This window comes from Mycobacterium kiyosense, assembly GCA_021654635.1.
In the GTDB taxonomy this organism is placed as follows: Bacteria; Actinomycetota; Actinomycetes; order Mycobacteriales; family Mycobacteriaceae; genus Mycobacterium; species Mycobacterium kiyosense.
Map to the genome: position 1 here is coordinate 3109144 of AP025179.1, position 115343 is coordinate 3224486.

Genomic DNA, 115343 nt, shown 5'->3' on the forward strand with positions numbered 1-115343 from the left:
CTACCAGCAGCTCCAAGGCCCGGCCGGCAGCGAATACCCGCCCCTGGGTTACGCGCCCCAGCGGGACCTGGACAGCCTGTCCGTCGGGCACAACTCCGCCCGGCAGGGTCGCCATGAGCTTGCCGAACGGCAGGGACCGCGCGAACTGCGTCCACCCGAGGGTCCACGTGAGTTGCCGCCCGGCACGTAGGCTGCCGCAGCCCCCGAGTGCGGCGGGTCGTCGCTGACCGGTGACGAATCGACGGCGCGGGTGCGGCGTATTATCGGGCCGGACTCGGCCGGAGCGTGGTCAGGGCCTGGCGATTTCTCCGATTGGGAACAGGACGTGATCTGGTGGATCTGGTTACGGCAGCACCCGCAAGCCGGCAGCGCGCGGTGACATCTGGTAAGTCCGCCGAGACGGCCACATGAAGGTCAGCCTCTTTTTGGCGGACGCGGCCCAGGCCGACGTGCAATCAGGCAAGGTCCACACGCTGGGGCTGGGCTGGCGACAGTGTCAAACACCAACGCCCCCTTTCGCTTTGGTGATGTTTCTGGATATCGACTGGGACGAAACCAACAAACAGCACAAACTGACCTGCCAGTTGCTGAACACCGACGGCCAGCCGGTGGTGGTCCACGGACCGCAGGGCCCGCAGCGCATCCTGTTCGAGGCCGCGGCCGAGGCGGGACGCCTGCCAGGGGCCATTCACGGCACCGCGGTGCGCATGCCCCTCACCCTCAACATCCCGGGCGGAATCCCGTTGGAACCCGGCATCTACGAGTGGCGGGTCGAGGTGGACGGCTTCGAACAGGCCACCGCGGTCGAGGCTTTCATCGTTTCCGGAGGTCTGGTACCGCCGCCGGGGTAAACCGGAGAGCCGAAAGACCTTCGGGTGCAACCCAAAACAATTTCCCGCTGCCGACCCATCACCAGGGACTGACCGAGGGCCGCGGTACTTCCCCGTTACCGCGGCCGCGCTCAACGCATCCCGGCGACGTCCGCCAACGAGCGCAGGTGATCGGCGGTGAACAGATCGCCCCATTCATCGCGGGCCGCGGACTGAGCCTCGACGAAGCTGGGCGTCTGCTCGCCCTCCCCGGCCAGATGAACCAGCGCCCACGCCATCGCGAACACGGGTACCCGGTGCCGCTGTGCGGCGGTGTGCAGCTCGTCGAACGCCGTGTCCGAACGGCACCGGCGCAGGCCGATCAGGATCCCCTGCGCGGTGTCGAGAATGCGGCCCGAACTCGGGCTGTGCGAGGCCTGGGTAGGCGCCCAGCTTGCCGTCATGCCTCGGTTACCTCCTACCGATGTCTGCCGGGCGGAGGATTGTCTTGCATCCGAATACATCTCACCGCCGCGAGTCCCGATTGGCATCCCGTGCAATGATTTGCGGATCGCGCCCGTCGCGCCAGACGTGCGTAGGCATCGATACCCTCCCGTGAGCGGGTTGATACCGGCTGGTTGCGCAGAATCAGTCCGCCAGCGCGAGCACTTCGTCGAAGCCGGCCACGAGGGCGTCGTGGAAGACCTGGTAATCCGGGATGGCTGCGGTATCCACATTGATACCCAGCGCGCAGGTATCGCAGTAGGACAACAAGGTGACGTTGACCGACGCCCCGATGGTCGGACCGAACGCATACTGTCCGCGCACCGCAGCCCCGCCCAGGAAGACCGGAATCGGCACCCCGGGCACGTCGCTGGCCACGAAGTCCACATGGCGCAGCACCGAACCGATGTACCACCGCGGCATCAGGTTGAGCAGGCCGGCGATCGCCTGTGTGTAGGGCAACGACTTCTCGCCGCGTACCGCACTGGCCCGGTCGTGAATCCCCTTGATGCGCAGCACCGGGTCGGCTTGCCCGACGGGCACGTCGAACCGCATCAGCGTGATCCGGTTGCCGCCCATGCCGTCGTTCTCGGTGCGCAGGCTGATCGGCATCGACAGGTGCAGGTCGCCGACGCCGACGCCGTGCTTCTCGTGATAGCGCCGCAGTCCGCCGGCAACCCCGGCGACGAACGCGTCGTTGAGCGCCCCACCGGCGCGGTGGGCGGCTTCACGCAATTGCGGCCGGGATACTTCGTGCACGCTCAAGTGGCGGATCAGGCTGCGCTCCTTGGCGAGTTCGGATCCGGTGCGGTTGAGCGGCCTGATGGTGCGGTAGACCGAGGCCGCGTTGGCCACCGCCGAGCGCACGGTGGTGACCGGCTGCCGGACGCCGTCGTACACCAGTCGCGGCGCCAGCTTCGCCGCACCCAGCACCGCACCGCTCAGCAGGGAAGCGTTGTAGCGCAACGCATCCCGGTAACCGCCGAATGGCGCGGGCTTGGCCGCCTCGGGGACGGGCGGCAACGTCTCGACTTCGAAGTGTTCTGCGGTCAGGTCGAAGAGGGTCATCGCGATCTGGACGCCGCCCACCCCGTCGGTGAGCGCGTGGTGGAATTTGCAGATCACGGCCGCGCCGCCATCCTGCAGTCCCTCGACCAGCGTGGTCTCCCACAGGGCGCGGGCCCGGTCGAAATCCTGCATCTGGGCCAGCCGGGCCATTTCCAGGACGTCGTCGAGCGTTCCGGAGCCGGCGACCGCGGTGCGGCGCATGTGGTAGTCGAGGTCGAAGTCGCGGTCGGACTCCCAGCGCGGCGGCGTGGGTAGCGGCGATTCGACCACGCATTGACGGAACATCGGCATCTTGCGGCTCAGTATGTCGAAGCGGGCGCGGAGCAGATCCCAGTCCGGCGACCGATCCAGCATGAGGACACTGACAACGGTTGACCGCAGCCGTGGATCGCTTTCCATGCCCCAGGTGAAGGCGTCGCTGTTGCGCATGAACTCGGTCGCTGATCCCACGAAACAAACCTACGACCGATCGGCGTCGATGTCGCCGGCTTGCCCTCAGCCGGGGACCTTGGTCCCTGCGATTCGGGTCCTTGGTCGGGACGGATCAGGGGCCCAGCACGCGCCGCGTGTAGTCGTTGAGGAAGACCCGGTCGGGGTCGAGTCGGTCGCGGACGGCGGCGAAGCGGTCCCATTGCGGGTACCGACTGCGCAACGTGGCGGCGCTCTGGTAGTGCCGTTTGCCCCAATGTGGCCGTCCCGCATACTCATCCATGATTTCCTCGACGGCGCGGAAGTAGCTTTCGAACTCCATCCCGGTGAACTGATGCACCGCGATGTAGCAGGTGTCGCGGCCGTACGCGGTCGACAGGTACGCCTCGTCGGGGGCGCTGAAGCGTACTTCGAGCGGAAACATGATCGGCAGCTTGCGTCGGCGTACCAGCTCGATCACCCGCGGCACGGCCGCGGCTGCATGTTCGCGGGGGATCGCATACTCCATCTCGGTGAACTTCACCTTGCGGGCGCTGGCGTACACCTTCCAGCCGTGGTCCTGCACGGTCGACGGTGACAACAGGTTGGTGAGCAGCCGGTTGAGTTGCGGTGCCGCACCGGGGAACCGCCGTCCGGCGCGGCACACGGCGTCGAGGCCCGCATTCTCGAGTTCCTCACCGAGTCGCTTCTTCCACCTGGGTTGCGGGCGGGGCTGCTCGTGGCTGCGGCGGGTGCTACGCGTCAGTGCGGTGTCACCGTAGGGGAAGACGAAGAACTCGAAATGGTCGTTGCCGTCCACGTATTCGTCGAGGTGGTGCAGCGTCTTGTCCAGGGGTCGCAGCTCGTCGCGGCGGTGCAGGGTGAACAGCGGCACCACCTTGACGGTGACCTGCGAGATGACGCCCAGCGCGCCCAGCGATACCCGCGCCGCCAGATAGGCGTCTGAGTCCGAGCTTTCCGAGATCTCCAACACGCGGCCTTGGGCGGTGACCAGCCGGGCTGCCACGATCTGGGCCGACACGTTGCGAAAACGCGCACCGGTGCCGTGCGTGGCAGTCGCCGTCGCCCCGGTGATCGACTGCTTGTCGATGTCGCCCTGGTTCTCGAGTCCGAACCCGCGGTCGGCCAACTGCGCCAGCAGCGCGTGGAGTTCGGCGCCCCCTTCGACGGTGGCCAGCCCGTTGGTGGGGTCGACGTCGACGATTCGCTGTAGGCCCGTCATGTCGACCAGGACGCCGTCGGTGCACGCGCAGTCGGTGAACGAGTGGCCGGTACCGACCGCGCGCACCCGCGCTCCGTTGCGGGCGGCCGCGGCGACGACGTCGACGAGTTCGGCCTCCGATCCGGGGCGTTCGATCGCCGCCGGCGCGCACACCTGGTCGCCGGCCCAGTTGACCCATCTGGCAGTCACAGGAATGTCTGCCCCTCACCGCGGTAGGTCGGCACCGTGTCGACGATTTCCGTGCCGCGAACCAGGTGCAGCCGGTCGAACCGCTCGCACAATTCCCCCGCTTTGGTGTGGCGGAAGTACACCTTGTCACCCACCTTGAGTTCTCGCGCGGCGGCGCCGGTCAGCGGTGTCTGGACTTCACCGGCGCCCTCCATCGGGTTCAGCTGCAGCCCGGCCGGCAAGTAGGGGGTGGGCATGCGGTCCTTGGCGCCGACCCCGCTGGCCAGGTAGCCGCCGCCGAGCGCGGTCACCGTGTTCTCGTCGGGACGGCGGCAGATCGGCAGCGCGAACATGGCGGCGGGCTGCAACGTGAACGTGGAATAGGAGTCGAACAGCGTCGGTGCGTAGAACCCGGAGCCGGCGGTCGCCTCCGTCATCGCCGGTTCCTGGGCGACCAGTTGCAGGTCTCCGGTGCCGCCGGCGTTGACGATCTCGAGGTCGGCGACCTCGCGAACGAGTTCGACCGCCCGAGCGCGACGGTCCCGCAATTCGGCGATCGACCGGCGTTGCAGCCACCCGACGATGGCGTTCTGTGCGACCTTGCCGGCGACGCGGTCGCCGAGCCCGGCGATATGGCCCTCGTAGCACATCAGCGCGACCAGTTTGAGCGCCGGCCGCCGGGCGATCTCCTCGGCCAGCGCGCGCGCCTGCTCGGGGGTGTGCACCGGCGACCGCTTGGGCCCGATCTTCAGCCGCCCGCCGGCCAGCCAGCAGCCGGCGTCGAAGTCCAGGCACAACCGGATGGGCCGATCTGTCGCGCCGGCGATCAGGTCCAGATGTTCGACGCTGTCGACCATCACGATCGGCGCGCCGTCGGGGTCTTCGGTAGTCAGTTCGCCCAGTCGCCGCAGCCCGGCGCGATCGGTGCTCGGATAGGCCAGCAGCAGGTTGCCGAAGCCGTGCCCGGCCAGCCACAGGGTCTCGGCCAGCGTGAATGTCATCAGCCCGTCGAACCGTTGCCCACAGTCCAGGATCTCACGCTGTAATGGCCTGCACCGCAACGACTTCGAGGCAACCCGGATCGGCTTGTCGCCGGCCCGGACGAGCAACCGGCCGGCGTTGTGCCACATCGCGTCGAGGTCTACGAAGGCGAACGGCGTGTCGAATCCGGCGAAAGCCTGCTCGTAGCGCTGCAACCGGTCCTGCGGATCCAGCCGGGCCGGTCCGCCGGAATCCTGCCCACGACCAGCATTCTGATGCACGCCGCCACCTTATCCAGGTCGGGGCGGGCGGGTCAGCGTCGGTGCGCGCCGACCATCACAGGATGGCTTTGCTGTCCTTCGCGCGAGCGATCTCGTCCCAGTCCAGATCCAGTTCGAGCAGCACTTCCTCGGTGTGCTGACCGTGTTCGGGCGCCCGCGCGGGCGCCGGCGGGGTCTCGTCGAACTGGACGGGTGCCGCCACGATCCGGTACTTCTCGCCCCGGTCGTCGACGTTGGTGATCACATATCCGTTGGGTTCGACCTGCGGGTCGTTGAGGGTCTCCTTGGGCGTGGCCAGCGCGCCCCAGACACCCGGTTCGTCCTGGAGTACCCGCCGCCAATGCGCAAGATCTTGGGCCGCAAAGGCATTCGCGAAGATGGCTGTTGCTTCGGCCGCGTTGGCGATCAGGTTGCCGGACGGCACGAACCGTTCGTCGTTCACCAGTTCGACCAGACCCATGCGCTTACAGAAGCCGGCCCAGTATTTGTCGGGTTGCAGGAACACCAGCTGAATCCATCGGTCGTCCTTGGTCTTGTATCGGGCTACCAGCGGGTTGATCGCCAATCCGGGCGGCGCGCCGGGGATTCCGTCGATGTCGAACAGGTCGGCCACCGAGATGGACGGTGCGATCGCCCACATCGCCTGCGCCAGCAACGAGGAGTCGACGATGCTGGGCTCGCCGGTGCGTTCCCGATGGAACAGCGCGGCGCACACCCCGCCCGCCAGCGTCGCGCCGCCCTGTAGATCGCCGAACGCCGGGCCCTGAACCGCGGGGTTCTCGGTGCCGAACGGGGTGAGGGTGTACGCCACCCCGCCGCGCGCGAGGTACGTGGCGGCGTCGAACCCGCCGCGGTCGCGATCCGGCCCGCGCACCCCGAGTCCGGTGCCGCGGGCGATGATGATGTTCGGGTTGAACGACCGGATGTCCTCGACGGTCAGCCGGGCCCGCTCCAGCGCGCCCGGCAGCCAGTTGGTGAGGAACACATCGGCCGAAGCCAACAGGCGGCCGAACAACTCCCGCCCGGTTTCGGACTTGATGTCGATCGCGACGCTGCGCTTGCCCCGGTTGCTCAGTTCCAGGATGAAGTCGGCGTCGGCGCGTGCGGCCTCCCGGGTGAAACCACCGACGACCAGTGCCCGCCCGGGGTCACCGGAGGCGACGCCTTCCACCTTGATCACGTCAGCACCCCAGTCCGCCAACGCGACTCCGGCCGACGGCACGTATGTCCAGGACGCCAGTTCCACCACTCGAACACCGCTGAGCACCCGGGTCATCGGCCGCCCCTTCTGTTAGCTACGTCATTTCTTGCTATTTTAGATATTCTAGCTAGTGTAAGGATATCGACAGCCCGGCTGCAGCCACGCAGGTAGTTCCATCCGCGGCTGCTCGTGGAAGAGATGCGATGGAGCCGACCATTGATCTGATCGGGGACCTTGTGTTCGCGGATCGTCCCGGGAATTCCGCTATGCCGCGAGAAGCATTGGGCCGCAACGTTTCCGATGCGAACACTACCGTTCGGTCAACCGAGGCAGGGGGCGGATGATGGGCCGAGTTGCCGGCAAGGTGGCGGTGATCAGCGGAGCGGCGCGCGGGCAGGGACGGTCGCACGCGCGACTGCTGGCCGCCGAAGGCGCCGACATCATCGCGCTGGACCTGTGCGCCGACATCGAGACCAACGAGTACCCGCTGGCCCGGCCCGAGGATCTGGAAGAAACCGCACGCCTGGTGGAGAAGGAGGGCCAGCGCGTCTTCTCGGCAATCGCCGACGTCCGCGACCGCGCCGCGGTGTCGGCCGCCGTCGACGACGGCGTGGCCGAGCTGGGCCGCCTGGACATCGTCGTCGCCAACGCCGGGATCTGCCCGCTCACCGCGGGCCTGCCGCCGCAGGCGTTCGCCGACGCGGTCGACGTCGACCTGGTCGGGGTGCTCAACCTGGTGCACACCAGCCTGCGGCATCTGCAGTCGGGGGCATCGATCGTCGTGATCGGGTCCAACGCCGCGTTCATGTCGTCGATGAACACCACCGGGATCGACGGTGGGCCCGGTGGCGCCGGTTATGCATTCGCGAAAATCGCTGCCGCGCACTACGTGAACGATTTCGCGCGGGCGCTGGCGCCGTTCTCGATCCGGATGAACGCGATCCACCCGACCAACGTCAACACCGACATGCTGCACAGCGCCCCGATGTACCGGGCGTTTCGCCCCGATCTGGCGAATCCGACCCGCGCGGACGCCGAACCGATCTTCCCGCTGGTGCAGGCGATGCCGGTGCCCTATGTGGAACCGGAGGACATCAGCGAGGCGGTGTTGTTCCTGGCCTCCGACGCCGCCCGCTACATCACCGGCCAGCAGCTGCGGGTGGATGCCGGCGGCTTCCTCAAGGTCAAACCTTGGTCGGGGTCATAGTCATGTCGCACAACGGAATTGGATTCCTCAGGTGAACGAGCGTCGCCTCTACGAGCTGATGGTGCTGATGAAGACGGCCGATGACCGGCTGTCCAAGGGCATCGGCACCGGAGAGTTCATGTGTGTGTACTGGCCCTCGCGCGGTCAGGAAGCCGTCGCTGCGGCCATGGCGGTGGCGTTGCGTCCCGACGACCAGTTGGTCACCACCTACCGGGGGTTGCACGACCTGATCGGCAAGGGGGTGCCGCTCGAGGAGATCTACGGCGAGATGATGGGCCGCGTCATCGGCGCCGCGCGCGGCAAGGGCGGCACCATGCACATCGCCAATCCCGCTGTCGGCGTGATGTTTTCGACCGGGATTGTCGGGGCCGGGCCACCGGTGGCGGTGGGCCTGGCGATGTCCGCCAAATGCAGGGGCACCGATCGGGTCACCGTGGTCAGCTTCGGCGACGGCGCCACCAACACCGGCTCGTTCCACGAGGCGGCCAACATGGCCGCGCTGTGGGATCTGCCGCTGGTTTTCGTGTGCCAGAACAATCTCTACGCGGAGATGACGCCGACCTCGGACACGATGAAGATCGAGCGGGTCGCCGACCGCGCCGCCGGCTACGGCATGCCGGGGGTCCGGGTCGACGGCAACGATCCGCTGGCGGTGCAATCCGCACTCGAGGAGGCGCTGCAACGGGCGCGCGCCGGGGCCGGGCCCACCCTGGTCGAATGTGTGACTTTCCGCTTCCGCGGCCACTATTTCGGCGACCGGATGCCCTACATCCCGAAGGATCAGCTCGCCGCGGCGATGGCCGCCGACCCGGTGCCGCGGTTCCGCGCCCGGCTGGCCGAGGACGGGATCTGCGGCGCCGAGGAATTGGACCGCATCGACGCCGACGCCGCAGCGGCGGTGGAGACAGCACTGCGTGCGGTGCTCAGCGCCGACCCGCCGTCGGTCGCAGAACTCGACCGCGACGTATACGCGACGCCGATCAGCTTCCCCCGGTAAGGAATCCGCGTGACACCTCCAGACCTGCAACCAGGCAGCGACAAAGAGATGACCATGCGCGAGGCGCTCAACCTGGCGCTGGATCAGGCGCTGGCAGCCGACGAACGGGTCTTCCTGCTCGGCGAGGACATCGCCGATCCCGGCGCCTCCGGCCCCACCGCCGGGTTGTCCACCAAGTACGGCCACGATCGGGTGCTGGACACGCCGATATCGGAGGCCGCGATCGTCGGTGCGGCGATCGGTGCGGCGATCGACGGCCTGCTGCCGGTCGCCGAGATCATGATCATGGACTTCATCGGTATCGCCGCTGACCAGCTGATCAACAGCGCCGCGAAACTGCGGTTCATGACCGCCGGACGTACCACCGCGCCGATCACCATCCGCACCCAGGTGTACGCGGGCCTGGCGACCGGCGCGACGCATTCGCAGTCGCTGGAGGCCTGGTTCATGCACATTCCGGGGATGAAGGTGATCGTCCCGTCCACTCCCCGGGACGGCAAGGGGTTGCTGACCTCGGCGATTTTCGACGAGGATCCGTGCCTGTTCGTCGAGACGATCCGGCTGCAGAGCCGCAAGGGACCCGTCCCCGTCGCGCAGGGATTCTCGATTCCGTTGGGCCAGGCCGACATCAAGCGGCCCGGTACCGACGTGACGTTGATCGCCTACGGACGGGCGGTGCACGACGCGCTCGCGGCGGCGGTGACCTTGCAGGAGCAGGACGTCAGTGCCGAGGTGGTCGACCTGCGGACCCTGGTACCGCTGGACGTCGAGACGATCGTCGAATCCGCCCGCCGCACCAGGCGAGTCGTGATCGTGCACGACGCGGTCCAGTTCGCCGGGCCCGGCGCCGAGGTCGCCGCGATCCTGCAGGCCGAGCTGTTCGGTGAGCTGGCCGCCCCCATCCAGCGGGTCGGCGCCCGCTTCGTGCCCAGTCCCGCCGCGCCCACCCTGGAGGCACAGGTGTACCCGTCGCCGGCGCGCATCGTGGCTGCCGCGCAGCTCACTCTCGCGAGGGCGAAAGCGCATGGCTGAGTTCGTGATTCGGATTCCCCGGGTATCGGTGGCCGTGTCGGAGGCCGAACTCACCGACCTGCTGGTCGACGGTGGTGACTACGTCGAGGAGGGCACCCCGATCTACGTGATCGCCACCGAGAAGGTGGAACAGGAGATCGAAGCCGGGGCGTCGGGCACCGTGCAGTGGACCGGCCAGATCGGAACGACCTATGACATCGGCGCGCAGATCGGCGTCATCACCCCGTAACGAGTCATCCCCCCATCACGAAAGGTATCGAAAAGCCGTGGACCTCAACGAAACCCGCGAACGAATCATCTATCAGAAGGAAGGGCCCATCGCCCGCATCACGCTGAACTGGCCCGAGAAGGCCAACGCCCAGGACCAAAAGCTCGCCGAGGAGGTCGACGCCGCCCTGCTGGATGCCGACCGCGACTACGACATCAAGGTGCTGGTGCTCAAGGCCAACGGCAAGGGCTTCTGCTCCGGGCACGCCATCGGCAACAACGCCGTCGACTACCCGTCGTTCGTGGAGAACGCCATGGTGACCGGCCACCCGTGGAAGGCGCAGAGCGACTTGTTCGTCAAGCCGACGCTGAACCTGTGGGAGTTCTCCAAGCCCACCATTGCCCAGGTGCACGGCTACTGTGTGGGCGGCGGCACGCACATGGGCCTGACCACCGATATCGTCATCGCCTCCGAGGACGCCTACTTCTCCTATCCCCCGCTGCAGGGCTTCGGCATGCCCTCGGGCGAATGCTCCATCGAGCCTTGGGTTTTCATGAACTGGCGCCGCGCCGCCTACTACCTGTTCACCGCCGAGGTGATCGACGCCAAGAAGGCGCTGGAGGTCGGCCTGGTCAACGAAGTGGTCAGACGGGAGGACCTCGATGCCCGGGTGGACGCGATCGCCCGGCACATCGCCCAGGCGCCGTTGACGACATTGATGCTCACCAAGGCCAACCTGAAACGGGCCTGGGAGCTGATGGGCATGCGGGTGCACTGGCAGAGCTCCAACGACCTGGTGGCGCTCGCGTCGATCAGCAAGGACGTACAGCAGCTGATCCAGACCGTGTTCAAGGACAAGGTGCTGCCCTCCGAGCATGCCCGGCGCCAGGCCGCGGCCGCCGCATCGACCGACGGCGCCACCGCCTCGACGTAATGGTGGGGACCGGCCGGTGAACATCGCCGATCACGCACAGCGGAATCCGCAGGCGCCCGCCCTGATCGTCGAGGGCGCGGCGATCACCTTCGGCGACCTGTACGCGCGCAGCCAGCGGGTCGCCGCGATGCTGCACGACGCCGGGTTACGCCCCGGCGACGGGGTGGCACTGATCCTTCCCAACCGGCCCGAGTTCTTCGAAATCACCTGGGGCTGCCAGCTTTCCGGTCTGTACTACACCGCTGTTAACACGCACTTCACGCCCGAGGAAGTGGCGTACGTGATCGAGGATTCCGACGCCAAGGCGGTCTTCGTCGATGCTTCGATGACCGCACTCGCGGCCCACGTCGCGAGCGCCAACCCGCGGGCCGGCACCCGTATCGCCCTCGGGCGCGGGTTACCCGAATGGCAGTCATACCAGCGGGCAATGGCCGCAGCGGGCCAGGCGCCAGCGCACTGCGACGGGTCCGAGATGCTGTACTCGTCGGGCACCACCGGCCGGCCCAAGGCGGTGCGCCGCCCACTTCCGGTGGACGGCAACGGTTCCTGGGCGCAGGCGGTGCTGGAGATGGCGCTGACACACAAGTACGGGATGACCCCGTCGAGTGTGTACCTGTCCCCCGCCCCGCTCTACCACGCGGCCGGGGTGAATTACACGATGGCGGTCAACCGGGTGGGCGCGGCGTCGATCGTCATGCCGAAGTTCGACGCCGAGGAAGTGCTGCGGCTCATCGAGACCCATCGGGTGACGCACGCACAGTTCGTGCCGACCATGTTCGTGCGGCTGCTCAAGCTGCCCGCGGCGGTCCGCGACGCCTATGACGTGTCGAGCCTGCGCTGCGTGATCCATGCCGCCGCACCCTGCCCGGTCGACGTCAAGCACCGGATGATGGCCGGGTTCGGGCCGATCATTCACGAATATTACGGTGGCACCGAAGGATTCGCCGGCACCACGATCGGCCCCGACGAGTGGCTGGCGCACCCCGGCTCGGTCGGGATTCCGATGACACCGGTGCACGTCGTCGGCGAGGACGGCAACGAGCTGCCCGTCGGCGAATCCGGCGAGCTGTACTTCGAGGGCGGCCCGGAGTTCCAGTACTTCAAGGACCCCGCCAAGACCGCATCGGTGTCCAACGAACGTGGCTGGCGCACGCTGGGCGACGTCGGGCGGGTCGACGAGGACGGCTACCTCTACCTCACCGACCGGTCCACGTTCACGATCGTCTCCGGCGGGGTCAACATCTACCCACAGGAGGCGGAGAACCTGTTGGTCATGCACCCCAAACTGGTCGACGCCGCGGTGTTCGGCGTGCCGAACGACGAGTACGGCGAAGAGGTCAAGGCCGTCGTGCAACCGGCCGCCGGAATCACCCCCGGGCCCGAGCTGGAGGCGGAGTTGATCGCCTACTGCCGATCCCACCTGGCCGCCTACAAGTGCCCGCGCACAATCGAATTCGACCCGCAACTGCCCCGCGACCCCAACGGCAAGCTCTACAAGCGGCGTATTCGGGAACGCTATTGGCAGGGCCGGATGTCCAGGATCCTGTGAACCCGAAACCGACGGAGCAATGACATGGACGTGAACTGGACGCCGCTGCCGGTGCCGTGGGCGGTGCAAGCCGCCGACCGGATACCCAAGCAGCGGTATTACGACCCGCAGTTCTACGCGCTGGAGAACGAAAGGTTCTGGCCCCGGGTATGGCAGATGGCGTGCCGTCTCGAAGAGATTCCCAAGACGGGCGATTTCGTGGAGTACCAGATCCTCGACCAGTCGATCGTCGTGGTGCGGGTCGACGCCGACACCGTGCGCGCCTACCACAACGCGTGCCGGCACCGCGGGGTGAAACTCGTGGAAGGCTCCGGGTCGCTGACCGGATCCCGGCGCACCTTCGTCTGCCCGTTCCACGGCTGGTGCTGGAGTATCGACGGCCGCAACACCTTCGTGCTGCGACCCGAGGCGTTCGACGAGCACAACCTGGACCCGCACGACCTCGCGCTGGTGGACGTGCGCTGCGAACTCTGGGGCGGCTGCGCGTGGATCAACCTCGACGACGAGGCACCCGGCTTGCGGGACTGCTTCGAACCGTTCGCCACCATCTATGACGCCTGGAAGGTGGAATCGCTGCGCACCGAATGGTGGCAGTCGTGCCGGCTGCCGGTGAACTGGAAGCTGGCGACGGCTGCCTTCATGGAGGGCTACCACGTGCCGCAGACCCATCCGCAGCTGCTGCCGTCGGCACAGCCCGCCACCGGCAAGCCGCCCGGACTGGTCCAGACCAGCCTCTATTTCATGCGCACCCTGGGGGCAGGCATGGCCGGCATGACCCACGAGAACGACGTCCGCATCGCCGAGGGCCTGCAGGACATCGAGCTGCCGGCCGACGCCGCCGAGGCGATGGCGGTGTGGAAGCGCACGCTCAACGACGCTGTGGTGCACTGGCATCGGGCCCGCGGTTGCGACATCCCCGATCTCAACGAGCTGCAGCGCCGCGGCATCGTCGACGCGATCGGGTTCTGCTTCCCGCATTACTTCCTGCTACCGCAGTACAGCAGCGCCTCGTCGTACCGCATCCGCCCGCTCGGTCCGGAAGAGACGTTGTTCGAGATCTGGTCGCTCACCCGCATCCCGCCTGAGCAGATCACCGGCAAACCGACACCGCCGGAACCCATGGCACCCGACGACCCACGCTGGCCACCGATCCCTGCCCAGGACTTCGCCAACCTACCCAAGCAGCAAAAGGGATTGCACTCCAAGGGTTTCGAGTTCATGCGGTTGTCCAGCCAGATCGAAGGGCTGATCTCGAACTTCGAACGCGTCATCGACGGCTTCCTGGCCGGCCTGCCCTATCAAACGCTGGTGCCGGCGATCCAGAAGACCAATACGACCATCGACGTCCCGATGGTGGACCTGGGCTTCACCTCCGGTGCGGCGACTGCGACGGGAGGAGCACGGTGAGCAGCGTCAACTGGGATCGGTCCGTCGACCTGCTGATCGCGGGCAGCGGTGGCGGTGGCATGGTCGCCGGTCTGGCTGCGCTCGACGCCGGGCTGCAGCCGCTGATCGTCGAAAAGCAAGCGCTGGTAGGCGGTTCGACGGGGTTGTCCGGGGGCATCGTCTGGATGCCGAACAATCCGCTGATGCGGGCCGACGGGATCGTCGACTCGCACGAGGACGGTTTGGCCTATCTGGCCGACGTGGTCGGCGACGTCGGCCCGGCGTCCTCACCGGAGCGCCGCGAGATGTTCCTCACCGCTGGCTATGAGATGCTCAACTTCCTGATGCGCAAGGGTGTTCGGCTGATCCGCTGCGCCGGATGGAGTGACTACTACCCGAATCACAAGGGCGGCAACGAATCCGGCCGGGCGGTCGAGGGAATTCCGTTCGACGCCGCCGAACTGGGCGGATGGCGTGACAAGGTGCAGCCGTCGCTGGCCAAGAACTACGGGTACATCGTGTTGACCAACGAGCTGCGTTCGGTGCAGTACTTCAATCGTTCTCCGCGGGCACTGGCCGTGGCGACCAAGGTCTTCGCCCGCACCAATGCCGCCAAAATCGCGCGGCGGCAGATCCTCACCAACGGCGCCTCGCTGATCGGACAGCTGCTCAAGGTGCTGATCGGCCTCAGCGACGGCCAGCCCCCGCTGTGGGTCAACGCCGCCATGGAGGACCTGGTGGTCCAGGACGGCCGGGTGGTCGGGGCGCGCATCAGCCACGGCGGCAGAGCGGTGAATGTCCAGGCGCGCAAGGGAGTTCTGTTGGCGGCCGGGGGTTTCGGGCACAACCCGGAGATGCGCCGCCGCTACAGCGGCGATCAACCCAACGAGGGGCAGTGGTCGATCGCCAACGCCGGCGACACCGGCGAGGTGCTGCAGGCCGCGATGCGGTTGGGCGCCAAGACCGATCTGCTCGACGAAGCCTGGTGGCTGCCGTCGGTTTTCATCGCCAACGGCGGGGCGGCCGCCGCTTCACTGGGCTCGGGACGGCAGCGGCCCGGCGCCATCTACGTCGACTCGACGGGCCGGCGCTTCTGCAACGAGTCGAACTCGTACGTCGAAGTGGGCAAGGCGATGTACGCCAACAAGGCGGTGCCGTGCTGGATGATTTTCGACGACGGCTATGTGCGCCGCTACGTGGCAGGCACCAACCCGGTAAAGCGGCAACACCTGCCCGCCGAACTGATCGAGAGCGGCGCGGTCAAGCGGGCCGCTACCCTCGGCGAGCTGGCCCGCCAGATCGAGCTTCCCGCCGAGGAACTGGTGCGCACCGTGCAGCGGTTCAACGGTTTCGCCGCAAAGGGTTTGGATCCGGACTTCGGCCGCGGCCAGTCGGCCTACAACGACTGCCTGGGCGATCCGGGCTATCGGCCGAATGCCGCGCTGGGGCCGCTGGATCGGGCGCCGTATTACGCCACCAGGGTGCTGCCCGCCGACGTGGGCACCTGCGGCGGGGTGATCACCAACGAGCATGCGCAGGTTCTCGACGAGCAGGACCGGGTCATCGAGGGTCTCTACGCGACCGGTAACACCACCGCCACGGTGATGGGCCGAACCTATCCGGGTGCCGGGGCGAGCATCGCCAGCTCGATGGTGTTCGGCTACGTCGCGGCACGACATGCCGCCGGGCGAAAGATCGCCGGGGAGAAGAGCCGCTGACCGCAGCGCTACTCGTCGCGGTCGACGAAATCCCGCGGCTTCATCCCCGACTGCATGAGTTCGGCACGGCGGGCCTGCACGTCGCTGGCGGCGCCGACCATGTTGGTCAGGATGTGGCTGACCTGCAGGTGCACCCGCATGCCCATCAATTCCCACGCCCGCTTCACGTTGCTCTTCACCGCCATCAGCGTGGTGAGCGGGATCTGCGCGATCTTGCGCGCCATCTCCTCCACGGTGTCTTCGAGGTCCTCGCGCGGCACCACCCGGTTGAGCAGCCCCCAGTCCAGGGCTTGCTGGGCCGACAGCGTGGGAGCCAGCAGCAGCCAGTCCATGGTGCGGTGCCAGTTCATCATCAGCCAGGGCTCGATCATGGTGTGACCGCCGGGCTCGCCGAGGCTTTGGGCAAGTGGCATCTGGAAATACGCGTCCTCGGAGGCGACGCAGAAGTCGGTCAGCAGGCCGAGGTAGATGCCGCCGCCCATGCAGTAACCGTGAATCTGGGAGATGGTCGGCTTCGGGAACTCCCAGAGATAGAGCGTCGGCCACAGGAACAGGTCCGCGGTGCCCTTGTAGAGGTCTTCGAACGTGTCACCGAAGTCTGGATAAGGGTTTTCGTCGGGGCCCCAGCGGGCGACATGTCCACCGCAGAAGCCTTTGCCGTTGGCTTTGAGGATGACGACTTTGATTTCTTTGTCGCGGTCCGCCTCGCGCAGGCACGTGTCGACTTCGGTCACCAGCACCGCGTCCTTGGTGTTGGCCTTGTCGACCCGGTTGAGGATGATCCGCGCGATCGGTGGTTCGCGCTCGTAGATGACCGCTTCGAGGACGCGACGCTCCATTGCGGTGACACTACCGGATTTCGGTGTCGACTCACAGGGAGCGACTGATGATTTCCTTCATGATTTCGCTTGTGCCGCCGTAGATCTTGTTCACCCGGGCCGCCGCGTAGGCGCGTGCGATCGGGTATTCCATCATGTACCCGTAGCCGCCGAAGAACTGCACGCACCGGTCGACGACCTCGACCGCCTTGTCCGCCGCGATCAGCTTGGCCATCGATGCCGTCGCGGGATGGTTGTTGCCGTCGATGTACTGCTGGATGCAGTAGTCGACGGTGGTCTTGATCGACAACGTCTCGGCCTTGAGTTCGGCGAGTTCAAACCTGTTGTGCTGAAACTTGATCAGCGTACGTCCGAAGGCTTCGCGCTGTTTGGTGTAGGCGATGGCTTCCAGCACGGCTGCCTCGGCCATGCCCGCGCAGACGGCGGCGATGATCAGGCGCTCCCGGGCCAACTGTTCCATCAGCTGGAAAAAACCCAGACCCTCGTTGTCTCCCAGCAGGTTCGCGGTGGGGACGCGCATGTCCGAGAAGAACAGTTCACGGGTGTCCTGGCCGTGCTGGCCGACTTTCTCCAGCACCCGGCCCCGCTCGAAGCCGGCCAAGTCGTCGCTGGTTTCGGCGACGATCAGCGAGATGCCGCCGGCCCCCTGGGCCGGATCGGTCTTGGCGACGATGACCAGCAGGTCACAGTGAGTTCCGTTGGAGATGAACGTCTTTGACCCGTTGATCACGTAGTGTTCGCCGTCGCGCACCGCGGTGGTGCGTACCGCCTGCAGGTCGGATCCGGTGCCGGGCTCGGTCATCGCGATGGCCAATACGTTGTCGCCGCTGATGATTCCGGGTAGCCACCGCTCTTTCTGCGTTTGGTCGCCGTAGCTGGCGATGTAGTGCGCCACGATCGGCGAGTGCACGATCCAGCCGGAGGCACTGTCGTGCGCCAGCGCCATTTCTTCTGCCACCACCGCCGAATGGCCGAAGTCGCCGCCGGTCCCGCCATATCGTTCGGGCAGGTCGAGACCCAGTAGTCCGGCGTCGCCCAGCTTGTTCCAGAACTCACGATCGACCTGGTGCTGGCGGGCCCACCGCTCCTGGTTGGGAGTGGACTCCTTGCGCAGGAACGCGGCCGCGTGTTTGCGCAGTTCTCGGTGTTGATCGGTCTCCCAACTGGCCCGGTAGGCGGGAAAGAGTTCGGACACGTTGCCTCACCTTCGCGCGGCGAAAGGTCGGCCACCGCGGCCGGCCCCAGAGTTTCGCCGCTGACGGTACAAATGTACCGTGTACTAGTCAAACGACCAGGAAGCCCCCGGCTATGACCCACCCACCGCCCCACCCGCGGGCGACCGAACAGGACCTGACCGCCAAGGCACGCATCCGTAACACCGCCCTGGACATGTACGCCCAGTACGGCGCGGACCGGGTCTCCTTACGCGCAGTCGCTGCCGAGGCCGGCGTCACGCTCGGGCTCGTCCAGCATCACTTCAAGACCAAAGCGGGCCTGCGCGATGCGGTCGACCAGCTCGTGGTGGACCATTTCGCGCTGGCCATCGCCGAAGTCTCCGCGCACGACGACCCTGCGGAGTTGGCGGCCGCGCGTGACGAAGCGGTGCGACGCATGCTGATCGCCAATCCGGTTGTGGTGAGCTACATCCGGCGTTCGGTGCTCGAATCTTCTGCTGACCGTATGCATCTGCTGGATGTGCTGGTCGACCTCACCCGCAGCGAGGTCGTGGGCTTGCGGGAAGCGGGTCTGGCATCCACCCGGCGCCGGGAGGCGACGCAGGTCGTCGCCGTGTTGGTGCGGCAACTGGGCGAGTTGCTGCTGCAGCCGCTGGTCGATGCCACATGGGAGCGGGTCGCGCGTCGCGGCGACGGTCCAACGCCGCAGTTGTCGGTGACCCTCCGGGAAACCTGAGCGTCAGCGACGTGCCACCAACCACGCTGTTCCGTCGCCCTCGCCGGCCGCCAGCAGGTCCAGTTCGGCGAATGCGGCGGTCAGTTCACCCGGCCTGGCCCGGAATGGCCCCGGCGCGGCGTCCACCTCGCTGAGGGTGGCGATCGCCAGCACACCTCCCGGCGCCAGTCGATCGATCAGCGCCCGGTCCAGGCGGCTATCGCGAAACCTGTGGCACAGGATCAGCTGGACGGGTTCGCCGGGTGGCAGACCGTCGTCGAGGTCGACGACGTCGAATCGGCAGCGGTCGCCAACGTTGTTGTGCTGAGCCAGCTCTCGCGCCAGGCCGATGGCGACCGCGGAGATATCCAGTCCCCAGACGTACAGCCCCCGGCGGGCCAGCCACACCGAGTCCTGGCCGCGGCCGCAAGCCAGGTCCAGCGCCTGCCCGGCGGTCGGCAGCAGGTTCATATGGGGGGGCAAGGAAACCCGGCGCCTGGGGAAGCTCGTCCGGTACCGGGTCGAGCCGCGTATAGCGCTCGTCCCACCGGCGCCGGTCTTGTTCGGCCATCGGGGTGCTGCTCGAGCTAAGGGCGCAGCGACACGGAATCCGCTGACTCCGAGGGTGCCGGATCGCCGAAGCGCCGCGCGATTGCGCGCATGGGATCTGCTGTGGCGCCGGGGAATCCGCGGTAGGGGGACTTCCGCCGCAGGTACCAGCGCACCAGCGGAGCGGCGAGCCGCAACGGGAACCGCAGCCAGCCCACCTTGGCACGCGTCTCGGCCAGCAGCTGCGGTAACGAATGATGTTGGAATGCAAGAACTTTCTGAGCAGGTTCGGTGTCGATCCAGTCGGTGGCGTACCAGGACAGGTCGTCGTCGGGATCACCGGGCCGCCCGGGCGGGATGGCGCCGGGCAGACCCATGGCCGCGGCGTATTCCACACCGATTCTGGCCTGGGTGATCCGGTGGGTGCGGTCGCCGCCGATCAGGAAGACCTCGCGGACCCGGTCGGTACGGGTCGCAGCGCTGAACGCGTGCGCGACGTCGCGCACGTCGACGGTGTGAATCCTTCCGTCGCAAGGCAATACCGCCTCGAAGAACACCAGGTCGCGGTCGATCTCGAAGCGCGGCTGCGCGGTGAGCACCCCGCCGAGGCGCAACACCACCCAGTCCAGGTCCGACGAGGTCACGCACTGCTCAGCCAAAGCCTTGTGTTGGCCATAGAGGTCGGTGGGATGCAGCGGGGTCGACGCGGTTAACAACGAGTCGCCGCGGTGGGGATTGCGCGCACCGTAGACCGCGATGCTGGATGCCTGCACGAATCGGGGCGGCGTCGGCATCTGTTCGGCGGCCCTGACCAAGGTCGCGGTGGCCGCCACGTTGACGGCGTATGCGAGCTGCCGACGCGCGTAACAGAACGGCGGGATGATCGCGGCCAGATGGATGACGACGGTGGGGGCGGCCGTCTCGAGCAGTGCCTTAACGTCCGACGGTGAAGTGAGGTCGGCCCAGCTGACCTGCACCGACGGATGCGCAGTGAGTTCCCGCGCGCGTTTGCGGTGCGCGGGCGCGTCGAGGTCGGTGGCAACGACGCTGCGGCCTTCGCCGGCCAACTGGGCCACCACCGCGGACCCGACGAGTCCGAACGCTCCGGTCACCAGCACACGATCGTCGGCCACGTCCGATCCCTCCCGCAAATTTCTGGACAGCTGTCTGTTATCTTCTCGCGACGCTATCGGCATTGTCGCCATCCGGCAAGGTTGGCCAGGGTCGCCGATTGCTTACCTGACGTGGTTCTGGCCTGATCAGAACGTATTTGTCGGCTAGTTGTGGCTGACAGTCGTCCTTTCCTACACTGGACGGGTGTCTAGAGACGCGGCGCTGCCGACGACCGGTCATGTCGGCGCCGCGGGCCAAGGAGCGGCAGCTCGCCGGTCGGATCGGCGGCCGGGGCAGACGATTCGCAAAGTCCTCGACGCCGGCCTGGAGGAATTGCGGGAATCCTCGTATGCCGACCTGACGATGCGCGCGGTGGCGCAGCGCGCGGGTGTGTCACCGGCCAGCGCCTATACCTACTTTTCGTCGAAAAGCGCTCTGGTTGCGGCGGTCTACCTGCGGTTGTTGCGTGAGCTGCCGCTGCACACCGACGTCAACGACACCACCAAGACGCGGGTGAGCGCGACCATGCGGGACATGGCGCTGGTGGTTGCCGACGAGCCCGAACTCACCGCCGGCTGCGGAGCGGCCCTGATGGCCGACGACCCCGCCGTTGCGCCGTTGCGTCAACAGATCGCCGAGGAGGTATCGCGGCGGATCGGTGCCGCGCTGGGGCCCGGTTGGCCGCGTTCGGTGAAGTCCACGCTGCAGATGACTTTCGCGGGCGCGCTGATGACCGCCCGCTTCCTCACCTACCAGGAGGTCGCCGGTCAACTCGACGAAGCGGTCAATCTCATCCTGGGCGCATCGGTCGCCTGAGGCGTCACACCCCGGGCCGCTAGGGGTCGTCCTCGGGTTTGGGGTCGGGTTGCAGTGGTCGTTCGGGGTGGTGCATGCAGTTGGTGCGGGGTTGGCCGTGGTCGAGGTGTTCGGGGGGATCCATTCGGTGAGGCCGTGGGCGTTGCGGCGGGTGATGTAGTTGCGCAGTTCGACCAAGCGGTTGTCGGGTCCGCAGGCCAGGGTGAGTTCGTCGATGTGGGTGCGTTGTGTGGCGAACCAGCCTTCGAGGTGGTGGACCTGGGTCCAGTAGCCGGGCACGGTGCAGCCCGGTTTGGTGCAGCCGCGGTCTTGCCCAGCAGGACCAGGCGTTGTTCGGGGGTGGCCAGGCGTTTGCCGTGGTAGAGGGCCAGGGTTTTGTCGTGGTCGAAGACGGCCAGGTAGTGGTGCGCGCGGGCGGCCAGGCCGATCACGTCGGTCATGGGCAGCAGGGTGCCACCGGCGGTCAGGGCGCGGCCGGCGCCGGCTTCGAGTTCGGCCAGGGTGGTGGTCACGATGAGGGTGGTGGGCAGGCCGTGGTGTTGGCCGAGTGTGCCGGACTGCAGCAGGACGCGCAGGGCGCCCATCAGGGCGTCGTGGGTGCGCTGCTCGGCGGTGCGGGTGTCGCGGTCCACGGCGTCTTGGGCGGCGCGCCCGTCGAGGATGGGGTGGTCGTCGTCGGGGTTGGCCATGCCGGGGGCGGCGAGTTTGGCCAGCACCGGTTCGACGGTGGCGCGGCATTGGGGGGTCAGCCAGCCGCTGATCTTGGTCATTCCGTCGGGTTGCTGGGCGGCCCAGGGTGATGCCGCGTTTGCGGGTGTGTTCGGGTTCGTCGGGCCTAAAGTCGCCGTCGGGTTTGAGGCAGTCTTTGTAGACCTGGGCGTAGTCGGCGAGTTGGTCGGGGCGATACCCCCCGGCGATCAACGCCAGTTTGGCTTCGGCTTCGGCGCGGGCAGGCGCATCGACGGTGTCGGGCAGCTTGTTGAAGAACCCCTGAATGATGTTGACGTGCTCGGCCCCGATCAGCCCGTCGCGTTGGGCGGCCGCGGTCTGGGGCAGCGCCGGGCCCAGCGGCTGGCCGGTGATCGCCCGGCGCGGCCCCAGATCGGCGGCCTGGGTGATGCGTTGGTTGGCGTCACTTTTGTTGATCCGCAACCGATTCGACAACGCCTGGGCCAGGGTGCCGCACAGCTCAGCATTGGTGGCCGCCGCGAGAGTTGGTTGATCACCGCATGCCCGGGCACCGCCAGCTTGCGCACGATGCGTTCCACCCGGTCGATCACACCCAGCAGCTCCGCAGTGGTCGAGGCCTCAAAGCTCAACTCACACAAGCGATCCGCCTCGCCATCGAGCCCCCATCGAGCCCGTCGAGCACCGCGGCGATCTCCCCACACGTGCTCGACGACATACCCGAATTCTACGAAGACCCACCGACAACAACCGCCCCTGCAAGGTCGGGACGGACTGCCGCGCGTTACACCGGGGTCAGGGGCAACGACTTGCGCGGCTGAAAGACGAACGTCGACCCGCCACTGAACTTGGTGACCGCGACCTCGGAGAATTCCTTTGCCGCCGTGTCGGTTTCGATCACAATCGCGGTCCAGTCCGTCGGCGTGCCGCTGACTTCGACGCTCAGATGCGGGTCGACCGCGGCCACGATCGCCTGCAACGGCTCGATGGAGCTTGGCGAGACCAGCGCCGGCCACGCGTCGTCCTCGTGGGCCGGTGACGGGTGCAGGTGCATCCGGTCGGCTTCGAAGTCAGCCGACACATACGCGGCGGGATTGAACAACGGGTGCAATTCCAGCACCCGGACCGCACCCTCGACGCCGGCCGGCAGGTCCAGCGCCCGGTGGATCCGCTCGGCCGCCAGGCCCGCCACCCCGATCGCCTGCTTGGTGGCTATCGAGCGGGTGAGCTCCGCGTCGTCGCCGGCGTGCTCGTTCACCGCGAGGACGAACGAGAGGTGCAGCAGGTGCATCTGCAGGCACACCTCGTCGGCGAGGCGCACCAGCGCCGAATGCGAGAACGCGCCGAAATCGAAGTCGGACACCAGCGGGCCGGAGTAGTCGGACTGCCCCGGCTCGGTTTCGTCGATGTCGTCCAGTTCAGTCGTGGCGGCCCGGGTCCGGCCGACGATGTCGAGGGCGGGGATGAAACCGACCTCCGGGTGGGAGTCGTCGATGATCACCGTCCAGGCGCAGTGCGGGTTGCGGTCGGAGGGTACCCGGGGCGGCCGGTGAATCGGCCGGACCTGGGCCTTGCGGTTGGTGGCCAGTGCGGTGGCGTCGAACGTGGGGTCCTCGATGTCGTGGCACATGCCACGCACGTACTCTTCGCCCATCGGTTCCACATCCAGCAGTGCCCCGCAGTGGTCGAGGTGGAACTCGCCGTGCCAGCGATCGTGCACGGTGTAGCGAAAGTCCATGAACTGCGGTGGAGCACCGATGTCGAGCTGCAGGCCTTTGAAGATGGTGACCACGTCGTCGCCCTCGAAGCGCAGCGCGCGCTGCATGCGTTTGGTGTACAGCGGGCTGGCGCCGGCCCATTCGTCGATGGCGATCTGCAACATGGCCGGCCGGCCGAATTGCTGGATGCACCAGGCCATTCCGGAGCGGTCGATCATCTGGCCGATCAACAGCAGCTCCGGTACCAGGGTGGCGAGCTGGTCCCGGCTGAGGCCGGCGTACCTGCTGGTCATGGAAGGTCCTCCGAGTGGCGACACCGTCGCGGCGCACGGCTCAAGCGGGCTGCCAATGCCGTCGATTATGGACACGTGTCTGGTTTCGTCTTGAACTTTAGTCCTTCGTCCAGCCTCGGGCAAGGACGCCATACCGCAAGCAAGAACGGTCTCGACAGCTCGAGTTCATGACGCGGGATTGGTCTCTCGAGAGGAGATAACGATCGGCAAACCGGACAATGCTGGACAGGTGTCCATCGCCGCTGGCGGGTCGGCCGGCTCGACGGATGTCCAGGAGCCCATCCCTCTCGAGTACAGCGGCGGGTTCGCCGCACCGCAATCAGTTGATCCGCTCCCCCGCGTCGGCGATCCTCGACACAACGTCGTGGGCAAAGGAGGGCCGGCCGTGGCTGGTGTGGGACAGATCGCGCTCAACAGTGCACCGATCCTCGGTGGCGTCATGCTGGCCGTGGCGGCCGGCCAATTCCGCGGCCCGGACTTTCGCGGCCTGATCAAACAGGACATGGACCTGCTCGACCGCCTCCCCCCGGAGGCGACCCGAAGACGAGCCGAACTTCAGCGCACCATCGACGCCCGCATCGACGACCTGGTGGAGGCGACGGACCGGGGCCGTCGACTGCGTCAGGCCGCGGCGACGTATCAGGGCAACTGGCGCGACGTCGTGCTGCTGATCTGCGTACTGCTGTTCACGGTCATCTGGTGGGACGTCAACCACAGTCGTGCCAATTGGCTGCCGACCTTCGTCCTGCTGATCGTGCTGTCGGTGGTAACGGCCGTTTACGCCCTGCGCGGAGCGGTGCACGCCGCATCGGCATTCCTGCACCGGCGACAGCAACCACACCCATAACTTCCCTAACTTACGTATTTTTGCAACAAAGGATTGCCCACCGCTCGGCGCGGTGCCAGTCTGGCTACATGACTGAAGCCGAATCCTTCGTCGACCAGGCCGTGGTGGGTCTCGCCGAGCCGCAACCTATGTACAAGGCGCTGCGGGAGTCGGCGCCGGTGTTCCGGTCGCCGCAGGCGGTGGTGCTCAGCCGGCTGTCGGATATCGAGATGGCACTCAAGCGCACCGACCTGTTCTCGTCGAACATGGACGCGGTGGATCTCGGCAACCTGCGGCCGCTGATCCCGCTGCAGATCGACCCGCCCGACCATGCCAAGTACCGGCGCGTCCTCGACCCGCTGTTCACCCCGCGCGAGATGGCCCGCCGGGAACCTCAGGTGAGCGCGCTGGTCAACGAGATGATCGACGCCTTCGCCGAGCGCGGCGCGTGCGATTTCCACGCCGAGTTCGCGGTGCCGTTGCCGTGCACGGTGTTCCTGCAGCTGTTAGGTCTGCCGCTGGAAGACCTGGACAAGTTCCTGGAGTGGAAGGACGGCGTCATCCGCCCGGAGGGCAGCACCGACTGGGATGATCGGCATTCGGCCTCGGCCCCGGTGGCCCAGCAGATTTACGAGTATTTCGACCGCGCGATCGACGACCACATCGCGAACCCCCCGCGACGACGTGCTGTCCGCGCTGATCGCGACGCACTTCAAGGGCGAGGACGCAGCGGCCCAGGAGAAGCTGTCCCGCGAGGAGTTGCTCGACATCTGCTTTCTGTTCCTGATCGCCGGGCTGGACACGGTCACCGATTCGCTGGACTGCTTTTTCGTCTATCTGGCGCGCCACCCGGAGCACCGCCACCAGCTCGTCGAGCAGCCGGACATCCTGCCGCATGCGGTCGAGGAGTTGTTGCGTTGGGAGACACCGGTTCCCGGGGTGGTGCGGATAGCGATGCAGGACGTCGAGGTCGGGGGCTGTCCGATCAGCAAGGGCGAGCGGGTCAGCCCCTTGCTGGGCGCCGCCAACACCGACCCGGCCGAATTCCCCGACCCCGAACTGGTGGACTTCGCTCGCAGCCCGAACCGTCACCGGGCGTTCGGCGGCGGCCCGCACCGCTGCCTCGGATCCCACCTGGCCCGGATGGAGCTGCGGGTGGCACTACGCGAATTCCACCGGCGCATACCGGATTACGAGATTCCACCCGGCACCGAACTGAAGAACACTGCCGCGCTGCGCTCGGTGGAGGCGCTGCCGCTGACCTTCGCCCCGACGCAGCGATGAAGCACGTCACCGTCGACCCCGACCGGTGTGTGGGCCACGGCCGCTGCTACTCACTGGCGCCCGACGTTTACGACTGCGACGACCTCGGCCACTCCGTCGTGCTCGTCGCCCAAGTGTCCGGCGAACTCGAGCAACACGCGCTCACAGGAGCCCGGGATTGTCCGGAGGACGCGATCACCGTGACGTAAGGCTCGGTACGCTGACGCAAACCACAGGAGGGACGTCCGCACATGGAGCCAAACGCGCTCGATCCGGTAGCCAGCGAACGCTTGTCGCACGCGTCGAAGTCGTGGACGTCGGACTTGTCGATCAACGAGTTCGCGCTGCTGCACGGCGCCGGGTTCGAACCGATCGAGTTGGTGATGGGGGTTTCGGTCTATCACGTCGGCTACCAGTTCACCGGCATGCGCCAGCAGCAGGAACTGGGCGTGCTCACCGAGGCGACCTATCGGGCGCGCTGGAACGCGATGGCGCGTATGCAGGCCGAAGCCGACGCCCTGCACGCCGACGGAATCGTCGGGGTGCGGCTCAATTGGCGCCATCACGGCGAGGGCGGCGAGCACCTGGAGTTCATGGCGGTGGGCACCGCGGTCCGTTACACCGAGAAGCCGGGCGCCTTCCGTCGCCCCAACGGGCAGGCGTTCACCAGTCACCTGTCCGGTCAGGACATGGTGACGCTGCTGCGCTCCGGGCACACCCCGGTGGCATTCGTGATGGGCAACTGCGTATTTCACATCGCCGTGCAGGGTTTCATGCAGACGCTCAAGCAGATGGGCCGCAACATGGAAATGCCGCAGTGGACGCAGGGCAACTATCAGGCGCGTGAGCTGGCGATGTCGCGTATGCAGACCGAGGCGGAGCGCGACGGCGGCACCGGCGTTGTCGGCGTGCACTTCGCCGTTTCGAACTACGCGTGGGGTCACCACACCGTGGAGTTCTACACCGCGGGAACAGCGGTGCGGCGCACCGGAACCGGTGAGACCATCAAACCCACCTTCGTGCTGCCGATGGACAACTGATGCTCGAATTCGATCCCGACCGCGTCAGTCGAACCATCGCCGGCGCGCTGTCGGGGCCCGGCGGTGTGGCGCTGGTGGTCCGGATTTTCGCCGGCCTCCCCGGCGTGGTGCACACGCCGGCCAAGCGCGGATTCTTCTCCTCCAATCCGGAGCGCATCCAGATCGGCGACTGGCGCTACGAAGTGGCCCGCGACGGCCGGCTGCGGGCCGGGCACATCGTCAACGGCATCGTGATCGCCGAGGACACCCTGCTGGCCGACGCCGTCGGACCGCACATCGCCCGCGCGCTCGGCCAGATCGTGGCCCGCTACGGCGCCCCCGTCATCCCGAATGTCAACGCAGCCGTCGAGGCGCTGGCGACCGGCACCGGCAACTGGTCTTAATCCTCCGCAGCGGCGCTGCGCTGCACCCGATCGCTGCACACCAGCAGCTCCTTGAGCGCATCGGGAAACGCGTCGGCCATCCCCCACAATTCCGGCAACAGGTCGGGGCAGGAGATGATGCCGATGCCCAGCGCCCCGTTGAGCGACATCACGGTGATGTTGAGTCCCGCACCGCCGAGCAGCGGACCCAGCGGGTACATCGACTCGAGTCCGCAACCCAGGAAATACAACTTGTCCTGCGGCCCGGGCACGTTCGACAAGATCATGTTGTAAACGGGACTGGTACTCAACGGAATTCGCGGCAGGATGCGCATCGCCGCGCCGAACATCGTCTGCCCACCGAACTCGGTCCAGTCGTGCAGCAGGCTGGGCCCCATGGCCGCGGTGTGCTCCTTGGCGGCGGCGTTGCCCGCCGCAATGGCGTGGAGGCGCTCGACGGGGTCGCTGATGTGAATGGCCAGCCGGCAGAACATCCACGTGGTCTGGTTGCGCCCGGGCCGGTCGGATTTGTCGCGCACCGACACCGGCACAGTTGCCACCAGCGGCGTATCCGGCAGCGCGTCGCGTTCGAGCAGGTATCGCCGCAACACCCCGGCACACAGCGCCACCACCACGTCGTTGACCGTCACCCCGAACGCGTTCTTGACCCGTTTGACGTCGCGCATGTCGAGTTGGGTGTAGGCGACGTTGCGCTGCCGCGTCAGCGGACCGTTGAACGGAGTCGTGGGCGCACTGAACGGAGCCGCCATGGTACGGCCGTCCCGGGCGCGCAACGCCGTCTGAGCCAGGGTCACCAGTGTCGCGGGCACCACGGTCGCCAGGCGCAGCGGCCGTTTCACGACGTTCAGCAACCCGGTTGCCGCGATCCGCAGGGTGCTCGCCCGCCCCGCACCGGTGACCGGTTCGGGCACCGGCGCGTCGGGCTGCCGGCCGCACAGCTGGGCCAGCAGGTTTGCCCCGGCCACCCCGTCGACCACCGCGTGATGCACCTTGAGCAGCACCGTCAGGCAATGCTCCCGAGCCCCTCCCTCGATCACCCACATCTCCCACAGCGGGTGGTCGCGGTCCAGCGGCAGTGCCGCGATATGCCCGCAGATCTCGGCCAGTTCACGGCGGCCGCCCGGCGCGGGCACGGCGACGCGGTGCAGGTGGCGCCGCAACTTGAAGTCTTCGTCGTCGACCCACACCGGATGGTCGGGGTTGAATTGGCTGTCGGCGAGTTTCATCCGGAACTCCGGGACAGCCCGGACGTGTTGGGCGAGCAGGGCCCGTAGCCGGCCGTAGTTGTAGCCACCCGGCATGGTCGACGAGTCCAATTCCAGCACGCAGCACACATTCAACGGCTGCGTCGGCGTCTCCATGTAGAGAAAAAATGCGTCTATTCCGCTTAAACGTTCCATTGGCCGCCTACCTGAGTTGTTGGCGTGCAAGGTGTTTCGAAATCAGGATCCCCGGCTCCCCGTCGAGCGCAAAATCCCCCGGTACCTCATTACCCGCCTGCTCATGCGGGTAAACCTGGAATGCATCGGGTTCGCATAGCCGAGCCGCAGCCGATCAACCGCCGATCAGCGCGTGCAACTCGGCCACCGACCACGGGTCGCTGTCGTGGTGGTCGCGGTAGCCCAGCAACTTCGGGGTCGGCCGGTCGTAGCGTCCGACGAAACCGCCTGCGGCAACCAGGATTTGACCGGTGACGTCGCGGGCCAGGTCGCTGGCCAGGTAGGCGTAGACCGGTGCCACGTACTCCGCGGGCGCGGCGTCCAGCGATGCGCGCATCGTCAGCTCGTCGAGCAATCCACGCCGATGCAGATCCGCGATGTGCCGCTCATACTCCGGCCCGGTGGACAGCCGCGTCTTGGCTCCGGGGCACACCACATTGGCCCGCACCCCGTCGGCCTTGAGCTCCGCGGCGATCGCCATCGTCAACGCGTTGACGGCGCCCTTGCCAGCGGGATAGCCGGTGCCGCCGTAGTCGCCGAGAAACGCCGCCGAACCGGTGTTGATGATCGCGCCGTGACCCTGCGCCACCATGACCGGCGCGGCCAGGCGGCAGGTGTGGAACACCGTACCCAGATGCGATCCGATCAGGTGGTCGAACTCCTGCGTCGTGATCCGCAATATCGACGACCGCGGCGGTTCGGCGATCCCAGCGCAGTTGACCAGGATGTCGAGCCGCCCGAATCCGTTCGCGCACTCCCCGATCAGCGCCGCCGCGACGCGCTCGTCGTCGGCCGCGCCGATCACCGCACTGGCCTGCCCCCCGGCGTTCGTCAGCGCGGCAACGGTTCCCTGCACCACCTCCGGGTCTCGGCCGTTGACCACAACGAAAGCGCCCAGGCCGCAAAGCAACTCAGCAACGGCCCGTCCGATGCCGCGGCTGCCGCCGACGACCACCGCACCTCGACCCGCCAGCAACCGGTCACCGCTCATGGCAATTCCTCCGCAGCCTCGCGAACCCCAAACACATTCGGAACCCAGCGGATCAAGCGGTGACGGGCTCGAGTTCGGCTTCGTCTGCGGCCGAGCGCCGCGGCCACCACAGCCAACGGTCCAGCACCACCATCATGGCGGGCAGCACGAACGCGCGCATCACCAGCGCGTTGAGCAGCAGGCCGACGCCGACGGTGAGGCCGATCTGCGCCACGTTCAACACCCGGCTCGCCGAGAGCGCGATCGTGGCGATGCCTACGACGATGCCGCCGGCGGTCACCACGCCGCCGGTGGCGGCATAGGCCCGGATCAGGCTGGTGCGCATCCCGGCGGCCAGTCCCTCCCGGATCCGCAGCGCGAACAGCAGATTACCGCCGGACGCCACGCCGATCATCGACACGAACGCGATCGGCGGGACCGACCAGTGCAATTCGTGGTGCAGCAGCCGATGCCAGAACAGCACGCTGGCGCCCAGGGCGCAGACATAGGACGCCGCGATGGTGCCCAGCACGACCAGTCCCGCGATCGGGCTGCGCAGCAGCGCCGCGGAGATGACCAGGATGACGCCGAGGGTGAGCACCGCCAACAGCGCCAAGTCGCCGCCGATGATGTCTTGCAGGTCGCGAGTGACCGGCCCGACGCCGGTCAGTTCCACGGTGGCCGGTTTGAGCGCACCGTCTTTCGTCGCATCGGCGACCGCGGCGGAGATCGCGCGTGCCCGGATCGCCCCCTCGTCGCCCCACTCGTGGCCGTTTCCGTAGACGTAGAGGCGCGTCGCATGCCCGTTCTGGGAGAAGAATTCGTCCAGCGCGGGCCGCATGGTCGGGTCGATCAGAATCGTCCGGGACGCGTAGAGGTTGACGCCGGGGCTGCCCTGCGAGACCGACATCAGACTGTGCAGGTAGGCCGGCAGCTCCTGGGTGGGTACCGGACGGACGTTGTTCAGCACCTCGCGCAGGCCCGAACCCCTGGCCCGGATCTCGGCCATCTGCCCACCGGCGGCGCTGATCACGGCGGCGGCGCCGGCTAGACCGGACGAGGTGGCCGCGTCGGCAACGGCCTTGGCCAGTTGCTCCGCGGCATCGACCAGCTTGGTGGAATCGCTGACGACGGTGGCCGACCACTGGGTTGCCTCTTGGGCGGCCGAACACACCGGCGTCCGGCGGCAATCGGTAATCGTCCGGACGAAGCTGCGCAACGGATCGAAGATTTCGGAGACATCCCCGGACCGGGCACGGATTTTACTGACGGCCTGCTGCGTGATGTGCACCGCCAGGCTCACGCCGCCGATCGCGTAGCTGCCCGCCAACGTGCCCGACTGCATGAGGTCGAGGCCGTTGAACAGGTCGCTCAGCCCGCTGTCGAGGTTTGCAAACGTCGCGTCGCGGGCGGAGAGCCGGTCGGAGAACTCGTCGATGCGGTCACCGACGTTGCCGGCGGTGGCGGTCAACGCGGCCTGCTTGGACACCATCCCCGCGGGGTGGCTGGCCGACTGCACCATCCGCACGCCCGAGATCCCCATGATCGCGCTGGTGACCTGTTCGAGAGCGGTCAACCCCGCGGGAGTGCGGATGTCATGGTCGGTTTCGATGGTGACGACGTCAGGAAACAGTTGATTGGGCGGGAAGTGCCGGTCGACGACGTCGTAGCCGCGCCGGGACTCCGATTTCGCCGATGTCGTCCTGGTTTCGTCCCAACCGATCGGGACGCCGGGCAACGCGATCATCAGAATCAGGATCAGGATGCCGCTGGACACCAGAATGGGCGCCGGCCAGCGCGCCACCTGGGTGCCGACCCGGCGCCAGCGGCGCCGCAGACCTTTTGCGTTGCGGCGGTCTGACCAGACCGGCGCGGCTGGCGAGCGCGACCAGAGCCGGCGTCAACGTCAACGCCGACAGGGCGGTCGCGAGAACGCCGATCGCACACAGAATTCCGGTGGACGCGAACATGCTGATCCGAGCCAGGCTCAGCCAGGCCAGCGCCCCCAACGGTGCGACGACGATGAGCGCCGAACCGACGATCGTCGGCGCCACGCCGCGGTAGGCGTCGGCCAGCGCGGCGGCAGGTGCGAAACCTTGCCTCAGCCGTTCGTGGTAGCGCCCGATCAGAAACATCGCGAAGCTGGTGCCGGCGCCGACCGCCACCGCGACGCTGACGGACAGCGAGAACAGCGAGATGCTGATCAGTTCCTTGGACGCCAGGTCGGTCACCACCGGTTTGCACAAGGACAGCGCCACGAAGACCGAAACCAGCGGGACCATAGCGGTGATCAGCGAACGGTAGACGATCAGCAGCAGGATGAGCAGTACCGCGAACGTCATCGCCAAGATCACCTGGGTCTGGCGGTCGATCGCCTCGAACTCGTCCATGACGGTGGCACCGGCGCCGGTGATGTAGACGCGCAGGCCCTCGGGCGGATGCAGCTGTGCGACGATGCCGCGGGCCGCGTTGATCGAATCGACCGCTTCGGTGGTGCCCACCATGCCCGCCAGGCGCATCCGCGCCAGCACTACGTGCTGATCGTCGCTGGTGGCGGCGTCGGCGGTGGCAGGCACCCGCAACCAGTCGGTCAGCTCGAGCACATGCGCGGAGTCCGCGCGCAGGGCCGTGATCAGGTGGTTGTAGAACTCCCGGTCATGGCCGTCGATGATCGCATTTCGCGCCAGGACCAGGTAGGCGATGTTGTCGGTGGGCACTTGGGAGAACGCCGCGGCCGAGCGCTGCACCGCGAGCGCGGTGCTGGTACCCGACGGCACGAACGGTTCGTCCTCGTCGGCCACGACCCGCTCCAGCGGCGGGGTGAGGGCGTTCCCCGCGACGGCGAGCAGAGCCCACACCCCGACGATCAGCAACGCGAAACGGTAGATGAACCGGCTGATCAACGCGTGAACCCCGGCCGCGCCGCGGGTCGGGGTTCCGGCCGCGGCTCATAGCAGTTCAACGAGGTATCACCTTCTCGATCGACGCCGAGACGAACCCCGGCGGAGTCGGCTAATTCAACCATTCTCATCCCGGGATAGACAGTTTTTAACCGACACCGGTCGCCCGCGGTGCTTATCAGGGCGAATCCCCGATTTCCGGCACTTGGTTGTCGTAACGTTCTGACGGGTGCCGAGCTCCGCAACGTCGGCGCTGACGCGCTCACCTGACGCGCGGGCGTCATCGTAAGGGGGCTGGATCAATGCGCAGGCCGGTTGTCGTTGTCGCCATCGGTATTTCGTTGCTGGCGGCCGTCGGCTGCGGCGGCTCCAAGAGCCACCAGTCCGACCAGACGTCGGTACCGAATCGGCCCGCCACGACGTCGCAGTCGCCCCGGTCCGGGGAACCGGTCCCGGCTGCCACCGGGGCCACGGGGGCCACGAGGGCCACCATGACGTTCCGCTACGAAGAGGCCGAAACGCCGGATGCTCAAGCCGGCCGCAAGCTGATGGCGGACGCCAAGGTGCTGGAATCGGTCTCCCAGCACGTCAACGACACCTTGAACCTGCCGCACGACGTGGCGGTGGTGGGGAAGGCGTGCGGCGACAACGACTTCTGGGATCCCAACACCAACGAAGTGCTGCTGTGCTACGAGGACATCGCGCACAGTGAGCAGCGCTTCGCCAATGCCGGCAACCCGGATGCGGTACAGGCTGCCGTCGACGCAAAGATCTCCGCCTTCTACCACGAACTCGGTCACGCCACCCTGGCGATCTACGACCTGGCTTTCACCGGGCGCGAGGAGGACGTGGCCGATCAGCTGTCCGCCTTCGAACTGTTGGCCCCCGGCGCGGACAACCTGCCCTACCCCAACGGTGTGCGCATCGCGATGAACACCGCGCAGGACTGGAAGCTGAGTGCCAGAGAAGCCGGCGATGCCAACGAATTGCCGTTCTGGGACGGACATCCGATGGACATCACCCGGATGTACAACTGGGAGTGCTGGATCTACGGATCGGATCCGACGGCCAACGCCGGCATTGTGACTTCCGGGGATCTGCCGGAGGACCGGGCCGGCAACTGCGAGGACGAGTTCAACAACATGTCCAGGGCCTGGCACCAGGCTGCTAGCCCCCACCTGAAGAAGCCCAGCTGACACCGAGCCGGAGTTCACACAGTATTCAGGCGACGGACGGCGCGCGCTCGTTGACCGCACATGCGCAACGGTTTTCCTCACGGTATGCGGGTGGTTCAGGTCGCCAACTTCTACGGACCCCGGTCCGGTGGGCTGCGCACGGCGGTCGACCGACTCGGCGCCGAGTACTGCGCCGGGGGCCATGAGGTCTTCCTGATCGTCCCGGGCCCGTACCCGCAGCGCAGCCAGCTGGATACCGGTGTTGTGCGAATCATGTTGCCCGCCAAGCTGCTTCCGCTCACAGGCGGCTACCGGGCAATCATGCCCGGCCCGGTTCGCGCGCTGCTGGCCGCACTGCGCCCGGACGCGCTGGAGGTTTCCGACCGGCTCACCCTGCGCTCGCTCGGCCAATGGGGCCGCGCACACGGAGCCACCACCGTGATGATCTCGCATGAACGTCTGGATCGCCTTGCCGGACAGGTGCTTCCGCGCCGAACCGCGCGGCTGGTCGCCGACTTCGCGAATCGGCGCACCGCAGCGGACTACGACACCGTGGTGTGCACAACGGATTTCGCGCGGGAAGAGTTCGACCGCATCGGCGCGGCCAATGTCGTGACCGTCCCGCTGGGCGTCGACCTCGGCACGTTCCATCCGCGGCACCGATGTGCGGTGCTGCGTCAGCGCTTCGCCACACCCGAGCAGCTGCTGCTGGTGCATTGCGGCCGGTTGTCGGTGGAGAAGCGGGTCGACCGCAGCATCGACGCCCTCGGCGCGCTGCGTGACGCCGGTGTGGACGCCCGACTGGTCGTCGTCGGCGCGGGCCCGCTGCAGGCCAGGCTGCAGCGTCAGGCCGCCGGGCTCCCGGTCGAGTTCACCGGTTTCGTCGCCGAGCGGCGTACCGTCGCCGCGCTGCTGGCATCGGCCGACGTCACGCTGGCGCCCGGGCCGCATGAAACGTTCGGCCTGGCCGCGCTGGAATCGCTGGCGTGCGGCACGCCGGCCGTGGTGTCGAGCACCTCGGCACTGTCGGAGATCGTGACCGGCGACAGCGGTGCGGTGGCCGACAACGATCCGGCGGCCATCGCAGCGGCGGTCACCGACGTGATCAGCCGGCCCGAACAGCTTCGTCGCGGCTGCGCGCGGCATCGCGCCGAGATGTTCACCTGGCACCGCGCGGCGGCCGGGATGCTCGACACCTTCGCCGGCGCGGCAGCGCAGCAACCTCGCCGGGTCAGCGGCTTTTAGCGAGCCACGCTGCAGGATTCGATCAGCGCCGGCCCGTAGGTGGCGGCGCCGCACTCGCACTCCCAGCGCACGTGGGCGCCACAGGAGCAGGCCACGGTGTCGACGGTCATGTGGCCGGGCAACAACCAGTGACCGCGGGCGCAGCGGCGCGGCGGCCGGTCCGCCCAATGCCCACGCGACGCGTGGCATCGTTCGCCGACATCAAGACTCACGCCGACCACGGTCGCATCCGGTGCACCGGGAATCCAGCCCGGTGCCCGAATCGTGACTCTTCGTTGCGATTCGTTGACCGTGTCGTTGTGCGGCCACCGGCGGCAACCAGTGTGCGAACAGTCAAGGGCGCGCAGCCGATCGCGGCCAGTACAGATAAACCAGCGCACCAAGCAACAGCAGCAGCACGACGAGCGCGGGCGCGGTCTGCGCGATGGGAGGCAACCCGACGATCGGGTGACGGTAACCGGGTTGTGGCGCAACGGTTTCGCGAGCCGAGGACTCGAACACCACCGGCAGCGATCCAGATGTCAAGGCAGTGGCGAGCCGGCGAGCGGTTGCCTGAGTGAAAGGCGGGTCACCGCCGCTCAACTGCGTACGACCGCCGGGTATCGCCTCGTTGAGCACCGGAGCGCTGAGCACTCGGGTATCCAATGTGAATGCGATCTGGGTGCCGACGTGAGCGGCCGTGTAGTCGGCCCACACGGCCGTCGCCTTGGAGTTGAACTGCAGGTTGACGAGGTAACCGCTGCCACCCTGGACAGCGTCGGCGTCTTGGATGCCCGCACCGTCGATGATCGACGGCCCGAGCAGGTACGCGGCCTTGGCGTCGGTGGCGCAGGTGATGAGTGGCAGCTGCGGGTCGTCGTTGCCGGCCAGCACGTCGGGGCCGCCGCACCGGGTGGCCTGAAACTGTAGAGCAACCATCTGGAGGTAGGAGCTGTCGCTCTGCCGCCACTTCTTCTCCTGGGCGATGCGCTGGGCGAGGTCCTGGCGCGGGTCGGACGGCACCGCCGATTCGGTTGACTCGGGGGGCGTTGCCCCACCTGCGGGCGCCGGCGGTGCCCCCGGCGCAACGGACGGGGCCGGCTGTTCCGGCACCGAGCTGATGACCGGACGCAGGTCCAGCCGGGCCGTCTGGACCAGCGCGTCGATGTCGCCCGCGCGGTCACTGGGCACAGTGACCACGATGTTGTCGCCGTTGACGGCCACCTGTATGTCCGGGATACCGATTCTGTTGGCCCGGGCCCGGATCACCTGTTGCGCCTGAGTCAGCACTTGGGCGGTCGGCCGCGCAGCGTCGACGGTGCGGGCGGTGAGGGTGACCCGGGTGCCGCCGGCCTGCTGGATGCGCGACCCGGAGTGCACGTTTGCAGTGAACACCTGGAAGATCAGGTAGCCCAGCACGAGCACCGTCAGGGCAAGCACCGGATACCTGGCAACCCGGGTCCAGGTTGGTCGCCGCCCCGGCTGGTGCAACCCGGCGGGTTGGGTATGTGCCGACTGCCCCGGCATCGTCATCGACGAACCTCCTCAATGCCGGAGTCAGCGTACTTCGGCAATAGCCTCGTCGAGCAAGTCACCGATGCGATGCCGTTGCCACAGGTTCAGCAGGTTCACCAGCATTTGCAGCGGTGCGCGCACATCCTCGTGCTCACTGATGCGGGGGTCGAAACGATCCGGCGGCACATCGGTACCGAATCGTTTGCCGAGCAACGCCGGTACGTCGAGCAACCACGCGACACCCATCACTGCGGCATAGCGCAACGTGTGCCGGCGCAGCCGGTCCGGGTCCAGGGCCGGTCCGCCGCTGTGGCGGACTTGGTCGGTGAACAATTCCAGCAGCGCGTCGAGATGGTCGCTCCACAAATCGGTTTCGGCCCCCGACATGGCCCCCCAGATCGCCATGCCCAGGTTCATCTGGCTCACACAGCCCCAGTCGAGTAATCCACACCGCAGCACGCCGTCGCTCTCTCGCCAGAACCAGGCGTTGTCCACATTGGCGTTCCAGTGGCACAGCGCGACATAGTCGGTGTCGCGGGCCAATTGGCGCAGAATGAGGTCCTCGTGCAGCGCAACGCGTGGCACGTCGCGGCGCAGCCGGTCCAGAAAGTCCGGATCCGCCACTGGCAGCAGACCCGGCCAGGTTCCGATGAACTCGGTGAGCCGGCAAAGCTTTCGATCCAGCTGTTCCGCGGTCAGGACGCGCCGCTCGCCCACCGTCGCCGCTCGCACATCGAGCGGAAAGTGCTCGGTCGAATGCTGCGGCAGGAGGCCCGCCCGGTGCGCGCCGGCCAGCCGGCCCAGCGCGGTCAGCAACGCCCGGTAGTGTTCCTCCGGACGCGGCATCCGGTAGTCCAAACACTTCGGATAGTGGCGTTCAATCCCGTTGCTGCCGAACATGATCCGCTCGGTGATCAGTATCCCGGCACCCGTCCGCCGGTGGTAGTCGGCGAAGAGTGCGCGGGGCACCGCGATGGGAAAGCCCGGGGCGCGGGACAGTTCGGCGAACCGCACCTCCGGCTCCATCTGCGTCCTGGCATTGTCGCGGACCGGGTTGTCGAGGTCACGGGAGAACTTGACGAACAACTCGGTATGCAGAGCATCGTCGAGCTTGGCGTATCGAACGGTGAGCGCAACCTTGCGGCCGGTGCTGCCGGCCGCCACCTCCTCGAAACCGGTGAGGTCAACGACCCAGTTGTCCGCCGGCAACGTCTCGGCAGAACGCAACAGGTCCGTCAGCAGCTGCGCCCCGCCGGCGCGCAATCCGTCGGGATCCACCGGAAACGCGCGTCCAGACGCGTCACCGACAACCGCCGGTACCCCTCGCCTGTCACCAGGTCTGCTCGGCGGCGCGCACCAGCATCTGGTTGACCGCCATCCGCCGATCGCGAGTCACCATGTACTGCACGGCATCGGCGATGTCCTCCGGAGCCAGCTTGATCATCCCGGCGGTTTGTCGCTCGAATGCCTCGCGGGACGGTGCGGCCAGATGGGTGAAGATCTCGGTGTCGACGGTCCCCGGCCCTACCACCCCGACGCGCACCCGGCTGGCGATCATCTCCTGACGCAGCCCCTCGCTGAATGCGTTGACCCCGAACTTGGTCAGCGAGTAGACCGCTGTGCCCGGCCGCGCGACCCAACCGGCCGTCGAACTGATGTTGACCAGGTCGGCGACTCCGCGCGGCGAATCAGCCGCCGCCGCAACAAGATGCGGAAGGGCGGCGCGGGTGACGTAGAGGACACCGGCGACGTTGACCGACACCATGTCCTCCCAGTCGCGCAGCGGCGCCGTGGCCGCAGGTCCCGATTGCATCAGTCCGGCATTGTTCACCACGATGTCGAGGCGGCCGAACTCGCCGACGACCTGATCGACCGCTGCAGCCACCTGCTCGGCGTCGGTAACGTCGGCGGGCACCGATATCGCGGTACCGCCGGCGGACTCGATCTCGGCTCGCACCGCCGCCAGCCGGTCGGCGCGCCGCGCCAGCAGCGCTACCGCAGCCCCTTGGGCGGCAAGGGCTTTGGCCACCGCCGCGCCGATACCACTGCTGGCGCCGGTCACCAACGCTGCGGTGCGGTCCAGCGGCGCCGTCATGGACGGGCCACCGTCAGTGCCGACATGCTCTCGCCGCCAGCGCGTTCAAGGCTTGCTGCGTCCCGACCGGCTGAGCCGCCATTCCGGCGGGAAGTTCAGGTCGTTGTCCTTGACCACGTTGTTGAGGCCCTTCTCGAAGGTGCCCGCGGTCAGGTCGACCTCCTCGGCGTCGTTGGCGATCATCGGCAGCATGCCCTCGACCATGCCGGTGAGCAGGCTGCCGAAGTACTCGCCCTTGTGCTGCTTGTACAGCTCGAGGAAGGTCTTCTGCACTGCGACGGTGTCGGTCGGGCGGGAGCGGGAACAGGCCAGGGCGTATTTCTGCGTCTCGGCTTCCAGCTTGTCCCGGGGTACCACACTGTTGATGAAGCCGCAGTCGTACATCTCCTTCGCACTGAACGGCCGTCCGGTGAAAAGCATTTCGGAGAACTTGCGCAACCCCATGGTCTCGGCCCACCACCACAGCCGCGGACCCCAGCCCACGTACCGGAACGCCGGATGGCCGAACAGCGCGTCGTCGGAGGAGACCACCAGGTCGGCGTCACCTGCTTGGTAAAAGTGCCATCCGTAGCAGTACCCCTTGGCCTCGATGATGCTGATCTTGCGCAGTTCCTGCAGTGGCCGGTTTCCGGCCCGGGCCTTGGCGTAGAAGTCGGTGACGGTGGACAGGTAGCGGTAGGAGCCGCCCGGCGGGTACTTGACGTCGTCGTCGTTGATCGCCACCTCGTGCAGCAGTGGCATGCCGGGGTTCTCCAGCATTCCGCGCTGTTCGGGCAGATCACCGCCGCTGCCGAAATCCTCACCCTCGCCGCGGATCACCACGACCTTCACCTCGTCGTCGACGTTGCACTTGTGGATCAGATCGGCATAGTGCTGCCGCATCCCCAGCGTGGTGGAGTTCTGCGCTTCGGGACGGTCGAAGGTGATGTAGGCGATCCGGTTCTTGACGTCTTTTTCGAACTTGATGTACTGCTCTGCTTCCTTCTTCATCTCTTCGTAGTCGTACTCGGGCATGTGACTCTCCTCTACTTGAGCAAGCTGCCCGCGTCGACGGGAAGCGAAACGCCGGTGACATAACGAGATTCGTCAGAGGCGAGGAATAGGACGGCATTGCTGATGTCGACGGCGTCCACCCAGGGCACCGGCAACGTATGCATCAGCTGCGAAGCCGGGGCGAGGTCGTCGGGCCCGGGATTTGGCAGGTCGGGACGGAACAGGCGATAGGTGCGGTCGTTCATCACCATCGGGGTGCTGACCTGGGTCGGCATCACCGCGTTCACCCGGATCATGTGCTGTCCCAATTCGACGGCGAAGCTGCGCATCAGTCCCACCACACCGTGTTTGGCGGCAACGTAATGGCCGGTGTGCGCGAGTGCCTTGAGCCCGCCCACCGAGCTGGTCAGCACGACCGAACCGCCACGGCCACCCGAGATCAGATGCGGCACAGCGGATTTCACCGTTTTCCAGACCCCGGACATATTGACGTCGATCATGTCCTGCCAGGTCTTCTCGCCGATCTTGTGCAGCTTGTTGCCCACGGTGCCGATGCCCGCGTTGGCCACCACGATGTCGAGGCGGCCCAGTCGGGCAACACCGTCGTCGACAACGGACTTCAGCGCGTCGTAGTCGCGGACGTCGACCTGCGCGGTCACGACGTAACGATCCAGGGCCCCGACGAGTTCGGCGGTTTCGGCGAGATCGGCCGGCGTCGACGGCTCGTAGGTCAGGTTGTCGATCGGGCCGCAGATGTCGATCGCGATGATGTCGGCACCCTCCTGCGCGAACCGCACGGCGTGACTGCGGCCCTGCCCGCGCGCGGCGCCGGTGATGAACGCGACCTTTCCCGCTACTCGGTCTCCCATCACGGCACCAGAGCGGGCATGGACTCCCAGCCGCGCACAGTCGAGGTGGGACTGAGCCGGACGCCGGCTAGGTCGACGTCAGTACTCGTCGTCACGAAAACTCCTCTGCCACCGTCGTTTCCAACACTCAAGCCGCTCGAAACAGCTTGCACAATTTGTACGCTCCGCTTAATCGATTGTTTCTTTCACCGACGACCCCGTGGCTACTGGCAAGGTCACCGACGCCTGTATCTCTATACTCGTAGAGAACCATACGACTCTTGCCGTGACAAGGCCCGGATGACACGGCGGCGCTTGGAACCCGCCCGCTCAGCCACGCTCTTTGGCCCTGCTGCGGGCGGCGGGGCGCGGGGCGCCGACACCGGTGAGTCGGCCCTTGTCCGGACTTTTCAGAATGCCCCGGGCGATGGCGGCCAGGATCCCGTCGAGTTGCTCTGCACTGTCGACGATTCGGTCGCCGTGGGCAAAGCGCAACAGCAGCCCGTTGATGAACGTCAGCGTCACATTGCTCAGATCCTCGACGACGCCGGGCTCCAATTGCGCGCCGTGCGGCATGAGCTGAACCAGGATTTCGCGGTGCAGCTTGGTAAACGCGTCGGTGCCGTGCGCGAGGGTGGCGGCCAGCTGCGGATCGCGGGCCGCCTGCATCGTCAGCTCGTACCTGGCGCGGGTCCGGGACAGCTCGGGTTCGCAACCGCTGCGGATCACCACCTGCGACAGCAGCGACGGTGAGCCATCCGCCCTGCTGCCGGCGGGATCGTCGGCAACCGATTGAAGGTTTGCCAGGTCCAACTCGGCCAGCCGTTCCGCCGCGGCCAGCAGCAGCGCCGAACGGGTTCGGAAGTAGAAGGACGTCGTCCCGTCCGGAACGCCGGCTTTGCGGTCGACCTTGAGATGGCTCAAACCCTTGGCGCCGTCGTCGGCCAACAACTGAATCGCCGTGTCGCATAGCTCGCGACGGCGCTCGGCCGGGTTGGGCTTGCGGCGCTTATCCATCGGTCAGGAGGCTGGCTGGTCGCACGGGCTTACTCTACATTAGTAGAGCGGTTGCGACCGAGCCTCCGGGGGTCGGGCAGCGCCCGGGATGGCGATCCGCGGCGGGTTCAGGGACGGCGGGCGAAAGCCGGGGCATGCTCGGGTAGCACCCCAACCCCGATGAAGTAGGCCGGCACCACTGAAAGCCACGGCAACCGGTCGATCACTCGGAAGAGCGTGGCCGGCGGGGCCGGGTCCCGGCCGCGCAACAGCGGACCGAGCAGCCCCCCGGTGCAGGATCCGCTGCACGAATTGCGTTACCGCGGTGGGAAATACGCGTCGGCGCCGGACCGCCGCCAGGTCACGGCCGCTCAGTCGGTGTTCCAGCAGCGGTCGGGCCAGTATTCTCGCGGCGGCGACGGCATCCTGCACCGCGAGGTTGATGCCCACCCCGCCCAGCGGCGACATCGCGTGCGCGGCGTCGCCGATACACAACAAGCCGTCACAGTGCCAGCGGCGCAAGCGATTCACCCGCACGTCGAGGTGTTTCACCTCATCCATCGATGCCAGTGCACCGACCGAGTCCGCGGCTTCGGGCACCAGCGCGGCGACCTCGCGGCGGAAGGCCTCGATGCCCCGCGCCCGCAGCTGCGCATCGGAGCCTTTGGCGCCGATGTAGGCGATCTGGTAATAGCCCTCGCGCGGAATCACACCGAGCGCCTTGCCCGGGGCGCTGCGTGGCAGAAACGAGAATTCGGTGTCGTCGTGGCGCGGCAGCCTGAACCACCACACATCGAATTTGACGGGGTAGTCGTGGGCCCGCAGCCCGGCCGCCTGCCGCGCGACCGACCAGCGGCCATCGCAGGCGACGGTGAGGTCGGCGCGCAGCTCGCCGGGTCCGTCGGCGCTCCGGTAGCGGACCCCGCGGACCCGCTCACCGTCTCGGACCAGCCCGGTGACCTCGGTGTTCATCCGCAGGGTGAAGGTGGGTTCGGCGCCGGCGGCCGCGGCGAGCAGATTGAGCAGATCCCACTGCGGCACCATCGCAATGAACGGATGTGGTTGGTGGCGTAGCCGTTCGAAGTCGATGTAGGTGACCGCGCGACCGTTCGACTCGAAGGCCGCTTTGCGTACTTCGGTGAACGGCAAGCCCGAAAAGCGCTCCCACAGACCGAGTTCGTCGAGGAGTCGCATGGTCGAGCAGTGGACGGTGTCGCCGCGAAAGTCGCGCAGGAAGTCGCCGTGCTTCTCCAACAGCGTTACGTCAACCCCGGCGCGGGCCAATAACAGCCCCAGCACCATCCCTGCCGGACCGCCCCCGATGATCGCGCACGTCGCCATTGGCGCAAGCATAGGTGTGCCCCACCAGCTCCCTGGTGAAGCCACGTACGTCTACGACCAGTACACCGTCGAGCCGTGTCCTGCTCCCCTGTGCGCCACTCGGGGACGCTTGTCATAACCTGACAAACGCAATGTTGCTGCTGCATCGAATACCGCGGTCGATGCGCCCCACCGGGCATCGGAGGAACGAAGGCCACGCCATGACCGATACCATTCAAACCCTGCTGCACCGGCGCACGGCCGATTCCGCGACCGCGGTGAAATACGGTGACCTGCAATGGACTTGGGCCGAATACCTGACCGAGTCGGCAGCCCAGGCGGCCGCGCTGCTGGCCGCCGCCGACCCGAACCGGCCGATGCACATCGGGACGCTGCTGGGCAACACACCCGACATGCTGACCCAGATGGCCGCGGCCGGGCTGGGCGGCTACGTTCTGTGCGGGCTGAACACCACCCGGCGGGGTGCGGCGCTGGCCGCCGACATCCGCCGGTCGGACTGCCAGATCGTGGTGACCGACGCCGAGCACCGGCCCCTGCTCGACGGCCTCGACCTGGCCGGCACGCTGGTCCTGGACACCTCGACTCCGCAGTGGAAGCAGTTGGTCGCCGAGGCCGGCACCCTGGTCCCGCATCGTCAGGTCGAGATGACCGACCCGTTCATGATGATCTTCACCTCCGGAACCAGTGGGAACCCGAAAGCCGTGCAGGTCTCGCATCTGATGCCGGTATTCGCCGGGGTCAACCTGACCCAGCGTTTCGCCCTGACCGAGCAGGACACCTGCTACGTGTCGATGCCGCTGTTCCACTCCAACGCGGTGGTCGCCGGCTGGGCACCCGCCGTGGTCTCCGGCGCGGCGATCGTGCCGGCGAAGTTCTCGGCGACCAACTTCCTGCGCGACGTTCGGCACTACAACGCCACGTACATGAACTACGTCGGCAAACCACTCGCCTACATCCTGGCCACCCCGGAACGCGAGGACGACGCCGACAACCCGCTGCGGGTGGCGTTCGGCAACGAAGCGAACGAAAAGGACATCGAACAGTTCGCGCGTCGCTTCGGCGCCCGGGTCGAGGACGGTTTCGGCTCCACCGAGAACGCCGTGATCGTGGTGCGTGAACCCGGCACCCCGCCGGGCTCCATCGGCAAGGGCATGGGCGGCGCGGCGGTCTACAACAGCGAGACCCTCACCCAGTGCCCGGTCGCCCGCTTCGACGAGCACGGCGCCCTGATCAACGCCGACGAGGCCATCGGCGAGTTGGTCAACCCGACCGGTTCGGGGCTGTTCAGCGGCTACTACAACGACCCCGAAGCAAACGCCGAACGGCTGCGCCACGGCATGTACTGGTCCGGAGATCTCGCCTACCAGGACGCCGAGGGCTGGATCTATCTGGCCGGCCGCACCGCCGACTGGATGCGGGTGGACGGCGAGAACCTGGCGGCCGCACCGATCGAACGGATTCTGTTGCGCCACAATGCAATAAGCCGAGTAGCGGTGTATGCGGTGCCGGATGAGCGGGTGGGCGATGCGGTGATGGCCGCGGTGGTACTGCACCAGGACCGCGCCCTCGAGCCGGAATCGTTCGAAGCTTTCCTCAACGAACAGCCCGACCTGTCCCCTAAAAGCACGCCCCCGCTACGTGCGCATTGCCGCCGAGCTGCCCAGCACCGCCACCCACAAGGTGCTCAAGCGGCAACTGATCGCCGAGGGGACCGCGATCGGCGACGGCGACACCCTCTGGGTGCGCGACGAGCGCGGCACCGCCTACCGGGTGCAGCCGCGCACTGGTAGTCGAGCCGCCGATAGCAGACGATGACCCGATGACCGATTCCAGCGCGACGCGCGTAGCCGTCTACTTCGACTTCGACAACATCGTCATCTCGCGCTACGACCAGGTTCACGGCCGCAACACGTTCCACCGGGACAAGGCCAAAAGGGGCTGGACAAGGAGAGGCTGCGCTCGGCCGAAGTCGACCTCGGCGCCATCATCGACTTCGCCTCCTCGTTCGGCACGCTGGTGCTCACCCGGGCGTACGCCGACTGGTCGGCGGAGGTGAACGCCAACTACCACGGTCAGGCTGGTCGGGCGCGCGGTCGACCTGGTGCAGCTGTTCCCGGCGGCCTCTTACGGAAAGAACGGCGCCGACATCCGATTGGCCGTTGACGCCGTGGAGGACATGTTCCGGCTACCCGACCTCACCCACGTGGTGATCGTCGGCGGCGATTCGGACTACATCGCGCTGGCGCAACGCTGCAAACGGCTGGGTCGATACGTCGTCGGAATCGGGGTGGCCGGGGCCAGCAGCGGCTCACTCGCCGCCGCCTGCGACGAGTTCGTCACCTACGACGCCTTGCCCGGGATCTCGACCACCGCGGCCCCCACCCGCAAACGCGGCCGGCACGCCAGCCAGGCCGAGACCGACGACGAGCAGCCACCACCGGACCCGCAGGCCGCCGCCACCGGGTTGCTCGAGCGGGCGCTGCGGATCGGGCAGGAAAAGGACGACGCCGACTGGCTGCACAATTCCGAAGTCAAAGCGCAGATGAAGCGGATGAACCCGTCGTTCAGCGAGAAGTCTCTGGGCTTCAAGTCTTTCAGCGACTTCCTGCGCTCGCGCAGCGAACTCGTCGACCTCGACGAGAGCACCACCACGCGCATGGTGCGACTGAAAACCGACCAGTCCTAGGGGTCGATCTCGCCGGCGATGCCACGCTCGATACCGTCGCGGGTGACGTCGGGCAACACGACCAGTCCGTCGAGTTCGGTGCGGGCCAACCCGTAGGCGTGCTTACGCTCCTGGGCCGTGGCAGCCGAGTCCGCGGCGATGCGCAGCAGATTTTGCGCTCGCACCAACCGTTGCCTCTCCTCGGTGGAGAAGTCACTGCGCTGCCGGCGCATCGCCTCGGCTTCGGCGGCGTCGAAGGCGCTGACGTAGTCCTGCACCGCTTCCAGATACGTAGCGGCGGCGTCACGGTCGTCGACCAGGTCCTCGGCCCGCAGCGGCTTGTGCAGGTCGGCGCGCAGTTTGGCCTTGTGAAATCCGGCGGTCAGCGGATCGCGCAGGTCGGTCATCAGCGGGAAGTCGAGCAGTTTGGCCGCGTCGAGTTCGTACTGCAGCCAGCGGGCGTCGGTCTGCTCGTGCGCGTCGATGGCACGCCGGATGGCCTGCCACCGCGCCGCCTGATTCACCGGCGGGACTTCGCGCACCTCGGACGCCGCCGCGTTCTCGGTCTGCTGCTGCGCCCGGCGACCCAGCGACGACACCGCCTTGACCCCCGCGACGATCAGACCGGCCAGCGGCAAGAGCAGCAGCAGCACCTCGATCAACCGGAACAACACTCCCACCCGGCCAGGATGCCATCAATCCGGCGCGGCTTCGGGGGTTAGTCTTCGCTGCGACGAACGACGCTGTGCCGCAGGTCCTCGTCCCACCGGGGAAACACGTCGGTGTGGATGCCGAACTGGTCCAGCGCCCGCCCGACGGAATGGTCGACGATGTCCTCGATGGTGGTCGGCCGAAAGTAGAACGCGGGCACCGGCGGAAAGATGGTGCCGCCGGCTTCGGTGATGGTGGCCATGTTGCGCAGATGGATGAGGTTGAGCGGCGCCTCACGAACCATGAGCACCAACGGTCGGCGCTCTTTGAGGACGACGTCGGCCGCCCGCGACAACAGCGACGAGCTGACGCCGCCGGCGATTTCCCCGACGCTGCGCATCGATGCCGGCGCGATGAGCATTCCCCGGGGGTCAGAAAGGGCCCGAGGCCAGCGGGGCGCCGACGTCGGTGACGTTGTAGACGTGGTCGGCCCGCGCCTCCAGGTCCTGGCGAGTGAGGTCCGTTTCGTATTCGCGGGTGAGGCCGGCGGCGCGGGTGACGATCAGGTGCGTCTCGATTCCCACGCTGCGCAGGATGTCGAGCGCGCGGGCGCCGTACACGATGCCGGTGGCGCCGGTGATGCCGACGACGAGCCGGTCGGGTTGGCCGGTCAGATTGATCACGGGTACTCCAGGTTCAGCTCGGGGGCGTACGGGCGCGGGTCGACGTCGCGGAAATGGGCCCGCTCGAATTGCTCACGCAGGTCGAACGGAACGCTGGCGTCGAAAATGGTCTTCGCGGTGGTTCCCTTGGCCGGCAGGGTCGGGTCGTAGCTGGGTTGCTGGCTGGGATCCAGTACATGGCCGGCGACACCCGGGATGACGATGATGTCGCGATTGCCCTGCATCCGGGTCTGCATCGCCCACAGCACGTCGTCGCTGTCGTAGATGTCGACGTCGGCGTCGACCAGGATGACGTTCTTGAGCTCCGAGTAGACCCCGAATGCCAGCAGGGCCGCCTGTCGCGCCCGGCCATCGTCGAACGCATTTTTCTTGTTGCACTTCAGAATTGCGAGGAATTTTCCGCCTCTCCCGCACTGTGTGAGTAAACCTCGCTGACGAATCCGGGCATCGCGTCGTGCAGAGCGTGGTAGATGCTGGCCTCGGTGGGGATGCCGGCGAGGCTGACGTGTTCCTCGCCGGGGCCGACGAGGGTTTGCAGGATCGGGTCCCTGCGCGTCGTAATCGCGGTCACCTTGATGACCGGCAGCGCCTGGTTTGCCGGTCCGTCGTAGCCGGGGAACTCGGGCATGGCGTGGCCGGTGTGGGTGTTCTGGTCCTCGGCCTGACGTTCCCCGGGAATGATGTAGCCCTCGATGACCACCTCGGCGGCGGCGATCGCTTGCTGTTCGACCGTGACGCCGCGGACCAGCTCGACGGGCCGGCCGCGCAAGCCGCCGGCGATGGCCAGTTCGTCGTAACCCAGTGGCGTGGTGGGGGCTTCGAACGTGGCACCGATGGGAATCGCAGGATCCAAACCCATGTTCACGGTGATTTCGAACGCGCGTCCCGCGGCCTCGGCGCGGCGCCGGAAGGCGTCGATGTGCCGTCCGGGCGCGAAGAAGATGGTCATCTCGTCGCGCCCCTGCACGCACAACCGGTGAATGGTGACGTCGGTGCCCAGCTCAGGATCGCTGCCCAACACCAGACCCAGGCAGAAGTAGGGACCCGCATCCTGGTCGGTGTTGGTGGGCGCGGGCAGCAGCGTGCGCAGGTCGAAGCCGGGATCGTCGGCCCGGTGCACGACTTCTTGACAGGGAGGCTGCTGACCGGTGAATTCCGCTGGCGGGACTGCGTTTTCGTAGGCTGCCGCCATCCGCTGGGTGAGTCGGTCGGGAGCGGACTCGAGCAGGATCCCGACCCGTTTGCGGCTGGCCATCAGACCGACCAGGACCCGGGCGCCCGGGAAGCCGGTGACGTTGTTGAAGATCATCGCCGGCCCGATCCGAGTGGGCCGCTCCACCGTGCCGCCGGCACCGATGCGCCGGTAGACGCCGGCGATTTCGCCGATCGGGTCGACGGGATGGTCGGTCTCGATCAACTGGCCGGGATGTCGCCGCAGCCGACGCAGCGCCGATCGCAGATCAGTGATCGGTTCGGCTTCGGCGCCCTCGGGTGAGCCGTTGTCTCCCATCCAACCTCCTGCCAAAATTGTTGCCGCACAGAGTGGAATCGTCCACCCACGCGCAGTCGGCGCGGATGCGTCGTTTCCCTCCGATCAGTGGGGCCCTACGAACTGCCTAGCGCATTCGCCCCAGAACACATACCCCGGCGTCCAAAACGCAACCCGGGTCCTGACCGCCATACACCAGTCGCGAAATGTATGGTGGATGTGCTCGTGGCCCGGTGAGCAGCTTCGGTGGCCGTGCCAGGATCGCCGCCGTCCCCGATAGGAGAGTCGATGCCGAACCGTCTGACCGACAAGGTCGCCCTGATCAGTGGCGGCGCCCGCGGGATGGGCGCGGCCCACGTCCGCAAACTGGTCGCCGAGGGAGCCAGGGTGGTCTTCGGCGACATTCTCGATGACGAAGGTAAAGCGGTCGCCGCCGAAGTCGGCGACGCCGCCCGCTACCTGCACCTCGACGTCACCCAACCCGAGCAGTGGGACGCCGCGGTCGCGTCCACCCTGCAGGAGTTCGGCCGGCTCGACATCCTGGTGAACAACGCGGGGATCATCAACATCGGCACCTTCGAGGACTACGCGCTCTCGGAGTGGCAGCGCATCCTGGACATCAACCTGACCGGCGTCTTCCTGGGCATCCGTGCGGTCGTCAAACCGATGAAGGAAGCGGGCCGCGGGTCCATCATCAACATCTCCTCCATCGAAGGCATCGCCGGCACCATCGCCTGCCACGGTTACACCGCAACCAAATTCGCCGTCCGCGGCCTCACCAAGTCGGCCGCGCTGGAGCTGGGTCCCAACGGCATCCGGGTGAATTCCATCCACCCCGGACTCATCAAGACGCCGATGACCGAGTGGGTGCCCGAGGACATCTTCCAGACCGCCCTGGGCCGGGCCGCCGAACCCGAGGAAGTGTCCAACCTGGTCGTGTACCTGGCCAGTGACGAGTCCAGCTACTCCACCGGATCGGAATTCGTCGTCGACGGCGGCTGCGTGGCCGGACTGGGCCACAAGGATTTCTCCGCCGTCGACACCGACGCGCAACCCGAATGGGTCACCTGATCTCGGTCACTTCGGCCGTCGCATTGAGGACTGAAGTCACTAGAGCCGGCCACGGGCCGCGATGAGCATGGTGGCATGACTACCTTCTCTTCGGCCGGGTCCCTTCCCGTCTCCTCGGTCATCGGCGACCCCGTCGCCCGGGTGGCGTCCGATGCCACGGTGGCCGACGCGGCCGCCGCGATGGCCGCCGACAACCTGGGTGCGATCGTGGTCGGCGCCGACGCCTGGCCGTCCGCGTTGCTCAGTGAGCGTGACGTGCTGCGTGTCGTCGCCGGCGGCAAGGACCCCAACGCAGTCCGTGCCGCCGACGTAGCCAGCGCGAAGCTGGTCTGGTGCGACGCCGACGCCACCGTCGACGAAGTCGCCACCCAGATGATGGAGCACTACATCCGGCACATCCTGGTGGAGCGCGACGGCAAGCTGCTGGGGATCGTCTCGGCCCGCGACCTGCTCGGGGTGTACAGCTCGAACGCCGCGTTCGAGTAGACCGATCAGAAGGCGTCCGGGTCGCGCTGGATGTCGACCGGCACCGGGTGCTGATACAACCGGGAGGCGTTCTCCCAGGTGATTTTGCGGACCACGTCGCCGGGTAGACCGCCGATCTCTTCGTGGATCGTCTGCTGGGTGTGCGGCCAGGTCGAGTCGCAGTGCGGATAGTCCGCCTCGAGCATGATGTTGTCCGCGCCGATTCGCTGGTATTGCACGAAGGACGACTTGTCCTCCACCGCGCAGAACCAGAAATTACGGGTGAATACCTCTGCGGGCGTGAGCTTTTCACCGAGCGCCTGCCACGTCCCGTACATCTGGTGGTAGCTGAGCATATGGTCGAGCCGGTCCAAAAGTCCGGCGACCCAACCGATTCCACCCTCGGACAGACAGATCTTGAGATCCGGGAACCTGCTGGGCAAACCTGAGTACAGCCAATCCACCGCCGCTGAGATGGCGTAGGCGAAGAACAGCACGCCGGGCACGTCCGGCGGGGCATCCGCGGTGGTGGACGGCGACGAGCCGGACGAGCCGATGTGCAGGTTGACCACCGTGCCGGTCTCGGCGCACGCCGCCATCATCGGGTCCCAGTGGCCCGAGTGGATGCTCGGGAAGCCGAGCATCGCCGGGTTCTCGCTGAAAGTGACGGCGCGGAAACCGCGTTCGGCGTTCTCCCGGATCATCGCCGCGCCGAGTTCGGGGTCCAGCAGCCACGGGCCTGACAGGGGATGATCCGTTCGGGATACGGCCCCGCCCACGCCTGTAGATGCCAGTCGTTCCACGCCCGCACCGACGCCAACGCGAGGTCGCGGTCCGCGGTCACCTGTTGCAGGCGCTGGCCGGCGAAGCCCGGCAGGAACGACGGGAAGTTCAGCGACGCGTAGATCCCGTTGAGGTCCATGTCCGCGATGCGTGCTTGGATATCCCACGCGCCGCGCCGCATCTCGTCGAAGCGGACGGGCTCGAAGCCATACTCTGCGACCGGGCGCCCCACCACGGCGTTGAAGCCGACATTGGGCAGCACGTGGCCGTCATAGACCCAGGTCTGTCCCCCATCAGCGGTGTCGACGACCTTCGGTGCGCGGTCGGCGAACTTGCGCGGCAACCGCCCGGTGAACGTGTCCGGAGGTTCGACGATGTGGTCGTCCACCGAGATCACCGTGTAACGGCGGTGCGCCCGAGGCGGATCGGGCAAGAAGGTGACGGAGCGATCGGCACCGGTCTTGGCCGTGGTGAAACTGAGGTCGGCGGCCAGCTCGTCGATCGATTTCATGTCGGCGGTCTCCTTGCACCCGGCGGCGGGCTAGGTGAGCACATCGGGGTCGGTTTTGATGGTCATTCGCGCCGCCCCGGCCCAGTACACGTCGGCCGCGCGTTCGATCAGCGAGGCCTGCATACCCACCATGTCCGACCACCTCATCTGCGATGGGGCTTGCCCGGTCAGCAGCACGTCGTAGGCGAGCCGGCACACCCGCTCGATGCAGGCAGCCCGGTAGACGGCTTCGGGCAGGGTGGTCCCGGTGGCGATGACACCGTGATTGGCCAGGATGGTGAGGTTAGCGCTGCCGATATGTGCGGCGAGATCGGCTGCGCGCGTTGGGCTGTCGACTTCACCGTCGTAGCTGTCCACCAGGCACAGGTCGTCCAGGAACAGCGCCCCCGTTTGGTGCACCAGCTCGGGCAGCCTGCCGAGGGCGGCCAGCACGCACACGTAGTACGGGTGATTGTGGATGACCACCCGCGCGTCCTCGCGCACCCGGTGCAGTTCGGTGTGGATGTGGATGGCCGGGGTGACATCCCAGCGGCCGCGAATGACACGCGCGCCGGAATCGACCACGCAGATGTCCGAGGCAGTCAGTTCGGCCCACCACAGGCCCCACGGGTTGACCAGCATGTCCGTTTGTCCGTCGAGTTGCCAGGTGATGTGCCCGGCCATGTTCTCGGCGAATCCGATCGAGGCAAGGTGCCGGAAAGCCACCGCCAAGGCTTGTTCGTCGGTCAGGTCGACACCGATGGGTGGCACCACCGACGGCGACCACACCTGCAGACCCCCTGGCCGTGCGTCAGGAGCGTTCATCGCCTGCCTCCATTCTGGCCCGGATATCCTCGCGGAGTTGACCTTTGGCGATCTTGCCACCGGACGAGCGCGGCAGTTCGTCCAGCACGATGAGACGCTCGGGCAGCAATTCCTTCGAAACTCCCAGAGCGAGCAGGTGTTCGGTGAGGTCCGCCAGCTCTAGCGTGCGGGAATCGACGAGTTCGGCATACAGGCAGACTTTTTCGCCGAATACCGGGTCGGGCATGGCGACGGCCGCCGCCAATGCGAGCGCGGGATGCGTCATCGCGACGTCTTCCACCTGGGCGGCGCTGATGTTCTTGCCGCCCCGCAGGATGAAGTCGGAAGTGCGGCCGGTGACCGTCAGGTAACCGTCGGCGTCTATCTCGCAGATGTCACCCATCCGCATCCACCCGTCGGGGGTGAAGAGTTTGTCGTGGTCGGTGCCCCCGAGATAGCCGAGGCTGGTCGCCGGGCCGCGGCACGCTGGTTGGCCGCGCCCGCTGTCCGTCACGTCCCGGTCGCCGTCGAACAGGCGCACCGACATCTCCGGCACGATCCGGCCGCCGGTGCGGAGCCGCTGCTGCAGCGGGTCGTCCAACGTTGTCCCGCTGAGCAACCCGGTTTCGTTGGAGCCGTAGAACTGCAGGATTTGCGCACCGGTGAGTTGTTCGAATTCCGCGGCCGGCCGGTACGGCAGCGCCTCTCCACCGGTGAAGACGACCCGCAGCGAACTCAGGTCGTTTTCCCGGCTGGCCGGATCGGCCATGATCATCGTCAATTGTGTACTGACACAGCACAATACGGATGCCCGGTGCCGTGCTATCGCCTCGCACGCCGCGCGGGGGGTGAACCGTGCCAACAGCACCGCGGTGGCGCCCAGGTAGATCGGGGTGGTGTGGCTGGTCCAGATGCCGAACCCGAAGGGCATCGGTATCACCGGCAGAAACACGTCTTCGGACCTCAGCAGCCCGTTGGCGACGGCCTTGTGATGGAAGTAGTGCCAACGGTTCTGGCTGTGCACGACGCATTTGGGCAACCCGGTGGTCCCGGACGTGGAGTTGATCAGGAACACGTCGTCGGCACCCAGCTGCGGGCCGAATTCCAGTGGGCCCGTTGCCGGGTCGGCCTCCAGTCGCAGGTCGGGACGCAACGCCGCAGCCGTCATCGGCGAGCCCGCGCAGACATCTGCTGCCGCAGCACTCCGCGCCGGGTCGCTGATCAGCATTTTCGGCTGCGTCGTTGCCAGCAGTTGGGCAACCTCGCGGGCCCCGGCGCGCGCACCGATACCGACCGCTACCGCGCCGCAACGCTCGATCGCCACGAACAGCACGTGCACCGCGGCCGAGTCACCGTGCCACACTGCCACCCGATCGTGGGGCGCCACCTCACATCCGGCCAGCTGCCGCGCCAAAGCGCTTGCCGCTGAATCGAACTCATGCCAGGTCAGTGTGCAGTCGGGATGGTCGTCGGGATGGTTCAGGTACGCCACCCGATCCGGTGACCGCGCGGCGTTGGCGCGTACCGCGTCCGACAGGGTCGCGTCCGACCACCAGCCGGCCGCGTAGTATCGGGCAACCTCATCGGGGGTGAACGCCGGCGATCGCGTGATATCCAGGGCACCGGCGGTCATATCCAGATGATAGAAGTGCGCTGTGGCGCGGCTCACGTGCCGCCCACTCGAGAGCCGACCTGCACTCCAAGGATTTCTGGAGAATCTCCCAAGGACCGCCCAAGAGCCTGTTGTGGCCCGCCCCCGACCGGGAATCTACGACGACAGGGAGTCCACCACCGTCATGGCAATTTTGGAGTCGCCGACCCACCAGCATCCGCACGGGCACTGGGACCGGCCCGCCCGCCATCCGTGGGAGATCGGTCTGCTCGCTCTGGTCATCGTGTCCAGCATCGTGCTCTATCTGGTCGCGATCGCGGTGGTGCTGTCCGGAACCGTCAGTGTGCTGTGGCTTTCGCTATTGGCCACCCCGATCCTGCTGTTCCTGGGCCGCGGACTGAACTACGGGCAGCAGCGGGCCAACGGCGTCAAGATGTCGCCCACGCAATTCCCCGAGGGGTACTGGCTGGTGGTCGAGGCGGCCCAGCGGTTCGGCCTGACCGAGGTGCCCGACGCCTACGTCGTGCTGGGCAACGGCCGGATCAATGCCTTCGCCAGCGGTCACGGCTTCCGCCGCTACGTCGTGGTCTACAGCGACCTGTTCGAGATCGGCGGTCAGGCCCGTGATCCCGAGGCACTAGCGTTCGTCATCGGTCACGAAGTCGGGCACATCGCGGCCGGGCACGCGTCCTACTGGCGGCAGCTGAGTCAGCTGGCCATGAAGATCCCGTTTTTGGGTCAGGCACTGTCGCGCTCGATGGAATACACCGCCGACAACTACGGGTTCGCACTCCGGCCGGAAGGCGCCCGCCGTGCCATCGGCGTGCTGAGTGCGGGCAAATACCTGCTGCGCTGGGTGGATTTCGACGGAATGGCCGACCGGGCCGGCTCTGAGGCCGGGTTCTTCGTATGGCTGGCCAACATGCTGGCCTCGCACCCGGTGAACACCTGGCGGGCGGCGGCGCTGCGCAACCGCGCCGTCGCCGGGGCCCTGTTCTTCCGCCCCAAGCCACCGACTGTGGCACCGCAATGGCCGATGCCGGCCAACACCATGTGGGGCCGGTGATCGCGGAGTAGTCCCGGTAGCCGTCCGCGACGTGCGACAATGGTGCGCGTAAGAGCGACGACGGTGCAGGAAGCCGGTGCAAGGCCGGCGCGGTCCCGCCACTGTAATCGGGGAGCGACCCTCAACAGACACGGCCAATGGCTGGAAGTCGAGGCGAGCGGCGATCCGAGAGCCAGGAGACTCACGTCATCGCGACCTGCCAACCCGGGGCGGTGTACCCCGAGAGAGCTGACCAGCCATGACGTCGCACGTTCACTTCAGCAGCCCAGACGAACCTGAACCGGCCTCGGCGCCGGTCCCGATACAGCCGCCGACCCGCCGCAACCGATAGCGGGGCGTGCGATGAGCGCCCCGATCTGGATGGCCTCGCCGCCGGAGGTGCATTCGGCGCTGCTGAGCAGCGGCCCGGGACCCGGTCCGCTGCTCGCCTCCGCCGAGGCCTGGCAGTCGCTGAGTGTCGCCTATGCCGAGACCGCCAACGAACTGACCGCGCTGTTGGCGCAGGTCCAGGCGACGGCCTGGCAGGGTCCGAGCAGTCTGGCCTACGTCGCGGGCCACCTTCCCTACCTGGGCTGGCTTGTCCAGGCCGGCACCGACAGCGCCGCGATGGCGACTCAGCAGCAAACCGCGGCGGCCGCATATACGACTGCCCTGGCGGCGATGCCGACGCTGGCCGAACTGGCCGCCAACCACGCCGCCCACGCGGTCTTGCTGGCCACCAACTTCTTCGGCGTCAACACCATCCCGATCGCCCTCAACGAGGCCGACTACCTGCGCATGTGGATTCAGGCCGGCACCGTTATGGCGGTATACCAGGCGATTTCGACCGCGGCACTGCTGGCCGCGCCGGGCACCACACTGCCGCCGGAGATCGTCAAGGCCAACGACGATGCGACGGCCTTGGCGAGTTCACTGCAGCTACCGCCTGACCAGCAGAACGAGTTCATGCAGTGGCTGCAGAACATCGGTTACCTCGACTTCTACGACAAATACATCCAGCCGCTCATCGACGCGCTGTCGAATCTGCCCTTCTTTCAGGCGATGTTCTCCGGATTCGACCCGTACCTGGTCATTCTCGGCAACCCGCTGACCTACTTCAGCCCGTTCAACGTGGCGTTCGCGCTGGGCTACCCGATGGACATCGGCAGCTATATCGCCTTCCTGTCCCAGATGATGTTCTACGTCGGGCTGGACCTCACCGCGGCCATCGCGTCGGGAAACCCCACGACCATCGGCTTCACCATCCTGTTCGTCACCGTGGAGATCATCGGCACGGTTGTCACCGACACCATCGCACTGCTCAAGACGCTGCTGGAGCAGACGCTGGTGCTGATCACGGTCCTGGTGCCGCTGCTGACAACGCCGTTGATCCCGCTGGCCGCCGGGGTGGTGCTGGCGCCGATCGGGCTGAAGGGGCTGGCCGCACTGGCGGCGCTGCCGCCACCCGCGCTGCCCGGCGCTCCCCGCCTCCGCCGCCCGTCGTCGCGCTGGCACCGACCGTGCCGACGTCGACACCGGCTCCCGCATCACCCGCAGCCGAGGTGAGCACGTCGGCGCCGGCGCCGGCGGCGCCCGTGCCGCCGTCCACCGCGCCGCCCTCCCCGACCGGGACGGGTCTCGGTCTGGGCATGCAGGATTACGGCTACCTGGTGGGCAACCTGAGTTCGACTGCCAAGCGGCAGGCCACGACCGGGGCCCGCAAGAAGGCGCCGCAACCCGACAGCGCCGAAGCCCCGGACGCCACGGCCACCCCTCAGGAGCCGACTCCCGCGCCGCGGCGCCGACGAGCCATCGCCACGATGCTCGGGCGCGGCTACGAATACCTGGATCCCGAACCGGCCGCGGAGTCCGCCACCGCCTCCAGCGCAGGCGCGGGAGCCATGGGTTTCACCGACACCGCCCTCAAGCCGGGCGCCGCGAAGGCCGCGGGACTGATCCGGACCGAGCAGGGCCTCGACGACGCCCCCCGGCTGCCGATGACACCGAGCACGTGGCGCACCGACGGCTGACGGCTGACGGCTGGCGAACGGCTGGCGAACCAGCCGGTCAGCCGCTCTTCAGCCGGATCTTCCAGCGCACGAAGCCCGTGTAGAAGATGCTGAGCACCACCAGCATCGCCATGTCGAACGTCCAGGCTGACGCCGTGTGTTTCCAGTGCGCGTCCTTGGGGACCTGCGGTACCGGACACAACGTGGTGAGGTCGATCGTGGAGGCGGAGGCCGCGAAACCCCATCTGGCCGGGGTGACCCACGACATCTGGTCCAGTCCCAGCCGATTGGTCACCGGGATCATGCCGCCGGAGAACACCAGCTGCGACATGACCGCCACCACCAGCAGCGGCATGATCTGTTCGTTCGACTTGGCCACCGCCGACAACACCAACCCCAGCATCGCCGAGGCGACGGTCGTGGCCGCGATGTCCACGTACAGCTCCAGCGCGGGGCTGCCCAGCACCACCGCACCGGTCTTCGGGCCGGGCTTACCGAGTAGCGCGATCACCGTCACGATCGCGGACTGGATGAGCGCCAGGATGGTGTAGACACACACCTTGGCCAGCAGGTATGCCGTGGTCGACAGGCCCACCGCCTGTTCTCGCAGGAAGATCGCCCGCTCCCCGATCAGGTCACGGATCGTCAGGGCGGTACCCATGAAGACGGCGCCGACATTGAGCAGCACCAGGATCTGGGCCGGCTCGGTGGGCGCATCGCTGGTCAGCGGCGGGGCGTTGAAGCCGACCTCCCCAGGCACCGACATGGACAGCGCACCCATGATGAACGGCAGGATCGCCAGGAAAATGAAGTAGCCGCGGTCGGAGATGATCAACCGCATCTGCCGTCGGGCGATGGTCGAGAACTGCCGAACCAGGCTGGTGTGCGCCGCCTCGCCCAGCTCGGCGGGTTTCTCGGTGGGCGGGGCGGGCGGGGGCGGCCCGGTCTGCGCGAGGTAGCGCGCCTTGGCGCCGTCCGGGTCGTCGGCGACGGAGCTGAAGATGTCGGCCCAGTTGGTGGTTCCCATGGCCGGACCGATCTGACTCGGCGGCCCACAGAAGGCGGTCTTGCCACCGGGAGCCAGCAGCAGCACCTGGTCGCACACGTCCAGATAGGTCAGCGAGTGGGTGACCACCAACACCACGCGGCCGGCGTCGGCCAACTGCCGCAGCATGGTCATCACCTGCCGGTCCAGCGCGGGGTCCAGGCCGGAGGTCGGTTCGTCCAGAATCAGCAACGACGGGCCGGTGAGCAGCTCCAGCGCCACCGAGGCGCGCTTGCGCTGACCACCCGAGAGCTTGTCCACCCTCGTCTCGAGGTGCTTGGTCATCTCGAGTTCCTCGAGGACCCGGGCCACCACCTGTTCGCGGTCCTGTTTGGTGGTGTCCGGCGGCAGCCGGAGCTCGGCCGCATACATCAGGGCTTGGCGCACGGTCAGCTGGCCGTGCACCACGTCGTCCTGCGGCACCATGCCGATCCTGCTGCGCAGCGAGGCGTATTCGGCGTGCACGTTGTGCCCCTCGAAACTCACCGTGCCGCTGGTGGGATGGGTGTAGCCGGCCACCAGCTTGGCGAACGTCGACTTGCCCGCACCGGACGGACCGATCACCGCGGTGAGCATCCCCGGGCGGGCGGTCAGCGAGATGTTGTCCAGCAGCGTCTTGTTGCCCTCGATGGTCCACGTGACCCCGCGCACGTCCAGACCGCCGGTGCGGGTTTCCAGCAGACTTTCCTCGCGCCGGGACAGCGCGCCGTTGGCGAAGACCAGGTCGATGTTGCCGATGGTGACCACGTCACCGTCCCGCAGGATCGCCGATTCGACGCGGGTGCCGTTGACGAAGGTGCCGTTGATGCTGCGGTTGTCGCGGATCTCGGTGCCGTTGGGGCCGGGGATCAGGGTGGCGTGGTGCCGGGATGCCAGGACCTCGGGAATGACGATGTCGTTGTCGTCGGCGCGACCGATCGTCACCGCACCGGGCGGAACGTCCGCGCCGCGGCCCGGGCGCAGGATCTTCATCATCGAGGTCCGGCTGCCCGCCTGCGCGGTGGGGCCGATGACCGGCGGCGGCTGTTGTTGCCCCGGGGACGACCGGTAGATCTGCGGCGACGGCGGCGGGCCGCCCTGCGGATGCACGGGTTGCGGGCCGGACGGGTAACGCGGCTGCGGCCCCGACGGCGGTCCGGGCGGGCGTCCCGGCGCCGCGGGCATCCGCGTCGTCGACGGCTGCTGGGGGCCACCGCCCCAGTTCCCACCCGGCTGCGGCGGGCTCTGCGTCGGGATCGGACCACTGGGCCGAGCGGGTATCGACATGGCCGTCGTCGGGGGTGGACGACCCACCGATCCCTGCTCGCGGCGGCCGACCTCGAAGTCCAGGGCCGGGCCATCGGGGTTGCCGATGTTGATGCGCTGCCCGTCGTGGATGTCGACCTCGTGCACGCGGCGGTTGTTCACGTACAACCCGTTCAGGCTGCCATTGTCGATGGCAACCCATCGACCCTGGTCGAACCGCAGCAACAGGTGCACGCGGGAGATGAGGGGGTGTGCGACGCGGACATCGGCCCGCAGATCACGCCCAATGACTACGTCGTGGCCCGCGGCGAAGGTGCGTTCGGCTCCGTCATACCGCACGGTGAGCACAGGCGGGGCGGCTGTCTGGATCATCGCACCCAACTGTATCGGCATGACGGTCGATTGAAGAAGCAAGAAGTCAAATACGTGTTACCGGCGAAATTCCGGGTCGGCGTGCTTATGGTTCTTTGCACTTCCGCAACCGGGTCAGGGAGAACCATGACAACGCTGTCCAACGACCTGCGCACGCTCAGCAAAGAAGCCTTCGTCTACTTCTATCCACTGGTGACGATGGACGTCACGCGCCTGCAGTCGCTGCACTCCGCGCCCGGCGCGAAACCCGGGTTCGGCCCGCCCAATGAATTCTCCCATCTGCGTTCGTTCCCCTCGGCCGACTTTCGATCGGTGGTGCGGCCGAACTTCGACACCCTGTATTCGGTCGCCTGGCTGGACCTGCGCGCAGGTCCGGTTCGGCTGACGGCCCCGGACACCGACGACCGCTACTACATGTTGCCGATGCTCGACATGTGGACCGACGTCTTCGCCAATCCGGGCAAACGGACCACCGGAACCGGCCCCCTGGATCTGGTGATCGTGGGCCCCGGTCCACCCGGCGAACTGCCCGAGGGATCGCACGTCGTCAGAGCGCCGACGCCGTACGTCTGGATCATCGGCAGGACCCAGACCAACGGACCGGCGGACTATCCGGCCGTCCACCGCGTGCAGGACGGCTTCTCGGTCACCGAACTGGGCGCCAAGCCGGAGTTCGTCGCCAATCCGGGCCACGACGTGACAACCGAACCGCTGAAAATCGTCAACGGGATGCCGGCCCTCGACTACCTGTCGTATGCGGCCGATCTGTTGTGCGTCAACCCGCCCCATGCGACCGACTTCTCCATTCTGGCCCGCCTGGCCAACCTGGGGATCGTGCCGGGCGAGGCGTTCGACGCCGGCCGCTTCACCGCCGATCAGGTGGTCGAGATCGAGCAAGGCCGCCAGGACGCGTTAGCCGAACTGGTGGCGTCCATCCCGACCCTGGCGCCCAACGTCGACGGCTGGATGACGATGGGCGCGGGTATCGGGGTCTACGGCAACGACTACTTGCGCCGCGCCGTCGTGTCGCTGGTCGGTCTGGGCGCCAACCCGGCCGAGGATGCGGTGTACCCGCTGCTCACGGCGGATGCCGACGGTGCCGCGGTGACCGGTGACCGGTCGTACGTGCTGCGCTTCGAGGCGGACAGATTACCGCCGGTCGACGCGTTCTGGTCCATCACGATGTACGACGCGGAGGGGTTTCAAGTCGCCAACGAACTCGACCGATTCGCGATCGGGGACCGCGACGCGCTGCGGTACGACCCGGACGGATCGCTGGAGATCCTCATCCAGCACGACCACCCGGGTCCGGAACGCGAAGCCAACTGGCTGCCCGCGCCGTTGGGGCCGCTGGGCGTGACGATGCGGCTGTACGCGCCCCGACCCGAGGTGCTCACCGGCGGCTGGTCTCCACCACCGGTCCGGCGGGCCTAGTTCGGCGGGGTCAGCGAGGCGGCGGCGCGACGCCGCGGCGGATTTCCTCGAGGCACTGCCGCCGCGTCTGGCCCGTCTGCTGCACACAGACCAGCACCGGTGACTCCTGCTCGCTGGGCAACGTCGACTCGCCCGGTTCCGGGGCGGCGGTGACGGTCGGACTGGCGACCGTGCTCTCGGTCAGCGACCAGATGTTGTTATCGGTGCCCGCCAGTGTCGAGCAGTAGGCGGTGGCTCCCGTCTTGGTGGCGCCGAGGCTGCCCAGCGGATAGCACGCCGCGCCGATCGCGACGATCGGTATCTCCGGTGTGGGCCCGGCGGCCTGGGAGGGCGGCGTCGTCGCCGAAGCCGGGGTGGTCGCGGTCGTTGCCGGCGCCTTCTTGGCGCGCTCCTCGTCGTCGGCGCGCACGAGTTCCTGCACCGCGACCACGATCGCGACGACGAGCGCGACGGCCAGCAGCGCGGGCACGAGCACCGCGGGCCGCAGCAACGAGCGGCCCGGGGCCGATGCCGCGGCCAGCGAAAGGCTGGTGTCGTCGGTGTCGCCGGTGCCGCCCAAGTGGTGGCTCAGCGCCCGCGCGAAGTCGACGCAGCGCAGGTAGCGATCCTTGGGATCTTTGGCGAGGGCCTTGGCGAAAACCGGATCGAGGTTGGCCAGCGAAGGACGCCGGTCGCCGATCGGCGGCGGCGCCGCGGTGAGGTGCTGGCTGATCACCACCGCGGGGTTCGAGTGCTGAAACGGCGGTTCACCGGTCAACAGCTGGTACGCGGACGCGGCCAGGGCGTACTGGTCGGCGCGGCCGTCGAGGTCCTTGCCCATCAGTTGCTCGGGGGCGGCGTAGGCCACGGTGCCCACCGTCATGTTGGTGGCGGTCAACCCGGTCGATTCACCTACCAGGCCGGCAATCCCGAAGTCTGCCAACAGGACTCGCCGATCTGGTGAATCGGGCTTGGCGATCAGCATGTTGGCGGGCTTGACGTCGCGATGCAACATCCGGTGTTCGTGCGCGTAATCCAGAGCCTCGGCCACCCCGGTGATGATCTCGACGACCTCGGGGCCGGGCATGCCGTTGGGATAACGCTCTTCGAGCAGAGCGCCGGCATCGGTCCCGTCGATGTAGTCCATGTCGATCCAGAGCTGGCCGTCGGTCTCGCCACGGTCGTGTACCGCCACGATGTGCGGATGCCACAGCGCGGCGGCGGTGTCGGCCTCGCGATGAAACCGTTCCCGGTACTCGTCGTCGGCGGACACCTCGGCCTTGACCACTTTGAGTGCGTCCTGGCGCGGCAGTCTGGGGTGTTGCGCCAGGTACACCTCGCCCATACCGCCGGATCCCAGCCGCCGGATGATGGTGTATCCGGCAAACGTCGAACCATCGTCGAGCGGCATGGCGGCATAGTAGCCTGCGGGCAGCCGCCGCAACCCCGGATCGCTACGGCTCGGAAGCAGCGGAGGTGCATCGGGTAAATTGCCGCCCATGCCCGACGATGACACTGCATTTCCCGACGACGTTCCCGTCGGCGACGCTGCCGAACAGCAGCGATTGGCCGCCGATGAGCCCGAAGACGAGGAGACGCCTCAGGATTTCGCCGGCGAAGTACCGCTGGAAGCCGACGTCGCCGATTGGCGGGAGCAGCAGGAAACGGTGTTCCTCGCGCCCGAGCCGGATGAGCTGACCGACCTGGACGAGTCCGGGTAGTAGCCCGCACTTCGCCTTGCGATGGCGCTAAATGACGCGCACGGTAAATGGACCGTCAAAGTCTGGTTAAAACGCCCCCGCCCGCATCGCCAACGGGTCAACGGACGGCAAAAATTGAGACGGCCCGGTCGATGACAGTGGCGCCCGAGCCGAGTCCCAGCCGATAGGAAGCCGTCATGTTGAACGTTGAGGCGAGGCTACGCCAGCAGTTGCGCGATTACGCCGTCGAATTACGTCAAGTGGCCTACACCCTGCCGAACGGGGTGGGTGAGCATGATCTGCTCCGACTCTCCGATCAGATGCGGGCGACCGCGGATCAGGTTCTCAGCAAAGGCGCTTGACGCCAGTCGCGCGGCATCGACACCCCGCCCGGCCTGATCGCAGCGGCCGAATAGTGCCGGCGAATCGCCGGCCCGTCGAGGCCGCAGGTAAACGCCAGGTAGTCGAAGAAGCCGTCGCGAACTGCAGCACCGGGTCGTCGTGATGAGGTTGTTCCAAGGGTGACAGCCCGGACAGGATCACATCTGCGTGCGGGTGGTTTCGTTGACCAATTGTCAACGGAGATCATGGCTTCCAGCATCGGCAGCGCATCATGGACCTTGTTACGTCCAGGTGAGGACACGCACCGGGTTGCCGACGATGGTGATCAGCGCCCTGAGCTGCCCCTCCGCCCGTGTGGCGATCTCTTCGACCATGCACGGCACCGGCACTTGGCCGAGAACCTCTTTGGGGCCCCGGGCCTGGTGCGCCACCGGTGCCGGTGAGTTCGCGTGCGCGGCGGTCTGCGTCCGCACCGGATCGATCACAATTACTCTGTCGCGCTTGAGAATTGCGCCGATCATTCTCATCACGTCCGGCGCGGCCAGCACCGAGCCCTGCGACGCGGCCGGGTTGGCGCCCATGATCACCAGCAGGTCGGTAGGGCAATGTCGGCAACCGGGAAGTTTCACCAGCCGCCGCACGTCAGATGCGACGAAAGGTTCTTCGGCCACTGGTCGACCGGCCGAATACGGTCCGGGTCGCTGCGCAGGGACACGAGCGAGGCGCCCGTGGGACGGATGTGCGTCACCAATTCGAGTGACCTTCGGCCCTGGCTTGGGATACCCCGCAATGAAAGGTTGGCAACGTGCATGGAGTGCACACACCGGACTCGACCGATGATCGCGGGATGCGAGACCACGCTGTTGCGCCACGGCCGATCGTTACATGATGTGTGGATCACGCTCGATACTGCCGGCTGCTTGACGCCCTGAGAGGACAGGTCATGAACAAGTCCGAGTACGTCCGCTTCTTCGACGACATCGGTATCGACGACGTGCCGATCGTGGGAGGCAAGAACGCCTCGCTGGGTGAGATGGTCCAGAAGCTGTCCGCGCAGGGTGTTCGCGTCCCGCACGGATTTGCCATCACCGCCCAGGCGTACCGGCACATGTTGGACCAAGCCGGCGCCTGGGATCGGCTGCACGCCGAACTCGACGACCTCGACCCCGACGACGTCGTGGCTCTGGCGCGTAAGGGTAAGCGCGCCAGGGAGATCGTCTACGGCGCCGGACTGCCCGACGACCTGGCCGCCGACATCCTGGACGCCTACCGCACGCTGCAGCAGGAGTACGGCGAGGACGTCAGCCTGGCAGTGCGAAGCTCGGCGACCGCCGAGGACCTGCCAACGGCCAGCTTTGCCGGGCAACAGGATTCATACCTCAACATCAAGGGCGCGGAGAGCCTACTCGACACCTGCCGGCGCTGTTTTGCCAGCCTGTTCACCGATCGCGCCATTCATTACCGCATCGACCAGGGCTTCGACCACTTCAAGGTCTCGCTGTCGATCGCCGTGATGAAGATGGTGCGCTCCGACCTCGCCGCCTCCGGTGTGATGTTCTCCCTGGACACCGAGTCGGGCTTCCGCGACGCCATATTCGTGACGGGCGCCTACGGTCTCGGCGAGAACGTGGTGCAGGGCGCGGTGGATCCCGACGAGTTCTACGTGCACAAACCCACGTATCTCGCGGGTCACCGGGCCGTGCTGCGCCGCCTCATCGGCGACAAGGCGGTGAAGATGATTTTCGTTGAGGGAGAGACGAAGTACACCACTCGCAACATCCCGACGCCCAAGGCCGATCGCGCGCGTTTCTGCATCACCGACGAGGATGTGCTCGAACTCGCCGGTTACGCGTGCGCGATCGAACAGCACTACGGCCGCCCGATGGACATGGAGTGGGCCAAGGACGGTCTGGATGGCCAGCTCTACATCGTCCAGGCCCGCCCCGAAACGGTGGCCTCGCAGCGCAGCGACACCGGGCTGGAAACCTATGTGATCGAGGGCCGGGGTGAGGTACTTGCCGAAGGGCGGTCGGTCGGGGGAACGGATCGCCTCGGGCGCGGTGCGACGGATCAAGGACCTCACCCACCTGTCCGATTTCCGCCCCGGCGAAGTACTGGTGGCCGACACCACCACGCCGGACTGGGAGCCGGTCATGAAGACGGCCGCGGCCATCGTCACCAACCGCGGCGGCCGCACCTGCCACGCGTCGATCATCGCCCGCGAACTGGGCATCCCCGCGGTGGTCGGCACCGGCGACGCGACCACCTGCGTGCCCGACGGCGAGCTGGTCACGGTGTCGTGCGCCGAGGGTGACACCGGCCGCGTGTACCGCGGCGAGGTGAAATTCCGGGTGGATCGCAGCGAGGTGGGTGACCTGACGCGGCCCCGCACGCAGGTGATGCTCAACCTCGGAAACCCGGACCTGGCCTTCAAGACATCGTTCCTGCCGAACGACGGCGTGGGGCTGGCCCGGATGGAATTCATCATCAGCGAGTACATCCGGGTCCACCCGCTGGCGCTGGTGCACCCCGAGAAGGTGGAGGATCCCGAGGCTCGCCGCACGATCGCCCGGTTGACCCAGGGATATGCGGACGGCACAAGCTTTTTCGTGGAGCGGCTCTCCGAAGGGATCGGCACCATCGCCGCCGCGTTCTGGCCCAAGCCGGTGGTGGTCCGGATGTCGGACTTCAAGACCAACGAGTACGCCAGCCTGCTCGGCGGGCCGCCCTTCGAGCCTGCGGAGAGCAACCCGATGCTCGGGTTCCGTGGCGCCTCGCGCTACGCGCACCCCGCCTATGCCGAGGGCTTCGCACTGGAGTGCCGCGCGATGCGACGCGTGCGCGAGGAAATGGGCCTGACGAACGTCATCCTGATGCTGCCGTTCGTGCGCCGGGTGGCCGAGGCCGACCTGGTTCTGCAGACGATGGCCGACCTCGGTCTGCGGCGCGGCGAGAACGGGCTGAAGATCTACGCGATGTGCGAAATCCCGAACAACGTGATTCTGATCGACGAATTCGCCAAGCGCTTCGACGGCTTCTCCATCGGCTCCAACGACCTGACCCAGCTCACCCTGGGCGTCGACCGGGACAGCGAGGTAGTCGCATTCGACTACGACGAACGCGACGAGGGCGTCAAGGAGATGATCCGCCTGGCGGTGGATGGCTGCCGCCGCAACGGAATCCACTCGGGACTGTGTGGGCAGGCGCCGTCGGACTACCCGGACATGGCCGAGTTCCTGGTCCGGATCGGAATCGACTCCATGAGCCTCAATCCCGACACGGTGATCAAGACCACGCGCCAGATCCTGCAACTGGAGCAACAGGTCGCGCCATCCCAATGACCAGCAACCCGTTCCCTCGCCCCCAAGCCCAGCACGCCGCTTTGAGCAGGAGCCTGGCATGAAGCTGCCGACCACCATCGACCCGCGGCACCACGACGCGGTGATCTTCGACCTCGACGGGTTGCTCACCGACACCGTCGGCGCCGACGCTGCGTCCTGCGCGCCGCTGTTAGGTCCCACGCTGGCATTGGCGCGAAAATTGCAGCGCGCCAACGTCGCCACGGCGGCGTGCAGGTCGGGCAGACACGGTCGCCAGGTGCTGAAAGCCGCCGGGATCGATGACATATTCGACGTCTGCATCGACGGCGAGGCGGAGGCCGGGGACTCGGCTGTCAGTGTGGACGCCAGCCACCGGCTCGGGGTGCGTCCACAACGTGCGGTGGTCGTCGGATACACCAACGCTGCCGTGACCGCGGGCCGCGACGGCGGATTCTGCCTCGTCGTCGGTGTCGACCGCGACGGCGGCGCCGACCGGCTGCGGCAAAGCGGCGCCGACGTCGTGGTGGCCGGCGTGGCCGACATCGCGGTGCGCTATGGCGACAAGCGCATGTCGGAAATCCCGAATGCGCTGAATTCCTACGGTCAGTTGATCGGCATCGCCAGCGCTCGAGAGTTGGCGCTGTTCCTCGATTACGACGGAACGCTGTCCCCCATCGTCGCCGATCCCGAGGCGGCCACCCTGGTCGACGGCGCAGCCGAGGTGCTGGCCCAGGCGGCCGAGGTGTGCCCGGTGGCGATATTGAGCGGTCGCGACCTGGCGGATATCCGCGACCGCGTCGGCGTACCCGGGCTCTGGTATGCGGGCAGCCACGGGTTCGAACTGATGGCACCAGATGGCAGCTACCACCAAAACGATTCCGCCGCAGCCGTTGTCCCGGTTCTGCAGCAGGCGGCTGCCGAGTTGCGCGACAGCCTTGCCGAAATTCCGGGGGTACGGGTCGAGCACAAGCGTTTCGCCGTCGCCGTTCACTACCGCGAGGTCGCACCAGAGCACATCGGCCAGATCGTCTCCACCACACACAAGCTCGCAAGCCGGGCCGGCCTGCGAGTGACCAACGGACGCATGCTCGTTGAGCTGCGACCCGACGTCGACTGCGACAAAGGCACCACGCTGGCCTGGATCGCCGACCGCATCGACCGCGGCCACTCCCGACTTCCGATCTACATCGGCGACGACCTCACCGACGAAGACGCCTTCGACGCAGTCCAATTCAGCGGCATCGGCATCGTGGTGCGGCACAGCGAGGACGGCGACCGCAGAACGGCCGCCCGATTCAGCCTGACCAGCCCGGACGAGGTGCGCGAATTCCTTCAGCGAGGGTCGAATTGGCTTGCCTATAACCACCAAACATCGTCCACGGCTTGGGATTTCACCTTCGAAGGATACGACCCGCAGAGTGAGAAGCTGCGTGAGTCCTTGTGCACGGTGGGAAATGGCTACTTCGCCACCCGCGGCGCCGCGCCCGAATCGAAAGCCGATCAGGTGCACTACCCGGGCACGTACGCGGCCGGGATCTACAACCGTCTGGTCGACAACGTATCGGGCACCGAAATCGACAACGAAAGCCTGGTCAACATACCCAACTGGCTGGCCCTGACCTTCCGCATCGACGACGGCAGCTGGTTCGACATCGACGACGTCGAGGTGCTGTCGTTCCGGCAGTCCCTCGATCTGCGCGGTGCGGTGCTGACCAGGGCCGTGCGGTTCCGCGATGACGCCGGACGCACCACTTCCCTGACGCAGCAACGATTCGTCGCGATGCACCTGCCGCACGTCGCCGCCCTGCACACGACGGTCCTCGCCGAGGACTGGTCAGGGACGATCGAGGTCCGCTCGACGCTGGACGGGAACGTCACCAACTCGCTGGTCGAGCGGTACCGGGATTTGGCCAACCATCATCTCGAGCTGTTGGAGAAGCGGGAGATCTCAGACAACTCCGTGCTGCTGTCGATGCGGACAACCCAGTCGCGCATTCCCGTCGCCATGGCGGCGCGCAACATCGTCTGGCGTGACGAGATTCCCGTCCCGGCCAGCTATCACCACTTCGAGCGGGCCGCCGAGGTCGGTCACGATATCGCCGTCGAGCTGGCGATCGGTGAAACGTTGACGGTCGAGAAGGTCGTAACGCTCTACACCGGGCGCGATGTTGCGACCTCCGAACCCGCGGTGGACGCCGAGCGCTTGCTGGGCCGGCTCGGCCGGTTCGCCGAGCTGCGGGACGGGCACCTGACCGAGTGGGTGCATCTGTGGGAACGGCTGTCCATCGACTTCGAAGACTTCGCCGACGAACTGCGCATCCTGCGACTGCACATGTTGCATCTGCTGCAGACGGTGTCGCCCAACAGTTCCGACCTGGATGTCGGCGTGCCGGCGCGCGGACTGCACGGCGAGGCGTATCGCGGGCATATCTTCTGGGACGAGCTGTTCATCTTCCCGGTGCTGAACCTGCGGCTGCCCATGGTGACCCGCTCGCTGCTCGGCTACCGTTACCGGCGCCTGCCTGAGGCGCGTCACGCCGCCCAGGAGGCCGGCTACGCCGGCGCGATGTTCCCCTGGCAATCCGGCAGCGACGGACGCGAGGAAAGTCAACGGCTGCACCTGAATCCGCGCAGCGGACGGTGGAATCCCGACTCCAGCGCGCGGGCCCACCACATCGGCATCGCCGTCGCCTACAGCGCGTGGAAGTTCTATCAGGTCACCGGCGACCTGGCCTACCTGATCGACTACGGCGCGGAGTTGCTGGCCGAGATTGCGCGCTTCTGGGTGAGCCGGGCCACCTACGACGAGGACCGCGGCCGCTACAGCATCCGCGGTGTCATCGGCCCCGACGAGTTCCACTCCGGCTATCCCGACGCGCCGTACGACGGCATCGACAACAACGCGTACACCAACGTGATGGCGGTCTGGGTGATCCTGCGCGCCTTCGACGCGCTCAAACTGCTGCCGCTGCCGAACCGAATCGATCTGCTGGAAACGCTGCGGCTAAGCACCGACGAACTGGCCCGCTGGGAAGACGTGAGCCGGCGGATGTACGTGCCGTTCCACGACGGCGTCATCAGCCAGTTCGAGGGGTACGGCGAGCTGGAGGAACTGGACTGGGACCGGTTGCGGCGCCAGTACGGCAACATCCAACGTCTCGACCGCATCCTCGAGGCGGAGAACGACGATGTGAACCGGTACAAGGCGTCCAAGCAGGCCGACGCCCTGATGCTGCTCTACCTGATGTCGGCAACGGAGTTGGGCGAACTGCTCGACCGGCTCGGTTACCGCTTCGACGTGGACACCGTTCCGGAAATGGTGGATTACTACCTGGCCCGCACCTCGCACGGGTCGACGCTCAGCGGTGTGGTGCACACCTGGGTGCTGGCCCGGGCCAACCGCGATCGGGCCATGGAGTTCTTCCAGCAGGCGCTCAAGTCCGACGTGTCCGACATCCAGGACGGCACCACCTCCGAAGGCATACACCTTGCGGCCATGGCCGGATCGGTCGACCTCATGCAGCGTTGCTTCACCGGCATGGAGACCCGGGCCGACCGGATCATTCTCGATCCGCATTGGCCGGAAACGCTTGGCGTGCTGGCTGTCCCGATCCACTATCGCGGTCTGCACCTGCACCTGCGGGTCAGCGGGAAGGGCGTGATGATCAGTGTGGATCCGCGCGACGCCCCCGGAGTCGACGTGCAATGCCATGGCAAGGTCGTTCACCTGATGCCCGGGACCGTCGTCCGATTCCCCGGCTGATCCATGGAAGTTCGTGCGGCACAAGGTTGGCTGACCCGCAATGTCCGGGTGCTTTCCGCGGTTTCGTTCCTCCAGGATGCCGCCAGCGAACTGCTGTACCCGCTGTTGCCGATCTATCTCACCGCGGTACTCGGTGCCTCGCCGGCCGTGGTGGGAGCCGTCGAAGGCGCGGCTGAGGGGGCGGCGTCGCTGACCAAACTGACGGCTGGGCCGCTCGGGGACCGCTTTGCCCGGCGCCCGTTGATCATGACCGGCTACGGGATGGCCGCGCTCGGCAAGGTGATCGTTGCGGTTGCCGGCGCGTGGCCCGGGGTGTTGAGCGGCCGGGTGGTGGATCGAATCGGAAAGGGTGTTCGCGGAGCGCCTCGCGATGCCCTGCTCGTCGATGGAGTCGACGAGGCCAGCCGCGGCCGGGTGTTCGGATTCCACCGCGCGATGGACACTCTCGGCGCGGTGGTCGGCCCGCTACTCGGGCTGGCCGGATACGAGCTGCTCGACCATCGGATTCCGCCGTTGCTCTATATCGCGATCGTTCCGGCCGTGCTGAGCGCGGCCCTGGTGCTGTGGGTGCGCGAACGGGCCCGACCGGTGCAGCGCGCGGCCCGCCAGCCGGTGCGCACCGCCCTGGGCAAGCTGCCGGGCCGATACTGGCGAACGATCGCTCTGCTGACGGCCTTCGCCGCGGTCAACTTCCCCGATGCGCTGATCCTGTTGCACCTCAACGAAATCGGGTTCTCCGTTGCCGAAGTGATCCTGGCCTACGTGGGATACAACCTGGTCTACGCGGTGGGCAGTTACCCGGCCGGAGCTCTCGCCGACCGCATCCCGAGGCCCACCGTGTTCGGCATCGGCATGGCCTTTTTCGCTGTCGGTTATCTCAGCCTCGGGCTCACCACCGACAAAGTTGCGGGTTGGCTCATCGTGGGGCTCTACGGCTTGTTCGCCGCATGCACCGACGGCGTCGGAAAGGCGTGGATCTCAGGGCTCGTTCCCGCCGCCCTGCAGTCCAGCGCGCAAGGCATATTCCAGGGCGCGACCGGCTTCGCGGTGCTGTCGGCAGGTCTGTGGGCCGGTCTGCTGTGGGGGGCCGGCCGGCCGGCTGCCGCTGCTGATCTCCGGTATCGCCGGAGGCTTGTTCGCGGCCCTACTGCTCACCTCGTCGATAGGCGCGGCGAGCCGCACCAAATCCCCCGCTGCGTCGGACGACTGAGATGTCCGGAATCTATGCTGGGCAGATGGCGGGTGACGAGCACGCCAGCAGCGAGGCCGGCCCGGGCGCGGTCGTGCCGTCGTTCTCTGACCTCACCGCACTTCCGGACCTGTCGCACGACCGGGCCCGGGCGGGACCGGTGCGCGAACGCCGGCCCGTCTACGTCGATCTGCTGCCGCCCTGCAACGCCGGCTGCCCCGCCGGGGGAGAACATCCAGGCCTGGCTCGCCCATGCCGCGGCGGGCCGGCACGAACAAGCGTGGCGTCAGCTCGTCGCGGACAATCCACTGGCGGCAATCCACGGCCGCGTGTGCTACCACCCCTGCGAAAACGTCTGCAACCGTGGCCATCTAGACAGCTCCGTATCGATCCACTCGGTGGAACGGTTCCTCGGCGACCTGGCATGCGAACGCGGCTGGCGGTTCGAGGCTCCCGCCCCCACCGGCAAGCGGGTGCTGGTCGTGGGCGCCGGGCCCAGCGGGCTGTCCGCTGCCTATCATCTGGCACGCCTCGGCCACCAGGTCGAGGTCCGCGACGCCGGGGCCGCGCCCGGCGGGATGATGCGGTACGGCATTCCCAGCTACCGGCTGCCCCGGGAGGTCCTGGATGCCGAGCTGGACCGGATCGCGGCCATGGGTGTCGTATTCACCTGCGGTCATCGGGTCGAGGACCTCGCCGCCGAACGGGACGAGGGCGACTTCGACGCGGTGTTCGTCGCGGTCGGTGCGCATCTGGCCAAGCGAGTCGACATCCCGGTGCGGGACGCCGCCACGATGGTGGACGCGGTGTCGTTCCTGCGCGACGTCGCCTCCGGCGAAAGTCCGGCGATCGGAAAGCATGTGGCCGTCTACGGCGGCGGCAACACCGCGATGGACGCCGCGCGGGTGGCCCGCCGGCTGGGCGCGCAGGATGCCGTCATCGTCTACCGCCGCACCCGTGTGCAGATGCCCGCCCACGAGCAGGAAGCCGAGGATGCCGAACGCGAAGGCGTGCGGATCAACTGGCTGCGGACCGTCAACGCGTTCGACGGACCCGAATTGCGGGTCGAGGTAATGGAACTCGACGAGTCGGGATATCCGCGGCCGACCGGGCGCTTCGAGACGCTGGCCGCCGACACCCTGATCATGGCGCTGGGCCAGGTAACGGAGTCGGCCTTCATGCGGACGCTGCCGGGAGTGCAGTTCGACGGCGACGGCAGCGTGCGCGTCACCGAGTCGATGATGACCGGCTGTCCGGGGGTTTTCGCCGGCGGCGACATGGTGCCCGGTGAGCGCACCGTCACAGTCGGTGTCGGACATGGGAAGAGGGCGGCCCGCAACATCGATGCCTGGCTGCGCGGCGACTCGGGCCTGCGCCCCGCGAAACACCCCACGGCGACGTTCGACGCTCTGCACCTGTGGTATTTCGGGGACGCCGCACGGCGCCGGCAGCCCGAACTCGAGCCGGCGGCACGCGTCGAGAATTTCCGCGAGGTCGTCGGCGGCCTGACCGCCGAACAGGCCACCTACGAAGCCAACCGGTGCCTGTCGTGCGGGAACTGCTTCGAATGCGACGGCTGCCTGGGCGCGTGCCCGGAGAATGCGGTGATCAAACTCGGTATGGGGCACCGGTACAAGTTCGACTATGACAAGTGCACGGGTTGCGCGGTGTGCTTCGACCAGTGCCCCGTGCACGCCATCGAGATGTTCCCGGAGCCACGATGACTCGAGCCACCCTGGACGGCAACGAGGCCGCCGTCTCAGTCGCCTACCGACTCAACGAGATCTGCTGCATCTACCCCATCACACCGTCGTCGCCGATGGCCGAGTTGGCCGACGAATGGTCCAGTGCGGCAAGGCCGAACGTGTGGGGTACCGTCCCCGCAGTCGTCGAGATGCAAAGCGAGGGCGGTGCGGCCGGCGCCCTGCATGGCGCGTTGCAGAGCGGGGCGTTGACCACGACCTTCACCTCGTCGCAGGGCCTGCTGCTGATGCTGCCGAACATGTACAAGATCGCCGGCGAACTCACTTCGGCGGTCATCCACGTTGCAGCGAGATCGGTTGCTGCACAAGGGTTGTCGATCTTCGGTGATCACTCCGACGTGATGGCGGTGCGGCAGACCGGATTCGCGCTGCTGGCCGCCGCCTCGGTGCAGGAGGCGCACGATCTGGCGCTGGTCGCGCAGGCGGCCACGCTGACCACCCGGGTACCGTTCGTGCATTTCTTCGACGGATTCCGGACTTCGCACGAACTCAACACGATCGAGACGCTGTCCGATGACGACCTGCGCGACCTGGTGCCTCAGGAGTTGGTCTGGGCGCATCGCGGACGTGCGCTGTCCCCCGAGCACCCGTTCATCCGCGGCACCGCGCAGAACCCCGACGTCTACTTCCAGGCGCGGGAAACGGTGAACCCGTTCTACGCCCGCGTTCCGGAGGTGCTCGAGGAGCTGATGACCCGGCTGGGCGAACGCACCGGCAGAAGCATGCACATCGTCGAGTATCACGGGGATCCGCAGGCGCAGCGGGTGCTGGTGTTGATGGGTTCGGGCGCCCAGACCGCGGTGCAGACCGTTGCGGCTCTGGCCGCGCGTGGCGAGCGGGTCGGGGTGCTGCAGATCCGGCTGTACCGCCCCTTTCCCACCGAGGCCTTTCTCGGCGCACTGCCCGCCACCGTGCGCACGATCGGCGTGCTGGACCGCACCAAGGAACCCGGATCCGTCGGCGAGCCGCTGTATCTGGACGTGGTGGCGGCGCTGGCCGGCGCCCACGCCGACGGGCAACGGACCGTCATGCCCCGCGTCACGGGCGGACGCTACGGACTGTCCTCCAAGGAGTTCACCCCCGCGATGGTTGCCGGCGTGTTCGCCGAACTGGCTCGCCCGCAACCGCGGCGGCGATTCACCGTCGGCATCGACGACGACGTCTCCGGCACCAGCGTGGCCTACGACCCATCCTTCGACGTCGAATCGCCCGACACGGTCCGGGCGATCTTCTTCGGGCTGGGTTCGGATGGCACGGTCAGCGCCAACAAGAACACCATCAAGATCCTCGGCTCGGAAGCCGGCCTGCACGCGCAGGGTTACTTCGTCTACGACTCCAAGAAATCGGGTTCGCAGACCGAGTCGCATCTGCGCTTCGGGCCTAACCCCATCCGGGCTCCGTATTTGGTGTCGGGCGCTAATTTCGTTGGCTGCCATCAGTTTCGCTTCCTGGACAAGGTCGACGTGCTGGGTCGGGCGGCGCCGGGTGCGGTGTTGCTGCTGAACTGCCGGCACCCGGTGGACAAGGTCTGGGACGCGCTGCCCCGGCCGGTTCAGGAACAGATCCTGGACAAGCGGATCACCCTGTACACCGTGGACGCCGGCCGGATCGCCCGTGAGGCCGGACTCGCCGGGCGAATCAACATCGTCCTGCAGACCTGCTTCTTCGCGATATCGAAGGTGCTGCCGCGCGAGCAGGCGATCGCCCGGATCAAGAACTCGGTGCAGAAGATGTATGCCAGCCGAGGCGGCGACGTGCTGCAGAAGGAAATGGCGGCGGTGGACCGCGCCCTGGACGGGTTGTACCGGGTGGAGGTGCCTGCCCTGGTCACCTCGACCCGGATGCCGCCGCCGACGGTGCCCGACGGCGCCCCGGAGTTCGTCCGCACCGTCACCGCGGAGATGATGGCCGGACGCGGAAACGCCCTGCCGGTCAGCGCACTTCCGGTGGACGGCAGCTATCCCAGTGGCACCACCGCATACGAGAAGCGCAACATCTCCGAGTTGGTGGCGGTGTGGGATGCGGGCAGTTGCATCCAGTGCGGCAACTGCGGTTTCGTCTGCCCGCACAGCGTGATTCGGTCGAAGTTCTACGACCAGGCCCTGCTCGCCGGCGCACCGGAGAATTTCGACTCCGCCCCGCTCAACGCGGTCGGACTGCCCGACACCAGGTACTCGCTGCAGGTGTACGTCGAGGACTGCACCGGCTGCGGCCTGTGCGTCGAGGCATGCCCGGTGGTCATACCGGGCAGCACGGGCACCAAAGCCATCAATCTCGGCCCCAGGGAGCCGCGGGTCGACGGCGCCCGGAACAATATCGAGTTCTTCGAGACGCTGCCGAACAACGACCGATCCCGGGTGGACTTCGGCACCGTGCGCGGAACCCAGTTCCTGCAGCCACTTTTCGAGTTCTCCGGCGCCTGCGCGGGCTGCGGTGAGACCCCGTACCTCAAGCTGCTCTCGCAGCTCTTCGGCGACCGGCTGATGGTCGCCAACGCGACCGGCTGTTCGTCCATCTACGGGGGCAACCTGCCCACCACGCCGTGGACGGCCGACGCCGAGGGGCGTGGCCCGGCGTGGTCCAACTCGCTGTTCGAGGACAACGCCGAGTTCGGCCTCGGCTTCCGGTTGGCCGACGACGCCCACGTGCAGCTGGCCCGGCGGCGGTTGAGCGGGCTGCGCGACGTCCTGGGTGCCGAACTGGTCGACGCCATCCTGACGGCGCCGCAGCTGCGGGAGTCCGAACTGCGCGCACAGCGCGCGCGGGTGGCCGAACTGCGGCGCCGCCTCGACGATCTCGAACCCGCCGGCGACGACGTGGGTGATCTGCGCAGCGTGCTGGACCACCTGGTGCGGCGCAGCGTGTGGATCGTCGGCGGCGACGGCTGGGCCTACGACATCGGGTTCGGCGGGCTCGACCACGTGCTGGCCAGCGGGCGCAACGTCAACGTGCTGGTGCTCGACACCGAGGTCTACTCCAACACCGGCGGCCAGATGTCGAAAGCGACCCCGCTGGGTGCGGTGGCCAAGTTCGCCGCCGGGGGCAAGACCGTCCCGTTGAAAGACCTTGCGCTGCAGGCGATCGCCTACGGCAACGTCTACGTCGCCAAGGTCGCCATGGGCGCCGACCCGCAACAGACGCTACAGGCGTTCCGCGAGGCGGAGGCCTACGACGGCCCCTCCCTGATCATCGCCTACAGCCAGTGCATCGCCCACGGCATCGAGATGCGGCACGGGATGGATCAGCAGTACCGTGCCGTGGCGAGCGGGCACTGGCCGCTGATCCGCTACGACCCGATGCTGCGGGCGGCCGGAGAGAACCCGTTCCTGCTCGACTCGCATCAGCCGCGTATTCCCCTGGCCGACTACCGCAACGGGGAACTGCGTTTCCGTGCGCTGGCCAACGCCAACCCGGCCGAGTACGACCGGCTCCTCGGACTGGCCGAACAAGCCAACGCCCAACGCTGGAATGTCTACCAGGAGATGGCTTCTCGCGGTCCCGAACACTTCCGTGCCGACGCCCGCAAGGAACACTGATGGACCTGTCGACTCGCTATCTGGGGCTCGCACTGCCCAACCCCCTGGTCGCGGCCGCGTCCCCGTTGTCCCGGACCGTCGAAGGCGTCCGGCGACTTGCGGATGCCGGGGTCGGTGCGGTCGTGCTCTATTCGCTGTTCGAAGAGCAACTGCGCCGCGAGGCCGAACGCAATGCACGTCTGGCCGAGGCGGGCACCGAGAGCTTCGCCGAGTCCTTGTCGTATTTCCCGCAGGTCGCCGATGAGGACCACGGCCCGCGCCGCTACTTGAGCATGCTCGAACGGGCGGCCGGTGCCGTCTCGGTGCCCGTGATCGGTAGCCTCAACGGCAGCACGCCCGGCGGATGGACCTACTACGCACGGTCCATGCAGGAATGCGGTGCTGCCGCAATCGAATTGAACGTCTACTACCTGCCCGGGGATCCGCTGATCAGCGGCCGTGACGTCGAACAGCGTCACCTCGACATCCTGGCGCGGGTCAAAGACGCGGTGACCGTACCCGTCGCGGTGAAACTCAGTCCCTACTTCAGCGCGACCGGTGAGATGGCGCGGCGTCTCGACGAAGCCGGCGCGGACGGGCTCGTCCTGTTCAATCGGTTCCTACAGGCCGACATCGACCCCGAGACCCTCACCGTGCAGCGTGGCGTGTCACTGTCCACGGCCGCGGAAATGCGATTGCCGTTGACGTGGATCACGTTGCTGCGCGGCCGAATCCGGGCTTCGCTGGCCGCGACGACCGGCGTTGAGAGTGCCACGGAACTGATCAAGTACCTGCTGGCCGGCGCGGATGTGGTGATGAGCGCGTCGGCGCTGCTGCGCCACGGCCCCGAGTACGCCGCCGTGCTCCTCGAGGGCCTACGAGACTGGATGCGGCGCAAGGAATTCAACACAGTCGAGGAACTGCGCGGGATGCTCGCCGCCACGCCTGCCCCCAACGGTGCGGACGAGACCACCCGCGAGCGCTGGGACTACGTCAGCGCACTGCGCCAGGCCGACGACTCCGGTTACGCCCCCTGATGGATTCCCTCGGCATGCTGCTCCCCGATTTGGTGTGCGTGGTCACCGGCGGAGGCGACGGTATCGGTGCGGCAACGTCGCGGCTGTTCGCGCAGCACGGTGCTCGAGTGGTGATCGCCGACATCGACGCCGAGCGCGCCCAGCGGACGGCCGAGGAGATCGAATCGGGAGGCGGAACGGCACTGCCCGTCGTCACCGATGTCCGGGAGGACGCACAGGTCGCCGCGCTGGCGGCCGCCGTACTGGACCGCTTCGGCCGGGTGGACGTGCTGGTGAACAACGTGGGTCACTGGGTGCGTCATCCCGGCCCGTTCGCCGGCACCGACCCGCGGTGTTGGGATGAGTTGTACCGGGTGAACCTGCAGCACGTCTTCCTGGTCACCCGCGCCTTCCTGCCGGCGATGATCGAGCAGCAATCAGGCGCGATCGTCAACGTCTCGTCGGTGGAAGGGTTGCGCGGCTACCCCGAGGATCCGGTCTACGCCGCCTTCAAGGCCGCCGTCGTCCATTTCACCCGCAGCCTGGCGGTCCAGGTAGGCCGGGACGGCGTGCGGGTCAACGCAATCGGTCCCGATGTCACCGAGTCGCTGCAGGTGCCCTACTCGCAGTGGCTGTCCGCCGAGGAGCAGACGCAGTGGCCGAAGTGGGTGCCGCTGGGGCGGATGGGCGTGCCGGAGGATCAGGCGCGAGTCATCCTGTTTCTGGCGTCGGACCTGTCGGCGTTCGTCACCGGCCACACGATTCCGACCGACGGCGGCACCGGCGCCGCGGGCGGCTGGTTCCGCTCGTCGCGCCGGGCGGGCCGGGACTGGACGAACCGGCCCTTCGACGCCTGACGGCGCCGTTTTGCGCTACTCAGCCCAGCGTGGTGTGCATCAACATGACGTCGTATGCCGACCACAGCGACAGGTTGAAATACACGTCCTTGCCCGTGGTCCAGGGATGCATCATCGGCGCGTAGATGCCGCCGGGCATCTGGAAGCTCGAGACCAGCAGATGCTCCGGGCTGTAGGGCCCTTGCGGCGTCGGTGCGGTCCGGGCCACCACGTCGTTGGCGCCGTTGGTGTACATCACCAGGTACTGCTTGAGATAGGTGTTGTACTGAGCCGACATCTCGGCCACCGGACCCGGGATGACCGGGGTGGCCGCCGACGGCTTGTTCGGCACCCAGGAGTTCGAATCTCCGTTCCAGTACTCGTATTTGGTCAGGTCCGGGATGAAGCGCGGCTGTACCCGCGACAGGTGTGCCGCGCCACCGCGACCGTTCGGGGTCCCGAACGAGTAGAGGTAGCCGTCGTTGCCCTTGACGTACGCGCCCATCTGGAAGTTCTCATTGCCCTCCACGTACGGGACCCGCGCGGCGTCAGGCCCGTTGGCGCGAATGGTGCCCGGATACACCGACCAGGTCTGGCCGTTGTCGGTGGACATCGCGACCCCGGAGTAGTTCGTCCACCATTCCCCGTCGCGGCCCCAGTCCTTGATCGACATGAAGTTGATGTACTGGGTTTTCCCGACGGAGATGGCGGCGGTCGGGATGATTCCGGTCTCTTCCTTCGCGTACTTGATGCTGTTGATGACCTGCCGGGAGAAGCCCGGCTGCTGGGTCGGCGATCCTGCATACCGGTTGGACGGGTCGCCTTCGGCCACATGCATCCCATGGGACAGGTCGTGGTCGTTGCTGCGGAACAGCACGTTGTACCGCCACTGGTCACCATGGACAGCGCAGTAGCCGAACGTGTCGCCGAAGGCCATCAGGACTTGATGGTTGGCGGGATCGCCGTTGTCCCAAAGGATCCCAAGGTCAGTCCCGGAGATGCCGAAGCGCTGCAGGGTCTTGTTCGGGCCGTCGGGGCCGGTCACCCATTCGACCAGCGAGGTGTTGGAACCGCCGAGCGCCCCCATCGCATCCGGCGCCCCCGGTGGGGCGGCGGCCGGTTCCGGGGCCGGGTTCGGCGGGGTACGGCGGCCTCCGGCGCCATTTGCGCGGCCTGGGGCTGCTGGCCCGCGGCCGGCGGCGTGGGGGCCGGTGGCCCGGGGTTGGCACCGGGCACGCGTGCCTGCTGTTGGATCGGCGCGGAGTACCGCTGACCCGGCTGCAGCATCCGCTGCAACGGCCCGACCCTGGGCAGCGGCGCACGATCGTTCGCGCCGCGGGGCCGCTTGTTCAGCGGGCCGAGTACCTTGCCACCGGGGTTGGTGACCACCGCATTGGCCGGAGGCGGAACGTTGGCTTCGGGCGCACTGCACGGCAATGCGTTCGCGGCCGGCGCAAGGCCGATGGGCAGGATGAGCCCAACAGCGGCCGCCGCCGCCAGCGATACCGAGACGAAGCGAGGAATCGCCGACATGTCACACCTCTCCGGGGACCGGACGCCGATTGACGTCCGCATTGGGTTGATGTGACGATAGTGAGCAATGAGACGCTTGTGACCGTTGAGCAGTCAAAAGGTACGCGTCTGTGACCGTGTCGCAATCCACCATTCGGCGCGATACGGACCGGCCGGTCGCGATACTTCACGACCCGTTCCCGCGGCGCTGAGAGCCATCTCATGCTTAGCCTGCCCCCGCGCTGGATATATACGCTTGGGCACGGTTCGGTTCGGGCACGGACGACGAGGAGGCACGGTGGTCACCAACGGCAGTTCGCAGGGCACCACCGGCGACGGGGAACGCCCCGAGGTCTGGCCGGGCAAGGCTTATCCGCTGGGCGCCAGCTACGACGGCTCCGGGACCAACTTCGCGGTGTTCAGCGAAGTCGCCGAGCGGGTCGAGTTGTGCCTGTTCGACGACAGCGGAGCCGAGACCCGGATCGTCCTGCCGGAGGTCGACGGTTTCGTCTGGCACGGCTTCCTGCCCAGCATCCAACCCGGCCAGCGCTACGGCTATCGGGTGCACGGCCCCTACGATCCCGCCGCCGGCCAGCGCTGCAACCCGAATAAGCTGCTGCTGGACCCGTATTCGAAGGCCATCGACGGCGCTTTCCAGTGGGGTCAGCCGCTGTTCAGCTACAACTTCGGCGACCCCGACAGCCGCAACGACGAGGATTCGGCCGCCGACATGCCCAAGTCGGTGGTGATCAATCCGTACTTCGACTGGGGCGTGGACCGCCCGCCGGGCCACGAATACGCCGACAGCATCATCTACGAAGCCCATGTCAAAGGTCTGACCCAAACCCACCCCGCCATCCCGGAACGCAGCCGCGGCACCTATTCCGCGATCGCCCACCCGGCGATCGTCGAGCACCTGACCAACCTCGGCATCACCGCCATCGAGTTGATGCCGGTGCACCACTTCGCCAACGACTCCACGCTCATCGACAAGGGACTCTCGAACTACTGGGGCTACAACACAATCGGGTTCTTCGCCCCCGACTCCAAGTACGCCCTGGCCGAGACGCCCGGCAGCCAGGTCCAGGAATTCAAGGCCATGGTGCGCACGCTGCACGAGGCCGGCATCGAGGTGATCCTGGACGTGGTCTACAACCACACCGCCGAAGGCAATCACATGGGTCCCACGTTGTCGATGCGCGGCATCGACAACGCCGCCTACTACCGCCTGGTCGACGACGACAAGCGCTACTACATGGACTACACCGGAACCGGTAACAGCCTCAACGTCGGCCATCCGCACACCCTGCAATTGATCATGGACTCGCTGCGGTACTGGGTGACCGAGATGCACGTCGACGGCTTCCGCTTCGACCTGGCTTCCACCCTGGCGCGCGAGTTCTACGACGTGGACCGGCTGTCGGCGTTTTTCGAACTGGTGCAGCAGGATCCGATTGTCAGCCAGGTCAAGCTGATCGCCGAGCCGTGGGACGTCGGGCCGGGTGGATACCAGGTGGGCAACTTCCCCCCGCAGTGGACGGAGTGGAACGGCAAGTACCGCGACACCATCCGCGACTTCTGGCGCGGCGAGGACGCCATCTTGTCCGAGTTCGCCTCGCGCATCACCGGTTCCGCCGACCTCTACGAGCACACCGCGCGCCGCCCGGTGGCCTCGATCAACTTCGTCACCGCGCACGACGGCTTCACGTTGCGGGACCTGGTGTCCTACAACGAGAAACACAACGAAGCGAACAAGGAAGACAACAACGACGGCGAGTCGCACAACCGGTCCTGGAACTGTGGTGTCGAAGGCCCCACCGACGACCCGGAAATCAACGCGCTGCGCGCTCGGCAACAGCGCAATTTCCTGGCGACAACCATTCTGTCGCAAGGTGTTCCGATGATCTGCCACGGCGACGAACTGGGCCGCACCCAGCACGGCAACAACAACGGCTTCTGTCAGGATTCCGAGCTGACCTGGATCGACTGGGACAACGCCGATACCGACCTCGTCGAGTTCTCCCGCACCGTGGCGGCGATCCGGGCCGATCATCCGGTTTTCCGCAGGCGCCGCTTCTTCACCGGCGCACCGGTCCGCCACCGCGGCTCCGAAGGCATACCGGATATTTCGTGGTTCCGCCCGGACGGTTCGGAGATGAGCGACGAAGACTGGGACTCGGGCTTCGGCAAGTCGGTAGCGGTATACCTGAACGGCCTGGGCATCCCAGGCACCGATTCGCGCGGGCAGCGCATCACCGACGACTCATTCCTGCTGTGCTTCAATGCCCATCACGAGCCGATCGAGTTCATCCTTCCCAGTGACGAATTCGGGCCGGGCTGGCTGCCCGTGCTCGACACCACGGCAGCAACCGGCCGGCCCGCCGACCCGGAGACGCTGTCGCCGCAGGGCAAGATCCTGGTCGAAGGCCGCGCGGTGGTGCTGCTGCAGCAGACCCACGCCGACTGAGGCCGTGGTTGAGTCCGGTCAGGCCGGGTACCACTCGAAGGTGACCGAACCCGGACTCGTCGTCGTCGGCAGTGGCCCAGCGGCGGTCGCCGCGGCCGCTTCCTTCCGCGAACACGACCCTGATTCGCGGGTGCAGATTTTTACCGCCGACGGGGACGTGCCCTACCAGCGGCCGCCGCTGAGCAAGGAATACCTGCGCGGCGAGACCGACGATGTGGCGCTGCATCCCGCGCAGTGGTTCGACGATCGCACGATCGAGTTGAACCTCGACTCCCCTGTCGAACGACTCGACCTGGCCGAGCGGGCAGTGTATGTCGGGGATCGCCGGCACCCTTTCGACACCCTGGTGTTGGCATGCGGCGCTGCGCCGCAACCGCCGCCGATCCCCGGCGGCCATCGGGCTCTGCTGTTGCGTTCCCTGGCCGATGCGACCACGTTGCGCAGCGCTGCACGTTCCGCTGCCTCCGCGGTGGTGATCGGTTCGGGTTTCATCGGCTGTGAGGCTGCGGCATCGCTGGCACAGCGCGACGTCGCGGTGACTTTGGTTGCGCCAGAACCACTTCCGCAGGAACAGCGGCTGGGCGCCGAGGCCGCCGCCCGATTGCGGGATCTGGTCACCGAGATGGGTGTCCGCCACGCCGGCGGGGTCGGCGTCACCGAGATCACCGCGGCCGGTGTGCGACTGGACAACGGGGTTACCATCGACTGCGATCTGGTCCTGGCCGCTACCGGCGTCACACCGCAGAGTGCGCTGGCCGCCGACGCCGGCCTGCGCGTCGACGACTCGCGCATCGTGGTGGGCTCCGACATGGCCACCTCAGTGCGCGGCATCTACGCCGCGGGTGACGTCGCGCTGGCGCGGCACGCCGTCGCCGGCCGGCACCTGGCCGTCGAGCACTGGCAGGACGCGACCGACCAGGGCGCCATCGCGGGAGCAGCGGCCGCCGGGCGGCAGCCGAAATGGGATGGGATTCCGGGGTTTTGGACCACCATCGGCGACGCCACCCTGAAGTATCACGCGTGGGGCGACGGGTTCGAGAGTAGCCGGCTGATCGACCATCCGGATGGGTTCACCGTCTGGTACGAAACCGACGGCGCGACCGTGGGCGTGCTCACCTACAACCGCGACGACGACTATGACCTCGGCGAACGGTTGATCGCCGAATCGCGACCCGCGCCCGTTCGCACCGGGTGACCCGGGCGGATTCGACCCCGGGGTAGCGGGGTATCAGCAAACGTAGTCGGCCAAACCACGATATCGGAGGACCTCGCAATGAGCGCCAAGTCCAAAGCTCTGTACATGCCGCTGTCGATTGCGACCAGCGTCGCGGGCGGTCTGTTGGCCGGCGCGGTTTTCGGCCAGGTGTGGAAGCGGTTCAGCGACGACGACCAGGCCCCGCCGGACCCCAAGGACCTCAGCAACTCCACCCGTGCCGCGCTGATCGGCGCCGGCCTGCAGGGGTTGATCTTCGGCGTGGTCAAGGCCGCGGTGGACCGGGCCGGTGCGCGTGGCTACCAGGCCGTCACGCACGAATCACCGGTGCCCTGACACCCGCCGGCAGACTAATAGAACGTGTTACAGTTCTGCCAACCGGAGCAACCGGAGACCGCGTGTGCAAGGAGGCCCGGATGAACTCCGCTCTACGAAAAGCGCAGTGGCGCAGTTGAATCAGGCGCAATGACCGAGAGCAAGGCGCGATCACTTGCGATCGTCACCGTCGCCTACCTGATTGCCCTGGCGGTGGCGGCGGCGTGGCTGATCTGGGGACCGAGCACCGGCCGGCTGTGGCTGGACACCTTCGTCGCCGACGTGCTGGCCACGCTGGTCGTATTCACCTTCAGCAGGGCCTACCGCAATTCCAGCTTCTACGACGCCTACTGGAGCGTCATACCGCCATTGCTGACTTTCTACTGGTGGAGCCAGGCTGGTCCCGGCGTGGACCAGTTGCGCTGCTGGCTGGTCGCGGTTCTGGTCACGGTGTGGGCGGTGCGCTTGACCGGCAACTGGGTCTACGCGTTTCCCGGGCTGCACCACGAGGACTGGCGTTACCCGATGTTTCGGGAACGCGCCGGCAGGTGGGAGTTCGTCGTCGATCTGGTCGCGATCCACCTCATCCCGACCGTGCAGGTCTTCGTCGCGACGCTGCCGGTCTACGTCTGTGTGACCCATCCGGGCGCGGGCATCACCTGGCTTGCCGTCGCCGCCTTCGTGGTAGGGCTGGCGGCGGTGACCATCGAGTTGGTCGCCGACGTCCAGATGCACCGCTTCGTCGCCAACCGCCGCCCGGGTGAGGCGATGGACTCCGGCCTGTGGAGTTGGTCGCGGCATCCGAATTACTTCGGGGAGTTCGGGTTCTGGTTCGCCCTCGCGCTGTTCGGGGTGGCGGCCTCGCCGGCCGACGCCTGGTGGCTGTTCGCCGGGGCGCTGGCCATTCTGGCCATGTTCCTCGGCGCCAGCATCCCGATGATGGAGACGCGCAGCCTGCAACGCCGCCCCGACTACCAGCAGATCATCGACCGGGTACCTCGCTTCGTGCCGTGCCCGCCACGGCGGCTGCCCTCGTGACCGTGAGCCGCAAGCGCGTCGTCGTCGCGGGACTCGGTGACGTGGGTCTGTTGACCGCGATTCGGCTGGCCCCGCACGCGGATGTCGTCGGCATCTCGGTGAAACCCGGGTTGGTCAGCGGTCAGGAACTCGGCGTCCGCCTCGCCCGACCCGACGACTGGGCCCGCGACTACTGGATTCCGTTCGACCGGTTCCGTCGCCTGGACGGGGTGCGAACGGTGCAGGCCGAGCTGACTGGCCTCGATCTGGCCGGCCGCGTCGTGCTGGCCCGGGAGCGCGAGGGCGCCACGATCACCGAACCCTATGACGCCCTGGTGATTTCGACCGGAGTCAGCAACGGGTTCTGGCGCCACACCGCGCTGCAGTCGCCCGGCGAGATCGGCGCCCGGCTCTACGCCGACCACGAACGACTCGGTGCCGCGAAATCGGTGATCGTCGTCGGCGGTGGAGCGGCGGCGGTGAGCAGCGCCGTCAACCTGGCCACCGCCTGGCCGGGCAAACAGATCGACCTGTACTTCCCCGGTGAGCGCCCGCTGGGCGAATATCACCCGCGCATCTGGCGGCGTGTCCGTGCCCGAATGGATCAGCTGGGGATCGGCCTGCACCCCGGGCATCGGGCCGTGGTCGCCGACAGCTTCACCGGCGAGGAGATCACCAGCGACCCGGTTCGGTGGAGCACCGGGCAGAGCCCGGCCGTCGCCGAAGCCGTGCTCTGGGCGATCGGGCGGGTGCGACCCAACACCGACTGGCTGCCGCCCGAACTCCTCGACGAACACGGGTACGTCCGCGTCACGCCTGAATTGCGGGTGCCCGGCCATCGCGACGTGTTCGCCGTGGGCGACGTCGCCGCCACCGACCCGTTGCGCAGCTCCGCTCGTAATCGCGGAGATGCTTTGGTGGCGAGCAACATTCGCGCTACATTCGCCGGTCGCCGGCTGCGCGCCTTTCGCGCTCCGACCCGCCGCTGGGGTTCGTTGGTCGGTGTCCAGCCCGACGGGCTGGAGGTCTTCTTCCCCACCGGCCACGCGTTACGCTTCCCGCCCTGGGCGGTCCACCGCGTGGTGATGCCGTGGGTGGTCCGCTGGGGGATGTACCGAGGGGTACGCGAAAACCACCCCTTCGGCTGAGGAGGGTCTGCCATGGAGATGTGGGAACTCGTTGCGCGCGAACAGATTCGGGACACGCTGGCGCGGTACAACTGGTCGGGTGACGCGGGCCGCGTCGCGGCGCTCGCGCAGACCTTCCGCGCCGACGGCGTCCTCGAGATCCGCGGCATGGAAGCCCTGCACGGACGGGACGCGATCGAGGCGTTTCTGGGCAACGTCGCCGGCAGCGTGGCCGATGCCGGCACGGCGAACGTCAAGCCGATCGTCCGGCACATCCTGACCAACGTGATGTTCACGGAGTTGGCTGCTCACCGCGCCCGGGTGTCGTCGTACTTCACCGTGGTCACCCACGTCGGCCTCGACCACGTCGGGCGCTACCGCGACATCCTGGTGCCCGACGGCGACGCCTGGTTGATTGAGCATCGCACGGTGTCGACCGATTGGGCCGCGCCGGACTCGGTGATGGCCCGCGGCTAACCGCCCGTCCGGGCTCCGGCACTTAGCCGGGCAGCCAGCACCGCCGCTGCGAAAAATCCGAATGCCGTCCACCCGTCGGTGCCGGCCAGACCGTTCTTGGCGAGCAGCACCAGCGCCACACCGGCGATGCAGATCAGCGCCCCGGCCAGCGCCGAACGCGCGCCGGTGGCGTGAACCGGCGCGTCCCACCAGGGCAGCCGGCGGTGTTCGAGCGGCGAGAGCAACCGGAACGTCACGGCCATGATTGCGGCGAACACCACCGCACGCAGCGCCAACAGCGCCCAGAACCCCGGCGCGTGCACATCGTAGGCGTCCAGGCCGAAGGCGTTCAGAGTGAACGCGGCGACGGCGATGGCCGGGATGTGCCACAGGTAGAGCGTCATCGCTCCCCCGTTGCCCACCGCGACCGCACGCCAGACCCGGGGCCGAGCGGCCCAGCGCCGTACCGCCCCCGCGGCTGTCACGAACGCGCACGACACCCAGGTGCAGTGCAACGCGAGCAGCAACGTCGGCGGGGACACGTTGGACATCCGCTCGGCGCCGGTCACCACCAAGGACACCTCGTAGCTGCCGGCGACGGCGAGCGCGGTCTGCGCGCTCAGCGCGCAGACCGCCGTGCCCACCGCGGCGCCCACCCCGATCAGCCCGCGCGCATACCCGACGCCGATCGCCACCGGGATGAGCCAGACGATCAGGAAGTTCGCGACACCGGATTCCGCGGTGCCGACCGCGAATCGGATCCCGTCGACCACGGTCGCCGCGGCCAGCAGACCGAGCACGACCAGGCCGAGCGCGCGTCCCGAGCGCAGCCGGGTCAGCGCCGGCACGAAAGCCAGGGTTACCAGGTAGACGCCGAGAAACCACAGCAGCGCCACGGACTCGCGGCCCAGGTCGTCTGCCGATTCCGCGCCGAGCGCCAGGCGGGCCACCACCAGTGCGGCCGTCCACGCCGCGAGATACCAGAACACCGGTCGACACAGTCGCTGCGCACGGGTGAACAGCCACGAGCCCCACGCGGTGCCGGCGTGCCAACCGTAGGCGCCGGCAGCTCCGCCGGCCAGGAAGAACAGCGGCATGACCTGGACCACCCAGGTGACCGGGGCGATCGCCGGCAGCGCGCCGAGCAGGTTCCCGATGTGCACCCCGTCGGAGTCGATCGTGGCCAGCAGCAGCGCGCAGTGCCCGAACATGACGACGATCAGAGCGGTCAGTCGCGCGACGTCGACGGCTCGGTCGCGTTGGCGGGTGGCGGCGTCGGACAGCCCGGTGGGCATGAAAGCGGCGAGAGGCATTGGACCAGCATGCCCAAAATCGGGCGGCGCCAATTGAGTAGTCCTACCCGAAGCCGGCGTCGCGCAACGCCCGGGCCATCGAATTCGACCCGCCTCCCGGCTGCGCATCGCGGCGCCGCGGGCTGCCCGTCTGCTGCGAACCGCGGCGCTGACGCGCGGGGTCACGGTCGCCGCGAGCGGGTGGGCGATCGGCGCGCCGGTCCCGCTGCGGATCGTCGTTGAGGCGCAGGCTCAATCCGATCCGCTGGCGTTCGACGTCGACCTCCATCACCTTCACCCGGACCACCTGGCCGGAGCGGACGACCTCGTGCGGGTCGGAGACGTAGCGTTCGGCCATCGCCGATACGTGGACGAGGCCATCCTGGTGGACTCCGACGTCGACGAAAGCACCGAATGCGGCCACGTTGGTCACCACGCCTTCCAGGACCATTCCAGGCTTGAGGTCGGCGATCTTCTCGACGCCGGCCGCAAATTTCGCAGAGCTGAACGCCGGACGAGGATCACGGCCGGGTTTCTCCAGTTCGGCGATGATGTCGGTCACGGTCGGGATGCCGAAGCGGTCGTCGGCGAAATCGGCCGGGCGAAGTTTGCGCAACGCCCGCTCGTCGCCGATGATCTCGGCCAGGGCCATCCCGGAGCGGTCCAGGATGCGCCGGACAACCGGGTACGCCTCGGGGTGGACGCCGGAGGCGTCCAGTGGGTCGTCGCCGCCGCGGATGCGCAGGAAGCCCGCACATTGCTCGAAAGCCTTGGGGCCCAATCGCGGAACGGCCAGCAGTGCCCGGCGGTTGGGGAACGGACCGGTTTGGTCGCGGTGGGCCACGATGGCCTCGGCCAGGGATTCGGAGATACCGGACACGCGCGCCAGCAGCGGCACGGATGCGGTGTTCAGGTCGACGCCCACGCCGTTCACCGCGTCCTCGACCACCGCGTCCAGGCTTCGGGCCAGGATGCCGGGGGTGACGTCGTGTTGGTACTGCCCGACCCCGATCGACTTGGGCTCGATCTTCACCAGTTCGGCCAGCGGGTCCTGCAGGCGCCGCGCGATGGACACCGCGCCGCGCAGTGTCACGTCCAGTTCCGGTAGCTCGTGCGCGGCGTAGGCCGATGCCGAGTAGACCGACGCTCCCGCCTCGCTGACCATCGCCTTCACCGGGACCCTGGGCGCGCTGCCGGCGGCGCGGATATCGGCGATCAGCTCGTTCGCCAGCGCGTCGGTCTCGCGTGAAGCGGTTCCGTTGCCGACGGCGATCAATTCGACGCCGTGCCGCAGCACCAGTGCGGCCAGCGTCGCCTTGGCCGAATCCCATTGCCGCTGAGGCTGATGCGGATAGACGGCGCAGGTGTCGAGGACTTTGCCGGTGCCGTCCACCACGGCCACTTTCACACCGGTGCGGAAGCCGGGGTCCAGACCCAGGGTGGTGCGGGCGCCGGCCGGCGCGGCCAGTAGCAGGTCTTTGAGGTTTCGGGCGAACACGGCCACCGCGTCGGCTTCAGCGCGTTGGCGCAGGCGCATGCGGGCGTCGACGGACGCCGAGAACATCAGTCTGGTGCGCCATGCGAAGCTCACCGTGTCCGCCAGCCAGCGCGTGGCGGGCGCCGCCGAAGCCAGGTTCACACCCAGCGTGCGCGCGATCATCGCCTCGTATTCGTCGTCCTGGCCGCCGTCGAAGGTGAACGACAGGGCTTTCTCCTTTTCGCCGCGCAACACCGCGAGAACCCGGTGCGACGGCATCTTCTGGACCGCTTCGGCGAAGTCGAAATAGTCGCGAAACTTCTGCGCCTCAGCACTTTTCGCGGATTCCTCGGACCAGGGGGCGGTGCGCAGCGTGGCTCGTGACCAAAATGTCTCGCGGATGGCGCCGACCAGTTCGGCGTCCTCGGCCACCCGTTCTACGAGGATGTGCCGGGCACCTTCCAGCGCGGCGGCGGCGTCGGCGACGTCCGGGAACTCGCTGCCGACGAAATCCGTCGCAGCGGTTTCGGGGTTCAGGGTCGGGTCGGCCAGCAGTAGCTCGGCCAGCGGCTGCAGACCCGCTTCTCTGGCGATCTGCGCCTTCGTTCGCCGCTTGGGCTTGTACGGCAGGTAGATGTCCTCGACGCGGGCTTTGGTGTCGGCGGCCAGCAGCGCGGCCTTCAGCGAGTCGGTGAGCTTGCCCTGCTCCTCGATCGAGGCCAGCACCGCCGCCCGGCGTTCGTCGAGTTCGCGCACGTAGCGCAACCTCTCCTCGAGGGTGCGCAACTGCCCGTCGTCCAGACTGCCGGTGGCCTCTTTGCGATAACGGGCGATGAACGGGACGGTGGCGCCTTCGTCGAGCAGGCGCACGGCGGCGTCCACCTGGGCCTGTCCGATCGCCAGTTCCGCAGCGAGACGGGCATTTACAGATTTGATGGCGGCTGTCTGAGTCACGCGCTGGACCCTACCGAACCCCGCCGACAGCCCCTGTCATTCGATACGTGGCGAGCCTCACGAATTCGGCTGCCGAACCTACTGACCGCGCGGGTAACCGCGCCGGACGCTGCGGTCCAGGATCCCCAACGTCGCTCGCAACGCGAGTTCGGAGATGACCGGGAAAATCCCGGCCTCACGCCACTGTTGGTCGATGTTCGACCAGTCGTAGAACGACGTCACCACGGTGCCCGAGCCGTCCTCCGCGGGTCGCAGCCGGTAGCCGTAGACGTGGCCGATCTGGGGGCGGATCTGGCCGAGGACCGTCCACGCGATCAGCCGGTCCGGCTCGAACTCGGTGATCTCCACCGTGACGTCGTACTTGCCCAACTGCGGAAAATCGTTCAGCGACTCGCGATCCATGTGCACCACGAAGCTGTCGCCGACTGCCCGCACCGGGTCGCCGTCGGCGTCCTGCAGCATGCCCGAGGAGTCGATTGCCACGTGGCCCTGCGGATCACACAGCACGGCGAAGATCTCGGATGCCGGCGCCGCGATGGTGCGTTCGGTCTCGATACGGTCGGTCACTAGGTCCTCGCAGCCATGTGGGACGGGTCGGTGGGATCGCCCTTCACTGTACGACCGGGCCGAAGTCAGCCGATCAGCTTGGTCAGCCAGTTCGGATCCTGCAGGTTCACCCCGCCACTGCCGTTCCACACGAACGGTGTGCCGTGGTGAATCGGAACCACATCCGGTGTATCCGCAGAACTCTAGACAGCACATATGTAGTTCGTTTGAGCTGCCATGATCCGGGCTGGCAGTAAGTGAGGTTATGCAATACTAACTTTCTGCCGTGGAAACCTAGAGCGACTAAGTAAGGAGCTGGGGATGCGAGGGGCGATCCCGCATCGCAGACATACGCCGATGATTCGCACCCAGGACTGCGCCCGATGACCGCTCCGGTGTGGATGGCCGCCCCGCCCGAGGTGCACTCGACGCTACTGAGCAGCGGCGCCGGATCCGGACCTTTGCTGGCCGCCGCGGCGGCCTGGGCTGCGCTGGGCGCCGAGTACGCCGCCGTCGCCGCCGAGTTATCCGCCGCGGTCGCCGCCGTGCAGGCCGGCTCCTGGGAGGGGCCGACGGCCGCGGCGTACACGACGGCCCATGTTCCCTATCTGGCGTGGCTGACCCGCATGAGCGCGGACAGCGCCGGCGCCGCCGCGCGACACGAGGTGGCCGCAGCCGCCTACTCGGCGGCGCTCGCGGCGATGCCGACGATGGCCGAACTGACGGCCAACCATGTCCTGCACGGCGTATTGGTCGCGACGAACTTCTTCGGCATCAACACCATCCCGATCGCCGTGAACGAAGCGGACTACATCCGGATGTGGGTCCAGGCGGCCACCACGATGAGTGTCTACCAAGCGGTTTCGTCGGCCGCGCTGACCAGCGCGGCACCGGCGGAACAGTCGCCGCAGATACTGGCCGCGCAAGCGGCGCCCGCCGAACCGGCGACGACACCACCCACCGATCCCATCGAAGAGCTACTGGCCTGGTCCGAGCACTTCACCAGCATGTACCGGGCGCTCAAGGGCCTGATCCTCGACCCGTTCGGCACGGTCATCCAGCTGATCACCGACTTCGCCACCAACCCGGTAGCCGCCTTCACCACCTGGCTGCCGCTGATCTATGTGTTTCTCTACGCGGCCACCTTCGCGGTGATGGGTACGCCCATCTACAACGCGATCGCGGCACCCTTCGGGGTGATCCCGCTCGCGTTGGCGCTCTGCACCATCACGGTAGCCGCCGAGGTCCCCGCCGAACTGGTTGCCGAGGTCCCGGCGGTACCGGCCGAGCAACACATCACCCCGGTTGTGAGCATCACCCCGGCTCTGACCACCGCCGGCGTGGCGCCCGCGCCGAGCAGCCTGCCGGCCCAGGCGCCGGCGGCCACCGCCACCGCGACCGCTCCCCCGCCCTCCGGCTTCCAGGGATTCGCCTACCTGGTCGGCGGTCCAGGACCCGGTCCCACCATGGGACCGGCGCTGCGCACCAGGGCGAGCGCAAGCGCACCGGCGTCGGGGATCGCTGCCGCCAGTGCCGCATCGGCGGCTGCCAGTGCCAGAGCCAAGGCTCGCCGACGCCGCCGCGGCGATGTCAAGAACCGCGGCTACCGCGACGAGTACCTCACCCTGGATGACGCGCCGAACTGGACCCCGGAAGAGACGCCGACCGACGACGTCACCGGGTCCGACGCCGGTGCCGGGTCACTCGGATTCACCGGCACCGCAACGAAATCCAGCATCCGGGCGGCAACCGGGTTGACCACCCTGGCCGGCGACTCGTTCACCGATCGGCCGAGGTTGCCGATGATGCCCGGGACGTGGCCCCCCCGACCCCGCCGACGCCGCGGAAACCCAGTAGCGCTAGCGGCCTACCGCCAGGCCGGCTGAACAACGCCCGCCGAGTCGCCGGGTGTGGGGCCGGGAATCACCAGGTCCGCGAACGCGGCCGGCCCCCACCCGGCGACGGTTCTCACAGGATGCAGAGCAACCATATATCTGGCGTTTGCTGGTGTGGGTCGGCACGGTTACGAGTGTGAAAAAACTTAGCCTGACCAGCACCGATCCGGCACAGCCCGAACATGCCCAACGGGACCAACTGCGGACCAGAAGCTCCATGGTGGGATCTCCACGAAGGCGCACGAGAGCGGGCGTGTGCTTCAGTTGCGTACGTGACCATGCCGCCCACAAGGCAGGTGTTTGTGCAGCGATTCGTTGACACGAGCTACCTCTACACTGCGGCCTCTATCAGAGCGCGTTTTGTCGTCCCCGGACCAGGTGGCTTTGAGCTTGAAGACCTCCACCCAAGGAGTGGTACAGCCTTTATCGTGCACATGGGAAATGCATTTCACTTTGTCACGAACCGCCACGTACTTGACTGGAATTGCAGGCAAGCAATGGACGCCGACCTTCGACCAGGCGCACGACTTCAGTCAGTTGAGGTTCGCGGATTCACCCAGCCAGAAGATTTGAGTCAAGCTCCAATCCCATGGACCTATTCGCAAGGGGCGTCGAGTATCAGCTTGCGTCTGACCCATCGACTGATCTTGCGGTCATCAGTCCCCCGCCGAGTTCCCTTCCCACCCCGATCATTGCTGGCAGGCCCCGACTCAACTTCCTCGAATCAGACCTGCTGGCAACGAAATCCGAACTTGACTTGCTAATGCCGGGCGAGGAGGTCTTCATTGCCGGATACCCCGGCATCACGGTCGCGAGTGAACGTCCAGTCCTTGACACCGGGATTATCTCTAGCGATCCCCGGTACCCGGCGAGCTTTGGCCGAGCTGAGCTAGGAGACTCTGTACTCTGTCAGTCCTTCAGTTGGGAAGGCATGTCGGGCGCTCCGGTGTTGAGTTTCTCCGAGGTGCTTGGCAGAGGGAAGCTCATTGGTATTAACGCTGGCCATGTTAGAGATTCGACCTATAACGCAGGCGGAGTCATCTCCCACTTCGTTCGTTCGAGCGCACTGATCGAACTTCTCGAACGGGTCAACCGAGACCGAGCACTCTTGCAATAGGGCAGGCCCCCGCACCTTGGTCGTGGTTGACGCGGGGGGCCAAGGCTTGGATGCCGCGCCTAAGTACTCAGCGGCGTCAAGGCTGCGATCAGCTCACCTACTGCCGCTGCGTCGAGGCAGCCGCCGCCGATCACGGCAAGGTGTCGCGTTGCCCTCGCGATCCTGCCAGCCGCCCAGAACGACGGTGATCAAACTGTGAGACCTTTCCGCCGGTTGGAAGAGTGAAATATCATGAATAGCACCCGGATGCGGACAGTGCGGAGGGGGCCTCAGGTCAGAATCACCGAGCACAATCGCGTGCCACAACCTGTCAAGAGTCTTGTAAAAATGGGGGTCGTCGCGTGACGGATGAGCCACGCACTACAGGTATCGAATTCACGCGAGAGTTGATCGAGTGGTCCGAGTTGGCCGGCTATGCGTTGACCGCTGCGTCTGTCACCGCCGACGGGCGGGCTATTTTCTGGACCGATCCGGGGGGCGAGATCCGGTATTTTGTCGGAAGCCGCGAGGACGGGTGGCTGGTAATTAACAGTTCCGAGCGTATGGGCCTTGAACAATTCGAGGTCGCCGTACGCTCCTACGCTGCGCTCGAGCGGTATTTATACGGGACATTCGGCGTAGATGTAAGAAGTCGTCTCCGGCTGCCGCGATTAACTTTTCCGCGCAACCTGAACCCAGGGTATGACGTCCGCAACGTGGAATTCGAGAACGTCAGCCGACAGGCGCTGATTGATCCCTCGGGAGAGACCGTGGCGATTGGCTGGCTGAATTCCGGTATCACCGATCTGGCGGAACTCTCGTTGTATCTGGCTGTGTCGGTCGCTGACATCCAAACGTCCTTTCAGAGCCCGGATGGTCAGCCGTTGTTCGGTTTGTGGCAGCCCCGTCCGGTGACGAAGCCGGAACCGGCCCCGGCGCGGCACCTTCCGGAGGGTGTCACCGAGTCTGACGTGCGCGAGTTGGTGGATCTGATCGCCCGCGACGAGTACGTCAACGGCGTTAGCGAGGACGTGATCGCGCACCGGCGCTCGCGGCAGCATCCGAAGCCGACGATCCGCCGCGATGAGTCCTGGACAGGTTTTCTCTATTTCTTCTACGTCGGCCAGGGCTACCGAGAGAGCTCGGGGTTCCGCTACGGCGTGGGGCCGGCGGCACAACCCGTCAGGGTGCCATTCGGGGTGACCGACGAGACGGAAAAACAGATCAGAAGCACGCTGGCCCGTATCCGCGACGCGGCCGATCTGCCCCGCGAAGGCAGCTGGAACGCGGCGGCGATCGTCTACGACCGCGCCTCGGGCCGGGGGATGGCGCACTTCTTCTACGGCCCTGACGCCGAGAAATGGCAACTGAGCCCGGACAACGCCGATCAGATCGCCGACCAGGGCCTGGCCCTGCTGCGCCAGCTGCAGGGCCGCTGAACCATGGATGCGAGCCAGGCGATCGCAGCGGTGACCGAGCACATCCGCCGGGTAGGGCTGGACTACCCCACCGCCGGGTTGGCGGCCGATCGGTTCGAGGCGGGCTGGTCGGTGTACGCGCCGGTCGAGGTCGACGCCAGCGATCCGATAGCGTTCCTGGGCATGCCGGTGGGCCGGGCGGTCTTCGTGGTCGGCGATTGCGGCCGTATCGAGCAGGTGTCGTCCTCGACGCCCCCGCAGGCTGCACGTCGGGGTTGCGCCGAGCAGGAGCGGGTCCTGGCCCAGCGCCGCGTCGACGGCGACGATTTGATGGGTCAGCTCGCGGATGCGTTCGGCGCGGTCTCCGGGCGGCAGCCCTCGGCAGCCGGATTAACCCTCGTGGATGACTGCACACCAGCCGACGCCGCCGCAGCATCGCGCGACAAGCAGATCGATGCGCAGGCCGCCACGTTGCTGGACCCGATCGTGCAGGAGTTGGCGGTGCTGGGTCCGCCCGGCTGGCAAGCGTTCACCGCCGTATTCGCATTGACGGTGGTTGCAGGGACCGCCGCGTGCTGGTTCACCGCCGCCGAGGGCGCCACGACACCGGTAGCGGTGCCTGAACCAGTGCTCAGGCGGGTGCGGGATTATCGTCACCTCAGCGCGCAGATGTCGGCGGGCCCCTGGTGGCGGCTGATCATGACCGTCACCCACCAGGGGCAACTGCGGGCGAGCTATGACTACGGCGATCAGCCCTTGCCCGAAGATCAGCTGCAACCCGCCGAGAATTACCGCGCCGACATCCAGACCTACCCCCCGACCCAGCCTGCCGGTGTGGCTGGCCGGCTATCTGGCCGGCCCCGCCGCGCAGGGACGCACCCCCGCGCAAGCCGCCGCCGCGGTGCTGGCCGACGCCGCCGCCGGGCGGGGACCGACCCCGAGACCGACGACATCGAGCCCCTACCCGACACCTGGACCCGCTGGGCGGTGCTGTCCGCCGTCTACGCCGGGGCACGGTCGCAATGGGGGCCGCGGATCGCCGCCGCAATGGCTTGGTATGAGTCGGATGCGCACAGCGGGTCCACGCTGTACGTGCTGCCAGGCGAGCGCGCCGTGTTGTCCGGCGGGCGATGGAACTCCCCGCTACTGGCCACCGCCTACCAGCAGCAGCAACCCCTGCCCGAGCTGTATGCCGGTGCACCCGAGTGGGTGACCGACAGCGTCCTCAACACCCGCAACCAGAACGGGTTGCTGAGTTTGTGCTACTGGTGGACAGCCGGCCGCTGGTGGCGCGCCCGCACCGACACCTTCGACGAGCTCGACGAGCCGCTGCCTGCCATCTGGACACCCGAGGAAACCGTGACCGCCATGGTCGGCGTCACCGGCCCCGAGGTCGAAGACGCTTGTCGCACACTGCTTTGGGCGGCCGGCGAGCGGTCTGCAAGTCGCGAACTCTTGCTGGCCGTCTTCGCCGGCTATGGCGACTGCGACATCGACGCCGCTTACCACCAACTGAACCTGGCCGGCCTCACCCGATGAGTGACACCGCCTGGACGATTACCGGATTCATCCTGGTCGGCCTCGGTGTGTTGGCCGTCGTCGGGTTTGCTCCGTTTTTCTTCATGACCGGCGACTCCAGCCACGGCAGGCAGTACGCGAAGCCGGAGGGGCTACTCGTCATCGCCGCGGTCATCGGCCCGCCGGTATTGATCAGTGCGATCTACATCACCGCAATAGTCTTGGCGTGCAAAGCATCCGGTCCCACGGCACACTACCCATGGATCGTCGCGCTGATCGGCGGGCCACTGTGGTTTGCCCTCGTCGGCGCGGTCGGCTACGCCAAGGGCAACCTCATGTACTGGCTGCCCCGATCCCGCAACGCTGCCCCCCACGGCTCAACATGGACCGGCGCACCCCTGACGTCCAGCGACGCCCTCGCCGTGCTCGAGCGCTGGGCCGCCCACCAAAGCCTCGGCATCACCGTCCATGACATGCAGACCGACCGATTCCCCTACGGCTGGACCATATACACGTCCGGTGCGGCCGGCAACGCGCAGACCGCCCTGGACACCGGCGCGCCGGTCTACCTGGTCGGCGACTCCGGCGCCGTCTGCAGGTACACGTCGGGAAACCTGCAGGACATTCGAAAACAGTTCAGCCGAGCCGAAATACGACGCCGAACCCGCGACTGAACCACACGGCACGGGCTTACCGCAGCTGCGGCCCGAGTTGGGTCATTTGGCTTAGTGCCTTGAGTTCGTGGGCTTGAGGGCGTCGAGTATTGCCTCGACCTCGGGGTTCAGTGCTGGCGGGTAGGTGGCGATGACGCCGTTGATGTCGATGGTGGCGTTGCGCAGGGGTTTGAGGGTACGCAGGAACCGTCGCAGTGAGAGTCCGGTTCGGGTCTGGATTTCGCGGCTCAGGGCCAGGGCGGTGAACACGATGGTCAGGTGGGCTTCGATGGCATCGCGGGTGCGAGCGAACATCGGTCGGGCGGCGAGGTCGGATTTCGACATCCGGAAGGACTGCTCGACTCGCCACAAGTCTGATAGCTGGCGATGACCTCGGTAGCGGGCATGCGGGCGGCTTCGATGTTGGTGACGTAGCCCTTGAGGCCGACGAGATGGCGTGCCCGCTGCAGCGAGGCCTCGTCGAGTTCTCCGTTGCGGGTTTTGACGAATCGTGGTGTGCGGGCGGCCTTGTCGCCGGCCACGACCGCGCGGGCCTTTGTTCCTGCAGGTTCAGCGTCTTGGTGTCGCGCACCGCGCGTTTGGTCGAGTACGCCCACACCACAGGTACAGGTGGCCAACGGCGGCGGCGAGGACATTAGCCCGCCGAAGTTCGGCAGCGAGAGGACCGTCTACGTGCCCGAGGAGTTGGTTCAGATCCTCGCAGAGCATGTTCGCCTTCACGTTCCAGGCGATGATCCAGACCGGTGGATGTTCACGGACCGACGCGGCATACCTCTGCACCAGAACTCGGCGGATTACCTGTAGAGGCAGACCCGGAGGAAAGCAAAGGTCGCTTACCGCCTGCCTATGCCTCAGGGCTGATCGCCGCCGGGTGCGACGTGGTCACCGTCCAGCGGGCCATGGGTCACGGCGCAGCCAGCCTCACCCTGAACACCTACTCGCACCTATGGCCGAAGGCAGAGGACCGGACGCGTAACGCTGCGGCCCAGATGCTCACCGAGGCACTTACTGCGGACCGGGCGCGGACCCAGGCGCAGCAAGTGCCTGATGACCTCGACTCTCACAGGATGTAGAGCATCTCCTGGTAGGTGGGCAGCGGCCACAAGTCATCGGCCACAACGCATTCCAGCGCATCGGTCGCGGCACGTACCGCGTCCATCGCCGGCAGCAATGCCTGCTGGGCGTGGGTGGCCTCTTCGAGAGCCGAATCCGCCGAATGATCCGCCAACGCCGCCTTGAGTGTCGCCAGCGCCGCGGTCAAGTCCGCGAGCGGGGCCGAAACCGCTTCCAGTGCAGCCAAACTCGGCTCCACACCGGCCGCCTTGAGGGCGGCGACATTCTGGGCGAGTTCGGTCTGGTATCGCGTGGCCGCCGGAAGCACGACCGTGGTCCCCATCTCCAGCGCCAGCTTCGCCTCGACCGCGATGGTCAACGCGTACTGCTCCAGCCGTACCTCATAACGGCTGTGCAGCTCGCGTGCGGTGAAAACGCCGTATTTCTCGAAGACCTCGACCGCTTCGGGCTTGATCAGTTCCGGGATGGCGTCCAGCGTGGTCTTCAGGTTGGGCAATCCGCGCTCGGCGGCCTCGATCTGCCAGTTCTCCGAGTAGCCGTCCCCGTTGAACACCACCGCGCCGTGTTCGGTGATGACGTCGGTCAGCAACTTCTGCACGGCTGAGTCGAAGTCCTCGCCGTCGGCTACGGCTTTCTCGAGAATCGTGGCCATGTAGTCGAACGAGTCCGCCATGATCGTGTTCAGAATGATCATCGGCACGGCAACGGTCTGCCCGGATCCCGGGGCGCGGAACTCGAATCGGTTGCCGGTGAACGCGAACGGGCTGGTGCGGTTGCGGTCGCCGGCGTCGGTCGGCAGCGGCGGCAGCGTGTCGACCCCGATGATCATGGTGCCCTTGCCCTTCGACGACGTCGCCGCACCCTTGGCGATCTGCTCGAACACGTCGGCGAGTTGTTCGCCGAGGAAGATCGAGATGATCGCCGGTGGCGCCTCGTTGGCGCCCAGCCGGTGGTCGTTGGTGGCCGAGGCAACCGAAACACGAAGCAGCCCAGCGAATTTGTGCACCGCGCGGATCACCGCGGCGCAGAACACCAGGAACTGCGCGTTCTCGTGCGGCGTGTCACCCGGCACCAGCAGTGAGCCCAGCTCGGAATTGCCCACCGAGAAGTTGACGTGCTTGCCGGACCCGTTGACACCGGCGAAGGGCTTCTCGTGGAACAGGCACTCCATCCCGTGCTTCTTCGCGATGGTCTTGAAAATCGTCATCAGCAACTGCTGATGGTCGGAGGCGATGTTGGCGCGCTCGAACATCGGCGCCACCTCGAACTGGCCGGGCGCCACCTCGTTGTGCCGGGTCTTGGCCGGAATGCCGAGCTTGAATAGCTCGCGCTCGGTGTCCATCATGAAGCCCAGCACCCGCTCGGGCACCGCACCGAAGTAGTGGTCGTCGAACTCCTGGCCTTTGGGCGGCTTGGCGCCGAACACGGTGCGTCCGGCGTTGATCAGGTCGGGCCGGGCCAGGAAGAAGTGCCGGTCGACCAGGAAGTACTCCTGCTCCGGGCCGCAGAAGGAGACGACCTTGTTGAGGTCTTTGTGGCCGAACAGCTTCAGGATCCGCTCGGCATGCACGCCCATGGCCTGCTGACTCCGCAGCAGCGGCGTCTTGTAGTCCAGCGCCTCCCCCCGTCATAGAGACGAAAACCGTTGGGATGCACAGGGTGTTGCCGTTTGGGTTCTCCAGGATGTAGGCGGGGCTGGTGACGTCCCAGCCGGTGTAGCCGCGCGCCTCGAACGTGCTGCGCAGCCCACCCGAGGGGAAGCTGGACGCGTCGGGCTCACCCTGGATCAGGGTCTTGCCGGCGAACTCCGCCAGCGTCTGCCCGTCGGAGACGGGCTCGAGGAAACTGTCGTGCTTCTCGGCCGTCAGGCCGGTCATCGGGTAGAACACGTGCGCGTAGTGGGTGGCGCCTTTTTTCCAGTGCCCAGTCCTTCATCGCCACCGCGACGGTGTCGGCGACGGCCGGGTCGAGCTTGGCGCCCTTCTCGATGGTCGCCACGATGGATTTGAACACCGTCTTGGGGAGCCGGGCCTGCATCTCGGCCTTGGTGAAGACGTTGGAGCCGAACACCTCTCCGGGTGTCTCGCCCGGTACGAAGCTGATCGCCGGGGGAATGAATGCCTCTACACTGTTAATCGCCTGCAGGCGGACTGCGTTGCCGCTCAATTGAGTTCCTATCGCTGGGGTCCATGGTTTTTTCCACGACGGAAGATGGACCGACTCAGGCTAGGTAGGTTCGATGCCGAACTTGTTACGCACACGTCAACGCTGATGCCGCGACCGTTTCGACTGTGCGACGTCTTCCTGAGGGAGGGCAAAGCCTACGCTCGGGGGAAGCGACGGTGAGGGGCGTTCAACGTGCAGCAGCTGAGTTGGAGTGACGACATGATGTTGCGGGCCGAGGGCCCGGCGACACCATTGCAGATCCAGCTGGTTGCTGATCTACGACCGTCAACGGCGCCCGGCGGAAAAGTGACCTTCAAGGGGATCCTCGAAGAGCTGGACGCCCGGCTGCACCTGGCGGAGGTTTTCCGGCGCCGGTTGACCGAGCTGCCCGGTGGTCTGCATAGGCCCTACTGGGTCGACGACCCAGACTTCGACCTGGAATACCACGTCCGCCACATCGGGCTGCCGCAGCCGGGCGACTGGCGGCAACTGTGCATCCAGGTGGCGCGACTGCATGCGCGGCAGGTCGACCTGCGCCGCCCGCCCTGGGAGATCACCGTCATCGAAGGCCTGAACGCGGTGCCGGGGGTGCCGAAAGGGTCCTTTGCGATGGCGCTGAAGCTGCACCACTGCGCGGTTGACGGCATCGCCAGCGTGCAGATGATCGCGGCGTTGCACGACCTGGCCGCCGACGGTCCGCGCCCGCCGGGGCCGGATCATCCGTGGCAACCGGCGCCACTGCCGTCGTCCTCGGAGTTGTTGGCGCGGACCGCGGCCAACGCCGTGCTGCATCCGGTGCGGGCAGGCCGGGTCGTCGCCTCGAGTGCGCCCCAACTGGTCCGCGGTCTGGCCGGTCTGCCCGCCAAACTGGTCGGCGGCGTGCTGAACAGCGTCTCCGACGGCGGGCCGGCAAAGACGCTGTTTCCGCCCAGAACCCGGTTCAACCAAACCGTCTCACCGCACCGTGTCTTCGAGGCCCGGTTCCACGACCTCGCCGACTTCAAGCGCATCAAGGCACGGGTGCCGGGCGCGACCGTCAACGACGTGGCGCTGGCCTACGTCGGCGGGGCGCTGCGCGCGTACCTGGACCAGCACGGCGAACTTCCGGACGAGTCGCTGGTCGCCGCATGTCCGATCTCGCTGCGCGACGCCACCGACGCCAGCGGCGGCGGCAACATGTTGTACGGCCGACTGCAGGCGCTGGGTACCGACATCGCCGATCCGCTGCAGCGGCTGGCCGGCATCGCCGAGTCCACCGCTGGCAGCCGGTCGGACCAAGAACACACCACCCGCACCCAGATGCTCGAGTTGGTGGCCACGCTGCCCACCGTGCTGCTGGGGGTGACCGCCAAAGCCGCCAGCGTGCTGCCCTTCTCCGGTCCGACCGTCGCCAACACCACGGTGACCAACGTGCCGGGGCCCACCGAGCCCATTTATTTCCGCGGCGCACGCCTGCTCCGCGCGGCGGGCCTGGGCCCGTTGATCGGTGGTCTGAACCTCTGCCATGTGGTCGCCAGCTACAACGGCACGTTGTGCATCAGCGCCACCGCCGACCGCGACGCCCTTCCGGACCCGGCCCGATACGCCGAATGCATGGACGGCGCTTTCGCCGAGTTACTCGCGGCCGCGAGCTGACGCGGCGGACACCACCGCGGCCGGATCGCCGGGCCCGTCTACCACCCGAGGGCCCTCCGCGTGCCGCTTTGGTGAGGCTGCGCTTGCTGGCGCGACAGGCATTGGTGCGGTTGGCTTTACCCCGTGTCCCAGCCACCGGCTAGAACCTGGCGACGACGGCATCCGGCAGAACCGCATGCCGTCGGCACGTCGACACGCCTGAACTGGCTGCGCGCGGCGGTTCTCGGCGCCAACGACGGCATCGTCTCGGTAGCCGGCATTGTCGTCGGGGTGGCCGGCGCGACGACGCAACGCGGACCGCTCTTCACCGCCGGATTGGCCGGCCTGGTGGCCGGCGCGGTGTCGATGGCGCTGGGTGAATTCGTCTCGGTGTCCAGCCAGCGCGACAGCGAGCGGGCGCTGCTGGCCCAGGAACGCGAGGAACTGGCTCGGGCGCCCAGCACCGAGTTGGCCGAGCTCACGGCGATCTATGCCGCCAAAGGCCTCTCACCGCAGACCGCGGCGCGGGTCGCCGAGGAATTGACAGCCCATGACGCCTTCGCCGCACATGCCGAAGCCGAGCTGAAGATCGACCCGGGCGACCTGGCCAATCCCTGGCACGCCGCGGTGGCATCGGCCGTCGCTTTCACCGCGGGCGCGTTGCTTCCGCTGCTGGCGATCCTGCTGCCACCGGAAACCTGGCGGGTGCCGGTGACGTTCGTCGCTGTGCTGGTCGCATTGGGTCTGACCGGCGCGCTCAGCGCGCGCCTGGGTGGGGCAAGCGCGCGTCGCGCGACGGCCCGGGTCGTGCTCGGCGGCGCTGCGGGCCTGGCGTTCACCTACGGTGTCGGCCACCTCTTCGGAGCAGCGATCAGTTGAACCGGCGCCACGGCGTTGGTCCTCAGGGAAAGGGACTTTTGGCAGGCGCGATGGCCACCGGTGCATCCATAACCTGATGTCATGACGCACCAAATCCACGACGACAATGGCGCCGCCGTCCTGTCGGCAAAGGAATGCTGGGAACTGTTGGAGGGCACCACCTTGGGGCGGCTGGTCACCGCCGTCGACGGGCGACCCGAGATCTTCCCGGTGAACTATGCGGTGCAACGCAAGACAATTCTGTTCCGCACCGCGGCCGGCACCAAACTGGTGAGTACCGCCATCAACAATCACGTGGTCTTCGAAGTCGACGATCACGACGTCGCCCAGGGTTGGAGCGTGATCGTCAGGGGAACCGCACGCTCGGTGCGCAGCGACGAGGAAATCGAGGAAGCCGAACGCGCGCAGGTGCTGCCGTGGACCGACTCGGAGAAATCACATTACGTGCGAGTGATCCCGGAGAGCGTGACCGGCCGCCGCTTCCAGTTCACCCGGGTCGGGCTTTAGCGCAACGACCGGGTGAAGGTTCAACGCTGATCCGACCACCGGAAGACGGCCAGGCAGGCGATCAAGCCGCCGACGCTCCAGCCGGCCAATATCAGGAAAATCCGCCAAAGCTCCCAGCTGCCAGCGGGTTCGAAGATCACCATCTGTGGCGGCAACAGCACCGAGCGAAATCCTTGCGCCATCCACTTGACCGGAAAGACCGACCCGATGCTCAGCATCCACGCCGGCAGCGCCATCAGCGGCACATAGGTTCCGGACACGAACTGCAGGCCCACGGCCGGACCGTTGGTGATGACAGCCGCCGAGACCGCGTTGCTGGCGAAGTTGCTGATGAAGATGCCCAGCAACGAGCAACTGAAGATGCCCAGCAGGAAGACCCACGCCAGGGTGAACCATGCGAAACCGGTTGTGGGCAAATGCAATCCGAAGATCAGCACGCCTACCGACAGCAGAATCACCGCTTCGGCCAGGCTGGCGACGGCGACCAGCACGATCTTGCCGATGAAATACGAGGTTGCCGTCGCCGGCGTACCGCGAAGCCGGCGTAGTGCGCCGGTGTCCCGGTCGGCGGCAATGCTGATGCCCAGGTTGATGAACGACGTGGAGAGAATCCCGTAGGCGAGCATGCTGGCCGCTATCACCGCGCCGGTGCTGGTTTCGCTGCCCGGCAGCTTCGTCGAGAAGATCGACCCCAACAGGACGCAGATCACTGCCGGCATGGAGAAGGTGAGGCCGACCTGTTCGGGCCGGCGGTAGAACATCTTCAACTCCGGGCCGACGCGCGACAATCCGATTCGCAGCGGGGACGGTAGCGGCGAAGGCTCGTTCACCCGGTGGCGCGCTGCCGCGGAATTATTCAACTGGTCGAGGCTCTTCATGTCCGGCCGATCAACTGCAGATAGGCGTCTTCGAGTGTGGGACGAGAGACGGTCAGCTGCGCCAGTTCGCTGCCGTCGCGGGACCGCTGCCTGATCAGGTCGGTCGGGTGCTCGGTCTGCACCACGACGACCTCGTCTCGCTCCATCCACCGCACGGTGGCGGCCGAGCTCACATGCCGGGTCAGATTGGCCGGAGAATCCACCGCCACCACCCGGCCGCCGGCGATGACTGCGACACGGTCGGCAAGTGCGGCCGCTTCTTCCAGGTAGTGGGTGGTGAGCAGGATGGTGGTGCCGTCTCGCGCCAACAGCCTGATGAGGTCCCAGAACTGCCGTCTGGCTTCCGGGTCGAAGCCGGTGGTCGGTTCGTCCAGGAACAGCAACTCGGGCATGCCGACGATGCCAAGAGCCACGTCGAGCCGGCGACGCTGTCCGCCGGACAGTGCCCGCACTCTCGAGCCAGCCACCGCGCCGAGCCCGGCCAGTTCCAGCGCTTCCTCGGGAACCCGTGCTGTGCCATAACATTTCGCGAACATCCGAACCGTCTCAACCACTGTGAGCATCCCGGCGTCGCTGGCTTCCTGCAGCACGACGCCGATCCTGGCGCGCCAGCCGCGGCCGGCGGTTCCCGGGTCTTCGCCCAGCACCAGCACCTGCCCGGAATCACGGCTGCGGTGACCTTCGAGGATTTCGATGATCGTCGACTTGCCCGCCCCGTTGGGGCCCAGGATCGCGAAGATCTCGCCGCGGCCGACGTCGAGGTCCACCTCCCGCACCGCCTGCGTCTGCCCGTATGCCTTGGACAGACCCCGGACGTGTACCGCCGGCGCGTGATCCGTCGAGAAGCTCACTGCTGTGCACCTCCGGCGTCCTGTTCGGCGGGAAGGCTCTCCAGTTCGGCCAGCAGTTCTCTCAACTCGGACTCCGACAGCTGCTCCATCAGGCTTGCCACGTCGTCGGCGCTGGATTGCGAGCGCTGCCCGGCGACCGATTGCGGTTCGGCGCCCAGCTGCAAGCTGGAAAGTATCCGCACCGCAAGGGAATTGACGCTGACGCCGCGGAGTATCTCCAGTACCGGCAGGTCGATTCCGAATGTCGCATCGACCCGGGTCCGGAAATCCATCGCCATCATCGAGTCCAGGCCGAGGTCGTTGAGGATGTCGTCTGACCCGATATCGGCGGCCGGCACTTCGAAGACGGCGCTGAGCAGCTGCCGAACGTGGCTTGCGACGACTTCCTGCCGCTCGCCTTCTGGGCACCGCGAGAGTGCTTGCAGGACCGAGGATTCCGCGTCGGAGTCCGGTGAGATCACCGCGGTGCCCAGTTCGCTGAATATCGGCGGTAGCGCCCCGCTGAGCCCGGCACGGCGGGCGCGCATCCAGTCGGCGCTGATTGCGACGACATGCGGTGTCTTCTGGTTGATGAGCCGGTCGAGGATCCGGGTGCCGGCCGCGGGTGTGATGAGTTCGATTCCGCGCCGGCTGTACAGCTCTTCCAGCTTCAGTTCCGCCACCATGCCCACCGACCAGGGACCCCACCCGATGGTGAGCGCCGGAAGTCCCTGGGCCCTGCGGTAGTGCGCGAAGGCGTCGAGGAATGCGTTGGCGGCGGCGTAGTTGCCTTGGCCGGGTGCGGCGATGACCGACCCCGCAGAGCCGAACATGACGAAGAACTCCAGCTCGTGCCCGTCGAACACGTCGTGCAGCGCCCGGGTGCCGGCGATCTTGGGAGCCAGCACGTCGGCGAAGTCGGTTTCGCTCATATTCACCAGCAGCTGGTCGTTGACGGAGCCTGCGGCGTGCACGATGCCACCAACGGGCCGGCCTCCGGTGCGGAGGTGCTCGTCCAACCAGGCCTGTACCTGGCCGCGGTCGGCGATATCGACGCTGGCGGTGGTGATTCGGGCGCCGAGGCGTTCGATCTGTCGGAGCGCGTCGACAGTCGCGTAGTGCGGGTCGTCCTCGGTTTGCAGCGACCACTGGCTCCTGGGCGGGAACTTGCTGCGGCCCAGCAGTGCGATGTGGCGTGCCCCGCGTTCGGCGAGGTAACGGACCACGATACGGCCGAGGGCGCCGGTGCCTCCGGTGACGACATAGGTTGCGTCGGGGGTGAGTTTGGTGGGGAACGGTCTGGTGAGGCTGCTGCTGACGCGTAACCGTGGCGCGAATTTCTGGCCGCTTCGGATCGCGATCTGGTCTTCCGACGAGTCGGTGAGGACGTGTGCGCAGATCTGCGCCGCCGTCTCGGTGCGGTCCGCGCCGGGGTCGATGTCGATGAGGCCCCCCCAGTGGTCGGTCAGTTCCTGGTGGCCGATGACGCGGCCGAGTCCCCAGATGGTGGCCTGGTCGGCGGCGATGGTCGCGGTACCGGGTGCCGGCTGCGAGTTGCCGGTGATCAGGTGCAGGTGCGGCTGGCCGGCACCGTCGCCGGCTAACGCCTTGACAAGTCGCAGGATCGTGAAGACACCTATCTGGTAATTGGCCAGGCTGTCTCCGTCCATGTCGAGTGGCCAACAATCGACGATGCCGGCGAGGCCGCCCCGCTCCAGGTGCGGCTCGAGCAGGTGGCACAGCTGCTCAGGTCGGCGCGGGTCGAGCGCGTAGCCACCGTCGATCTCGGTGAGTGCATCGACGGATTTGTGCACCACCAGTTCGGCGCGGTGGCCGTGGCGTCGCAGTTGTTCGGCGACCGCTGCGCCGACACCGGCGGTGTCCGCCAGAACCAGCCAGGACGAGTCTGCCGCGCCGGTCGCCGCTGGCTGCTCATCGTGGTCGCCCTCGGGCAGCCCGATCCACTCGACTTCGTAGAGCCCCTTGTCGATCCGCTCCAGCGACATACTCGACGAACAGGACAGTGAACGCACCAGGAAACCGTCGAAAGCGGCCAGCGGCTGCCCGGCCTGGTTGGACAGGATGATGTCGCTTTCGATCTCTTCCCGGGTGGCCGACACCACGCGCACCCGGGCGACCATGTTCGCTTCCGGGCGATGGTAGACGGCGCTGCGCCGAATTCGAGTAGGCAGGTATGTCTGCTCGTCGGTGTCGTTGCCGAGCAGCCTTGCACCGAACAGTGTTTGGAAGGCGCCGTCGATCAGCGCGGGGTGGAACCGGTGTCGAGCGAGTTCGCCCGCGAGCTCGTCCGGGATGGCCAGCTCAGCCTCGGCCCAGCCGTCCCCGGCGGTGATCCCGCCCACCGTCTGGAAGGCGGGCCCGTAGCCGAAGCCGATTGCGCGGGTGTGGGCGTAGAAGTCGTGGCCGCTGAGCGTGCGCGCGGATTCAGACCCGTCGAACAGTTCGTCGCGACGAGCCGGCCTGGGCAGGGTGTTCAATTCCGCGGTCGCCGTTATCGCCCAGCCGAGTTCGCCGTCGGCGGTTGCGGTGAACGCCGCGAATTCCAGCGCGCCGGTGTCCGGGTTGAGGGTCGTCCGCAGCAGCGGATCGCAGGTTTCGTCGAGGATGACGGCACGGTGCAGCACCAGGTCGTCGACACAATAGTCGGTCGAGCCGTATGTCTCCTTCGCCGCCGCCAGAGCGATTTCGACGAACACCGCCCCCGGCACCAGGACACTGCCCTGCACCTGATGATCGTTCAGGAACGGTATTGCCGCGGTGCTCAATTCGACTTCCCAGGTTGGATGCACGGCATTGACCGGCTGCCCCAACAGCGGATGCACCGGCCGGTAGTGCAGCTCCTCGGCGGCTTCCTGGGTTTCGTTCCAGAATCGTTTGGACTGCCACGGGTAGGACGGCAGCTTCAGCAGCCGAGCCCCGGCGCGCGAACACCGCGCGCTCCAGTCGAGTTCGTGGCCGTGGCAGTAGAGGGCGCCGACGCAACTCATCAGCGTGCGGCTGTCGTCGTCGTCGCGCCGCTGGGTCGGGAGCACGACGATCTCGGTCTTCGGCTCCGCCTGCTGGGTTCCGGCCACCTCGATGAGCGATGGCGCCAGCACGGGATGCGGGCCGAGTTCGACGAAGTGGGTGTATCCGTCCTCCATCATCCGCCGCGCCGCTGCCTCGAAAAGCACTGTGGCGCGGGTGTTCTGCCACCAGTAGGCCGCACCGGCCGCGTATTCGCCCAACTGTTCCCCGGTGACCGTGGAGTACAGCGGAATGGCGGCGGTGCCCGACGACAGCCCGTCGAGCGAACGGAAGAGGTCGTCTTTGACCACCTCCATGTAATGGGTGTGGTAAGGCACTTTCCCGCTCAGGAACCGATTGAAGATCTCCGCCTCGGTCAACTGACCGGCGATGTCTTCGAGGACGTCGCTGTCACCCGCCAGGGTCACCGCCGACGGGCTGTTGATCGCGGCAATTGATACCCGTCGACCGATTTCGTCGAATGCCTTGTCGTCGAGTTTCTGCATGAGCGAATCGGCGCCGAGGCCGACGGCCAGCATGCGTCCCATTCCACTTGTCCGTTGCTGCAGGCGACTTCGGTGATAGATCACCTGGATCGCCTGCTCGAAGGTGAGCAGACCGGCCAGATGATGAGCCGCCACTTCCCCGGCACTGTGCCCAATAACTGCGTCCGGCGTGATCCCGAATTCGGCCAGTTGCGCCGCGAGTGCGATCTGGACGGCGAAGTTGGCCGGTTGTGCGACCTCGGTCTCCGACATTCGAGAGTGAGCTTCGTCGGCTCGGAGTTCGTCGAGCAGCGACCAACCGGTGTAGCGGGCGAGCTCGCGGTCGGTGCGCACAATACTGTCGGTGAATGCCGGATAGGCGTCCAGCAGGCCGCGGCACATCCGCCACCACTGTGGTCCCATTCCGGTGCACACGAAGGCCAGCTTCGGCGCGCCCGGCTGCGGGCGGGACGGCGCGATCTGTCCGCCCGCGGCGAGCGCCCGAAGCTGTTCTCGCGCTTCGTCGATGCTCTCGACGACGATCGCCCGGCGGTAATTCAGATGTGAGCGGCGCAGCCCCAGGGTGTAGCCGAGATCCGCCAAGGTGACCTCGGGGTGTTCGCTGACGTGCGTGGCGAGCTGCTGAACCCTCCCCGCCAGCGCCTCACCCGACCGTGCCGAGATCGGCAGAACGGCCAGTGGGCGGACCGCAGCGTGGCCCGCGTCGGCGCTCGGGGCGGGCGGCTGTGCCATTACCACGTGCGCGTTGGTGCCGCCGAAGCCGAATGAGTTGACACCGGCCACCCGCCGATTTCCGTCGGGGAACGGGCGACCGGTCCGCGGAATGTCGATGTTGGCCTGCTGCAACGGATTCTGCAGATGCAGGTTCGCCGGGATGTATCCGTGCTTGAGCACCAGCGCCGTCTTGATCAGCCCGGCTACCCCCGCGCCCGCCTCCAGGTGGCCGATGTTGGTCTTGACCGAGCCGACGAGCAACGGATCGGATTCCGGCCGGTCTGCTGCCAGCGCGTTGGCCAGTGCCCGCAGCTCGATCGGGTCGCCCGCCGGGGTTCCGGTGCCGTGGGCTTCGACGTAGCCGATTTCGTTGGGGGACAGTCCAGCCCGCCGCAGGGCGGTCTTGATAGCCGCTTGCTGTGCCTTTTCGCTGGGGACGGTGATGCCGTCGGTGTGGCCGTCCTGGGACACCCCGGTACCGAGTATCTGCGCATAGATCTCGTCGCCGTCGGCCAGTGCCCGTTCGAGCGGTTTGATGACGACGACGGCGCCACCTTCGCCGCGCGCGTAGCCGTCCGCGGACTCGTCGAATGCCTTACAACGGCCCTCCGGGCTGAGAAATCCACTCTTGGATTCGGCGATGGCGGTGTTGGGGCCGATCATGATGTTCACTCCCCCGGCAACCGCCAGGTGACATTCGGCGTTCCAGATGCTCTGCGCCGCAAGGTGCACGGCGACCAGTGAACTCGAGCACGCCGTGTCGACGGTCATACTGGGGCCGCGGAAGTCGAAGGCGAATGAGATGCGGTTGGCCAGCATCGTCATCATCATTCCCGTGGCGGAGTGCGTCTTGAGCCGATAGCGACTGGTGCGGCCCTGATTCTGCAGCAGCTGGTAATCGAGGGTGAAGCCGCCGACGAAAACTCCGACGTCGGTGCCCGCCAGCGCATCTGCCGGTATCCCGCCATCTTCCAGTGCCTCCCAGGTGGTTTCCAGCAGGAGTCGCTGTTGCGGATCGAGCAGATTGGCTTCCCGCGGAGAGATCCCGAAGAACTGGGGGTCGAATTGGTCGATCTCGCTCAGGAAGCCGCCTCGGCGGGTGACCATCTTCCCGACTTTCGCCGGGTTCGGATCGTAGTGTCGATCTGCGTTCCAACGTGTTTCGGGAACGATGCAGGTGGCGTCGGTCGCACTGCACAGCAAGTCCCAGAAGGCCTGCGCGCTATGGGCGCCACCGGGAAACCGACATCCGATTCCGACAATCGCCAGTGGCTCGCGACCGCCCTGATCTGTGTGCATGTTCATCCTTTTGCGTTCACATCCGGTGCGACGGGCAGAGCGGCACGCCTCACGTGGCCGGCACCGGCACCAGGGTCGATCCCGGGCGCAGAATCCACTCCTCGCTGATTGGTCTGGCCGACTGGTCGTGCCGGTAGACGGACCGGAGTTCACGCAGGAACGTGTCTCGTTGCCATGCCTGGACCTGCCGCATGACGTCGTCCTCGGAGAAGCGGCTGCTGTGTTCGCCGAGCACGGTTTCGACCAGATAGCCGGCTATCTGGCGCAGCATCCGATCGTTGGTGTCGAACTGTCTGGCGAACTCCGGGGACTTTCCGATCATCGCGGTGTGCAGCGTGACCATGAAGTTGAGCGGAGAGAACAAGTCGACGAACTGCCCGGCGGGGCATGACTTCTCGACAGCGGCCCATTCCCGGAAGAACTGTTGCATGCGGTTGCTGAGGTCGATCATGCCTTGCAGGCGGGGTACCACGTCGGGGTCTTCGGCGACATCGACGAATCGGCCGTTGCTGTAGAAGAACCCGAGGAAGCCCCAGTAGAAGGCGATGTCCCAGATCACCTTCGCCGACATCACCGCCGGTGAACCCATCAGCGGATACTGGTCGCAGTAGATGTTGAGCCACATGTCGGTGAGTGAGCGGAACAGGGAGTCGTTGATCGCCGCGCGCGCGACGACGTCCTCACCGCCCAGTTCGCGGCAGATCATGTCGGTGATCAGGCCGTTGCCGATCGCGATCAAGTCCAGCCCGGAGGAGTACAACGGGTCGAGGAAGATCCCCGAGTCGCCGGTGAGACACCAACGTTGCTGGCCGTCATAGACTTTCGCGGCGGTGTGGCTGTAGTTCTTCATCACCCTGAAGTCCTTGATCAGGTGATCGTGTTCAGCGAGCACCGCGGCGCATTGGGGCTCGTGCTCATGCAACCAGGCCTTGGCTTTGTCCAACGTGTTGAAGCTGTCGAACGCGTGCAGCGCCGGGTCGGCGACGATCCCCACGCTGGTAGATCCGGACGCCAGCCGGATCAGCCAGACCCAATATCCTTCTCCCATCAGATGATTGGTGGACATCGCGCGATCGCCTTCGACCAGGCGCTGCCGCCAGCCGGGGTCATTGCTCCATTTGCCGATGTCGATCTCGGTCGCGACACGCAACCAGACGGCATTGCAGTGGTGGTCATTGGTGCGTTTGAGGTCCAATTGCCGGGCCAGCGCGCGGTTGCGTCCCGACGCGTCCACCACCCAGCGTGCAGTCGTGCGGGTGTTGGTGTCATCGCTCTGGTACCAGACGGTGTGTACCTCATCCGCCGCACCGAGTTCGACCGATCGCATCCGGCCGGAGACGATTTCGACTCCGGTTGCCAGGCATCGCCTGGTGAGTTCGTTCTCCAGCCGGCCGCGGTCGATCTGGAATGTCACCTGCGGGGTGTACCTGGAGTTGCCCAGTTCGATTCGCTGAGCGATGTCGGTGTTTCCGTCGTGCGAGAAGAACATCCGCAACCCCATCTTGCGCAGTTGCGAGGTGTGCAGATGGTCGGCCAATCCCAGCCGGTCCCGCAGGTACTGCGCCGACACCTCCACAGTCGACTCGCCCACCGTGTGGGTGATCTCCGGTACCGGGTGCGCGACCGGTTCGATGATCAGCACCCGCGTGCCGGGGCGGGCTATGCGCATCTCCATGGCCAGTGTCAAACCCGCGATGCCGCCGCCGATGATGGCCACGTCGAAGTCCGCGGCGGGCACAGTCCTATCGGCGGCGTCCGACAGCTGGTCGCGTATCCGCTGTGCCAGGGCCGCCCGCGCCTGCGGGCTCAATCGCGAGAGCTGAGCTTGGGTGTCCACGCCATCTCCCTTCCTGCAGGCTGGTTCTTCAATTACAACAGTTACTTAATATTTAAGAAATTACATGAAATCATGGTTGGTATCGCGGCGCTCACGAACCGGCCGCGCCGGTGTGGTCGTCAGCCGCCGTCAGCGTCGCTTCGGGGTTGGGCACCTCGTCTGCCGCGATCCCGGTTGGCCGGTATCGCCCGTAGACCAGTTCGAATATCGGCGCGGCCATCAGTGTCGTGACGACGGCCACCAGCACCAGGATGGTGAACAGCGTAGGGGTGATGATGCCCGCCTGAAGCCCGATGTTGAGCAGGATGAGTTCGATCAACCCGCGGGCATTCATCAGCGCACCCAGTGCCACCGCCTCACGCAGCGGAACCTTCCTGAATCGAGCGGCCAATGTGCACGCGACTCCTTTCCCCGCGATCGACACCGCGAGGATGCCCAGCGTCACTGCCCACAGTTTCGGGGTGTCCAGCAGTCCGATCTGCGTGTTCAAACCCGAATAGACGAAGAACAGCGGCAACAGGAACGTCGTCACGAGCGGGTCGACCATCGCGGTGAGGCGTTGCGCGAAGAAGCCGGACGGCATTGCGACGCCGAGGACGAAGGCGCCGAATATGGCGTAGATCCCGATCACGTCGGTGAACCAGGCGCAGATCATGAGCAGCATGAGGACGGCACTGAGGACCGATGGCGTTATCGCCTGCCGGCGTTCGGACGTGCTGCCCAGCCTCGCCAGCGCTCTGCGCCCGATGGTCAGCAGCACCAGGCAGTACAGCAGGCCGCCGATGATGGCGGTGGCCGCGGTGAGGGGACTTCCGCGGTGGATGGCGAGCACGACGGCCAACAGGCACCAGGACAGCGCATCGTCGGCCGCGCCACAAGCCAACGCCAGCGTGCCCAAAGACGTTCCGGTGAGCCGTTTTTCGTAGATTATCCGGGCCAGCATGGGGAACGCCGTGGTCGCGATCGAGGCGCCCAGGAACATCATCGCCATGACGACGGTGACGCTGCCGTCGAAGTAGATTCCGCCGGACAGCAGGGGCGCGGCGAGCAGAGCGCCCAGCGCGAGTGGAGCCAGGATGCCAGCCGACGAGACCGCGACGGCGGTGCCGGCCCGGTGCTTGATGAGATTGGCGTCGAAGTTGAGCCCGATGAGGAACATGTAGAGCACCAGCCCGATCTGAGCGGCCGTGTACAGCACGACGTTGGCCTGCCCCGGCGGGAACAGCTGGTGTTGCACGCCGGGCGCTATGCGGCCCAGCAACGAGGGACCCAGCAGTACACCGGCAACCATCTCACCGACCACCTGGGGTTGCCCGCAGCGTTGCGCCACCAGCCCCACACCTCGGCACGCCGCCAGGATGACGGCAAGCTCGAGGAAGAAATGAACCGCGGTCGATGCGGGCATGCGTCAGGTCCTCTGCGTCAACGGGGCCGCGGCCCGGCGCTGGTGGTCTCCGGCTCGGCGATTGCCCCTTCTATACCCACTCGCCGTGATCCGGCCGTGGCTGAAGCGCACCCGCGTCACGGGTTCGCCCGCCGGGGCCTCAGGTGGCCGGCGATTCTTCCGGAGTCCATGCCGGTGGTTGACCGGGGCGCCCCGGAAACAGGAAGTCGATGAAAGCGGCTGCGGTGGGCTGTGGTTCGTGGTTGGCCAGTCCCGGACGCTCGTTGGCTTCGATGAACGCGTACTCTTCGCCGGCGACGTCGGGAACGAGAAGATCGATGCCGGTCACCGGAATTCCGATCGCCTCGGCCGCCGCGACCGCGACCCGGCACAGTTCCGGATTCACCTGTGCGGTGACGTCGTGGATCGTGCCGCCCTGATGCAGGTTGGCGGTGTGGCGCACCAGTAGCCGCGTCCCCTGCGGCAACACGTCGTCCAGCGACCAACCCGATTCGGCGACGGTCGCCTCGGTGAGATCGTCGAGGGGAATGCGGGATTCACCGCCGGTGGAGGCCGACCGCCGCCGGCTCTCGGCCGCGATCAAGTCCCGGATGGTGTGGTCACCGGTCCCGATGACCTCAGGCGGCAACCGCAAGGCGGCGGCGACCACCCGGCCGTCGATCACCACCAGACGCAGATCCTGGCCCTGCACCCGCTGCTCGATCAGCACCTCCCGGCACACCTCGCGCGCCCGGGCCAGCGCCGCGGCCAACTCCCCGGGACCGCGCTCGGCGGACACGCCGACCGTGATGCCGTGGCCCTGCTCGCCGCGGCTCGGTTTGACGACGACCTCACCGACCTCGTTGAGAAACGCGTAATCGGCGTCGTCGAAGGTGGCCAGTCGCGCCCGGGGCACCGTGATGCCCGCCTCGGCCACCAGCCGGCGGGTCAGCCGCTTGTCGTCACACCGGCACATCGCGACCGCCGAGGTGAACTCGGACAGCGACTCCCTGGTGACGATCGAGCGTCCACCGTGCGTGAGCCGGATCTCCCCGGTCTCCGCGTCGAGCACTTCCACCCAGATCCCCCGGCGCAGCGCTTCGTCGGCGATGATCCGGGCATAGGGGTTGAGGTCGTCGACGGTTTCCGGCGGCGGGGTGAACAGCGGCTCGTTGATCGCATTCTTGCGCTTGATCGCCATCACCGGAACGCGACGAAAGCCCAACTTCTCGTAAAGCCCGGTGGCGGCGGCATTGTCGTGTGCCACGGAAAGATCCATGTAGGCGCGGCCTTTGCTGCGGAAGTGCTCGGCCAACGCGCGGGTCAGCGCGGCGCCCAGCCCGGGCAGTGCGGCGGCGGGATCGACCGCCAGGCTCCACAGACTGGATCCGTGTTCGGGGTCGGCGAACAGCAGTTCGTGGTCGACGCCGGTGACGGTCCCCACCACGGCCCCGTCCTCGTTGCGCACCGCGAGCAGGTAGGTCACCGCCTCCACCTGCAGGTGGTTGTGCCAGATCGTCTCCACCGGGGCTGGAACCATTCCGCACCGCACGTAGACGCGGTTCATCGCATCGGCGTCACCCACGTCGTTGAGCGTCCGCACGGTGACGTACGGGGGTGTCGCGCGCTCGTCGTCGTCCCCGGAAGTGTTGGCGAAACGCAGCCGGTAGGTGTGACTGGGGTCGATGAACAGCTCGTTCGGAGCCTTGGCGACCACCACATGGGACTCGCGCGCGTAGATGCAGATGTCGCGCCGGC

81 protein-coding genes, 14 pseudogenes and 1 riboswitch (2 of these 96 only partly in view) are annotated in these 115343 nt (G+C 67.0%); of the genes and pseudogenes, 49 read left to right on the plus strand and 46 right to left on the minus strand.

Translation table 11 applies throughout. The features are described 5' to 3' along the window. Together L6444_RS14720 and L6444_RS14725 are read left to right on the plus strand one after the other, a co-directional pair. Positions 1–190: the end of a DUF4407 domain-containing protein gene (locus tag L6444_RS14720; RefSeq protein WP_236983680.1), read on the plus strand. The gene continues 1697 nt to the left of window position 1, outside the view; 190 of the gene's 1887 nt are visible here — the last part of the coding sequence; its start codon lies beyond the left edge, outside the window; it ends in the stop codon at positions 188–190. Positions 191–407: 217 nt separating this feature from the next. After that, positions 408–851 (plus strand): DUF6941 family protein, encoded by a 444-nt coding sequence (locus L6444_RS14725; RefSeq protein WP_236983681.1) that lies wholly within the window; start codon positions 408–410, stop codon positions 849–851. A gap of 110 nt (positions 852–961) precedes the next feature. Here the strand turns inward: L6444_RS14725 and L6444_RS14730 are convergent, their stop codons facing one another. From L6444_RS14730 to L6444_RS14750, 5 genes are all read right to left on the minus strand, one after another. Continuing rightward, positions 962–1273 carry an ANTAR domain-containing protein gene (locus L6444_RS14730; protein WP_236983682.1) on the minus strand — a complete coding sequence of 104 codons (312 nt, stop codon included), beginning with the start codon at positions 1271–1273 and terminating at the stop codon, positions 962–964. A gap of 184 nt (positions 1274–1457) precedes the next feature. After that, positions 1458–2810: a wax ester/triacylglycerol synthase domain-containing protein gene (locus L6444_RS14735; protein ID WP_236984139.1), complete on the minus strand. Its 1353-nt coding sequence runs from the start codon at positions 2808–2810 to the stop codon at positions 1458–1460. Positions 2811–2925: 115 nt separating this feature from the next. Continuing rightward, positions 2926–4221: a D-arabinono-1,4-lactone oxidase gene (locus L6444_RS14740; protein ID WP_236983683.1), complete on the minus strand. Its 1296-nt coding sequence runs from the start codon at positions 4219–4221 to the stop codon at positions 2926–2928. Then, a complete protein-coding gene (locus tag L6444_RS14745; protein ID WP_236983684.1) occupies positions 4218–5462 on the minus strand; it encodes an amino acid deaminase/aldolase in 1245 nt (414 codons plus the stop codon). The genes L6444_RS14740 and L6444_RS14745 overlap by 4 nt, the downstream gene beginning before the upstream one ends. Positions 5463–5517: 55 nt before the next feature. Beyond that, positions 5518–6738 (minus strand): CaiB/BaiF CoA transferase family protein, encoded by a 1221-nt coding sequence (locus L6444_RS14750; RefSeq protein WP_236983685.1) that lies wholly within the window; start codon positions 6736–6738, stop codon positions 5518–5520. 268 nt (positions 6739–7006) lie between these two features. On the opposite strand from L6444_RS14750, the gene L6444_RS14755 reads away from it, so the two are divergent. The 8 genes from L6444_RS14755 to L6444_RS14790 are packed head-to-tail and all read left to right on the plus strand — an operon-like array spanning position 7007 to position 15694. After that, entirely contained in the window at positions 7007–7870 is an 864-nt protein-coding gene (locus tag L6444_RS14755; RefSeq protein ID WP_236984141.1) for a mycofactocin-coupled SDR family oxidoreductase, read from the plus strand. Positions 7871–7928: 58 nt separating this feature from the next. Then, complete coding sequence (locus L6444_RS14760) at positions 7929–8867, plus strand: thiamine pyrophosphate-dependent dehydrogenase E1 component subunit alpha (protein ID WP_236984143.1); 939 nt, start codon at positions 7929–7931, stop codon at positions 8865–8867. Positions 8868–8915: 48 nt separating this feature from the next. Continuing rightward, positions 8916–9899, plus strand: coding sequence for an alpha-ketoacid dehydrogenase subunit beta (locus tag L6444_RS14765; protein ID WP_236984145.1), 984 nt, complete (start codon positions 8916–8918; stop codon positions 9897–9899). After that, the gene (locus tag L6444_RS14770) at positions 9892–10128 is read left to right on the plus strand and encodes a lipoyl domain-containing protein (RefSeq protein ID WP_236983687.1); all 237 of its coding nucleotides are present in this window, start codon (positions 9892–9894) and stop codon (positions 10126–10128) included. The genes L6444_RS14765 and L6444_RS14770 overlap by 8 nt, the downstream gene beginning before the upstream one ends. Positions 10129–10165: 37 nt before the next feature. Further along, positions 10166–11041 carry an enoyl-CoA hydratase-related protein gene (locus tag L6444_RS14775; RefSeq protein WP_236983689.1) on the plus strand — a complete coding sequence of 292 codons (876 nt, stop codon included), beginning with the start codon at positions 10166–10168 and terminating at the stop codon, positions 11039–11041. 16 nt (positions 11042–11057) lie between these two features. Beyond that, positions 11058–12590 carry an acyl-CoA synthetase gene (locus L6444_RS14780; protein ID WP_236983692.1) on the plus strand — a complete coding sequence of 511 codons (1533 nt, stop codon included), beginning with the start codon at positions 11058–11060 and terminating at the stop codon, positions 12588–12590. Positions 12591–12614: 24 nt separating this feature from the next. Beyond that, positions 12615–13997, plus strand: coding sequence for an aromatic ring-hydroxylating oxygenase subunit alpha (locus L6444_RS14785; protein WP_236983694.1), 1383 nt, complete (start codon positions 12615–12617; stop codon positions 13995–13997). After that, positions 13994–15694 carry an FAD-binding protein gene (locus tag L6444_RS14790; protein ID WP_255731228.1) on the plus strand — a complete coding sequence of 567 codons (1701 nt, stop codon included), beginning with the start codon at positions 13994–13996 and terminating at the stop codon, positions 15692–15694. The genes L6444_RS14785 and L6444_RS14790 overlap by 4 nt, the downstream gene beginning before the upstream one ends. Positions 15695–15702: 8 nt before the next feature. Here L6444_RS14790 and L6444_RS14795 read toward each other — a convergent pair whose 3' ends face one another. Then, positions 15703–16533 (minus strand): enoyl-CoA hydratase-related protein, encoded by an 831-nt coding sequence (locus tag L6444_RS14795; RefSeq protein ID WP_236983696.1) that lies wholly within the window; start codon positions 16531–16533, stop codon positions 15703–15705. Between the two features lie 31 nt (positions 16534–16564). Next, a complete protein-coding gene (locus tag L6444_RS14800) occupies positions 16565–17728 on the minus strand; it encodes an acyl-CoA dehydrogenase family protein (protein WP_236983697.1) in 1164 nt (387 codons plus the stop codon). A gap of 113 nt (positions 17729–17841) precedes the next feature. On the opposite strand from L6444_RS14800, the gene L6444_RS14805 reads away from it, so the two are divergent. Beyond that, entirely contained in the window at positions 17842–18444 is a 603-nt protein-coding gene (locus L6444_RS14805) for a TetR/AcrR family transcriptional regulator (RefSeq protein WP_236983698.1), read from the plus strand. Between the two features lie 3 nt (positions 18445–18447). Here the strand turns inward: L6444_RS14805 and L6444_RS14810 are convergent. Together L6444_RS14810 and L6444_RS14815 are read right to left on the minus strand one after the other, a co-directional pair. Then, a pseudogene (locus L6444_RS14810) lies at positions 18448–18994 on the minus strand (class I SAM-dependent methyltransferase). Between the two features lie 16 nt (positions 18995–19010). Beyond that, on the minus strand, positions 19011–20105 hold the full coding sequence (locus tag L6444_RS14815) for an NAD-dependent epimerase/dehydratase family protein (RefSeq protein ID WP_236983699.1): 1095 nt from the start codon (positions 20103–20105) through the stop codon (positions 19011–19013). Between the two features lie 184 nt (positions 20106–20289). On the opposite strand from L6444_RS14815, the gene L6444_RS14820 reads away from it, so the two are divergent. After that, on the plus strand, positions 20290–20901 hold the full coding sequence (locus L6444_RS14820) for a TetR/AcrR family transcriptional regulator (protein ID WP_370652819.1): 612 nt from the start codon (positions 20290–20292) through the stop codon (positions 20899–20901). Between the two features lie 19 nt (positions 20902–20920). Here the strand turns inward: L6444_RS14820 and L6444_RS14825 are convergent. Both L6444_RS14825 and L6444_RS14830 read right to left on the minus strand, forming a co-directional pair. Beyond that, positions 20921–22292: pseudogene (locus tag L6444_RS14825) on the minus strand (HNH endonuclease signature motif containing protein). 80 nt (positions 22293–22372) lie between these two features. Continuing rightward, positions 22373–23599 (minus strand): hypothetical protein, encoded by a 1227-nt coding sequence (locus L6444_RS14830; RefSeq protein ID WP_236983700.1) that lies wholly within the window; start codon positions 23597–23599, stop codon positions 22373–22375. 439 nt (positions 23600–24038) lie between these two features. Here L6444_RS14830 and L6444_RS14835 point away from each other — a divergent pair, with 439 nt between their 5' ends. From L6444_RS14835 to L6444_RS14855, 5 genes and pseudogenes are all read left to right on the plus strand, one after another. After that, positions 24039–24446, plus strand: coding sequence for a hypothetical protein (locus tag L6444_RS14835; protein ID WP_236984152.1), 408 nt, complete (start codon positions 24039–24041; stop codon positions 24444–24446). A 68-nt stretch (positions 24447–24514) separates the two neighbouring features. Next, positions 24515–25709 (plus strand): annotated as a pseudogene (locus L6444_RS14840) (cytochrome P450). Further along, positions 25706–25897, plus strand: coding sequence for a ferredoxin (locus L6444_RS14845; RefSeq protein ID WP_236983701.1), 192 nt, complete (start codon positions 25706–25708; stop codon positions 25895–25897). Before L6444_RS14840 ends, L6444_RS14845 begins: the two are co-directional and overlap by 4 nt. 42 nt (positions 25898–25939) lie before the next feature. Next, positions 25940–26728 carry a heavy metal-binding domain-containing protein gene (locus tag L6444_RS14850; RefSeq protein WP_236983702.1) on the plus strand — a complete coding sequence of 263 codons (789 nt, stop codon included), beginning with the start codon at positions 25940–25942 and terminating at the stop codon, positions 26726–26728. Next, positions 26728–27111, plus strand: coding sequence for a DUF5073 family protein (locus tag L6444_RS14855; protein WP_236983703.1), 384 nt, complete (start codon positions 26728–26730; stop codon positions 27109–27111). The genes L6444_RS14850 and L6444_RS14855 overlap by 1 nt, the downstream gene beginning before the upstream one ends. On the opposite strand, the gene L6444_RS14860 is transcribed toward L6444_RS14855, so the two are convergent. The 4 genes from L6444_RS14860 to L6444_RS14875 form a co-directional block, all read right to left on the minus strand. Further along, the gene (locus tag L6444_RS14860; protein ID WP_236983704.1) at positions 27108–28511 is read right to left on the minus strand and encodes a WS/DGAT/MGAT family O-acyltransferase; all 1404 of its coding nucleotides are present in this window, start codon (positions 28509–28511) and stop codon (positions 27108–27110) included. The two genes, L6444_RS14855 and L6444_RS14860, sit on opposite strands and share 4 nt — an antisense overlap. Before the next feature lie 154 nt (positions 28512–28665). Continuing rightward, a complete protein-coding gene (locus L6444_RS14865) occupies positions 28666–29541 on the minus strand; it encodes an SDR family NAD(P)-dependent oxidoreductase (protein WP_236983705.1) in 876 nt (291 codons plus the stop codon). Positions 29542–29593: 52 nt separating this feature from the next. Then, positions 29594–31258 (minus strand): MMPL family transporter, encoded by a 1665-nt coding sequence (locus L6444_RS14870; protein WP_236984153.1) that lies wholly within the window; start codon positions 31256–31258, stop codon positions 29594–29596. Beyond that, positions 31143–32423 carry an MMPL family transporter gene (locus L6444_RS14875; protein WP_236983706.1) on the minus strand — a complete coding sequence of 427 codons (1281 nt, stop codon included), beginning with the start codon at positions 32421–32423 and terminating at the stop codon, positions 31143–31145. The genes L6444_RS14870 and L6444_RS14875 overlap by 116 nt, the downstream gene beginning before the upstream one ends. A 299-nt stretch (positions 32424–32722) precedes the next feature. Between L6444_RS14875 and L6444_RS14880 the strand changes: the two genes are divergently transcribed. Both L6444_RS14880 and L6444_RS14885 read left to right on the plus strand, forming a co-directional pair. After that, positions 32723–33616, plus strand: a complete 894-nt coding sequence (locus tag L6444_RS14880; RefSeq protein WP_236983707.1) for a DUF4344 domain-containing metallopeptidase — start codon at positions 32723–32725, stop codon at positions 33614–33616. A gap of 84 nt (positions 33617–33700) precedes the next feature. Further along, the gene (locus L6444_RS14885) at positions 33701–34840 is read left to right on the plus strand and encodes a glycosyltransferase (protein WP_236983708.1); all 1140 of its coding nucleotides are present in this window, start codon (positions 33701–33703) and stop codon (positions 34838–34840) included. Here L6444_RS14885 and L6444_RS14890 read toward each other — a convergent pair. The 8 genes and pseudogenes from L6444_RS14890 to L6444_RS14925 form a co-directional block, all read right to left on the minus strand. Then, positions 34837–35052 carry a hypothetical protein gene (locus L6444_RS14890; RefSeq protein WP_236983709.1) on the minus strand — a complete coding sequence of 72 codons (216 nt, stop codon included), beginning with the start codon at positions 35050–35052 and terminating at the stop codon, positions 34837–34839. The two genes, L6444_RS14885 and L6444_RS14890, sit on opposite strands and share 4 nt — an antisense overlap. A 121-nt stretch (positions 35053–35173) precedes the next feature. Then, positions 35174–36352 carry a SecDF P1 head subdomain-containing protein gene (locus L6444_RS14895; RefSeq protein WP_236983711.1) on the minus strand — a complete coding sequence of 393 codons (1179 nt, stop codon included), beginning with the start codon at positions 36350–36352 and terminating at the stop codon, positions 35174–35176. Between the two features lie 24 nt (positions 36353–36376). Next, a complete protein-coding gene (locus L6444_RS14900; protein ID WP_236983713.1) occupies positions 36377–37612 on the minus strand; it encodes a hypothetical protein in 1236 nt (411 codons plus the stop codon). Between the two features lie 52 nt (positions 37613–37664). Beyond that, entirely contained in the window at positions 37665–38429 is a 765-nt protein-coding gene (locus tag L6444_RS14905) for an SDR family NAD(P)-dependent oxidoreductase (protein WP_236983715.1), read from the minus strand. A gap of 45 nt (positions 38430–38474) precedes the next feature. Continuing rightward, positions 38475–39443 (minus strand): enoyl-CoA hydratase/isomerase family protein, encoded by a 969-nt coding sequence (locus L6444_RS14910; RefSeq protein WP_236983717.1) that lies wholly within the window; start codon positions 39441–39443, stop codon positions 38475–38477. A gap of 11 nt (positions 39444–39454) precedes the next feature. Beyond that, the gene (locus tag L6444_RS14915; RefSeq protein WP_236983719.1) at positions 39455–40291 is read right to left on the minus strand and encodes a mycofactocin-coupled SDR family oxidoreductase; all 837 of its coding nucleotides are present in this window, start codon (positions 40289–40291) and stop codon (positions 39455–39457) included. A 309-nt stretch (positions 40292–40600) separates the two neighbouring features. Next, positions 40601–41287, minus strand: a complete 687-nt coding sequence (locus L6444_RS14920) for a TetR/AcrR family transcriptional regulator (RefSeq protein ID WP_236983721.1) — start codon at positions 41285–41287, stop codon at positions 40601–40603. 107 nt (positions 41288–41394) lie between these two features. Then, positions 41395–42607, minus strand: a pseudogene (locus tag L6444_RS14925) (FAD-dependent oxidoreductase). Positions 42608–42807: 200 nt separating this feature from the next. Between L6444_RS14925 and fadD1 the strand changes: the two are divergent. Continuing rightward, a pseudogene (fadD1, locus tag L6444_RS14930) lies at positions 42808–44422 on the plus strand (fatty-acid--CoA ligase FadD1). Between the two features lie 286 nt (positions 44423–44708). Then, the gene (locus tag L6444_RS14935; protein WP_459561283.1) at positions 44709–45293 is read left to right on the plus strand and encodes an NYN domain-containing protein; all 585 of its coding nucleotides are present in this window, start codon (positions 44709–44711) and stop codon (positions 45291–45293) included. Here L6444_RS14935 and L6444_RS14940 read toward each other — a convergent pair. The 5 genes from L6444_RS14940 to L6444_RS14955 are packed head-to-tail and all read right to left on the minus strand — an operon-like array spanning position 45290 to position 48116. Continuing rightward, a complete protein-coding gene (locus tag L6444_RS14940; RefSeq protein WP_236983723.1) occupies positions 45290–45952 on the minus strand; it encodes a hypothetical protein in 663 nt (220 codons plus the stop codon). The two genes, L6444_RS14935 and L6444_RS14940, sit on opposite strands and share 4 nt — an antisense overlap. A 38-nt stretch (positions 45953–45990) precedes the next feature. Then, entirely contained in the window at positions 45991–46344 is a 354-nt protein-coding gene (locus tag L6444_RS30150) for a UbiX family flavin prenyltransferase (RefSeq protein ID WP_255731230.1), read from the minus strand. A gap of 10 nt (positions 46345–46354) precedes the next feature. After that, a complete protein-coding gene (locus L6444_RS30155; RefSeq protein ID WP_255731231.1) occupies positions 46355–46606 on the minus strand; it encodes a flavoprotein in 252 nt (83 codons plus the stop codon). Beyond that, the gene (locus tag L6444_RS14950) at positions 46603–47046 is read right to left on the minus strand and encodes a UbiD family decarboxylase domain-containing protein (RefSeq protein ID WP_236984154.1); all 444 of its coding nucleotides are present in this window, start codon (positions 47044–47046) and stop codon (positions 46603–46605) included. The genes L6444_RS30155 and L6444_RS14950 overlap by 4 nt, the downstream gene beginning before the upstream one ends. Continuing rightward, entirely contained in the window at positions 46986–48116 is a 1131-nt protein-coding gene (locus L6444_RS14955) for a UbiD family decarboxylase (RefSeq protein WP_236983725.1), read from the minus strand. Before L6444_RS14955 ends, L6444_RS14950 begins: the two co-directional genes overlap by 61 nt. A 267-nt stretch (positions 48117–48383) precedes the next feature. On the opposite strand from L6444_RS14955, the gene L6444_RS14960 reads away from it, so the two are divergent. Further along, positions 48384–49166, plus strand: coding sequence for an SDR family oxidoreductase (locus tag L6444_RS14960; protein WP_236983727.1), 783 nt, complete (start codon positions 48384–48386; stop codon positions 49164–49166). A gap of 75 nt (positions 49167–49241) precedes the next feature. Then, positions 49242–49652, plus strand: coding sequence for a CBS domain-containing protein (locus L6444_RS14965; protein ID WP_236983729.1), 411 nt, complete (start codon positions 49242–49244; stop codon positions 49650–49652). A 5-nt stretch (positions 49653–49657) separates the two neighbouring features. Here the strand turns inward: L6444_RS14965 and L6444_RS14970 are convergent. The 3 genes and pseudogenes from L6444_RS14970 to L6444_RS14980 all read right to left on the minus strand — a co-directional run bounded on the left by L6444_RS14970 (position 49658) and on the right by L6444_RS14980 (position 53341). Then, positions 49658–50925, minus strand: a pseudogene (locus L6444_RS14970) (amidohydrolase family protein). A 30-nt stretch (positions 50926–50955) separates the two neighbouring features. Beyond that, a complete protein-coding gene (locus tag L6444_RS14975; protein ID WP_236983730.1) occupies positions 50956–51729 on the minus strand; it encodes a class II aldolase/adducin family protein in 774 nt (257 codons plus the stop codon). Next, positions 51716–53341, minus strand: a complete 1626-nt coding sequence (locus L6444_RS14980; RefSeq protein ID WP_236983731.1) for a class I adenylate-forming enzyme family protein — start codon at positions 53339–53341, stop codon at positions 51716–51718. The genes L6444_RS14975 and L6444_RS14980 overlap by 14 nt, the downstream gene beginning before the upstream one ends. Positions 53342–53504: 163 nt before the next feature. Here L6444_RS14980 and L6444_RS14985 point away from each other — a divergent pair, with 163 nt between their 5' ends. The 3 genes and pseudogenes from L6444_RS14985 to L6444_RS31140 all read left to right on the plus strand — a co-directional run bounded on the left by L6444_RS14985 (position 53505) and on the right by L6444_RS31140 (position 56395). After that, positions 53505–54386 carry a M48 family metallopeptidase gene (locus L6444_RS14985; RefSeq protein ID WP_236983732.1) on the plus strand — a complete coding sequence of 294 codons (882 nt, stop codon included), beginning with the start codon at positions 53505–53507 and terminating at the stop codon, positions 54384–54386. A 67-nt stretch (positions 54387–54453) separates the two neighbouring features. Then, positions 54454–54568: riboswitch (cobalamin riboswitch) on the plus strand. A gap of 160 nt (positions 54569–54728) precedes the next feature. Further along, positions 54729–55262 (plus strand): annotated as a pseudogene (locus L6444_RS31135) (PPE family protein); the annotation flags it as partial. A 665-nt stretch (positions 55263–55927) separates the two neighbouring features. Then, a complete protein-coding gene (locus L6444_RS31140; RefSeq protein ID WP_236983733.1) occupies positions 55928–56395 on the plus strand; it encodes a PPW family C-terminal domain-containing PPE protein in 468 nt (155 codons plus the stop codon). Positions 56396–56432: 37 nt separating this feature from the next. On the opposite strand, the gene L6444_RS15000 is transcribed toward L6444_RS31140, so the two are convergent. Beyond that, positions 56433–59036 carry an FHA domain-containing protein gene (locus tag L6444_RS15000; RefSeq protein WP_236983735.1) on the minus strand — a complete coding sequence of 868 codons (2604 nt, stop codon included), beginning with the start codon at positions 59034–59036 and terminating at the stop codon, positions 56433–56435. Between the two features lie 126 nt (positions 59037–59162). On the opposite strand from L6444_RS15000, the gene L6444_RS15005 reads away from it, so the two are divergent. Next, entirely contained in the window at positions 59163–60470 is a 1308-nt protein-coding gene (locus L6444_RS15005) for a DUF1254 domain-containing protein (RefSeq protein WP_236983737.1), read from the plus strand. Between the two features lie 10 nt (positions 60471–60480). Here the strand turns inward: L6444_RS15005 and L6444_RS15010 are convergent, their stop codons facing one another. Next, positions 60481–61860, minus strand: a complete 1380-nt coding sequence (locus L6444_RS15010; protein ID WP_236983739.1) for a serine/threonine-protein kinase — start codon at positions 61858–61860, stop codon at positions 60481–60483. 88 nt (positions 61861–61948) lie between these two features. On the opposite strand from L6444_RS15010, the gene L6444_RS15015 reads away from it, so the two are divergent. Together L6444_RS15015 and L6444_RS15020 are read left to right on the plus strand one after the other, a co-directional pair. Then, on the plus strand, positions 61949–62170 hold the full coding sequence (locus L6444_RS15015) for a hypothetical protein (RefSeq protein WP_236983741.1): 222 nt from the start codon (positions 61949–61951) through the stop codon (positions 62168–62170). A gap of 176 nt (positions 62171–62346) precedes the next feature. Continuing rightward, positions 62347–62511 carry a hypothetical protein gene (locus L6444_RS15020; RefSeq protein WP_236983743.1) on the plus strand — a complete coding sequence of 55 codons (165 nt, stop codon included), beginning with the start codon at positions 62347–62349 and terminating at the stop codon, positions 62509–62511. 50 nt (positions 62512–62561) lie between these two features. Here the strand turns inward: L6444_RS15020 and L6444_RS15025 are convergent. Then, positions 62562–63170 (minus strand): annotated as a pseudogene (locus L6444_RS15025) (hypothetical protein); the annotation flags it as partial. Positions 63171–63434: 264 nt separating this feature from the next. Here L6444_RS15025 and ppsA point away from each other — a divergent pair. The 7 genes and pseudogenes from ppsA (at position 63435) to L6444_RS15060 (ending at position 77914) form a co-directional block, all read left to right on the plus strand. Next, positions 63435–65832 (plus strand): annotated as a pseudogene (gene ppsA, locus L6444_RS15030) (phosphoenolpyruvate synthase). A 58-nt stretch (positions 65833–65890) separates the two neighbouring features. After that, a complete protein-coding gene (otsB, locus tag L6444_RS15035; RefSeq protein ID WP_236974908.1) occupies positions 65891–69574 on the plus strand; it encodes a trehalose-phosphatase in 3684 nt (1227 codons plus the stop codon). Between the two features lie 3 nt (positions 69575–69577). Continuing rightward, positions 69578–70784, plus strand: a pseudogene (locus tag L6444_RS15040) (MFS transporter). Positions 70785–70809: 25 nt separating this feature from the next. Further along, positions 70810–72487, plus strand: a pseudogene (locus L6444_RS15045) (NAD(P)-binding protein). Beyond that, positions 72484–76062 (plus strand): pyruvate:ferredoxin (flavodoxin) oxidoreductase, encoded by a 3579-nt coding sequence (nifJ, locus tag L6444_RS15050; RefSeq protein WP_236974912.1) that lies wholly within the window; start codon positions 72484–72486, stop codon positions 76060–76062. Before L6444_RS15045 ends, nifJ begins: the two are co-directional and overlap by 4 nt. Further along, complete coding sequence (locus tag L6444_RS15055; RefSeq protein WP_236974914.1) at positions 76062–77078, plus strand: dihydroorotate dehydrogenase-like protein; 1017 nt, start codon at positions 76062–76064, stop codon at positions 77076–77078. The genes nifJ and L6444_RS15055 overlap by 1 nt, the downstream gene beginning before the upstream one ends. A 14-nt stretch (positions 77079–77092) precedes the next feature. Next, positions 77093–77914 carry an SDR family NAD(P)-dependent oxidoreductase gene (locus L6444_RS15060; RefSeq protein ID WP_236974916.1) on the plus strand — a complete coding sequence of 274 codons (822 nt, stop codon included), beginning with the start codon at positions 77093–77095 and terminating at the stop codon, positions 77912–77914. A gap of 19 nt (positions 77915–77933) precedes the next feature. Here L6444_RS15060 and L6444_RS15065 read toward each other — a convergent pair. After that, a pseudogene (locus L6444_RS15065) lies at positions 77934–79426 on the minus strand (DUF4185 domain-containing protein). A gap of 277 nt (positions 79427–79703) precedes the next feature. On the opposite strand from L6444_RS15065, the gene glgX reads away from it, so the two are divergent. The 6 genes from glgX (at position 79704) to L6444_RS15095 (ending at position 86021) form a co-directional block, all read left to right on the plus strand. Then, positions 79704–81872 (plus strand): glycogen debranching protein GlgX, encoded by a 2169-nt coding sequence (glgX, locus tag L6444_RS15070; protein WP_236974924.1) that lies wholly within the window; start codon positions 79704–79706, stop codon positions 81870–81872. A 40-nt stretch (positions 81873–81912) separates the two neighbouring features. After that, positions 81913–83067: an NAD(P)/FAD-dependent oxidoreductase gene (locus tag L6444_RS15075; protein WP_236974926.1), complete on the plus strand. Its 1155-nt coding sequence runs from the start codon at positions 81913–81915 to the stop codon at positions 83065–83067. Positions 83068–83145: 78 nt separating this feature from the next. Beyond that, positions 83146–83421 carry a DUF4235 domain-containing protein gene (locus L6444_RS15080; RefSeq protein WP_236974928.1) on the plus strand — a complete coding sequence of 92 codons (276 nt, stop codon included), beginning with the start codon at positions 83146–83148 and terminating at the stop codon, positions 83419–83421. 129 nt (positions 83422–83550) lie between these two features. Then, entirely contained in the window at positions 83551–84438 is an 888-nt protein-coding gene (locus L6444_RS15085; protein ID WP_236974930.1) for a DUF1295 domain-containing protein, read from the plus strand. Positions 84439–84440: 2 nt separating this feature from the next. Further along, complete coding sequence (locus L6444_RS15090; RefSeq protein ID WP_236974932.1) at positions 84441–85565, plus strand: FAD-dependent oxidoreductase; 1125 nt, start codon at positions 84441–84443, stop codon at positions 85563–85565. A 12-nt stretch (positions 85566–85577) separates the two neighbouring features. Then, positions 85578–86021, plus strand: a complete 444-nt coding sequence (locus L6444_RS15095) for a nuclear transport factor 2 family protein (RefSeq protein ID WP_236974940.1) — start codon at positions 85578–85580, stop codon at positions 86019–86021. Here L6444_RS15095 and L6444_RS15100 read toward each other — a convergent pair. The 3 genes from L6444_RS15100 to L6444_RS15110 all read right to left on the minus strand — a co-directional run bounded on the left by L6444_RS15100 (position 86018) and on the right by L6444_RS15110 (position 90290). After that, complete coding sequence (locus L6444_RS15100) at positions 86018–87313, minus strand: acyltransferase family protein (RefSeq protein ID WP_236974942.1); 1296 nt, start codon at positions 87311–87313, stop codon at positions 86018–86020. The genes L6444_RS15095 and L6444_RS15100 overlap by 4 nt on opposite strands. 43 nt (positions 87314–87356) lie before the next feature. After that, positions 87357–89723, minus strand: coding sequence for a Tex family protein (locus L6444_RS15105; protein WP_236974944.1), 2367 nt, complete (start codon positions 89721–89723; stop codon positions 87357–87359). A gap of 78 nt (positions 89724–89801) precedes the next feature. Next, complete coding sequence (locus tag L6444_RS15110; RefSeq protein ID WP_236974946.1) at positions 89802–90290, minus strand: SRPBCC family protein; 489 nt, start codon at positions 90288–90290, stop codon at positions 89802–89804. 362 nt (positions 90291–90652) lie between these two features. Here L6444_RS15110 and L6444_RS15115 point away from each other — a divergent pair, with 362 nt between their 5' ends. The 4 genes from L6444_RS15115 to L6444_RS15130 all read left to right on the plus strand — a co-directional run bounded on the left by L6444_RS15115 (position 90653) and on the right by L6444_RS15130 (position 96870). Continuing rightward, the gene (locus L6444_RS15115) at positions 90653–92155 is read left to right on the plus strand and encodes a PPE family protein (protein WP_236974948.1); all 1503 of its coding nucleotides are present in this window, start codon (positions 90653–90655) and stop codon (positions 92153–92155) included. Positions 92156–93622: 1467 nt separating this feature from the next. Next, positions 93623–94699 carry an Imm61 family immunity protein gene (locus L6444_RS15120; protein WP_236974950.1) on the plus strand — a complete coding sequence of 359 codons (1077 nt, stop codon included), beginning with the start codon at positions 93623–93625 and terminating at the stop codon, positions 94697–94699. 30 nt (positions 94700–94729) lie between these two features. After that, a complete protein-coding gene (locus L6444_RS15125; RefSeq protein WP_236974952.1) occupies positions 94730–96217 on the plus strand; it encodes a hypothetical protein in 1488 nt (495 codons plus the stop codon). Beyond that, positions 96214–96870: a hypothetical protein gene (locus tag L6444_RS15130; RefSeq protein WP_236974954.1), complete on the plus strand. Its 657-nt coding sequence runs from the start codon at positions 96214–96216 to the stop codon at positions 96868–96870. Before L6444_RS15125 ends, L6444_RS15130 begins: the two co-directional genes overlap by 4 nt. A 51-nt stretch (positions 96871–96921) precedes the next feature. Here the strand turns inward: L6444_RS15130 and L6444_RS15135 are convergent. Beyond that, positions 96922–97468: pseudogene (locus tag L6444_RS15135) on the minus strand (IS1634 family transposase); the annotation flags it as partial. A gap of 462 nt (positions 97469–97930) precedes the next feature. Then, a pseudogene (locus L6444_RS15140) lies at positions 97931–100110 on the minus strand (glutamine synthetase III family protein). A 192-nt stretch (positions 100111–100302) separates the two neighbouring features. On the opposite strand from L6444_RS15140, the gene L6444_RS15145 reads away from it, so the two are divergent. The 3 genes from L6444_RS15145 to L6444_RS15155 all read left to right on the plus strand — a co-directional run bounded on the left by L6444_RS15145 (position 100303) and on the right by L6444_RS15155 (position 103110). Then, a complete protein-coding gene (locus tag L6444_RS15145; protein ID WP_236974956.1) occupies positions 100303–101745 on the plus strand; it encodes a WS/DGAT/MGAT family O-acyltransferase in 1443 nt (480 codons plus the stop codon). A 123-nt stretch (positions 101746–101868) separates the two neighbouring features. After that, entirely contained in the window at positions 101869–102603 is a 735-nt protein-coding gene (locus tag L6444_RS15150) for a VIT1/CCC1 transporter family protein (RefSeq protein WP_236974958.1), read from the plus strand. An 81-nt stretch (positions 102604–102684) separates the two neighbouring features. Next, on the plus strand, positions 102685–103110 hold the full coding sequence (locus L6444_RS15155; RefSeq protein WP_236974960.1) for a pyridoxamine 5'-phosphate oxidase family protein: 426 nt from the start codon (positions 102685–102687) through the stop codon (positions 103108–103110). Positions 103111–103130: 20 nt separating this feature from the next. Here L6444_RS15155 and L6444_RS15160 read toward each other — a convergent pair whose 3' ends face one another. From L6444_RS15160 to ngg, 6 genes are all read right to left on the minus strand, one after another. Then, positions 103131–103940, minus strand: a complete 810-nt coding sequence (locus tag L6444_RS15160) for an ABC transporter permease (protein ID WP_236974962.1) — start codon at positions 103938–103940, stop codon at positions 103131–103133. Positions 103941–103984: 44 nt separating this feature from the next. Next, positions 103985–104839 (minus strand): ABC transporter ATP-binding protein, encoded by an 855-nt coding sequence (locus L6444_RS15165; protein WP_236974964.1) that lies wholly within the window; start codon positions 104837–104839, stop codon positions 103985–103987. Continuing rightward, the gene (locus L6444_RS15170; protein ID WP_236974972.1) at positions 104836–110370 is read right to left on the minus strand and encodes a type I polyketide synthase; all 5535 of its coding nucleotides are present in this window, start codon (positions 110368–110370) and stop codon (positions 104836–104838) included. Before L6444_RS15170 ends, L6444_RS15165 begins: the two co-directional genes overlap by 4 nt. A gap of 43 nt (positions 110371–110413) precedes the next feature. Further along, positions 110414–112201: an NAD(P)/FAD-dependent oxidoreductase gene (locus L6444_RS15175; RefSeq protein ID WP_236974974.1), complete on the minus strand. Its 1788-nt coding sequence runs from the start codon at positions 112199–112201 to the stop codon at positions 110414–110416. A 91-nt stretch (positions 112202–112292) separates the two neighbouring features. Continuing rightward, a complete protein-coding gene (locus tag L6444_RS15180) occupies positions 112293–113606 on the minus strand; it encodes a cation:proton antiporter (protein ID WP_236974976.1) in 1314 nt (437 codons plus the stop codon). Between the two features lie 139 nt (positions 113607–113745). Next, positions 113746–115343: the 3' portion of an N-acetylglutaminylglutamine synthetase gene (ngg, locus tag L6444_RS15185; protein ID WP_236974978.1), read on the minus strand. 193 nt of this gene lie beyond the right edge of the window; the window shows 1598 of its 1791 coding nt (coding positions 194–1791); its start codon lies beyond the right edge, outside the window — the gene reads right to left on this strand; the stop codon is at positions 113746–113748.

Bases quoted from the DNA above. Each gene is read 5' to 3' on its own strand.
- L6444_RS15005 (WP_236983737.1), top strand. From the start codon at position 59,163: ATGACAACGCTGTCCAACGACCTGCGCACGCTCAGCAAAGAAGCCTTC.
- L6444_RS15100 (WP_236974942.1), bottom strand. From the start codon at position 87,313: ATGCCTCTCGCCGCTTTCATGCCCACCGGGCTGTCCGACGCCGCCACC.
- L6444_RS14985 (WP_236983732.1), top strand. From the start codon at position 53,505: ATGGCAATTTTGGAGTCGCCGACCCACCAGCATCCGCACGGGCACTGG.
- nifJ (WP_236974912.1), top strand. From the start codon at position 72,484: ATGACTCGAGCCACCCTGGACGGCAACGAGGCCGCCGTCTCAGTCGCC.
- L6444_RS14955 (WP_236983725.1), bottom strand. From the start codon at position 48,116: ATGGGAGACAACGGCTCACCCGAGGGCGCCGAAGCCGAACCGATCACT.
- L6444_RS14760 (WP_236984143.1), top strand. From the start codon at position 7,929: ATGGTGCTGATGAAGACGGCCGATGACCGGCTGTCCAAGGGCATCGGC.
- L6444_RS14965 (WP_236983729.1), top strand. From the start codon at position 49,242: ATGACTACCTTCTCTTCGGCCGGGTCCCTTCCCGTCTCCTCGGTCATC.
- L6444_RS15055 (WP_236974914.1), top strand. From the start codon at position 76,062: ATGGACCTGTCGACTCGCTATCTGGGGCTCGCACTGCCCAACCCCCTG.
- L6444_RS14975 (WP_236983730.1), bottom strand. From the start codon at position 51,729: ATGAACGCTCCTGACGCACGGCCAGGGGGTCTGCAGGTGTGGTCGCCG.
- L6444_RS30150 (WP_255731230.1), bottom strand. From the start codon at position 46,344: ATGCTCATCGCGCCGGCATCGATGCGCAGCGTCGGGGAAATCGCCGGC.
- L6444_RS14725 (WP_236983681.1), top strand. From the start codon at position 408: ATGAAGGTCAGCCTCTTTTTGGCGGACGCGGCCCAGGCCGACGTGCAA.
- L6444_RS15080 (WP_236974928.1), top strand. From the start codon at position 83,146: ATGAGCGCCAAGTCCAAAGCTCTGTACATGCCGCTGTCGATTGCGACC.
- L6444_RS14850 (WP_236983702.1), top strand. From the start codon at position 25,940: ATGGAGCCAAACGCGCTCGATCCGGTAGCCAGCGAACGCTTGTCGCAC.
- L6444_RS15180 (WP_236974976.1), bottom strand. From the start codon at position 113,606: ATGCCCGCATCGACCGCGGTTCATTTCTTCCTCGAGCTTGCCGTCATC.
- L6444_RS14855 (WP_236983703.1), top strand. From the start codon at position 26,728: ATGCTCGAATTCGATCCCGACCGCGTCAGTCGAACCATCGCCGGCGCG.
- L6444_RS14865 (WP_236983705.1), bottom strand. From the start codon at position 29,541: ATGAGCGGTGACCGGTTGCTGGCGGGTCGAGGTGCGGTGGTCGTCGGC.
- L6444_RS14795 (WP_236983696.1), bottom strand. From the start codon at position 16,533: ATGGAGCGTCGCGTCCTCGAAGCGGTCATCTACGAGCGCGAACCACCG.
- L6444_RS15155 (WP_236974960.1), top strand. From the start codon at position 102,685: ATGACGCACCAAATCCACGACGACAATGGCGCCGCCGTCCTGTCGGCA.
- L6444_RS14920 (WP_236983721.1), bottom strand. From the start codon at position 41,287: ATGGATAAGCGCCGCAAGCCCAACCCGGCCGAGCGCCGTCGCGAGCTA.
- L6444_RS14730 (WP_236983682.1), bottom strand. From the start codon at position 1,273: ATGACGGCAAGCTGGGCGCCTACCCAGGCCTCGCACAGCCCGAGTTCG.
- L6444_RS14860 (WP_236983704.1), bottom strand. From the start codon at position 28,511: ATGGAACGTTTAAGCGGAATAGACGCATTTTTTCTCTACATGGAGACG.
- L6444_RS14835 (WP_236984152.1), top strand. From the start codon at position 24,039: ATGCTGGCCGTGGCGGCCGGCCAATTCCGCGGCCCGGACTTTCGCGGC.
- L6444_RS14885 (WP_236983708.1), top strand. From the start codon at position 33,701: ATGCGGGTGGTTCAGGTCGCCAACTTCTACGGACCCCGGTCCGGTGGG.
- L6444_RS15095 (WP_236974940.1), top strand. From the start codon at position 85,578: ATGGAGATGTGGGAACTCGTTGCGCGCGAACAGATTCGGGACACGCTG.
- L6444_RS15115 (WP_236974948.1), top strand. From the start codon at position 90,653: ATGACCGCTCCGGTGTGGATGGCCGCCCCGCCCGAGGTGCACTCGACG.
- L6444_RS14880 (WP_236983707.1), top strand. From the start codon at position 32,723: ATGCGCAGGCCGGTTGTCGTTGTCGCCATCGGTATTTCGTTGCTGGCG.
- L6444_RS14905 (WP_236983715.1), bottom strand. From the start codon at position 38,429: ATGACGGCGCCGCTGGACCGCACCGCAGCGTTGGTGACCGGCGCCAGC.
- L6444_RS14830 (WP_236983700.1), bottom strand. From the start codon at position 23,599: ATGACCAGCAGGTACGCCGGCCTCAGCCGGGACCAGCTCGCCACCCTG.
- L6444_RS14895 (WP_236983711.1), bottom strand. From the start codon at position 36,352: ATGACGATGCCGGGGCAGTCGGCACATACCCAACCCGCCGGGTTGCAC.
- L6444_RS14960 (WP_236983727.1), top strand. From the start codon at position 48,384: ATGCCGAACCGTCTGACCGACAAGGTCGCCCTGATCAGTGGCGGCGCC.
- L6444_RS14735 (WP_236984139.1), bottom strand. From the start codon at position 2,810: ATGCGCAACAGCGACGCCTTCACCTGGGGCATGGAAAGCGATCCACGG.
- otsB (WP_236974908.1), top strand. From the start codon at position 65,891: ATGAAGCTGCCGACCACCATCGACCCGCGGCACCACGACGCGGTGATC.
- L6444_RS15015 (WP_236983741.1), top strand. From the start codon at position 61,949: ATGCCCGACGATGACACTGCATTTCCCGACGACGTTCCCGTCGGCGAC.
- L6444_RS15085 (WP_236974930.1), top strand. From the start codon at position 83,551: ATGACCGAGAGCAAGGCGCGATCACTTGCGATCGTCACCGTCGCCTAC.
- L6444_RS14845 (WP_236983701.1), top strand. From the start codon at position 25,706: ATGAAGCACGTCACCGTCGACCCCGACCGGTGTGTGGGCCACGGCCGC.
- L6444_RS14915 (WP_236983719.1), bottom strand. From the start codon at position 40,291: ATGGGAGACCGAGTAGCGGGAAAGGTCGCGTTCATCACCGGCGCCGCG.
- L6444_RS15020 (WP_236983743.1), top strand. From the start codon at position 62,347: ATGTTGAACGTTGAGGCGAGGCTACGCCAGCAGTTGCGCGATTACGCC.
- L6444_RS15060 (WP_236974916.1), top strand. From the start codon at position 77,093: ATGCTGCTCCCCGATTTGGTGTGCGTGGTCACCGGCGGAGGCGACGGT.
- L6444_RS15130 (WP_236974954.1), top strand. From the start codon at position 96,214: ATGAGTGACACCGCCTGGACGATTACCGGATTCATCCTGGTCGGCCTC.
- L6444_RS14805 (WP_236983698.1), top strand. From the start codon at position 17,842: ATGACCCACCCACCGCCCCACCCGCGGGCGACCGAACAGGACCTGACC.
- L6444_RS14750 (WP_236983685.1), bottom strand. From the start codon at position 6,738: ATGACCCGGGTGCTCAGCGGTGTTCGAGTGGTGGAACTGGCGTCCTGG.
- L6444_RS14770 (WP_236983687.1), top strand. From the start codon at position 9,892: ATGGCTGAGTTCGTGATTCGGATTCCCCGGGTATCGGTGGCCGTGTCG.
- L6444_RS14910 (WP_236983717.1), bottom strand. From the start codon at position 39,443: ATGCCCGAGTACGACTACGAAGAGATGAAGAAGGAAGCAGAGCAGTAC.
- L6444_RS14785 (WP_236983694.1), top strand. From the start codon at position 12,615: ATGGACGTGAACTGGACGCCGCTGCCGGTGCCGTGGGCGGTGCAAGCC.
- L6444_RS14765 (WP_236984145.1), top strand. From the start codon at position 8,916: ATGACCATGCGCGAGGCGCTCAACCTGGCGCTGGATCAGGCGCTGGCA.
- L6444_RS15170 (WP_236974972.1), bottom strand. From the start codon at position 110,370: ATGAACATGCACACAGATCAGGGCGGTCGCGAGCCACTGGCGATTGTC.
- L6444_RS15010 (WP_236983739.1), bottom strand. From the start codon at position 61,860: ATGCCGCTCGACGATGGTTCGACGTTTGCCGGATACACCATCATCCGG.
- L6444_RS15000 (WP_236983735.1), bottom strand. From the start codon at position 59,036: ATGATCCAGACAGCCGCCCCGCCTGTGCTCACCGTGCGGTATGACGGA.
- L6444_RS14755 (WP_236984141.1), top strand. From the start codon at position 7,007: ATGGGCCGAGTTGCCGGCAAGGTGGCGGTGATCAGCGGAGCGGCGCGC.
- L6444_RS14980 (WP_236983731.1), bottom strand. From the start codon at position 53,341: ATGACCGCCGGTGCCCTGGATATCACGCGATCGCCGGCGTTCACCCCC.